The organism is Streptomyces sp. NPDC050610 (assembly GCF_040654875.1).
Lineage (GTDB): Bacteria > Actinomycetota > Actinomycetes > Streptomycetales > Streptomycetaceae > Streptomyces.
In genome coordinates, this window is record NZ_JBFAIV010000022.1 from 1 (window position 1) to 111602 (window position 111602).

The window sequence follows — 111602 nt, forward strand, 5'->3', positions numbered from 1 at the left end:
CTGCTGAACCCAAGAAACTCCGCTACCGGCTCCTGCACGTCGCCGCCCGGATCACCCGGGGCAGCCGCCGCCTCCGCCTTCGGATATCGGCGACCCGGCCCTGGCGACATGAGCTCACGGCCACATTCCACCGCCTGGCCGCACTGCCCCGCCCCGCCAGCTGACACGCCGCCCCCGCCCACCTCGACTCAAGGACCTTGGAAAACCCGACCCCGCGTTGGGCCCTCACCACGTCCACCGGCCGACGCGCCCTCAAACAACCCCGCTCAACCGCCCAACAGCCCCAACTGAAACGCCGAGGCTAGGCACTGGAAAAATGAAGGCGCTGGCAGTCATCGATGCGATATTCGCGATGGTCACCGAACCTGGTCTAGGTCTCCACTGCCAGTTGCCAGAGCCTGCGTCATATTCCTGATCGAATAAGCGAGCGGTGCCGCCTGAAAGACGCCCGCCGCTCAGGCCGCCGCCCGGCCCAGGCTGTCGGCCAGGCCGTCGGCCAGCTGGGCACAGGCTTCCCGGCGCCGCTCCTCCTGGGCCCCCGCGTCACGCTGGCCCTCGGCGCAGTCGCCGTCGGCGAGGGCCAGGATGTAGGCGCGTACGTACGCGAAGGGGTAGGTCTCGGCGTAGGCCCGCGCGTCCGCCGTCGCGTACGCGGCAGCGGCGGCCCGCGCGTTCGCGAGGGCGTTGGCGGCGGCGTAGGAGCGGGCGTTGGCGCCGGCGCTGAGCTTCCCGTAGCTGTCGGCGAACTCGGCGGCCTTCTGCTCGCCGTAGTCGTTCGCCATCGCGTAGGCGTGGGCGTCGGCGGAAGCGGTGGCGAACGCCTCGTCGTAGGCGTAGGCGTGCTGGTACACCTCCGCCAGCGCCGCGCCGAGCGCCGCCTCCCACGCCTCGGCCCCGACCCGCTCCCCCGCCAGTGCCCGTACGTGCAGCGCCCGTACCGCTTCCTGGGCGCCGGCGTCGTCGCCGCGCCGCGCGGCGGTCTCCGCCAGCAGCGGCGCGACGGTGCTCGCGTGCCAGTCGTGGACCACGGCGAAGGGCACGGGCCCGTCGAGGCGCGCGAGTTCGCCGTGGACGCGCCGGGCCCACTTCGCGGCCGTGGCGGCGTCCTGGCCGTCGTAGAGCGCGCCGATGACCTGCGCGGACCAGGGCGCCGGAGCGCCGTCGTGCGAGCCGGCGGCGTGGCCTTCCTCAAGCCGGGCGAGGAACTGGTCGAACGTCTCGGGTGCGGCCGGGGGAAGAGTCATCCGTCTCTCCTGTGTGGGCTGTCGCGGCCGCTGGTGCACGGGCCTCCGCCAGGGATCATCACCGTAACCCGGCGATCTCCCGCGCGGAATGCCCGATGCCGCCGCAGGGCCAATGCCGGACCGAGGCCGGACCGAGCCGGTCCGCCATCGGCCCACCGCCGGACCGGTGCCTGTCCCTCAGCCGCCGCCCTCGCCGAGCCCGGCGACGGCGGCCAGCAGCCGGTCGACGTCCGAGCGGTCGTTGTAGTGCACGAGCCCCGCCCGGACCGCGCCGCCGCTCTCCCGCAGGCCGAGCGCACCGGTCAGCTCCCAGGCGTAGTTGTGCCCGTGCCATACGTTCACGCCCTGGCCCGCGAGGTGTTCGGCGACCTCGCGCGGGGTGCGGTCGGCCACCCGGAAGTAGGCGGTCGCGGTGCGGCGGGCGGGCTTGCCGTACAGGGTGACGTACGGCAGCTCTTCGAGGCCGTGCAGGAGCCGGGCGAAGAGTTCGCGCTCGTAGGTCTCCACCGCTGCCATCGAGGCCAGCAGCCGCCGGCGGCGGGAGAGCGCCGGGTCGGGCGCGGCGAGCGCGGCCAGGTGGTCCACCGCCGCCGTGATCCCGGCGAGGTCCGCGTAGGGCGGGGTGCCCGTCTCGAACCGGTCCGGCACGTCGTCGGGCGCGGGCAGCAGCTTGTCCGGCCGCAGGGTGTCCAGCAGTTCGGGCGCGGCGACGAGGGCGCCGATGTGCGGCCCCGACCATTTGTAGGCGCTGGTGATGTAGAAGTCGGCGCCGATCTCGCGTATGTCCGTCGGGCCGTGCGGGGTCGCGTGGACGCCGTCGACGAACGTCAGCGCCCCGGCCGCGTGCGCCTTGGCGGTGATCGCGGCGACATCGGGCCGGGTGCCGAGGAGGTTGCTCGCGGCGGTGACGGCGACCAGCCGGGTGCGCTCGTCGAGGAGCGTGTCGTACTGGCCGACGGGCAACTCGCCGGTGGCGGGGTCGGCTTCGGCCCACCGGACCTCCGCCCCGGCGCGGGCGGCGGCCTGTACCCACGGCCGGACGTTGGCGTCGTGGTCGAGGCGGGAGAGCACGATCCGGTCGCCGGGCCGCCAGGTTTCGGCCAGGGCCTGCGCGAAGCGGTAGACGAGCGTCGTGGCGTTCGGCCCGAGCACCACCCCGCCGGGCTCGCCGCCCACGAGGTCGGCCACCGCGCTCCGGGCCTCGGCGACGATCGCCTCGGAGCGGTGGCTGGCGGGGAACGGCCCGCCCGCGTTGCCGATCCCGTTCCGGTAGGCGGCGGCGATGGCGTCGGTCACGGCCGTCGGCACCTGGGTGCCGGCGGCGCCGTCGAGGTAGGCGTATCCGTCGCGCAGGGCGGGATACATGGCACGGATGGCTGCGGCGTCATAACCCATGGGCTCAGCCTGGCCCTTCCCCGGGCGCCCTGGGAAGGGTGATCACGGCCGTCACGGATCACGGCCGTCACGGATCACGGCTGTCCGTGGACGTCTGAGCAGCGCAGGGAGGGCCGAGGGCCGTGATGAAGGAACGCTGAGACCGGACCGGACCGTACGGCCTGTCTCCGTACGGTCCGGCGGTGGTGCGAGGCTCTGCCGGTGCTGAGCCGATCGCCGCTGCGCGATCGCACGCACCAAGCACAGCGCGCCGTTCCCTCCAGGGATGCGCCACCGGCCGTCAGGCCGCCGCGTGCGCCCCGATCTCGCCGGCCGCAAGCCGCCCCGCGTCGCGGTGAATGGGCGTCCCCGCACCCGTCAGCGGGCGGCCCGTACCTCCCTCCCGGGCCGCGACGATCTCGGCGGCGATGGACAGGGCGGTCTCCTCGGGCGTACGCGCGCCGAGGTCGAGGCCGATCGGCGAGCGGAGCCGGGCCAGTTCGGCCTCGGTGACGCCGACCTCGCGGAGCCTGCGGTTGCGGTCCTCATGGGTGCGGCGCGAGCCCATCGCGCCGACGAAGGCGACCGGCAGCCGCAGGGCCGCCTCCAGCAACGGCACGTCGAACTTGGCGTCGTGGGTCAGTACGCACAGGACCGTGCGGCTGTCGGTCGCGGTGCGCTGGAGGTAGCGGTGCGGCCACTCGACCACGATGTCGTCGGCTTCGGGGAAGCGGACGCGAGTGGCGAAGACCGGCCGGGCGTCGCACACGGTCACGTGGTAGCCGAGGAATTTGCCCGTACGCACGAGGGCCGACGCGAAGTCCACCGCGCCGAAGACGATCATCCGGGGCGGCGGCACGCTCGACTCGACGAGCAGGGTCAGGTCCGGCTCGCAGTGCCGGCCGGCCGCCGAGACGTCGACGGTGCCGGTGCGGCCCGCGGCCAGCAGGGCGCGGGCCTCCGCCGCCGCGGTACGGGCCAGCTCCGACGATCCGCCGAGCCCGCCCCCGTACGTGCCCTGCTCGCCCCCGTACGCACCATGCTCGTCCCCGTACGTGCCGCGCCCGCCCTCGTACACGTCGAGCCCGCCCTCGTACGTGCCGTCGGGGTGAACGAGCAGGGCGCCGCCGAGCGGCCCGGCAGGGCTCCGGGCCACGCGGACGAGGGCCGCCGTCCCGCCGCGCGCGGCGGCGGCCAGCGCCGCCGCGAACACCTCGCGGCGGGGCGTCCGCGCGGCCACCGGCGTGACGAGGACCTCGATGACCCCGCCGCAGGTCAGGCCGACCGCGAAGGCGTCCTCGGCGCTGTAGCCGAACCGTTCCAGGACCGGTTCGCCGTCCTGGAGGGCCTGTACGCACAGTTCGTACACCGCGCCTTCCACGCAGCCGCCGGAGACCGAGCCGATGACCACGCCGTCACCGTCCACGGCGAGGGCGGCTCCGGGCGACCGGGGCGCGCTGCCCTCGACGGAGACCACGGTGGCGACGGCGAAGTCGCGGCCCTCCTCCACCCATCGGTTCAGGTCGTCGGCGATGTCCAGCATGTCGGTCTCCTCTCTGTACGCGGGGCGGCCGGCGACGGCCGCCCCGCCCCCCCCCGTGCCGCTCGGGGCTCAGGGCTCAGGCGGCCCCGCCGCCCGCGGACGTGCTCGCCGCGCCCGCGAGCAGGACGCGGTCGGGCCGGATCGGCAGGGCGCGGTGGCGCACGCCGGTGGCGTGCCAGACCGCGTTGGCGACGGCCGCCGCGACCCCCACGATGCCGATCTCTCCGATCCCCTTGATCCCGACGGGGTCGTCCGGGTCCGGGTCGTCGATCCAGTCCGCCTCGACGTGCGGGATGTCGGCGTTCGCGGCGAAGTGGTAGCCCGCGAGGTCGGCGCCGACGACGCCGCCCGACGCCCGGTCCCTGACCGCTTCCTCGTGCAGCGCCATGGACAGCCCCCAGATCATGCCGCCGACGAACTGGCCGCGCGCGGTCAGCGGGTTGATGATCCGGCCCGCGGCGAAGATCCCGAGCATGCGCCGGACCCGCACCTCGCCCGTGGCGACGTCCACGGCGACCTCCGCGAACTGCGCTCCGAAGGAGTGCCGTTCCTTGGCCGCCAGCGCGGCGATCGCCTCGGCGGTGTTGGACCGCGCGGTGATCCCCTCCGGGGGGATGGCGCCGCCCAGGGCGAGTTGCTCCCGCAGGTCGCGCGCCGCCTGTGTGATGGCCCAGGACCAGGAGCGGGTGCCCATCGAGCCGCCGGCGATCATCGCCGGCCCGAAGTCGCTGTCCCCGATCTTCATCCGGATGCGTTCCGGTGCGACCTCCAGCGCCTCCGCGGCGATCAGGGTGAGCGCGGTCCGGGCCCCGGTGCCGATGTCCGCGGCGGTGATCCGCACGGTGAAGGCGCCGTCCGCCTCCGCCGTCACGGCGGCCGTGGACGGGGCGGCTCCGACGAAGAACGAGGCCGCCGCGGTGCCGGTGCCGAGCAGCCAGCGTCCGTCGCGACGCAGGCCGGGGCGCGGGTCCCGGTCCGCCCAGCCGAACCTGCGGGCGCCTTCCCGGAAGCACTCGGGCAGCCGGCGGGTGGCGAAGGGCAGCCCGGAGACGGGCCCCGCGGCCGGTTCGTTGCGCACCCGCAGGTCGATCGGGTCGACGCCGCACTTCTCGGCGAGTTCGTCGAAGGCGGACTCCAGCGCGAAGGAGCCCGGCGCCTCGCCCGGCGCGCGCATCCAGCTCGGCGTGGGCACGTCGAGCCGTACGAGGCGGTGTGCGGTGCGGTGCGCCTCGGCGTCGTACATCACGCGTGACACATCGGCGCTGCGCTCGACGAACTCGCGGAACTGCGAGGTGACGGAGAACGCCTGGTGGTCGAGGGCGAGCAGCCGGCCGTCCGCGTCGGCGCCGAGTCGCACGCGCTGCTCGGTCGGGCTGCGGTAGCCGACGAGTGAGAACATCTGACGGCGGGTCAGTACGACGCGGACCGGGCGGTGCAGCATGGTCGCCGCCATCGCGGCGACCACCTGGTGCGGGCGGACCGCCTTGGATCCGAAGCCGCCGCCGACGTGTTCGGACCGTACCCGCACCGACTCCGCGTCCAGGGAGAACAGGTTCGCGAGCTCCTGCGCCACCAAGGCGCTGCCCTGGTTGGAGTCGACGACTTCGAGCCGGCCGCTGTCCCAGCGCGCCGTCGCCGCGTGCGGCTCCATCGGGTTGTGGTGCTCCTCGGGCGTGGTGTACCGCTCGTCCACCACGGCCGCGGACGCGCCCAGTTGAGCCGCGAAGTCCCCTTTCTCCGTGTCCGACTGCGAACCCTGGGAGGCCTCCGGCGCGTACAGGCCGGGGTGCTCCGCCGAGAAGGCGACGTCGTGCGGCTCCTCCTCGTACCGGACGGTCAGCGCCTCGGCGGCCTCCCGCGCCTGCTCGGACGTCTCGGCGACGACGAGCGCCACCGGCCAGCCGAGGTGCGGCACCCGGTCGTGCTGGAAGACCTGGAGGATCGGGTCGGGCGGCCCCAGGGCCGTCATGTACTCCGATTCGACGCGAGGGGCGTTGCCGTGGTGCAGCACGGCGAGGACGCCGGGCATCGCGAGCACGGGCTCGGTCTCCACGGCGCTGACGCGACCGCGGGCGACGGTGGACAGCACCAGCCAGCCGTGGGCGAGTTCGGCGAACGGGATCTCCCCGGCGTAGCGGGCCGCTCCGGTGACCTTCTCCCGGCCCTCCAGTCGGGTGTGCGCGGTGCCGACGGCGCCGGTGACCGCCGCGGTTCCGGTCGTCACCGTCATCGGGCGGCCTCCTGGGTGAGTTCGGTCAGTGCGGCGACGACGAGGTTGCGCATCAGCGTCACCTTGTATCCGTTGTGGGGCAGCGGCTCGGCCGCGGCCAGTTCGGCGTCCGCCGCGGCGGCGAACGCGTCGGCGGTGGCCGGTCCCCCGGTCAGCGCCTGTTCGGCCGTACGGGCGCGCCACGGGCGGGACGCGACCGCCCCGAAGGCGAGGCGCACTTCGCGTACGGTGCCCTCCTCGACGTCGAGGGCGGCGGCGATCGAGCCGATGGCGAAGGCGTACGACGCGCGCTCGCGCACCTTGCGGTAGCGGGAGACGGCGGCGACGGGGGCCGGCGGCAGGGTGATGCCGGTGATCAGCGCGCCGGACGGGAGCGCGGTCTCCAGGTGCGGGGTGTCCCCCACGGGCAGGTAGAACTCCGAGAGCGGCAACTCCCCCGGCCCGTCCGCCGTTTCGTAGGTGACGGTGGCGTCGAAGGCGGCGAGCGCCACCCCCATGTCCGAGGGGTGCGTGGCCACGCAGTGCGCGGAGGCCCCGATGATGGCGTGGTTGTGGTGCTCGCCCTCGATGGCGGGGCAGCCGCTGCCGGGGGCGCGTTTGTTGCACGGCTGGGTCGTGTCGGCGAAGTAGGCGCAGCGGGTGCGCTGGAGCAGATTCCCGCCGACCGTCGCCATGTTGCGCAGCTGGCCCGAGGCGCCCGCGAGGACGGCCTGCGCCAGCGCGGGGTACTTGCGCCGCACTTCGGGGTCGGCGGCCAGTTCGCTGTTGGTGACGGTCGCGCCGATGCGCAGCCCGCCGTCCGGCGTGGACTCGATGCGGCCGAGGGGGAGTTCGCGCACGTCGATGAGGCGTGCGGGCCGCTCCACGCCGGTCTTCATCAGGTCGACGAGGTTGGTGCCGCCGCCGAGGAAGCGCGCCTCGGGGTCCTCGCCCCGCAGTGCGACCGCACCGGAGACGTCGAACACTCGCTGGTAGCCGAATTCCCTCATGCCGCCGCCTCCGCGTCCGCCGTGGTCTGCGCGTCCGCCGTGGTCTGCGCGTCGCCCGCGGCTATTCCGGCCGCCCGGGCGACCGCCTGCACGATCGACACGTACGCGCCGCAGCGGCACAGGTTGCCGCTCATCCGCTCGCTGATCTCGTCGGGGGTGAGCTGTGGCGGCCCCGCCTCGGGCCGCACGTCGTCGGTGACCGCGCTCGGCCAGCCCGCGGCGTGCTCCTCGATCACCCCGAGGGCGGAACAGATCTGTCCGGGCGTGCAGTAGCCGCACTGGTAGCCGTCGAGGTCGAGGAACGCCTGCTGCACCGGGTGCAGCGTTTCGCCGTCCGCGACGCCCTCGATGGTGGTGACCTCGCGCCCTTCGGCGGCGACCGCGAGCTGGAGGCAGGACACGGCCCGGCGCCCGTCGATCAGCACCGTGCAGGCGCCGCACTGGCCTTGGTCGCAGCCCTTCTTCGTGCCGGTCAGATCGAGGCGCTCGCGCAGCGCGTCGAGCAGGGTGGTGCGGTGGTCGACGGGCAGGCTGTGCTTCTCGCCGTTGATGTTCAAAGTGATGGCACTGGACGTCGGTAGGGCCATGATCAGCCTTCTTTCGCGTATGTGGTACGCGGCGGGGTGTCGGGGCGCGGCCCCTGGCCCCGGCGTGGTCGTGCGGGCAGCCGAGCGGTCCCGGTCGCCCCGGCACGAGCGCCCGGTCGGGGGCTCCTCCGGAACGGCGGATGGGAAGACGGTGGCGCTGTACGCAGCGGCGCCGCCTCGGCCACCTGCGACGCAGCCGGTGGCGGTACGACCGGTCACGATCGCCACCGGCCGGGTATGCCGCTAAGGTGGACCTAAGTGGACACTTGTCCGTTGGTACTCAACCTAACGGACAGTTGTCCGCTTAACAAGGCCGTTCCGGCCGGGATTCGGAAAGCCGTGATTCCGGTCGCGGTCCGGTCGCGGTCCGGCCGCGGTTCCGGAAGACCGTGATCGCGGAGAGCCGTGATCACGGGAAGCCGTGATCACGGGGGTTCCTGATCACTGGGATTCCTGATCACGAAAAGGCCGTGACCGCGGACGACCGCAGGACCGGCACGGCGTTCGGCTGGGAAGCCACGGCTCCGGAAAGCCGGGAAGGAGGACGAGTGCAGGAGAAGAGAGACGCCCCGCTGCGCTCGGACGCGCAGCAGAATCGCGAGCGCATCCTGACGGTGGCGCTGGACGAGCTGACACGGTGCGGCGACGTACCGCTGAGCGCGATCGCGAAGAAGGCGTGCGTCGGGCAGGGCACGTTCTACCGCAATTTCCCCAACCGCGAGTCCCTCGTGCTGGAGGTCTACCAGTACGGGGTCCGGCAGGTCTCCGACCGCGCCTCGCACCTGCTGGCGGCCCACTCCCCCGACCGCGCGCTGCGCGCGTGGATGACCGAGCTCGCCCAGTACGCCATGGTCAAGGCCGGTCTGGCCGACGCGCTGCGCAAGGCCACCAGCTCGCGCGGCACCCTGGCCGGGCTGGGCCACGGCCCGCTGTCCTCGGCCGTCACGCTCCTGCTGCGGGCGAACGACGAGGCGGGCACCATCCGTCCAGGGGTCACCCCCGACGACTTCATGCTCGCCATCGCCGGCCTCTGGCAGATCGATCCGCACGGGGACTGGCAGACGCGCTCGGCCCGGCTGCTGGACCTGGTCATGGACGGGCTGCGGGCCGGGGCTCCCCGGGCGGCACAAGACAAGGCACAAGACAAGGCGCAGGACGAGGCGCGGGTCGAAGTGAAGGACAAGGCGTGAGCCGGAGGGCGCGGCCGTAGAAACTACGAGCGCCATAGAAACTACGAGCCGCCGTAGGAACTACGAGCGCCGTAGGCGCTACGACCCGCCGTAGGGGCTACGAGCGCCGACGGGGCTTGCCGCCCTTGCTCCCCTGACCGCCCTTGCCGGGCTTGCCGCCCCTGCCGCTCCCCGGCTTACCGGCCCTGCCCGCCTTGCCGGCAGCGGGCTTGCCGCCCGCTGGCTTGCGGCGCGCGCCATCGCCTTCGGGACGCTTGGCCTTCTTCGGCTGCCGGTCAGCGGCCGGAGCCCGGCCGCGCGTGCTGTTGACGGTCCGGCCGCGAACGATCCCGATGAAGTCCTCCACCAGGTCCGTGGTCTTCTCCTGCGGCCACGACAGCGCGACCCGCGACTCCGGGGCGTCCGAGAGCGTCCGGTAGGTCAGGTCCTTGCGGTGGTACAGGCGGGCGAGCGACTGCGGAACAATCAGCAGCCCCACGCCAGCCGCCACCAGCTCGACGGCGTCGGCCGTCGTGGCGGGGCGGTCCTTGGCGGGCAGCCCCGGCGGCCGCTCCCAGCCGAGGGTGTCGTCGAGAGGGTGCAGCACGATCTCGTCGGCCAGTTCCTCGGCGGACACCTCGTCGACCGCCGCGACCACGTGGTCCTTCGGGACCACGACCACCGTCGTCTCGGCGTAGAGGGGGATCGCGCTGAGGTCCGCGCCGTCGACCGGCAGCCGTACGAAACCCGCGTCCGCGCCGCCGTCCCGCAGCACCCCGCACGCCTCGGCCGCGGACACCTGGACCAGGGTCAGCGGAACGTCCGGCAGCCGCTCGTGCCAGATCCGCACCCACTTGGTGGGCGTCACCCCCGGTACGTACGCAAGCTGGAAGGAAGGAGGTGTCTGGGAGCCGGTCACCGGGTCAGGCTACCGGCTCCTGGTCGGCGGTAGCGCACACGATCGATACCCTTGACACCATGACGTCGCACCAGACCACCCAGACCATGAAGCCCGCGACCGCGGCGAAGAAACTGGGTGTGCACCTTGAGGCCACCCCCGCCGAGTTCCAGGAGGGTGTCGTCTCGCGCACCGAGCTGAACGCCCTCCAGGCCGACCCGCCCCAGTGGCTGCTGGATCTGCGGCGCGACGGCCCGCACCCCCGTCCCGTGGTCGCGGCGAAGCTGGGCGTCTCCATCTCGGGTCTCGCCCGCGGCGGGGTCACGGAGGCGCTCACCACGGAGCAGATCGACGCGCTGAAGCAGGAGCTCCCCGAGTGGCTCCAGCACGAGCGCGCCACCCAGGCCGAGGTCCGCAAGGAGAACGTGCGCATCAAGGCCAAGCGGGCGGAGCGCGAGGAACAGCAGAGCTGACCCCGGCCCTCCCGGCCGTACGTTGATACGGCCATCCGCACCACCCGCACGCCCGGCCACCGGCCGGGCGTGTTCACGTGCGGGCGGCGTACCCGGCGGCGTCAGGCGGCGTGTACGGCGAGGAAGGGCGCGAGCGCCGCGTTGACCTGCTCCGGGTGGGTCAGCGGCGGGGTGTGCGCGGCGCCGGGGACGACCACGAGGGGGTCGGCGGCGCCGGGGAGCGCCGCGTGCAGGGCACGGCCCCCGCCCGGGGCGACGAGGTCTTCGTACGGTTCCGGGCCGCGGTGGAACGCGACTTCGCCCACTGCCACCAGGTCGTCCGGTACGCCCGCGCCCTCGACTACACGCCGCGCACGCTGTCCCGCGCGACCCGGGCCGCGGCCGGGGTCGGGGCCAAGGAGTTCGTCGACCGCCGCGTCGTCCTGGAGGCCAAGCGGCTACTGGCCCACGCGGACCTGCCCGCGGCATCGGTCGCGCGCCGCCTGGGCTTCGAGGACGCCGCCGACTTCGCCAAGTTCTTCCAGCGCTACGCCGGCGTCCCGCCGGGCGCGTTCCGCGCGTCGACGGCGTCGCCCGCCGCCGTCCCGCGATCCGGCGCGGTCGGGGCGGTCAGCCCAGGAAGCTGAGGCGCACCTGGCGCCGCGGATTGTCGACGTTGGTGTCGACGAGGCAGATGGACTGCCAGGTGCCGAGGGCCGGCCTGCCCGCGAGGACCGGGAGGGTCGCGTGGGGCGCGACCAGGGCGGGGAGCACGTGGTCGCGGCCGTGGCCCGGAGTGCCGTGGCGGTGGCGCCAGCGGTCGTCGGCGGGCAGCAGGTCGCGCAGGGCCGCGATGAGGTCTTCGTCGCTGCCCGCGCCGGTTTCGAGGATCGCGACGCCGGCCGTCGCGTGCGGGACGAAGATGTTGAGGAGGCCGTCGCGGTCGGGGGCCGTTTCGCGGAGGAACGCCTCGCAGTCGCCGGTCAGGTCGTACACCGCCTGTGTGGAGCCGGTGGTGATGTCCAGGATGCTGGTCCGGAAAGCTTCTGCCATGGGCCCATCCTCACGCATGCGCCCGCTCCCGCGCATGCGCCGGTACCCGGGCGGGTCACCGGTGCCACGGGACGGCCGCACGCCCGGTACTCGCGCGCGTACCCCGGCCCCGTACGTACGCCCGCACCCGCACGCCTCCCCGTCCCCGCCCGCGTACGTACGCCCGTACTCGCACACATCCCCGGTCCCGCCCCGTACGCCCGCACCCGCCGCTTTCCCGGCCCCGCCCGCGTACGCCCGCACCAGCCGCCGTCCCCGTACGTACGCCCGTAAGACCGCCGCAACAAAGGTCCGCCTGGTGAGACGGTCATTGCCCCGGCGGCTCGGGGATCGCTACGTTCACGGCATGTCTACGTCAGCCCGGCTCATCACGCGCGGTCACATCGACCTGCTGCGGGTGGCCTCTGCCGCGTGTCGCCGCGGCCGCTGACCTTTCTTCCGCGCGTCTCCCCCTCTGCCTTACGTACTCCCCTTCGCGTCTCGCGCGCCGCCGTGCTCGGCCCCGGGCAGGCCGCTGACGCGTACCCCGCCGCTGCCCCGGAGCCCTGATGAGCGTCAGTCATGCCCCGCCGGACATCTCGCCGCCCCTCGAACGCATCGTTCCCCTCGGTTCGCGCCGCTCGCGGATGCCGCGCTGGCTGCGGCGCGCCTGGGGCCCCGTACTGCTGCTCCTGGCGTGGCAGGTGTCCAGTTCCACCGGGTTGCTGCGGCCGGACGCGCTCGGGTCGCCGGGGGCGATGGCCGCGACCGCCCGGGACATGCTCGCCGACGGGACGCTGCCGTCGGCGATGCTGGTCTCGGTGCAGCGCGTCGCCGTGGGGCTGCTGCTCGGCGTGGCGGCCGGGACCGGGCTGGCGCTCGTATCCGGGCTGTCGCGGCTCGGCGAGGACCTGCTGGACGCGACCGTGCAGATGCTGCGGAGCATTCCGTGGGTCGGGGCGATCCCGCTGTTCATCATCTGGCTGGGCATCGGCGAGGCGCCGAAGGTCGCGCTGATCGCGCTCGGCGTCGCACCTCTATCTCAACGTCTATGCGGGGATTCGCGGGGTCGATCCGCAACTCATTGAGGCAGGCGGCTCGTTGGGACTCGGCCGGTGGGGGCTGATCCGCCATGTCGTGCTGCCGGGCGCGCTGCCGGGGGCCATGACCGGGCTGCGCTACGCGCTCGCCACCGCCTGGCTGGCGCTGGTCTTCGGCGAGCAGATCAACGCCGACGACGGCATCGGCTTCCTGATGAACCAGGCGCGGGAGTTCCTGCGCACCGACGTGATCGTGGTGTGCCTGGTGGTCTACGCCGTTCTCGGCCTCGTCGCCGATGTCGTCGTCCGTTTCCTCGAAAGGCTGCTGCTGCAATGGCGACCGACCTTCACCGGCCAGTGAGCCCCGACACGGACGGCGGCTCCGCGAACGGCCGTTCCGCGGGCGGCCCCGCGGCCGTCCGGGCCTCGGGGCTGACCAGATCCTTTGGCGGCCGTTCCGTCATCGACCGGCTTGAACTGACCGTCGAGGAGGGCGAGTTCGTGGCGCTCCTCGGCCGCAGCGGCTGCGGCAAGTCGACGCTGCTGCGGGTACTGGCCGGGTTGGACCGGGAGATCGAGGGCGAGGTGCTCGTACCGCGCCGCAGGGCCGTCGCCTTCCAGGCGCCCCGGCTGATGCCGTGGAAACGAGTGTGGCGCAATGTGCTGCTGGGGCTGCCCGGTCGGCCCGACCGCGAACGGGCCGAGCAGGCGTTGACCGAGGTCGGCCTCGGCCATCGGGCCGACGCCTGGCCCGCGACGCTGTCCGGCGGCGAGGCGCAGCGCGCCTCTCTCGCCAGAGCCCTGGTACGGGAGCCCGATCTGCTGCTCCTCGACGAGCCGTTCGGCGCGCTGGACGCGCTGACGCGCATCACCGCGCAGCGGCTGGTGGCGGAGTTGTGGCAGCGGCGCGGCTGCGCGGTGCTGCTGGTCACACACGATGTCGAGGAGGCGCTGCTGCTCGCCGACCGGGTGCTGGTGATGGACCGGGGCGTGATCGCGTACGAGCGGAGGGTGGGGCTGGAGCGGCCGCGCGACGTGGCCGGCCCGGCCTTCGCCGCCCTGCGCGCCGAGCTCCTCGGGCGGCTCGGCGTGGAAGAGACCGGATCCGGAGAGGGTGCCGGCGACACGCCCGACAGGCCGGCGGGCCCGTCCGGCAAGAGCGCCCTCGACACGCCCGTAACCGCTGACGGCTCGCGGCCCGCGCCCGTATCCGCATGAGCCGCGAGTGCGGCACCGGACGCGTACGACACACCGACGATCGGATCTGTGACATGAGACGGCCCCTCCGCCGCTCCTCTCTCCCCCTCCTCCTGCTGCCGTTCCTGGCGCTCGCCCTGACCGCCTGCGGCGGATCCTCCGCCGCCGACGCGGGCGGCCGCAGCGACGGGCGGGGGCCGGTGACGCTGAACGTCGGCGACCAGAAAGGCGGTTCGGAGGCCGTGCTGCGGGCCGCCGGGGAGCTGAAGGGCCTTACGTACAAGATCAAGTGGTCGACGTTCACCTCCGGGCCGCCGCTGCTGGAGTCGGTCAACGCCGGGGCGGTGGACGTCGGCGGGGTCGGCAACACGCCGCCCGTCTTCGCCGCCGCCGCACGGTCGAAGGTCAAGGTCGTGGCGGCCACGCACGGATCGGCGGCGGCCGAGGCGATCCTGGTCCGCGAGGACTCGCCGCTGAAACGGACCGCGGACCTCCGGGACCGGTCCGTCGCGGTGGCGCAGGGCAGTTCCGCGCACTACCAGCTCGTGGCCTCGCTGGTGAAGGCCAGGCTGTCGCCGAAGGACGTACGGCTGAGCCTGCTCCAGCCGGCCGACGCGCTGGCCGCGTTCAGCCGCGGCAAGGTGGACGCCTGGGCGGTCTGGGACCCGTACACCTCGCAGGCGCTGCGCAACGCCGGCGCCCGCACGCTCACGACCGGGCAGGGCGTGGTCAACGGCCTCAGCTTCCAGGTCGCCGCGCCGGCCGCGCTCACGGACCGGAAGAAGTCCGCGGCGCTCAAGGACTACGTCGAGCGGCTGCGCCGGGCGCAGGACTGGGTGTACGAGCACCCCGAGGACTGGGCCAAGGTGTGGGCGAAGGACACCGGGCTCCCCTACGACGTGGCGCTGGACGCCGTGCGGCGCAGCGCGGGCACCCGGGTGCCGGTGGCCGTGGACGACGCGGCCGTCGCCGCCGAACAGAAGATCGTCGACACCTTCGCGCGGCTCGGGCTCATCCCCCGCGCGTACCGCTTCGCGGACTTCGTGGACCGCCGGTTCAACGGTTCCCTGCCGCCGTCCACCACCGCGCCGCGCACCTACGGAGAGGCTTCCTGATGTCCGTACATCTGCACTGGTTCCTGCCGACGGGCGGCGACGGCCGTACCCTCGTGGACCGCCACGCCTATACGGACGGCGGCATCAAGCGCTCGCGCATCACCCCGGTGAGCGGGGTACGGGCGCCCGACATCGAGTATCTGGCGCAGATCGCCAAGGCGGCCGAGCAGCTCGGCTTCGAGGCGGTGCTGACGCCGACGGGCACCTGGTGCGAGGACGCGTGGCTGACGACGGTGGCGCTCTCGCAGCACACGGAGCGACTGAAGTTCCTGGTGGCCTTCCGGCCAGGGGTGATCTCCCCGGTACTGGCCGCGCAGATGGCCGCCACCTATCAGCGCATCACGCGCGGCAGGCTGCTGCTCAACGTGGTGACGGGCGGCGACTCGACCGAGCAGCGACGCTTCGGCGACCACCTGGACCACGACCGGCGCTACGCGCGGACCGCCGAGTTCCTGGAGGTCGTGCGCGGGGTGTGGGGCGGTACGCCCTTCGACTTCGACGGCGAGCACTTCCAGGTCAGCGGAGGTCTCACGGCGCTGCCCCCCGATCCGCTGCCGGAGATCTTCTTCGGCGGCTCCTCGGCCGCGGCGGGCCCGGTCGCGGCCCGGCACGTCGACGTCTATCTGACCTGGGGCGAGCCGCCGGAGCAGGTGAAGCGCAAGATCGACTGGATCAGCGAGCTCGCGGCGCGCGAGGGGCGCACGGTCCGCTTCGGCATCCGGCTGCACGTCATCTCGCGGGACTCCTCCCGCGAGGCGTGGGCGACGGCGGACCGGCTGCTGGACGACCTGGACGCGGAGACGGTGCGCGCCGCGCAACAGGCCCTGGGCAAGAGCGAGTCGGTGGGCCAGCAGCGGATGCTGGCCCTGCACGGCGGCGAGCGCGACAAGCTGCAGATCTCGCCGAACCTGTGGGCCGGCGTCGGCCTGGTACGCGGCGGCGCGGGCACAGCCCTGGTCGGCGCCCACGCCGAGGTCGCGGACCGCATCGAGGAGTACCACGCGCTGGGGATCGACCACTTCGTGCTCTCGGGATATCCGCACCTCGAAGAGGCGTACTGGTTCGGCGAGGGCGTCACTCCGGAGCTCGCGTCCCGCGGCCTGCTGCCACGGCTCCCGGCATCGCCGCTCGCCGGCGTCCCCGCGGCCAATGGCCGTCCGGCCTCGGCGCCCGGGGGTGCGCCGCTGCTGCTCGCGGGCGGGCGGTAGAGCACTGCGGGTCCCCGTCCGTGCGCCACGGGGGCAGCGGCACGGGCGGGGCCTTTTCAATGGCTCACGGGGTCACTTGCCCCCGGCGCCCCCGCTCGGCTGCGGCTCGCGGGGAGCCTCCGGGGGCATCGATCCGCCGTCGTGCTTCCCGCCGTCCTGTGCGACAGCCCCCAGTTCCTGGGGATGCCGGAAGGGCACGCCGCGCCACCCTTCCGCGTCGGGCACGCGGGTCTCGTACGTCTCGACGGCCACACCGCTCATGTACCAACCTCCTCTTCTCATAGGAGGCCACGCCGCCGTACGGTCGACGGCATGGCCCGTACCGGGTCACCCGCTCCGGCGTCCGACCTGTCCAGGGATCCACGCCGGAACGGGCGCCGCTCCCGCCCCGCCGGCCCGGTAATCGTCAACCGGGCCGTCGGGACGGAGTCTTGGGTCAGGCGCGGAACACGGCCTCCGGGGAAACCAGGCGCTCCACGCCCCCGCGCTCCGGCGCGACGAACGCCGTCGGCCGCTTCCGCCGCTTGTTCGGCGGGTCTGCCGGGTCCTCGTAGTCGGGCAGCAAGTCCCGCAGGACGAACACGCACCCCGCCTCGTCGGCCACGCGGTGACCGACGTCCGCATGGGTGACCATCAGTGGCCCTCGGGATGCCGCGCGATCCGAACGTTGCAGTCCGTCACAGTCGTCATATCGCCACCCGCCCGCGCCCAGTCCCGCACCTTCGCGAGTTCCGCGCACCCCTTGCAGTCGGGCACCGGAGTCGGCTCCAACACGCCGGTGCGGTCCGGGAGATCAATCGGCGGTGTGCTGTATCTCGTCGGTTCGGTCATTGCCCGACTCCTTCGCGTTGTCCGGATGGCGACCACGCTAGGGAGCACGGCAAGCCGCCACCTACCGAGTTCTATGGAGTTCCATGCGCTTCACTCCAACGCGTCAATCGCGGCGGTGATACGGGCCCGAGCTCCGGCCCCGTAGACGGCGAGTTTGGAGAACTCCCCGAACGCCTTGAGGTAGTCCCGCACTTCTGTCGGCGCGGCCACGTTCACCTGTGCCGTCAGCAGCTCGACTTGGACTTGCTCCTCGTCGTAGACGCTGAACGTCTCGGTCATCCACATGCGCCGGTCGGCGGTGAACGGAATCACGCCGAGCGAGACGGACGGGAGTGCCATGACCGCCAGCAGGTAGCCCAGTTGGCCCGCCATGGCCTCGGCGTCGCCGACGCGGTGCCGCAGAACGCCTTCCTCGACCAGCAGCGCGAAGCGGTGGTTTCCCTCACGGATCACGTGCGAGCGCTCGATACGGGCTCTCACCGCGTCCGAGACGTCGTCGTGCGTCCCCCGGAAGTGAGCGATGGACGACAGCAGCGCATGGGCGTACGCGTCCGTCTGGAGCAGCCCCGGCACGACGTTGGAGCAGTACACGCGGAACACCCGCGTTCGCTCGAACAACGGCACGTACGACTCTTGCAGACGGCGCATCCCCGTCCGCTGCAACCGCCTCCACTCGACGTACGCGTTCTCAGCGGTCCGGGTAGCGGCGATCAGGTCGGCGGCTTGGTCCTCCGCGCCACAGGCCCAGCACCACGCGTGCACGTCGGCGTCGGACGGCGGGGTGACGGCGTTCTCAAGGCGCGACACCTTCGAGGGGTACCAACCCGTCCTGCCGGCGATCACCCTGGCGCTGAGGCCCGCGTCCCGACGCATCTCCCGCAGCCTGGCGGCGACCGCCTTGCGGGCGTCCTGAACACTGGAGGAAGGGGACGCGGGCATCAGCTGATCGGGACCTCAGATCTTGTACTGGTCGTGGGGCGTGGCCCGTTCCCACACCGCCTCGAACGCGGCCGCGCACAACTTCGCCACGCCGGGCTCGTCGGTGACGTCGTCACCCAAGTACTCGCCCTCCCCAGAGAAGTAGCCGAACCTCACCATCCGGTCGTCGAACAGCCAGAAGTCATTTCCCGGCAGCCCGATATCCGACGCGTTCCGGCGCGGCAGCCAGCGGATCCGCTCACCCGCCGCGACGTTGGTGAACGTGCCGTCATACAGGTACCGGGTGTACTCGCTCACCGGCTCCGACACGATCCTGGCCCGCCGGATGACAACGCCCCGCGCTACGGTCTCGGCCACCAGGTCGAGCCACGGGCGCCACCACGACGCACGGTCGTCGGGGTCCGGTCGGTGCCCCGCCTTGCATGCGGCGACGCGCGGTGCTTCGTCCGTAGTAGTCCCGCATCTCAAGGTGAACCGCCGACCGCCGGCAGCCCGCCAGCGACTCACTGGACGGCGGCGCGCTCTGCCACACAACAGGCCTCCCGAATCGCAGCCACCATCCGAAGGGGCAGCCGGACCACGTCTTCACTGTCAGGGATCGGGCCGGTCTCCAAGCACTTCGCCAGCGTCCCGGCCTCGGCCTTCCATCCCTGCACCACAACTTCCTACTTCCCCTCGTCCACCCACACCGTGAGGCAGTTCGCCCTATCGGTCTTCCGGTCCTTGGCGACGAACAGTAGGGCCATACCTGCCTCCGATGCCTACTCGCTTCCACAAGGTTCTACGAGGCTTGCCCAGTGAGACGCGGCACGTCAAGCGCATGGCACATGCCTGACAGACGGCTCGGAGAGGGACCGCGACCGGCGAACCGGAAATCGTCAACCGGACCGGCGGGGCGGAGTCTTGGGCCCTACAGAGGACGCGGCCTCTGGTCCGGTAGATCAATCGGCGGTGTGCTGAATCTCGTCGGTTCGGTCATTGCCCGACTCCTTCGCGTTGTCCGGATGGCGACCACGCCAGGAACGGCGGAGCCTCGGCTCACAGCGGATTGCGGGCGATTGCACATGGACTACACGAGAGAGTCACGCGCCTTGACCAGTAGCGCTCGGGCCCTGTCGCCGTAGACGGCCATTTCGGCCAGCGTGGCGAACGTGTCGGCGTACACCTTCACCTCGCTGGGCTGCGTCAGCGTCAGGTAGCCGGACGCCAATTCGACGTTGACTTGCGCGTTGTCATAGACCCAGAAGTTCTCGACCGGTAGTTGGCACCGTTGTTGGGCCACCGGGACGATGCCGAGGCTGACGTTCGGCAGTCCGCTCACGGTGAGCAGGTGCTCCAGTTGTTCTTCTTGCGCCTCCCCGGTACTGAGCGTGTTCCGGAGAACGGGCTCTTCGATCAAGAACGCGAACAGCCGTTGGCCTTCGTAAAGCACCCGCTGGCGCTCCATGCGCGCGGCCACGGCGTCGGCTACATCGTCGAGCGGCACCCGTTGCCGCTGAATGGTCCGCAGCACGTCCTCGGTGTACCGGTAGGTCTGGAGGAGGCCGGGAAGAGCCCAGGAGCTGTACGCACGGAACCGGCGCGTGCGCTGGTACAGCGGTAGACGCTCGTCCTGGGATCGCCGCAGCCCGGCACGCTCAAGCCGCTGCCACGTCAGCCACATGCCCTCGACATCCCGCAGTGCGGCGACCAGGTCGCCCGCCTGGTCCTCGGCGTCGCACACCCGGCACCACGCCCGGATGTCGCCCTCGCTGGGCCGCGACTTCCCCGTAGAGATCCGGGAGACCTTGGACGGGTGCCAGCCGCACCGGGCGGCGAGATCCTTGCCTTCGAGTCCGGCGTCCTTGGCCAACTCGCGCAGGCGGCCGGCAAGGGCCTGCCGGGCTTTCTGAACACTGGACGACGCTGCTTGGGACATGGCTCGCTAAACCACCCTGTACTCCCCGTGAGGCATGGCCCGCTCCCACACCAGCTCGAAGGCGGACTCGACCAGCCGAAGGACCTCCGGTTCCGTGCGCCACTCTCGGTCGACGACATCCCCGACTCCGGAGAAGTACGTGAACAACACGGCCTCGCTGTCGAACATCCACAGGTCGGTACCGGGGAGCGGGATGTCAGCGGCCTTCCGACGGGACAGCCAGCGGACCGATTCACCGGCCACCACGTTGGGGAACGTCACGTCGTACTCATACCGGATGTAGTCCGTCACCGGTTCCGAGACGACCCTCGCCCGCCGCATGGCAACTCCGCGCGCCGTCGTCTCCGTCACCACGTCCAGGAACGGCCGCCACCACGTGGAACGGTCAGCGGCAGGGTCCAGCCGTTTCCCTTGCTGCCAAGCGACGAACTCGGGGTCGTCGGGCTGATAGGAGTCGCGCAGTTCCAGATGCACAGCGGAATGGCGGGCCTGCGCCAGCCCGTCGAGTACGGCGTTCACCATGGCCCTGCCCACCCTCGCCGGACAGCAGGTACTGCCTGCATGACCTTGGGCATCCGAACGATCACCTCGTGACGGGATACTTCCCTACCGCGCCCGGGGATCGAGGCGCCCTCCTGGGGCGCCTTCACCTCTTCCTCGGTCGCCTTGTAGGACTGAATCAGCAGGTCTCCGCTGTCCTCGTCCATCCACACAGTGGGCGAGTCGTCCTTGCCGGTGTCCGGGACGATCCCAAGGAATCGCAGCTTCATGTCTGGCCCCCACCGCCGAATCCGCTTGCACTCGATTGCTCGACTTTCACGCGACCCGCCATCCCCGTCAAGCGGCCGCGACATGCGCAAACAAGTTCGACGGCCGAGCCGAGGCCGGGATCGGCGATCCGGGAAGAGATCCCCCGCCCCCACCGTTAGTAGAACCATGAACAACTTCGGGGCGCGCGAAGTCGACGTCGTCGTGATCGGCGCCGGGCAGGCCGGCCTGTCCAGCGCCTACCACCTGCGACGGGCCGGCTACCAGCCCGGCCACGGCTTCGTCGTGCTGGACCACGCGCCGCGCCCCGGCGGCGCCTGGCAGTTCCGTTGGCCCTCGCTCACGTACGGCAAGGTGCACGGCATGCACGCGCTGCCCGGCATGGAGCTGACCGGGGCCGATGGCGCACGGCCGTCGTCCGAGGTGATCGGCGAGTACTTCGCGGCCTACGAGCGCACCTTCGACCTGCGCGTTCGCCGGCCGGTGGACGTCGCGGAGGTGCGTGAGGGCGAGGGCGGGCGGCTGCTCGTACGGGCGTCCGACGGCGACTGGTCGACGCGGGCGCTGATCAACGCGACCGGCACCTGGGACCGGCCCTTCTGGCCGCGCTACCCCGGGCAGGAGACGTTCCGGGGCCGTCAGCTGCACACCGCGAACTATCCGGGGCCGCGGGAGTTCGCAGGTCAGCGGGTGCTCGTCGTGGGCGGGGGCGCGTCCGGGACGCAGCATCTGATGGAGATCGCGGAGGTGGCGGCCAGTACGACGTGGGTGACCCGGCGGCCGCCCGTCTTCCGCGAGGGGCCGTTCGACGAGCGGGCCGGCCGGGAGGCGGTGGCGCTGGTCGAGGAGCGCGTACGGCTGGGGCTGCCGCCTCGGAGCGTCGTCTCGGTGACCGGTCTGCCCGTGACCGACGCGGTGCGGCGGGCCCGGGAACAGGGCGTACTGGACCGGCTGCCGATGTTCGACCGCGTCACGCCGACCGGGGTGGCCTGGGACGACGGCGCGCGAGGGCGAGCGCCCCGGACCGTGGACGTCGACGTCATCCTCTGGGCCACCGGGTTCCGGCCCGCCATCGACCACCTCGCCCCCCTCAAGCTGCGCGAGAGCGGCGGCGGGATCAGGGTCGAGGGGACCCGTGCGGTGCGCGACGCGCGCGTACACCTGGTGGGGTACGGTCCGTCGGCGAGCACGATCGGAGCGAACCGCGCGGGCCGAATGGCGGTACGCGACATTCGCGAACTGCTCGCGCGCGAGCCGGCGGCGGCCGCGGCGCCGGTGGCGTGAGCCACTGGTCAGGCGGCCCGGCGGGCGGCCGGACCAGCGGGAAACCTACGGCCAGGCGGACGGCTCAGCCGTCCCGGAACTGACGGCCCGACAGGTCCCGGGGATATGAGCAAGGCGTGACAGACATCGGATGAATCCTTCACAGCCATAGGCCCCTGGGGCAGTATGGCCGCAGTCCCGAAGGAGGTTCCGTGCGCGTCGCGCTCTTTGTCACCTGCGTCAACGACACTCTCTATCCGCACACCGGGCAGGCCGTCGTCACCCTGCTGGAGCGGCTCGGCGTCGAGGTGGACTTCCCGTCGGCGCAGACGTGCTGCGGGCAGCCCCAGTTCAACACGGGGTACCGGCACGAGACCGAGCCGCTGGTGCGCCGCTACGCCGCGGCCTTCCGGGAGTACGACTACGTGGTCACGCCGTCCGGTTCGTGTGCGGCGATGGTCCGCGACAACTACCCGCGGATCGGCGCGAAGGCGTCCGCCGAGGGGCGGGGCGAGGAGCTGACCGAGGCCGCGGCCAGCGCGGTGCCGAAGACGTACGAGTTGACGGAGTTCCTCGTCGACGTGCTGGGCGTGACGGACGTCGGCGCGTACTACCCGCACACCGTCACCTACCACCCCACCTGCCACGGGCTGCGGATGCTCGGCCTCGGCGACCGGCCGCGGCGGCTGCTGGAGCACGTCAAGGGCATCGAACTGCGCGAACTGGCCGGCGCGGACGAGTGCTGCGGCTTCGGCGGCACCTTCGCCGTCAAGAACGCCGCCGTCTCGGCGGCGATGGGAGCGGACAAGGCGCGCGCCATCGTGGACACCGGGGCCGAGACCATCTGCACCGTCGACAACTCCTGCCTCATGCACATCGGCGGCACCCTGGCCCGGCAGGGCGCGGCGGCCCGGCCCGTGCACATCGCGGAGATCCTGGCCGCCACGGAGGGCGCTCCGCCGCCCGCCGCGAAGGCCGCCGCCGAGGGGAGCCCGCTGTGACCCGTACGTACCTCGGCATGCCGGGCAGCCACCCCGCCGCCTCCCGCGCGCCGTTCCCCGAGGCCGCGGCGGCCTCCACCCAGGACGCCCAGCTCCGCGGCAACCTCCGGCACGCCACCCACACGATCCGCGCCAAGCGCGCCAAGGCCGTGGCGGAGCTGGACGACTGGGCCGCGCTGCGCGCCGCCGGTGCCGCCGTCAAGGACCGGACGCTCCGTCACCTCGACCACTACCTGGAGCAGTTGGAGGAGGCCGTCACCCGCGCCGGGGGCACCGTGCACTGGGCGGCGGACGCGGACGAGGCGAACCGCGTCGTCACCCGGCTCGTCCAGGAGACCGGCGAGCGCGAGGTCGTCAAGGTCAAGTCGATGGCGACGCAGGAGATCGGGCTCAACGAGGCGCTGGCGAAGGCCGGGATCAGCGCGTACGAGACCGACCTCGCGGAGCTGATCGTGCAGCTCGGCGACGATCTGCCCTCGCACATCCTGGTACCGGCGATCCACCGCAACCGCGGCGAGATCCGCGACATCTTCCGCGAGAAGATGGCCGCTTGGGGCCGCCCCGCGCCGGACGCGCTCACCGACGAGCCGCGCGAACTGGCGGAGGCGGCGCGGCTGCATCTGCGCGAGAAGTTCCTGAACGCCAAGGTGGGGATCTCGGGCGCGAACTTCATGGTGGCCGACTCGGGCACCCTGGTCGTCGTCGAGTCCGAGGGCAACGGGCGGATGTGCCTGACGCTCCCCGAGACGCTCATCTCGGTGGTCGGCATCGAGAAGATCGTGCCGACGTGGCAGGACCTGGAGATCTTCCTCCAACTGCTGCCCCGCTCCTCGACGGCCGAGCGGATGAACCCCTACACCTCCACCTGGACCGGCACCGCCGACGGCGACGGCCCGCGGACCTTCCACCTGGTGCTGCTCGACAACGGCCGCACCGACACGCTCGCCGACCAGGTCGGCCGGCAGGCGCTGCGCTGCATCCGCTGCTCGGCCTGTCTCAATGTGTGCCCGGTCTACGAACGGGCGGGCGGCCATGCGTACGGGTCGGCCTACCCGGGTCCGATCGGCGCGATCCTCACCCCGCAGCTGCGCGGCGTCAGCGGCTCCCTGGAGGCGTCGCTGCCGTACGCGTCCTCGCTGTGCGGCGCGTGCTACGAGGTGTGCCCGGTCGCCATCGACATCCCGGAGGTGCTGGTCCATCTGCGGGAGCGGGTCGTCGAGGGCGGCGAGGTGACGCTGCGCGGCTCGAAGGCGGTGATCAAGCCCGCGAAGGGGCACGCCGCCGAGCGGGCGGCGATGCGGGCCGCCCGCTGGGCGCTCGACCATCCGGGCGCGCTCCGCCGCGGCCAGCGGCTCGCCGCCCGTACCCGCCGGCTGCACCCCAAGCGGCTGCCCGGCCCCGGCCGCGCCTGGTCGGAGACGCGCGAGCTGCCCGAGGTGCCGGCGGAGTCGTTCCGGGACTGGTGGGCCCGTACACGCGGCGAGAAGGGCACGAAGTGAACAGCAGAGAGAGGGTGCTGGGGCGGGTGCGGCGCGCGCTGGCGGATGTGCCGCGGCACGAGCGGCCGCAGGACCATCCGGTGGCACGCGACTATCTGCGGACGCACGGCGACCGGACGCACGCCGAGCGGGTCGATCTGCTCGCCGAGAACCTGGCCGACTACCGAGCCGCCGTGCACCGCTGCGCGTCCGCCGAACTGCCCGCGCTGATCGCCCGCCTGCTGGGCGAGCACGGTTCGCGCAGCGTGGTCGTGCCGGCCGGGCTGCCGCCGGAGTGGCTCGCGGAGGCGGACGTCGAGCGGCTGCCCGACGCCGCCGGGGACACGGCGCGCGGCCTGGACGCCGTGGACAGCGTCGTCACCGGGTGCGCGGTCGCCATCGCCGAGACCGGCACGGTCGTCCTCGACGCCGGGCCGGACCAGGGGCGCCGCCGCATCACGCTCGTACCCGACCACCACATCTGCGTGGTACGGGCGCGGGAGCACGTCGTCGACTCGGTGGTGCAGGGGCTGGAACGGCTGGCCCCGGCGCACCCGCTGACCTGGATCTCGGGGCCGTCGGCGACGAGCGACATCGAGCTGGACCGGGTGGAGGGCGTGCACGGCCCGCGCACCCTCGAAGTGATCATCGTGGAGGACGAGGCGGAGGCGTGAGGGACGGGCGGCCCTGATCCGCTGGATCTCCCCGCGCTCCCGGATCTCCCGACTCTCCCAGATCTGCCAGTGATCGGTGGCCGGTGGTCCGTGTGCTGATCCGCAGGGACGCCGAGACCGTACGGACGCAGGCCGCCCGCGCGCGCCACCCCGCTCTGGGCAGGGCTCAGCCGGCGACAGCCGACTCGATCGCCGCGCACCGTGCGATCAGGTACTCGTCCGCTCCCGGCGCGGCGGTCACCTGGAGGCCGAGCGGCAGTCCGTCGGCGGCGCGGTCGGCGGGCACGGTGAGGGCGGGCGCGCCGGCGTAGCTCCAGGGCAGGTTCATGATCGAGCTACCGGTGGTGGCGATGCCGCGCGGCGCGGGCCCCGGCGCGGCGGGCATGATCCACAGATCTGCGCCCGCCTCGTCCATCGTGTGCGGCAGACGGGCGCGGAACTCGTCCCGGTGCCGCAGCGCGCCCTCGTAGTCCGCCCGCGCGACGCCGTGCCCCTGCCGGATCGCGGCCGCCGTCTCCTCGCGGTAGTACCGCTCATAGCGCGGGAACCAGTCGGCGTGGACGCGGGCGACCTCGTAGCGGTTGACGAGGAACTGCTGCCGGACGATCTCCTCGTAATCCGCCATGAACGGAACCCGGCGGACCGGGAAACCGGCGTCGGCCAGCCGCTCGACCTGCCGTTCGAAGGCGGCCAGCGCCTCGTCGTCGGCACGCCGGAGATAGGGGCCGTCGGGGACGCCGAGGACCGGCGGCCGGTCGTACGCTGCCGCGTCCCGCCAGCCGTCGCAGAGCACGGCGGCGGCGCGCGCCGCGCCCGCGACGTCGGGCGCGAAGACGCCGACCGTATCCAGGGTGGGCGCGTTGTCGATGACGCCGGCGACGGGTATGCGGCCGTGAGTGGGCTTGTAGCCGACCACGCCGCAGAACGCCGCCGGGCGGATCACGGAGCCGACCGTCTGGGTGCCGATCGCCAGCTCCACCATGCCCGCCGCGACGGCGGCGGCCGAGCCGCTGCTCGAACCGCCGGGCGAGTGCTCCAGGTTGTGCGGGTTGCGGGTGGGCCCCGGCGCGAGGACGGCGAATTCCGCCGTCACCGTCTTCCCGGCCACCAGCGCGCCCGCTGCCCGCAGCCGGTCGACCACCACGGCCTGAGGGCCCGTCAGCGCCTCGGCGGGCACCTCCGATCCGGCGCGCGTGGGCAGGCCGTCGACGCGGATGATGTCCTTCACGCCGACCGCGATGCCGTACAGCGGCGGCTCGGCGGAGCTCCCGGAGTGGCGCGCGGCCGTCTCGGCGGCCTCGGCGCGCAGCCGTTCGCGGCGGTCGGGTTCGGCGACGAAGGCCCGTACGTCCATGTCCAGCCGATCGATCCGGTCGCATAGCCGGTCTGTGTCCAGCGTCGGATTTCTCATGCTCACCGAGGTTACGGGGGTGTGCGGGGGTGCAGACAGGGGGTCCGGGCGGTGGCAGGATGCGGCACAGCTCACTGATCATGTGCAACTTCTCGCCGATCCACGCATGGAGGCGTCGTGTTCACCCGCTCAGCGCTGTCCGCCCTCGCCGCCACCACCGCCGCCCTCGCCCTGCTGGTCGGCTGTACGAGCACCAAGGTCTCCGGATCGGACGGCTCGGAGCTGAGCCTGGTCGAGAAGGGGAAGCTGAAGACCTGCACCCATCTGCCCTACGAACCGTTCCAGGTCCGCAAGCACAACAAGATCGTGGGCTTCGATGTGGATCTGGTGGATCTGGTCGCGGAGGATCTCAAGGTGAAGCAGGAGATCGTGGACGCGCCCTTCGAGGGCATTCAGACCGGCGAAGACCTCAATACCCGGAAGTGCGATATCGCCGCGGCCGGGATGACCATCACGCCGGTGCGCGAGAAGAACCTGGACTTCTCGGACAGCTATTTCGAGGCGACTCAGGCCCTGCTCGCCAAGAAGGGCGCGCCGTATCGGAGTCTCGCCGATCTCAAGGGGAAACGGCTGGGCGTCCAGCAGGGCACCACGGGCGAGGTCTACGGAAGGAAGCACGCCCCAGGGGCCACCAAGGTTCAGTTCGAGGATCTGGCCCTGCTGCTCACGAATCTGAAGACCGGGCAGCTCGACGCGGTGGTCCACGACAACGGCGTTCTCCTGGACTACGCGAAGAAGAATCCGGAGCTTGCGGTGGCGGCCGAATTCCGTACGGGCGAGCAGTACGGCTTCGGTGTGCAGACCGGCAACGACGCGCTGCGCGAGGAGGTCAACAAGGTGCTCAAGAAGGCCAAGGCGGACGGTCGCTACGACCGTATCTACCGCAAATGGTTCTCCACCGCTCCCAAGAAGTGAGGAGACCGCCTCACATGGCCATGTCCCGCCGACAGCGGTCCCGGGCGATACGCGCCGTCCAGTACGCCGTGCTCGCCGCCGTCCTGCTCACGCTGGTGTTCGCCGCCGACTGGGGCGAGATCCGGCGGGCCTTCTTCGACGCCGAGGTCGCGAAGGCCCAATTCCCCGACATCATCACCACCGCACTGGTCAACACCGTCATCTACACCCTTCTCGGGTTCGGCTTCGGACTGCTCCTCGGGCTGCTGCTGGCGCTCATGCGGCTCTCGGAAGTGCCGCCCTACCGCTGGCTGGCCGTCGCCTATATCGAGTTCTTCCGCGGCGTACCCACGCTGCTGGTCTTCATCGCCCTGGGGTTCGGCGTTCCACTCGCCTTCCAGGTGGCCATCAATCAGTACGCGACGGTGATGCTGGCTCTCGGCCTGGTCGGCGCGGCCTACATGGCGGAGACGATACGGGCGGGCATCCAGGCGGTCCCCAAGGGGCAGACCGAGGCGGCGCGTTCGCTGGGCATGTCGCAGAGCCGGGCCATGGTGTCGATCGTGATTCCGCAGGCGTTCCGGATCGTGCTGCCGCCGCTGACCAATGAATTGATCCTGCTGACGAAGGATTCCTCACTGGTGTATTTGCTGGGCCTCTCGCTCGACCAGTACGAGCTGTCCAAGTTCGGCCGGGACGCCCTCAATCAGAACCGCAGCCTCACCCCGATCCTGATCGCGGGGCTGTGCTATCTGGTCATCACGCTGCCGCTCGGCCATCTGGTGCGGCGGCTTGAGGCCCGTACGGCGAGGGCGAGGTGAGCGGCATGGAGAGCGACGTGGAGAGCGGGGCGACAGGTGGCGCGGCGAGCGGTTCGGCGGGCGGCGTGGAGAGCGGCGCGGCGGGCACGGCCATCGAGGTCCGGGGGTTGCGCAAGTCCTTCGGCGAGCTGGAGGTGCTGCGCGGCATCGACTTCCGGGTGGCGCGCGGCGAGGTGGTGTGCGTGATCGGACCGTCCGGGTCGGGCAAGTCGACGCTGCTGCGGTGCGTGAACCTGCTGGAGGAGCCGACGTCCGGGTCGGTGACGGTGGCCGGCGTCGAGATCACCGATCCGGAGGTGGACATCGACCAGGTGCGGCGGCGGATCGGCATGGTCTTCCAGTCGTTCAACCTCTTCCCGCACCTGTCGGCCCTGGGGAACCTCACCATCGCCCAGCGGCGGGTGTTGCACCGGGGCAAGGCTGAGGCCGTGCGGGTGGCGAGGGAGCGGTTGGAACGGGTGGGGCTCACGGACAAGGAGTCCGCCTACCCGGCGCAGCTCTCCGGCGGCCAGCAGCAACGGGTCGCCATCGCACGGGCGCTGGCCATGGACCCCGAGCTGATGCTGTTCGACGAGCCGACGTCGGCGCTCGACCCGGAACTGGTGGGCGAGGTGCTCGCGGTGATGCGCTCACTCGCCGACGAGGGCATGACGATGCTCGTCGTCACGCACGAGATGAGCTTCGCGCGGGAGGTCGCGGACCGGGTGGTGTTCATGGACGGCGGAGTGATCGTCGAAGAGGGCACGCCGGAGCAGGTCGTGGGCGCGCCCCGGCACGCCCGTACGCGGTCCTTCCTCGCGCGCGTACTCGACCCGGCGGCCACGAAACTCGATCCGGGGACCGTCGAGCCCCCCTCAGAGACCGCCGGACACGACGAACACACGAACAAGGGACCGGACGTTCGCTAGAACGCGTGATCGTTCCGGGAGAGATTGCGAAATCACCCTGCGACGCATGATGCTTACGGTGCGCAAGCGACGGGCTGCAGACCGTCATCGCGCATCCGGCTCAAGTCCCCATGACGAGCCGGATGTTGGTCCCACATTTGCACCAAGGAGAAGGCACCACCATGAACATCATCACCAACCTGCTCGCCGGCATCGTCCACTTCGTGGGTTGGCTCGTCTGACGGACGCTCTCCCCCCCATGCGGCGCCGCATCTCCCCGTCCCAGGGAGGTGCGGCGCCGCCGCGTCGTGCCGTGCTGCGCCGTGCTATGTGCACGGCACGCATAGCCGACCCGCTCGCTCAGCATGCCGGCCTGCTCGCTCAGCCCGCTCAGCCCGCTCTGGAGGAACGCGGCATCGACGCGGCCGTACGCGACTTCGTCGACCGCGGCGCCCTCGGTCGCTTCGGGGGCTCCGGGGGCTCCGACCCACGACTCGGCCCGTCCGTTCAGCGCTCCATCGGCCGCTTCGCGGTCTCCGGCAGGACGCAGTACACGCAGGCCGAGATCAGGCAGAGCCCGGCCACGTACCAGGGGAAGCCCCCGGCGTGGCCGGCCTGTTTGAACCAGGTGCCGACGTACGGGGCGGTGCCGCCGAAGAGCGCCACGGTCAGCGAGTACGGAAACCCGATGCCTGCGGCCCGTACGCGCGCGGGGAAGACCTCCGCGTTCACGGCGGCTGCCACCGAGGTGTAGCCGGTGAGCAGGACCATGCCCGCGCACTGGACCAGCAGCAACGAGAGGAACGCGTCGGTGACCGCGTGCAGCAGCGGCACGGCGAGGACGGCGAACCCCACCGCGAAGGTGATCAGCAACGGCTTGCGGCCGATGCGGTCCGAGAGCATCCCGCCCAGCGGCTGGAGCAGCGCGAAGAAGGCGAGCGAGATGGTGCCCACGAGCAGCGCGTCGCCCTTGTCGAAACCCGCGTTGACCTGGGCGTAGGTGGGCAGGTAGGTGGTCCAGGTGTAGTAGGCGATGGTGCCGCCCGCGGTGATGCCGCAGATCAGCAGCGACTCGCGGGGGTGGCTGCGCAGCGCCTCGAAGAGCGCGGGGCGGGCGGCGGCCCGCTGCTCCGCGCTGCGCGTCTCGTGCGCGCCCTGGCGGACCCAGAAGCCCACGAGGCTGATGAGCGCGCCGAACAGGAACGGCACGCGCCAGCCCCAGTCGCCCATCTGCCCGTCGGTGAGCAGATGGGTGAGCAGCGCGGCGACGCCCGAGGCGATGAGCTGGCCGATGGTGGTGGACACGTACTGGAAGCTGGAGAACAGGCCGCGTCGGCCCGGGCCCGCCGACTCGACGAGGAAGGTGGTGGACGCGGCGAATTCGCCGCCCACCGAGAGCCCTTGGACGAGCCGCGCGATGACGAGGACGACCGGGGCGAGGACGCCGACGGCGGCGTAGGTGGGGGTGAGTGCGACGAGGAGGCTGCCGCCGCCCATGAGCAGGATGGTGACGGTGAGCGCGGTACGGCGGCCGTGGCGGTCGGCGACGGCCCCCATGAGCAGGCCGCCCACGGGGCGCATGAAGAAGCCGACGGCGAAGACGGCGAAGGTGGAGAGCAGCGGGACGAGGGAGTTTCCGGAGCCCTTGGGGAAGATCTGGTCGGCGAAGAAGACGGCGAGGAACGAGTACGCGTACCAGTCGTACCATTCGGCGGCGTTGCCGACGGAGGCCGCCGCCAGCTGGCGGAACGCGGATACGGGGCGCGCGCCGGAGGGCTTGCCGCGCCCGGCCGCTATGTGATCGGTACTCGTCATGATCCGCTACTCCCCCGGCACGGCCGCCCGCTAACGCCGACGCGCGGCCGGGATCGCGGGCCTGCCGAGCCCGCGCCACGCTCACACCCCACGAAGGTCCGGCCACAGGGCCGAACCGCGAGGCCGTAGCGCGGGGCCGGACGCAACCGGGAGGCCGGGCCATATCGTGCTCAGGCCGTACCGCGCTCAGGCGGTGCCCAGCGGCGGTCCGGGCCGTGGGCGGTCAGGCCGCGGGGGCGAGTTGCGTGTCGCGCCGCACCAGGGCCGCGTACCGGCCGTCCATCGCGAGCAGCTCGTCGTGGGTGCCGCGCTCCACGATGTGGCCGCCGTCGAGCACGACGATCTGGTCGGCGTCGCGGATCGTGGAGAGCCGGTGCGCGATGGTGATGGTCGTACGCCCGGCGGAGAGCGCGTCCATCGCCTCCTGGACCGCAAACTCGGTACGGGTGTCCAGCGCGCTGGTGGCCTCGTCGAGGATGAGCACGGGCGGGTCGCGCAGAATGGTCCGGGCTATGGCCAGGCGCTGCTTCTCGCCGCCGGAGAAGCGGTATCCGCGCTCGCCGACGAGAGTGTCGTAGCCGTCGGGCAGTGAGGCGATGTGGTCGTGGATCTGCGCGGCCTTCGCGGCGGCGGCGATCTCGTCGTCGGTGGCATCGGGCTTGGCGAACCGCAGGTTGTCGGCGACGGAGGCGTGGAAGAGGTAGGTCTCCTGCGAGACCACGCCCACCGCTCGGGCCAGCGTGTCGAAGTCGAGATCGCGGACGTCGACCCCGTCGATCAGCACGCGACCGCCCGTGACGTCGTAGAGCCGGGGCACGAGGTAGCTCAGGGTGCTCTTGCCGGAGCCGGTGGGGCCGACGACGGCCAGGCTGCCGCCCGCCGGAACGCTCACATCGATCCCGCTGAGCGTGAGGGCCCTGCCCGCGTTGTCGGCGACGTCAGCGTCAGCGGCGTCCGGGTTCCCCGGCTCTCGCGACTCGCCCGCGTCCTGCGCGTCGTACGAGAAGGACACCTTCTCGAAGCGGACGTCCCCGCGGACGGTCGGGAGATGGACGGGCTCCGCGGGCTCGTCGATGTCCACCGGCAGGTCGAGGTACTCGAAGATGCGGTGGAAGAGCGCGAGGGAGGTCTGCATCTGGACACCGGTGGTGAGCAGGCTGACCGTGGGCCGGAGCAGGCCCTGCTGGAGCGAGACGAAGGCGACCAGGGTGCCGATGGAGACGGCCGGGCCGCCGAGCTGGAGCGTCATTCCCGCGGCCCAGTAGATGAGGGCGGGCATGGCGGCCATGACGATGCCAATGGTGGACATCCGCCACCGGCCGGCCATGTTGGAGCGCACTTCGAGGTCGACGAGGCGCTCGGACTCCGCGGCGAAACCCTTGGTGAGGGAGTCGGCGCGGCCCATGGTGCGGCCCAGCAGGATGCCGCTCACCGAGAGGGACTCGGTGACCATCGCGGACATGGCGGCCATCTGCTTCTGCCGCTGCGAGGTGATCTTCTTGCGCTCGCGGCCGACTCTGCGGCTGATCCAGACGAACAGCGGCAGCAGGAGCAGCGAGACGACGGTGAGCCGCCAGTCCAGGGCGAGCATGGCCACCACGGTGGCGACGACGCTGGTCAGGTTGGAGACCAGCGAGGTGGCGGTGGAGGTCACGGTGGCCTGCATGCCGCCGATGTCATTGGCGATCCGGGACTGGACCTCGCCGGTGCGGGTGCGGGTGAAGAACGCCAGCGGCATGCGCTGGAGCTGGGCATAGACGGCGGTGCGCAGGTCGTGCATGACGCGCTGGCCGACGGTGGTGGAGATGAGGGTCTGCAGGACGCCGAAGATGCTGTTGACGACGGCGGCGGCGATCATGCCCAGCGCGAGCAGGCTGAGCAGGCCCGTACGGCCGTGCGGCAGGGCGACGTCCAGCACCTCGCGGAGCAGGAACGGCGAGGCGACCGAGACCAGCGAGGAGGCGGCGACCAGCAGCCCGACGATGGCGAGGCGGCCGCGGTAGGGGCGGAAGAGCCGGAGGATGCGCCGCAGCTGCGCGGGCTGTTCCGGGTCTGCGGGCGGGGGCGTCCATTCGATGTCGTCGCGGGGCATGGGCTCCTTCACAGGGATGCGGGTTCATGAGGGTGGTGCGGTGACGAAGTTTCGGCGAGCATAGCTCATTGTTACCTATACTCACAATGCATTGAGTCCTGTATCCTGCGATCATGACGGCCCCCGATCCGACCGGCCACCTCGCCGAACAGCTGCTGCGCCTCAACCGCAGACTCCACCGCGCACAGCGCCGCCTCCTCGAACCGGTGGGCATCACCCCCGCACAGTCCCGGCTGCTGCGCACCGTCGCCCATTTCGGCGAGGAACCACCGCGGATGGCCGACCTCGCCGAGCGGCTGGAGGTCGTGCCGCGCGCGGTGACCACCCTGGTCGACGCACTGGAGACGGCCGGGGCGGTGCGCCGGGTGCCGGACCCCGCCAATCGCCGCGTCATCCGGATCGAGCTCACGGACCGCGGCCGCTCGACGCTCCGCGCGCTGCGCGACGCGCGCCGCACGGCCGCGGAGGACATCCTGGCCCCATTGGACGACGACCAGCGCGAGGTGCTGGGCGAGCTGCTGGCCCAGCTGATGGCCGGGCCGAACGGCCACCACTGCTGACCCCGTCCCGCAACCGCACCGCAGCCGTACCGCGACCACTCCACGGCCGCGCCCCGAGGCCGTATACCGGGAGAACACCCCGGCATCGGGGCCGGCACCCCGGCGCGGCACCATGAATCAGTACCGCATTCCGAGACCCTGAGCCTGAAACCTGACATTTCGACACCGCGCACGAAGCTCGCGTTCAGCCATCGACGCCGAGACGCACCACTTGGAGAGCACCATGCCGCTTCTGGAGCCCGACCCCGACGCACTCCGGCCGACCACGACGCGGGCCCCCTCCCCCGACCGCGTCGCGAGCGACCGCTCCCAGGGCACGCCGCAGCCGCTGCGCGGTGATCTGGAGGCGCTGCTCGGCCCGGAGAAGGTGCTGTGGAAGGTCTCCGACCTGGTGCGCTACGCCTCGGACGCGAGCCCGTACCGCTTCACGCCGCAGGTCGTCGTGGTCGCCGAGGATGTGGACGACATCTCCGCCGTCTTCTCCTACGCCCACGGCAAGGGCCGCCAGGTGGTCTTCCGGGCCGCGGGCACCTCGCTCAACGGACAGGCGCAGGGCGAGGACATCCTCGTCGACGTCCGCCGGCACTGGGCGGGCGTCGAGGTCCTGGGCGACGGCGCGCAGGCCCGTATCCAGCCCGGCACCACCGTGGTACGGGCCAACGTCGCCCTAGCGCGGCACGATCGGGTGCTGGGCCCGGACCCGGCCAGCTCCATCGCCTGCACCGTGGGCGGCGTCGTCGCGAACAACGCCTCCGGAATGACGGCGGGCACCACCCGCAATTCGTACCGCACGGTCCGCTCCCTGACGCTCGTGCTGCCGTCCGGGACCATCGTGGACACCGGCGATCCGCAGGCCGACGCGGACCTGGCGCACGCCGAGCCGGAGCTGTGCGAGGGGCTGCTGGCCCTCAAGGCGGAGATCGAGGCGGACGGCGCGCTGACGACCCGGATCCGCGCGAAGTACGAGATCAAGAACACCAACGGCTACCGCCTGGACGCCTTCCTGGACGGTTCGACGCCCGTGGAGATCCTGCGCGGGCTGATGGTCGGCTCCGAGGGCACGCTCGGCTTCATCTCGGAGGTCGTCTTCGACGCCCTGCCGCTGCACCGCCTCACCTCCACCGCCCTGCTCTTCTTCCCCACCCTCCAGGCGGCAGCGGCGGCCGTACCGCTGTTCAACGAGGCAGGCGCGCTCGCCGTGGAGTTGATGGACGGCAACACCCTGCGCGCCTCCGTCAGCGTCGCGGGCGTACCGGCCGACTGGGCGGAGCTGCCGAAGGAGACGGCGGCCCTGCTGGTCGAGTTCCGCGCTCCCGACGAGGCGGCCCTCACGGAGTACGAGCGGGTCGCGAACGAGGCGATCGGCGGCCTCGAACTCACCGCGCCCGTCGCCTCGGTGACCAACGCCTTCACCCGCGACCCCGGCACCATCGGCGGCTACTGGAAGGCCCGCAAGGCGTTCGTCACCGCGGTGGGAGGCTCCCGCCCGTCCGGCACGACCCTGATCACCGAGGACTTCGCGGTGCCGCCCTCGCGGCTCGCCGAAGCGTGCGAGGCGCTCCTGGAGCTCCAGGAGCGGCATGGCTTCGACGCCGCCGTGGCCGGCCACGCCGCCCACGGCAACCTGCACTTCCTGCTCGCCTTCGACGCGGCGGAGCCCTCCGACGTCGACCGCTACGCCGCCTTCATGGACGACTTCTGCACGCTCACCGTGGAGCGCTTCGACGGTTCCCTGAAGGCCGAGCACGCCACGGGCCGCAACATCGCCCCGTTCCTGGAGCTGGAGTGGGGGCCGCGGGCGACCGGGCTGATGTGGCGGATCAAGGAGCTCGTCGACCCGCACACCATCCTCGCCCCGCGCGTCCTGCTCGACCGCGACCCGAAGGCCCACCTCCGCGGCCTCAAGACGATTCCGCGGGTCGAGCAGGTCGCCGACCCGTGCATCGAGTGCGGGTTCTGCGAACCGACCTGCCCCAGTGGCGACTTGACGACCACGCCGCGCCAGCGGATCGTGCTGCGCCGGGAGATGATGCGCCAGGCCCCGGGTTCGCCGGTCACGGACAGCCTGCTGGACAGCTACGGCTACGACGCCGTGGACACCTGCGCCGGCGACTCGACCTGCAAGCTCGCCTGCCCCGTCGGCATCGACACCGGCGCGATGATGAAGGATTTCCGGCATCAGCGGCACTCGCCGCGCGAGGAGCGCACGGCCGCGCTCGTCGCCAAGCGCTTCAAGGTGGTGGAGAAGTCCGCGCGGCTCGCGGTGGGTGCGGCGCAGCAGATCAGCGACCGGCTGCTGGAGTCGGTGACCGGCGCCGCGCGCAAGGCCGTACGGCCCGATCTGGTGCCCGAGTGGCTGCCGGAGATCCCGGGGGCGGCGGCCCGCAAGCTGCCCGCCACGCGCCGCGTCGGCGCGGTCGCCGTCTACTACCCGGCCTGCGTCAACCGGATCTTCGGGGAGCCCGAGGGATATGCGGGGCCCTCGCTGCCGGAGGCCGTGGTCGCGGTCTCGGCGCGCGCCGGGAAGCCGGTGTGGATTCCGGGGGACGTGGCGGGCACGTGCTGCGCGACGATCTGGCACTCCAAGGGGTACGACGACGGCAACGCGGTCATGGCCAACCGCATCGTCGAGGCCGCGTGGGGCTGGACGGCGGGCGGCCGGCTGCCGCTGGTCGTCGACGCCACGTCGTGCACGCTGGGCATCGCCCATGAGGTGGTGCCGTATCTGACCGAGGACAACCGGAAGCTGCACGCGGAGCTGAATGTCGTCGACTCGGTCGTCTGGGCGGCCGAGGAGCTGCTGCCCGAGCTGACCGTGCTGCGGACCATCGATTCGGCCGTCCTGCACCCCACCTGCTCCATGCGGCACTTGGGGGACGAGGCGCAGTTGGTGACGGTCGCCGAGGCGTGCGCGCGGGAGGTGGTGGTGCCGGACGACGCGGGGTGCTGCGCCTTCGCCGGCGACCGCGGCATGCTGCACAAGGAGTTGACGCGGTCGGCGACGGAGCGGGAGGCGGCGGAGGTGACGTCGCGCCCGTTCGACGCCCATCTGTCGGCGAACCGGATGTGCGAGATCGGCATGGACCACGCCACCGGCCGCAGGTACCACTCAGTGCTGCTGGAGTTGGAGCGGGCGACGCGGCCCTCCGCCGTCTGACGCCGCCCGGGGCGGCCGGTGGGCGCCCCATAGCCGCTACGTCCTGGCGCCGATGTGCAGGGCGAGCGCGCTCTTCGCGCCCACCGTCACGGTCGCCTTGCCGTCGTCCCCGACGGTGACCGTGCCGCCCGCGCAGTCGCCCGGCCGCGCCGCGACGACATCGCGGTACGTGCCGGCGGGCAGGCCGGTGGCGAAGGTCCTGCTGAGGGCGGTGTCGCCGTCGTTGATGGCGATGAAGCCCTTGTCGCCGCGGCTGAAGGCGATGGCGCCGCGGCCGTCGTCCCACCAGTCGGTGAGCTCGGCGCCGGCTGTGGCGTTGCGGAAGCCGACCATCCCGGTGATGTCCCGCCGGGCGTGCGTGCAGGTCCAGGCGCCGTTGTCGCAGCGCGCCGCGCCGCCGTCGGGCGGGCCCGCATCCCTGTCGGTCCAGGCGTATCCGGAGTAGACGTTGGGCGAGCCGTAGGGCGAGGCAAGCATGAAGATGTTGGCGAGGGTGTAGGCGGCGGAGTCCTTGTAGCTGAGGGTGGAGCCGTTGCGCTCGGTGTCCCAGTTGTCGACGAATGTACGGGCGCTGCCGCTGCTCAACTTGGCGTCGCCGATGTGCCGGAGGCTCGTCAGGTCTCCGCTGCGGAAAGCGGACTTGAGGTGCGTGCCGTAGCGGAATTCGTCGACGTCGCCGATGCCGGTGTACTCGTCGGGCTGTACGGCCTCGCCCGCGCCGTAGATGGCCTCGGACACCCAGAAGCCGGGGTCGGCCATCTTGCCCCTGATGGCGGCGAGGTCGGCTGCGGCGATGTGTTTGGCGGCGTCGACGCGGAAGCCGTCCACACCGAGTGAGCGCAGGTCGTCGAGGTAGCGGGCGATGGTGGTGCGTACGTACTCGTTGCCGGTGTCGAGGTCGGCGAGGCCGACGAGCTGGCAGTTCTGTACGTCTCCGCGGTCGCGGTAGTCGTCGATGTCCTTGCGGCAGCCGTGGAAGTCCTGCACCTGGTAGTAGCCGGGGTAGTCGTACTTGGTGTATTCCGTGCCGCCGGTGCCGGTGCCCGATCCGGCCGACATGTGGTTGACGACGGCGTCGGCGATCACTTCGACGCCCGCCGCGTGGCAGGTTTCGACCATGTTCCCGAAGGCGTCCCGGTCGCCGAGCCGTCCCGCGACGCGGTAGCCGACGGGCTGGTAGGAGGTCCACCACTGGTCGCCCCGGATGTGCTCGGAGGCGGGCGACACCTCGACGTAGCCGTAGCCCGCGGGGCCGAGCGATTCGGTGCAGGCGCGGGCCACCGCGTCGTACTTCCACTCGAAGAGGGTGGCGGTGACGGTCTTCCCGCCCGGCGGCGTGGCCCGCGAGGAGTCCGGGGCGATGACGGCGAGGCAGGCGGCGGCGGTCAGCCCGGCCACGGCGCCGCGGAGGGCGCGGGTGCGCAGGTACACGTGCTGCTCCTTCGGTGTGCGGGCACGGCGGGTGCCCTCGAAGACAGCCACGCGCCAGGCCACCGTGGGGTTCTGGGACGGAGACTGCCGTCCGGCGGTGAACACGTCAAGGTGTACCGCCGAGGATACGACGGGGGCCGCCGATCGCCGCCGCCCGCCCGACGGAACCGCCTCGTCCGCCCTCCGTAATCGCCTGGGCCTCTTGCGCACCGGACGCCCCAACCGCCATGGTCCTGACCGAAGTTCCTGCGAAAGCCGCGCACCGTCAACTCCCTGGAGGGTCGATGAACGAGGCAGCACCGCAGAACCACCGGAAAGACCCAGGCCCCAGCCGTCGCTCCCTGCTCTGGACAGCGGGCGCCGCCGGCGCCGGTCTGGGGCTCGGCGGGTTCAGCGCCCAGAACGCCGCCGCCGACAGCAGATCCGCGGCACGGGGCGCTCCCGCCGCCGAGAGCCTCTCCGCCGAGCCGAAGCGGCGGGGCCCCACCATGATCGGAGTGCCCTTCGAGCGCCGCTCCACGGTCCGGGTCGGGATCATCGGTCTCGGCAACCGCGGCGGCAGCATGATCGACCTGTTCCTCGCGGTGCCGGGGGTACGGGTCGTCGCCCTCTGCGACATGGTCAAGGAGAAGGCCGCGCGGGCCGCGACGAAGGTGACCGCCGCGGGCCAGCCCGCACCGGCCGTCTACACCAACGGCGAGGACGACTTCGAGAATCTCTGCGACCGCGGAGACGTGGACTTCGTCTACGTCGCCACCCCCTGGGACTGGCACTTCGAGATGTGCCGCACGGCGATGCTCAGCGGCAAGCACGTCGGCGTGGAGTGCCCCCTGGCGATGGAACTCCACCAGCTCTGGGAGCTCGTGCACGTCTCCGAGAGCGCCCGGCGGCACTGTATGCAGTTGGAGAACTGCTGCTACGGCAGGAACGAGATGCGGGTGCTGCGCATGGCGCACGCGGGTCTCTTCGGGGATCTGCTGCACGCCGCGGGCGCGTACAACCACGATCTGCGCTCTCTGCTGTTCGATCCCGTCTACTACAAGGACGGGTGGCGGCGGAAGTGGCACACCCGGCTCCGCGGCGACATCTACTCCACCCACGGCCTCGGCCCGGTCGCCAACTACCTGGATGTCAACCGGGGCGACCGCGCGGTGCGGATCACCAGCGTCGGCTCCCCCTCCCTGGGGCTCGCCGCCTACCGCAAGGAGCATGTGCCGCCGGGCGACCCCAGTTGGAAGGAGTCGTACATCGAGGCGGACCGGACCATCAGCCTCATCCAGACCGCCAAGGGCCGGGTGATCCGGCTGGAGCACGACGTCTCGACGCCGCACCCCTACAGCCGGGTCAACAGCCTCGGCGGCACGAAGGGCCTCTTCGAGGACTACCCGGAGCGGATCTACATCGAGCCGGACCACACCGACGACCAGTGGGGCGACTTCGGGAAGTACGCCCAGTGGGACCACTGGCTGTGGAAGGAGCACGCCGATCCGCCCGGCGGGCACGGCGGCATGGACTACATCCTCATCTTCCGGCTGATGCAGTCCCTGCGGCTGGGCCTGGTCCCGGACTTCGACGTGTACGACGCGGCGACCTGGACCGCGCCCGTTCCGCTGAGCAACGCCTCCATCAAGGCGAAGGGCGCACCACAGGAGTTCCCCGACTTCACCCGCGGCCTGTGGCGGCACAAGCGGCCGGGGATGGACTCGCAGAAGCCCGCGGAGTGAGGGCGCGGGGTCCGGCCGGTCCACGTGACGCTGTTGGTTTTGCCAACACCGTCGGTCCACGCGGCCGGGCCCCGTTCCGTCTCACCGGCGGCGCTGCCGGCCCTCGGCCGGTCCCTCCGCGCGGCGGTGTGCACGCGGTCGTCGTGGCCGCCGGTCCCGCACAGCCGGGTGCGGGTCCGGTGGCCCGTTGTCTCGCTCACCCCGGATAACCAGTTGAATTCGGACGGCGAATACGGCGAACCTTTCACGGCCACCCGCCAGCGCACCGCTACCCGTGAGATGCCATGCAGATCAAAGACCTTCCGTATACCGATCCCGGCCGACCGGACGTCCGCTCCGGTCCGCGTTTCCTGCTGTGGCTGGGCAGCAACCAACTGGGCGGCCAGATCAAGGCCGCGCTCTGGGGAACGCTGCACATGGTCGCCGTAGCCCTCTTCCCCACCGCCGTGGGCGTCGCCGTGCAGGCGGTGTCCGATCGCTCCGGCGCCCGACTGGCGCTCGCGGGCGGCCTGATGGCGCTGATCGGCGTCCTCACCACACTGGGCGACACGATGCTACACAGAGTAGCCGTAAGTAATTGGATTCTGGCGTCGTCACGGGTGCAGCAACTGCTCGCCCGCAAGGCGGCCCAGTTGGGCTCCGCGCTGACCCGGCAGGTCGCGGCGGGCGAGGTGGTGGCCGTCTCCACGGGCGACGTGGAGAAGATCGGCTGGTTCGTCGAGGCGTTCTCCCGCTTCACCGCGGCCCTGGTCACCACCGTCGCCGTCTGCGTGGCGCTGATCATCTACGAGCCCGAGATCGGCTGGCTGCTGGCGGTCGGGGTGCCCGTACTGACGCTGGCCGTACTGCCGTTGCTGCCGCGCGCGACGCGGCGGGCCGACGAACAGCGCGAGAAGGCGGGGCGGGCCACCGAACTCGCCACGGACACCGTCGCCGGGCTCCGCGTGCTGCGCGGCATCGGCGGCGAGGAACTGTTCCTGACCCGCTACCGCCGCGCTTCCCAGGAGGTGCGGCGGGCCGCGGTGCGCAGCGCCCGCATGTGGGCGCTGATCGCCGCGGTGCAGGTCGCGCTGCCCGGCCTGCTGCTGATCGGCGTGGTCTGGTACGGCGTCGGGCTCGCCCAGGACGGGCGCATCAGCGTCGGCGAACTCGTCACGGTCTACGGCACGGTCACCTTCCTGCTGTTCCCTTTGCGGCAGTTCGAAGAGATCGCGATGGCCTACTCCTTCTCCCGGCCGTCCGCCCAGCGCGCGGCCCGGGTACTGGCGCTGGAGCGCGTCACCGACCCGGGTGGGCGGGGACAGGAAACGGGCGGCCCCGACCCGGACGGCGAGCGGCTCACCGGTGATCTGTACGACCCGTCGAGCGGTCTGCGGGCCCCGGCCGGGCAGTTGACCGCGGTGGTCTGCGGCGACCCGGACGCCGCCGGACGGCTCGCGGAACGGCTCGGCGGGCACAGCGCGCAGGACGGCGAGCCAGGTGGCTCCGCGCTGCTCGGCGGCGTGGCCCTGGACGAGGTGCCGCTGGACGCGGCCCGCGCCGCCGTGCTCGTACAGGACAAGGACCCGGTGCTGCTGTCGGGGACTCTCGCCGAACTCCTCGACGTGCCCGCGTCGGGGGCCGTCCCCGCCGAGGCCGCGCTGGCCGCGGCCCAGTGCGGTGACGTGCTGGCGGCGCTCGCCCAGGCCTCGGCGGACGACTCCGGCGACCCGATGCGGACCCGTATCACCGAGCGCGGCCGCTCGCTCTCCGGCGGCCAGCGCCAGCGGCTGGCGCTGGCCCGGTCGCTGGTGACCGACCCGGAGGTGCTGGTGCTGGACGAGCCGACCTCGGCGGTCGACTCGCACACCGAGGCGCGGATCGCGGAGGGGCTGCGCTCGCTGCGAGAGGGCCGCACCACGGTGGTGTTCTCCTCCAGCCCGCTCCTCCTCGACCGGGCCGACCGGGTGGTGTTCGTGCACGACGGCGACGCGGCGGCGGTGGGCACCCACCGGGAACTGCTGCGCACCGACCCCGCGTACCGCGCGGTCGTCACCCGCGAGACCGACGACGAGCAGTCCGCCGCGGGACTGGAAGACGAGCTCACGCGGCTCAACGAGAACGAGCAGATCGAGGAGTCCGCATGATCGGCGTCGCGCCGCCGGCGCACGACCCCGCCGCACCGGAGTCGGCGACGACCCTGCCGGTCGGCAAGCCCAGTACCGTGCGGGCGTACATCGGCGAGCTGCTGCGCAGGCACCAGACGGCCTTCGTGGTGCTGGTGGCGGTGAACGCCGTCGCCGTGCTCGCCTCCATGGTCGGCCCGTATCTGCTGGGCGGACTCGTGGAGAACCTGTCCGACGGAGCGAGCGAGCTCCATCTGGGGCGCACGGTCTCGCTGTTCGCCGTGGCGCTGGCCGTGCAGACCGTGTTCACGCACATGGTGCGGCTGCGCGGCTCGGTGCTCGGCGAGGAGATGCTGGCGGACCTGCGCGAGGACTTCCTCGTACGGTCCGTGGCCCTGCCGCCGGGCGTGCTGGAGCGCGCCGGAACGGGCGATCTGCTGTCCCGGATCACCACGGACATCGACCGGCTGGCGGAGGCGATGCGCGAGGCCGTGCCGCAGCTCGCCATCGGCGTGGTGTGGGTGGCGCTGCTGCTCGGCGCGCTGGGCCTGACCGCGCCGCCTCTCGCGCTGTGCGCGCTGGTCGCCCTGCCGCTGCTGCTCGTCGGCGGGCGCTGGTACTTCCGCCGGGCCCCGCGCGGCTACCGCTCGGAGGCCGCCGGTTACGCGGCGGTCGCCGCGGCGCTGACCGAGACGGTGGACGCGGGCCGGACCGTGGAGGCGCACCGGCTGGGCGAGCGCCGGGTGGCCCTCTCCGACCAACGCGTCGCGCAGTGGACCCAATGGGAGCGCTACACGATGTGGCTGCGCACCGTGCTCTTCCCGGTCATCAACCTGTCGCACGCGCTGCTCTTCGGCACCGTGCTGATCGGCGGCGGCGTCTTCGTGCTGTGGGGCTGGATCTCGGTGGGGCAGCTGACCACGGGGGCTCTCCTCGCACAGATGCTGATCGACCCCATCGGGCTCATCCTCCGCTGGTACGACGAGCTCCAGGTCGCTCAGGTGTCGCTGGCCCGGCTGGTCGGTGTCCGGGAGATCGAGCCGGAGGACGCGGACGGCCGGGTCGCTCCGGACGGCAGACACGTCCGCGCCGACGCGGTCCACTTCGGCTACCGGTCCGGCCACGACGTACTGCACGATGTCTCGCTCGATGTACGGCCGGGCACCCGGCTCGCGCTGGTCGGGCCGTCCGGGGCGGGCAAGTCCACGCTCGGCCGGCTGATCGCGGGGATCTACGCGCCGCGGACGGGCGAGGTGACGCTGGGCGGGGCGGAGCTGGCGCGGATGCCGGCTGAGCGGGTGCGTGAGCATGTCGCGCTGGTCAACCAGGAGCACCATGTCTTCGTCGGCTCGCTCCGCGACAATCTGCTGCTGGCCCGGACGGGCGCGAGCGACGCGGAGCTGTGGGCGGCCCTCGGCGCGGTCGACGCCGACGGCTGGGTGCGCGCCCTCGGCGAGGAGCTGGACACCGAGGTGGGCTCGGGCGGCACCGCGCTCACCCCGGCGCAGGCCCAGCAGGTGGCCCTGGCGCGGCTGGTCCTCGCCGACCCGCACACGCTCGTCCTCGACGAGGCGACCTCGCTCCTCGACCCCCGAGCGGCCCGGCACCTGGAGCGGTCGCTGGCCCGTGTACTGGAGGGCCGCACGGTCGTGGCGATCGCCCACCGCCTGCACACCGCGCACGACGCGGACATCATCGCGGTCGTGGCGGACGGCCGCATCAGCGAACTGGGCAGCCATGACGATCTGGTCGCCGCCGACGGGGCGTACGCGGCCCTGTGGCGCTCCTGGCACCAGTAGCCGCCGGACGGCCTCAAGGAGAGGGGCCGGCGGGAGGGGGCTGGGCGCGGTCAGATGTAGTCGAGCGCGCCCAGCCCGCCGAGACCGCCGAGGAACATGAAGACCGGCGTCAGGACCTTCAGCTCCACCCAGCTGCCGGCCCGGAAGCGCATGCCCTTCGGGGGCCCTACCGGGTGCCAGCGCTTGCGGCCGATGGGGACGGGCCACAGGATCGGGCAGCCGGAGACGGTCAGGGCGTCCCCGATGTCGTGGACCAGCGCTCCGAGGATGATCGGCAGGCCCAGCCACAGGTACTCCTGGCCGGGGCCGGTGAACAGCCAGTCCGAGCCGTTGCCCGGTTTGTTCAGGATGTCGGCGAGCATCCAGGCGCTGGTCGCGCCGAGCAGCCAGACCAGGACGTCGCTGGAGGTCCGGGCCATCCGCCACAGCAGTCCCTCGACGGCCAGCACCAGGTGGACGAAGAGGATGCCGAGCACCGCCCAGCGGCCCCCGGTCATCGCCAGCGCCGAGGCCCCGGCGCCTATGAGGACCGCCCACAGCCAGGTGTGGGTCAGCGTGCGGTGGCCGCCGGAGCGCCGGGCGTCCCCCCGCATCCGGGTGGCCTTGTAGACGGCGTGCGAGAGTTTGTCGACGATCTCGCACAGGGTGCGTGAGATCGGGCCGAAGGCCCGCGATATCGTCGCCGCCTTGTGGTCGAGGTCGGGTGCGAGCGCCGCCCCGGCGCTGATGAGCGCGCCGACGACGAGCACCGGCCAGGGCATCGCGTGACCCGCGCCCGCCATGGCCGCGCCCACCCCCAGCCACGCCGCCGCCCCGGACAGCGAGTGCGCCGGTCCCATCATGCTCGTTCCCACCCCTTTGGTCGCCGGCGCCTCGGATTGGTGACACCCGGCCGGCGACACAGCGTAGCGTCAGATGATCACCGTAGAACCAGCCGGTTCCCGCGCACGGCCCCAAGGCAGGCAGTATGGGGACGTGACCCTTATCGATCAGATGCCGAGCACCGCCGACCCCGATGCCCTCTTCGAAGCTTTCTCCGGCTGGGCCGAGGAGCGGGGCATCACGCTGTACCCCGCTCAGGAGGAGGCGCTGATCGAGGTGGTCTCCGGAGCCAACGTCATCTTGTCGACGCCGACCGGCTCCGGTAAGAGCCTGGTCGCGGCCGGCGCGCACTTCGCCGCGCTCGCCAACGACCAGGTGACCTTCTACACCGCTCCGATCAAGGCGCTGGTCTCGGAGAAGTTCTTCGACCTGTGCAAGCTCTTCGGCACCGAGAACGTCGGCATGCTCACCGGCGACGCCTCCGTCAACGCCGACGCCCCCGTCATCTGCTGCACGGCCGAGGTGCTCGCCTCGATCGCGCTGCGGGACGGCAAGGACGCCGACATCGGCCAGGTCGTGATGGACGAGTTCCACTTCTACGCGGAGCCCGACCGGGGCTGGGCCTGGCAGATTCCGCTGCTGGAACTCCCGCATGCGCAGTTCGTGCTCATGTCGGCGACGCTCGGCGACATGAAGCGGTTCGAGGAGGACCTGACCCGCCGCACCGGCCGCCCCACCGCGGTCGTGCGGTCGGCGACCCGTCCGGTGCCGCTCAGCTACGAATACCGCACGACGCCGTTGACGGAGACGCTCACCGAGCTGCTGGAGACCCACCAGGCGCCCGTCTACATCGTGCACTTCACCCAGGCCGCGGCCGTGGAGCGGGCGCAGGCGCTGATGAGCATCAACATGTGCACGCGCGCGGAGAAGGACGAGATCGCCAAGCTGATCGGCAATTTCCGGTTCACCACCAAGTTCGGCCGGAACCTCTCCCGCTACGTCCGGCACGGCATCGGCGTGCACCACGCGGGGATGCTGCCCAAGTACCGGCGGCTGGTCGAGCGGCTGGCGCAGGCCGGGCTGCTGAAGGTCATCTGCGGTACGGACACGCTCGGCGTCGGCGTCAACGTGCCGATCCGCACGGTGCTGTTCACGGCGCTGACCAAATACGACGGCCAGCGCGTACGGACGCTGCGGGCGCGGGAGTTCCACCAGATCGCCGGGCGGGCCGGGCGGGCGGGCTTCGACACGGCGGGGTTCGTCGTGGCGCAGGCGCCCGAGCATGTCGTGGAGAACGAGAAGGCGCTCGCCAAGGCGGGCGACGACCCGAAGAAGCGCCGCAAGGTGGTCCGCAAGAAGGCCCCCGAGGGCTTCGTCAACTGGGGCGAGAACACCTTCGAGAAGCTCATCGCCTCCGAGCCCGAGCCGCTGACCTCCCGTTTCCGTGTCACGCACGCGATGCTCCTGTCGGTCATCGCCCGGCCCGGCAACGCCTTCGAGGCCATGCGCCACCTGCTGGAGGACAACCACGAACCGCGCAAGAACCAGCTGCGGGACATCCGGCGGGCCATCGCCATCTACCGCTCGCTGCTCGACGGCGGGGTCGTCGAGCAGCTCGACGAGCCCGACGCGGAGGGCCGGATCGTCCGGCTGACGGTCGACCTCCAGCAGAACTTCGCGCTCAACCAGCCGCTGTCCACCTTCGCGCTCGCGGCCTTCGAGCTCCTGGACCCCGAGTCCCCCTCGTACGCCCTGGACATGGTCTCCGTCGTCGAGTCCACCCTCGACGACCCGCGGCAGATCCTCGCGGCGCAGCAGAACAAGGCCCGTGGCGAGGCGATCGCGCTGATGAAGGCGGACGGCGTCGAGTACGAGGACCGCATGGAGCGGCTCCAGGACGTGACGTACCCCAAGCCGCTGGAGGAGCTGCTCTTCCACGCCTACGGGGTCTACCGCAAGAGCCACCCGTGGGTCGGCGACCACCCGCTGTCGCCGAAGTCCGTCATCCGCGACATGTACGAGCGGGCCATGACGTTCACGGAGTTCACCGCCCACTACGATCTCGCGCGCACCGAGGGCATCGTGCTGCGCTACCTCGCCAGTTCGTACAAGGCGTTGGACCACACCGTCCCGGACGACCTGAAGTCCGACGACTTCCAGGACCTCATCGCCTGGCTCGGCGAGATGGTGCGGCAGGTCGACTCCAGCCTCCTCGACGAGTGGGAACAGCTCGCCAACCCGGAGGACGAGACGGCCGAGGAGGCCCAGGCTCGCGCCGACCAGGTCAAGCCGGTCACGGCGAACGGCCGCGCCTTCCGGGTGCTGGTGCGCAACGCCATGTTCCGCCGTGTCGAGCTCGCCGCGCTCGACAAGGTGGAGGAGCTCGGCGAGATGGACGCCGACGCCGGATGGGACGCGGACCGGTGGGGCGAGGCGATGGACGCCTACTGGGACGAGTACGAGGATCTGGGCACCGGCCCGGACGCGCGCGGTCCGAAGCTGCTGCAGATCGAGGAGCGGCCCGAGGACCGGCTGTGGCGGGTGCGGCAGACCTTCGCCGACCCGAACGGCGACCACGACTGGGGCATCTCGGCCGAGGTGGATCTCGCCGCCTCCGACGAGGAGGGGCGTGCGGTGGTGCGGGTCATGGACGTCGGCCAGCTGTAGTCTCCCAGTCGCCGCCCACCAGGCGTGCCCGACCAGCAGAGGAGCACCACCGATGACCACGCCCGCCGACCGGCTCGTCGGCCTGCTCGACCTGGAACGCATCGAGCAGGACATCTTCCGCGGCCGCAGCCCCGACGAGTCGCTGCAGCGGGTCTTCGGCGGGCAGGTGGCCGGGCAGGCGCTGGTGGCGGCCGGCCGCACCACCGACGGGCTGCGCCCGGTGCACTCTCTGCACGCGTACTTTCTGCGCCCCGGCCGTCCGGGGGTGCCGATCGTGTACCAGGTGGAGCGGGTCAGGGACGGGCGGTCCTTCACCACCCGCCGGGTGGTGGCGGTCCAGCAGGGTCGGACGATCTTCAACTTGACTGCCTCCTTCCATCGGCCCGAACCGGGCTTCGAACATCAGGCGCCGATGCCGGAGGTGCCCGGCCCGGAGGATCTGCCGACGCTCACCGCGGAGATCCGCTCTCACCTCGGCGAACTGCCCAACACCTTGCAGCGCATGGAGCGCCGCCAGGCCTTCGACATCCGGTACGTGGACCGGCTGCGCTGGACGCCCCAGGAGCTTCAGGGCGCCGAGCCGCGCAGCGCGGTGTGGATGCGCGCGGTGGGGCCGCTCGGCGACGACCCCCTGGTTCACACCTGCGCTCTGACCTATGCCAGCGATATGACGCTCCTCGACGCGGTGCGCATCCCGATCGAGCCGCTGTGGGGCCCGCGCGGCTTCGATATGGCCAGCCTCGACCACGCCATGTGGTTCCATCACCCCTTCCGGGCCGATGAGTGGTTCCTCTACCAGCAGGAGTCGCCCATCGCGACGGGCGGCCGAGGGCTGGCCCGCGGCCAGATCTTCGACCGCGAGGGCAGGCTCCTCGTGTCGGTGATGCAGGAAGGGCTCTTCCGCGCGGTGGCACCAGCGCCGGACGGCACGACGGATGCCGACGCGAAGACCGGCAGCGCGGGGGCCGACATCGCGGGCCGCTCCTAGGGACGGTCCGCCCGGTCTACCGTGCCTAGGAGGTATGCGTCGTACGGGCCGGCTTGCCCTGGCCTACCCGTGCGCCGCGTCCGCCGCCGCCCCGATCGCTCCGGCCGGGACCACGGTGTTTGCGTCCGCGCAGCCGCGCCCACAGTCCGTGCCGAGCCGTCGGCGCGGGTTCCCTCCGGACCGCGGTTTCGTGCCGCTGAGCCCGGCACCTGGGTTCGAGCCGACGCTCCGGGTCAGGTTGCTCCCCTGGATCGGAGCAACGCCCCTGCTGAGGCGACCGGGCCTGAAGCTCCGGTTCCGGATCTGGCCGCGGCCCCGGCACCCGTTCCATCCGAGGCCACCGCTCCGGCTCCCGCGGCGGATCCGGCTCCGGTTCCGGCCTCGCCTCCGACCGCTCCTCCGGACGCGGCGCAGGCCGTGCGTCCCTCGCCTCCTCCAGTTGGACAGTGAGCCGGAAGCGGAGCCAGGCGATCTCGTCCGGGTCGTCGGCGACGGTCAGTTTCTCGATCACGTCTCGGGCCGCTGCCGCGTCCGTGCGCACCGGCGAGAGGGCGGGGCGCAGCGTGCGCAGATGGGAGTGCTCGTACGGGTCGGGTACGGCCTCGGAGAGCTGGTCGGAGTCGAGCAGCGCTGCCGTGGCCGCCGCCCGCGCCCAGGGGTCCTCGGTCTGTTCGGTCAGTTCTTCGCGCCGTCGATGGCGCCACCCGCGCGCTCGCCGGTCCGCTCCGCCGTCGAGCTCCTCCCGCATGGCGAGCGGGACACGGCCGGTCAGCAGGTCCGGCTCACGGTCGGCGAACTCGGCGAGTTCCGCCGCGAGATAGAGCCAGACCACGGCGCGGTAGCGGTTCACGTAGAAGCTCACCGGGTCGAAACGGCCGGCACGCGCGAGGCGGCCGAAGCGAGAGGCGCTGATGCCCATCAGCGCCGCCCCCTCCGTGGTGCCGAGCGTCCATACCCGGGCGCGCAGCACCTCCGGGAACCCGGCCTCCGCCGTGTGCCGCTCGATCTCCTCGCGCGCCACCCGCCACTTGCCCTGCGGGGCCGCCGGAGCCGCCGGAGCCGCCGGGAGGGTCCGTACCGCTCCCAGCCGCACCGCCAGCTCGAACTCCCTCGGTTTGAGCCGCAATTCCCTCGCCGCCGCGCCGAGCGGCACACTCTGCTTCTCGCCCTGTACGGCCTCGCGTTCCCGCACTGCCATGACGCCCTCCCCCGCACGCTTCGATCACTGACAGTGACGAATGTACCGCGAGCGCCGACAGTCCGTCTCTCCCTGTGGATAACCTCGTAAATGCCTGGTCAGAAGCGTCAAGTCAACTCACGGTCCCCCGGGCCCAAGGGCCAGGCGCTGGGCCGGGCTACGAACCAGCAGCCCCGCCCTGCTTGCGCGCCTCCACGCTCAAGTGCTCCCCGACCCGGTTCACGAGCAGCGTCATCTCGTACGCGACCTGCCCGACGTCCGCCTCCGCGCCGCTGAACACGCACAGGCAGCTCCCGTCCCCCGCCGCCGTGACGAACAGCATCCCGTCGTCGAATTCGACCATCGTCTGTCGCACCCGGCCCGCCTGGAAGTGGTTGCCGGAGCCTTTCGCAAGACTGTGCAGTCCGGCGGAGACGGCCGCCAAGTGCTCGGCGTCCTCCCTCGCCAGGTCCGAACTCGCCCCCGTCACCAGCCCGTCGTTGGACAGGACCAGCGCGTGCCGTATCTCCTCTATCCGACTGGTCAGGTCGTCCAGCAACCAGTCGAGTCCCTTGCGCAGTGCCATACCCGCCTCCCCGTGCGAATGTTCCCCGTTGTCCCCGATATCCCCGTCGCCCCCGTTATTCCAGTCGCCCCGGATATCTCCGTGGTTCCCATGGATCCCGTGGCTCCCCGAGGCTCCCCGTTGTTCCCCCGTAACTGCCGTGCCAGCCTTGCTCACCTACGCCGTCCGGGCAACCCGCCAGGCCCGCCTGCGCGCCTCTGTACAGGGGCTGTCACAGGATGGGTACATGGCAGCGAAAATGAGCAAGGATCAATGGCAGGCGTTCCTCTCGGAATCGACCCGCACCGCGAAGGTATCGACCGTACGGGCCGACGGCAGTCCGCACATCGCCCCGGTCTGGTTTCTGCTGGACGGTGACGATCTGGTCTTCAACACCGGCGCGGACACGGTCAAGGGCCGCAATCTGGCACGCGACAGCCGGATCTCGGTCTGCGTGGACGACGACCGGCCGCCGTTCTCCTTCGTCACGCTCCAGGGCCGCGCGGAGCTGATCGACGATCTCGCGGAGGTACGGGCCTGGGCGACGCGCATCGGGGCCCGTTACATGGGCGAGGAGCGGGGGGAGGAGTTCGGCGCGCGCAACGGCGTCCCCGGCGAATTGCTGGTCCGCGTCCGTATCGACAAGGTCGTGGCGCTGGCGGACCTCGCCGACTGACCCAGCCGTACCCGGGCCGCAGCCGGCCGTCCGACAGAACCACCGGTCAAGGCTCCTCGACCCGCAGCCCGTGCGCCTCCCGCCGCAAGTGCTCCAGCAGCGCACGGGCCGCCGGTGAGCAGGGCCGGTCGGCCGGTCGCAGCACGCCCACGCTGCGGCGGATGGACTTCAGCGGCGTCTCGATGAAGGCCAGTTTGTCGTCGTGCTCGGCGATCAGCATGGGCAGGGCCGCGATGACATCGGTGGACACGAGCAGTTGCCGCAGGGTGAGGATGGACGTGCACTCGATGCGGTTGTCGGGGATCGGCACGCCCTGGTAGAGGAAGGACTCTTCCAGTTCGGCCCGTAGCGCGGTCTGCTCGACGGGGAAGACCCAGGGGTAGCCGAGGAGTTGTTCCAGCGAGGTTTCGGCCCGTTCGTGCACCGGGTGTCCGACGCGCGCGACGAGCTGGATCGGTTCGAGGTAGAGCTGTTCCTGCGTCAGCCGCGGCGGCGGGGTGGCGGAGGTCAGCCGGCCCACCGTCAGGTCGACTTCCCCGGCGAGCAGGGCGGTGTGCAGCACGTCGGGGGTCGCTTCCCGTACGACGACCGTCAGGCGCGGGTGTTCGGCCTTGAGGGCCGCGATGGCGCGGGGCAGCAGCAGGTTCGAGCCCGCCAGGTGGGTGCCGACGGTCACCGAGCCGATCTCGCCCTGGGCGAGCAGCTCGATCTGGCGGCCGGCCTGGCGCAGCTGGGCCAGCATGGCGTAGGCGTGCTCGATGAAGGACTCGCCGTAGATCGTCGGGGTCACGCCGCGCGGGCCGCGGTCGAAGAGCGGTACGCCGAGGATCGCCTCCAGCTCGTGCAGTCCCCGGGTGACGACGGGCTGGGTGATGTGCAGCGTCTCGGCGGCCCGCATGATGCTGCCCTGGTCGGCGATGGCCGCCACCAAGGTCAGATGGCGCAGCTTGAGCCGCCCGTCCAGGAGTCGGTCGACCGTCATGACCTGATGGTATGCCCGTATGGGCATGGGTGAAGACCCAAAGAGCATTAGTGGAGCATGGGGGCTCGTTTCTAGGCTCGGGGCATGTCGAGCTCAGCAGCGAATGCCCCAGCGAGGACCCCGTCCGCCCCGTCCGTACACAACTTCATCAATGGCTCGTACGTGTCCGGCGTGCGCACCTTCGACAAGGTGAGCCCGGTCGACGGCTCCCTGGTCTCCCAGGTGCACGAGGCGGGCCGGGAGACCGTCGACGAGGCCGTCAAGGCGGCCCGTCGCGCCCTTGACGGCGGCTGGGGCCGGATGTCCGTGGCGGACCGGGCACGGCTGCTGCGCCGGGTGGCGGACCGGATCGAGGCCCGGTTCGACGACTTCGTCGCGGCCGAGGTCGCCGACACGGGCAAGCCGGAGGCGATGGCCCGCACGCTCGACGTGGCCCGCGCGCACGCCAATTTCCGGTCCTTCGCGGACACCGTCTCGGCGACCGGACTCGACTCGTTCCTCACCGAGACGGCCGACGGAGGGCGGGCCCTGAACTACGCCGTGCGCGGGCCGCTCGGCGTGGTCGCCGTCATCGTCCCCTGGAACCTGCCGCTGCTGCTGCTCACCTGGAAGGTGGCCCCGGCGCTGGCCTGCGGCAACGCCGTGGTCGTCAAGCCGTCGGAGGAGACCCCGGCGACGGCGACGCTGCTGGGCGAGGTGATGGCCGAGGCGGGCGTGCCCGACGGGGTCTACAACGTGGTGCACGGCTTCGGGCCGGATTCGGCGGGCGAGTTCCTCACCACCCACCCGGGCATCGACGGCGTCACCTTCACCGGGGAGTCCAAGACGGGATCGGCGATCATGCGCGCCGTGGCCCCGCTGGTGCGGCCGGTCTCCTTCGAGCTGGGCGGCAAGAACGCGGCCGTGGTCTTCGCCGACGCCGACCTGGAGCGCACGGTCGACGGACTGGCCCGTTCGGTGTTCACCAACACCGGCCAGGTCTGCCTGTGCACGGAGCGGGTGTACATCCAGCGGGAGGTCTTCGACGACGTGGCCGCGGGGCTGACGGAGCGCGCCAAGGCGCTCAGGCTCGGCCGCCCCGGGGACCCCGCGACGACCACGGGTCCGCTGATCTCCCAGGCGCACCGCGAGAAGGTGCTCTCCTATGCCGCGCTCGCGCGGGAGGAGGGCGCCACGGAGCTGACCGGCGGCGGGATTCCGGCCATGGGCGGTGAGCTGGACGCGGGCGCCTGGATCGAGCCGACCCTGTGGACCGGGCTCGACAACTCGGCGCGGACCCTGCGGGAGGAGGTCTTCGGCCCCGTCGCCGCCCTCGTCCCCTTCGACACCGAGGAGGAGGCCGTGGCACTCGCCAACGACACGGACTACGGCCTCGCCTCGTGCGTGTGGACCTCGAACCTGGAGCGCGGCCACCGCGTCGCCCAGCGGATGCGGGTCGGCATGTCCTGGGTGAACACGTGGTATCTGCGCGATCTGCGCTCCCCGTTCGGCGGCTCGGGCCTGTCCGGGGTCGGCCGCGAGGGCGGCACGCACTCGCTGCACTTCTACACCCAGCCCACCAACGTCTGCGTGCAGCTGTGAGCGCCGCCGACACCGCCCGCGCCGTGGAGCGGCTGCGCGCCGCCCAGGCCTCCGGACGGCCGTGTACGCCCGTACGGGATCTGCTCGGCGATACGGACCAGGACGCCGCGTACGCCGTACAGGCCGCCGGCATCGAGGCGCGGGTCGCCGCCGGGGCCCGCCGGGTCGGCCGCAAGATCGGGCTGACCTCGAAGGCCGTGCAGTCCCAGTTCGGGGTCTTCTCCCCCGACTTCGGGGTGCTGCTGGACGACATGGTCTACGCGGACCGCGAGCCGATCCCGCTGGACCGCTTCCTGCAGCCGCGCGTCGAGGCCGAGGTGGCGTTCGTGCTCGGCGCCGATCTCGACTCGCCGACGGCGCACGTGGCAGACGTGCTGCGCGCGACGGAGTTCGTGCTCCCCGCGCTGGAGATCGTCGATTCGCGGATCGCGCGCTGGGACATCAAGATCACCGACACCATCGCCGACAACGCCTCCAGCGGCGCCCTCGTGCTGGGCTCGACGCCGCGCCGGGTGGACGCGGTCGATCTGCCGGCCACCGGCATGGTGCTCGAACACCGCGGCGACGTCGTCTCGGTCGGCTCCGGGGCGGCCTGCCTGGGATCGCCCGCCGCGGCCGTCGCCTGGCTCGCCCGCGCCGTCGCCCGGCACGGCCACCCGCTGCGCGCCGGCGAGGTGATCCTCTCCGGTGCGCTCGGCCCGATGGTCCCCGTGCGCGGCCCCGGCAGCTACCGTGCCCGGCTGGACGGCCTGGGCGCGGTGCACGCCGTCTTCTCCGTACCCGCCCGATCCGCGGCCGGTACGGGCTCCTCCGAGGAAGGAACACGCCCATGACGGTCCCCGTCGCGATCATCGGTTCGGGCAATATCGGCACCGACCTGATGTTCAAGATCAAGCGGCTGTCGTCACAGCTGCACCTCGCTGTCATGGTCGGCATCGACCCGGACTCCGACGGCCTGGCGCGCGCCCGCCGGATGGGCGTCGCGACGACGCACGAGGGCGTGGACGGGCTGCTGAAGATGGCCGAGTTCGAGGACGTCGAGGTGGTCTTCGACGCGACCTCGGCCGGCGCCCACGCCCGTAACGACGCCCTGGTGCGCGAGCACGGCAAGCTGATGGTCGACATGACGCCCGCGGCCATCGGCCCGTACGTCGTGCCGCCCGTCAACCTCGACGCCAACCCGGACGCGACCAACGTCAACATGGTCACCTGCGGCGGCCAGGCCACCGTGCCGATCGTCGCGGCGGTCTCGCGGGTCGCGCCGGTGGCGTACGCGGAGATCGTGGCGTCGATCGCCTCGAAGTCCGCGGGGCCCGGCACCCGGGCCAACATCGACGAGTTCACCGAGACCACGGCGGCCGCGATCGAGCGGGTCGGCGGGGCCGAGCGGGGCAAGGCGATCATCGTGATGAACCCGGCCGAGCCGCCGCGGGTCATGCGGGACACCGTCTTCTGCCTGATCGAGGACGCCGACCCCGACGAGGCGGCGATCAGCGCCTCGGTGGCCGCGATGGCGGCCCAGGTGAACGAGTACGTACCGGGCTACCGGCTCAAGCAGGACGTCCAGTTCGACCCGGTCGACGAGGCGCACCTGCCGGTGCTCGGCCGGGCGTTCCGCGGCACCAAGGTGTCGGTCTTCCTGGAGGTGACCGGGGCCGGGCACTACCTGCCGGACTACGCCGGGAACCTCGACATCATGACGTCGGCCGCACTGCGCACCGCGGAACGACTGGTCGAACTGCGCCGAGGAGCGATCACCGTATGACGACCCCCGCCCCCCACGAGGTGTACGTGCAGGACGTCACCCTGCGCGACGGCATGCACGCCGTGGGCCACCGCTACACCACCGACCAGGTCACTGCCATCGCCGGGGCGCTCGACGCCGCGGGCGTCGACGCGATCGAGGTCTCGCACGGCGACGGGCTCTCCGGCCACAGCGTCACCTACGGGCACGGCTCCCACACCGACGACGAGTGGATCTCCGCGGCCGCCTCGGTCGTCAAGAACGCCAGGCTCACCACGCTCCTGATCCCCGGCATCGGGACCGTGGACGACCTCAAGCGCGCCCACTCCCTCGGCGTCACCAGCGTCCGGGTGGCCACTCACTGCACCGAGGCCGACGTCGCCGCGCAGCACATCGGCTGGGCGCGCGAGAACGGCATGGACGTCGCGGGCTTCCTGATGATGAGCCACCTCAGCCCGCCGTCCGCGCTCGCCGCCCAGGCGAAGCTGATGGAGTCCTACGGGGCGCACTGCGTCTACGTCACCGACTCCGGCGGCCGGCTGACGATGACGGACACGGCCGAGCGGGTACGGGCGTACCGCGAGGTGCTCGACGACGCCACGCAGATCGGCATCCACGCCCACGAGAACCTCTCGCTCAGCGTCGCCAACAGCGTCGTGGCCGTCGAGAACGGCGTCTCCCGGGTGGACGCCTCGCTCGCCGGGCAGGGCGCGGGCGCCGGCAACTGCCCCATAGAGGCGTTCGTCGCCGTCGCCAACCTCATGGGCTGGAAGCACGGCTGCGATGTGTTCGCCCTCCAGGACGCGGCCGACGACCTCATCCGTCCGCTCCAGAAGCGGCCGGTGCGCGTCGACCGGGAGACCCTGACGCTCGGTTACGCGGGGGTCTACTCCAGCTTCCTGCTGCACGCCGAGCGCGCCGCCGAGCGGTACGGGCTCGACACGCGGGAGATCCTGCTCGAACTCGGCCGGCGCCACATGGTCGGCGGGCAGGAAGACATGATCATCGACGTCGCGCTCGACCTGGCCCGCGCCAAGTCCGCGACCGTCCCGGCGGGAGACCCCTCATGACCAGCGCCACCGACATCGCCGAGCTCGCCATGCTCCTGGACGCCGCCGCCGAGGCCGCGGTCCCGATCGCGCAACTCACCTCCGAGCACAAGTTCTCGCTGGAGGACGCGTACGAGGTCCAGCGCGAGCTGGTCGCCCTGCGGTGCGCCCGCGGCGACTCCCTCTCCGGCGTCAAGCTGGGGTTCACCAGCCGCGCCAAGGCGCAGCAGATGGGCGTGGACGACGTCATCGCCGGCCGGATCACGCACGGGATGCGGATCACGGACGGCGGCGAGCTGGACTTCTCCCGCTACTGCCACCCCCGTATCGAGCCCGAGGTCGCCTTCCGGCTCGGCGTCGAGGTGGACCCCCAGGACGAGACGCTCGACGCGGAGACCGTCGTCGAGGCGGTCGCGCCCGCGCTGGAGGTCATCGACTCCCGGTACCGCGACTTCCGCTTCACCCTGGAGGACGTGGTGGCGGACAACACCTCCGCGGCCGCGTACGTCGTCGGCCCCTGGACCGCGTACGGGCAGGCGGGCGACCTCGCCAACCGGGGCGTGACTCTCGACGTGGACGGCGAGGTCGCCGAGACCGGCTCCACCGCGGCGATCCTGGGGCACCCGCTGCGCGCCGTGCACGCCGCGCAGCGCATGGCGCGTACGTATGGGCTGACCATGCCCGCGGGCACGGTGATCCTGGCCGGTGCGGCGACGGCGGCGGTGCCGCTGAAGCCCGGCCGGTTCGTGGAGGCCACCGTGACGGGTCTGGGCAGCGTCGGCCTTCGGGTGAGCGGTGACGCGGATGTCTGAGTCGCTGGTGGTGGCCGGCAAGGCCACGCCGCGGGGGAAGTTCCCGCACGTCAAGGTCGTCGGCGACCTGGTCTTCGTGTCCGGTACGAGCAGCCGGCTGCCCGACAACTCGATCGTGGGCGCCGAGGCCGACGAGATGGGCGCGACGCGGCTCGACATCAAGCAGCAGACGCGCGCGGTGATCGAGAACATCCGCGATGTGCTGGCCGCGGTCGGCGCGGACCTCTCCGACCTCGCCCAGGTGACCTGTTATCTGGTCAACATGAACGACTTCGCGGGCTACAACGAGGTCTACGCGGAGTACTTCGACGAGCACGGCCCGACCCGGACGACCGTCGCCGTGCACCAACTGCCCCATCCGCACCTGCTGATCGAGATCCAGGCGATCGCGCACCTCAGCCGCGGCCGCCGCCCCGAGGAGGGACGATGAGCTCCATTCCGCCCGTCATCAATTTCCCGCGCTGGATCGAGGAGCACGAGCACCTGCTCAAGCCCCCGGTCAACAACCGGCAGGTGTGGGAGCCCATGGGCGACTTCATCGTGCAGGTCGTCGGCGGGCCGAACGAGCGCACCGACTTCCATGTAGACCCCTACGAAGAGTGGTTCTACCAGGTCAAGGGCGATATCCACGTCAACCTGCGTACCGATGCGGGGATCGAGCGCGTCGACATCCGCGAGGGCGAGATGTGGATGCTGCCGCGCGAGATCCCGCACTCGCCGCAGCGCCCCGAGCCGGGCTCGATCGGCATCGTCATGGAGCGCATCCGCGAGGAGGGCGTGCTGGAGAAGTTCCAGTGGTACTGCCCGAACTGCCTGGAGCTGGTGCACGAGGTGGAGTTGCAGGTCCGGGACATCGTCAAGGACCTGCCGCCGGTCTTCACCCGGTTCTACGAGAGCCAGGACAAGCGCACCTGCCGCGCATGCGGGACGTACCACCCGGGCAGGGGCTGACCCGATGAGCGTCATCGACATCCACACCCACTACGTGCCGCGCGGCTGGCCCGATCTCGGGGCCGAAGCGGGCGGCACGGACTGGCCCTCGCTGCGGATCGAGAGCGAGCGGGACGCCATGATCATGGTGGGCTCGAAGGAGTTCCGCCGGATCGGCTCCGACTGCTGGGACGCCGAGGTGCGGCTGGCGGACATGGCCGCCGACGGGATCGACCTCCAAGTGGTCTCCCCCACCCCGGTCTTCTTCTCCTACGGCCGCCCCGGCCCCGAGGCGCTGAAGGTCTCCCGCATCTTCAACGACCTGGCCCTGGACATCTGCTCCCCGGCGCCCGACCGGCTGCTGCCGTTCGCCCAGGTGCCGCTCCAGGACCCGGAGGCGGCCTGCCGCGAACTCGACCGGTGCCTGGCGGCCGGCCATGTGGGCGTCGAGATCGGCAACCACGTCGGCGACCAGGATCTGGACTCCGCGGGTGTGGTGATGTTCCTCCAGCACTGCGCGGAGGTCGGCGCCCCGGTCTTCATCCACCCCTGGGACATGGCGAACTCGCCGCGCCTGGACCGCTGGATGGCGCAGTGGCTGACCGGGATGCCCGCCGAGACCCATCTGTCGATCCTCGCGATGATCCTCGGCGGCGTCTTCGACAAGGTCCCGGACACGCTCCGGGTGTGCTTCGCGCACGGCGGCGGGTCGTTCGCGTTCTGGCTGGGCCGGATGGAGAACGCCTGGCACGGGCGGAGCGACGTCATCGCCACCTCGCAGTTCCCCCCGTCGCACTACCTCGACCGGTTCAGCGTGGACTCGGTGGTGTTCGCGCCGGAGCCGCTGCGGCTGCTGGTGGACACGCTGGGCAGCGGTCAGGTGATGGTGGGCAGCGACTATCCGTACCCGCTGGGCGAGCGTCCGGCCGGGTCGGTGGTCCAGCGCGCCGAGTTCCTCGACGCCGACGCGAAGGCCGCCATCCTCGGCGGCAACGCACGGCGGTTCCTGAACCTCGGGGCGGCGCGGTGAGACAGGCCGGGGCTGGGGTGATCCCCGGCCCCGGCCGACAGCCGAGGCTCAATGGTCTTCGAACAGGGCGAGGAAGTCGCTCCGTTCGAAGACCTTCGCCGCTTCGACGGCCGAAGGCGATCCGGCCGACGGGTCCGCGCCGCCCTCGACGAGCAGCCGGACGACTTCGGCCTCGCCCTTGAAGACGGCCCCGGCCAGGGGGGTCTGGCCGCGGTCGTTGGGCCTGTCGGGGTCGGCGGAGCGGTGCAGGAGGGCCGCCACGGTCCCGGGGTGACCGTGGTAGGCCGCGAGCATGATGAGGGAGTCACCTGAGTCGTTGGTGAGGTTCACCGGGACCCCGGCGTCCACGTAGGCCGCGAGCGTGTCGGTGTCGCCGTGCCGGGCCAGGTCGAAGACCTTCGCCGCGAGTTGGAGCACCTCGGGGTCGTGGGCGGGCTCGGTTGCTGGGGGCTGTTCGCTCATCTCTGGTCATCCTCCGGCTGCTGCGCCTTGGCATGGGCTCCGTCCCACCCTACGGCCGGGGGCCCGGCGGGAGTCCGGTTCCACGGGTGCGGCTCTCCGGCCCGCCGTCCTTCGCCGTGTGCGGGAGCGCCGGGCCGCGCCCGTACGGGTGATTCATGAGCGTTCCGGGCCGCCGCCGCATGGGAGACGGCGGGCTCGGCAAGGATCGCCGCGGCGCGCGGGCGCGGGCCGCCTTTCGGTGCCCCTGGCGCCCTGACCGACGCTCCACAGCAGCCATTGGGATGACTTTGATGATGAATCACCCATTCGCCCCTTTTGCCACATAGGAACCTTCTGTGAGGCTGGAGGAACTCATGGTGACCGTCCCCCACCACCCAGGAGAAACCCCATGATCCTGACCATCTCGGGCGTTGTGCTGCTCGGTGTCATCGTGTTCCTCTTCTTCCGCAAGGATGGCCTCAAGGCGTCCCACGCCCTCGTCTGCGCGCTCTTCGGCTTCTACCTCGCGGGCACCGCGATCGCTCCCAGCATCAAGGCCGGCGGCGCCAGCCTCGCCAGCCTGCTGGGCGGGCTCAAGTTCTAGCGCCCCTCCCCGCGGACCGCGGCCGAAGCCTCCGGGGGCCCGCGCCGAGCCGCCCGTAACCGCATCACGACCAACTGGAGACCGACGTGGGCCGGCGACCGCTCCCCCGCATCCTGACCGCCAGCGCTCCGATCGTCCGCGGCCGCGAGTACGCGCGCACGGCCGCCGACAGCGCGACCGACGTGCTGTACCCGCTGATCGTCATCGTGCGGGGCCTGCGCGGCCTGGCCGCCGCCGGGCGGCGCAGATGGGCGGCGACCCCCAAGGAACGGCGCGGCCCCGCGCTGTTCGGACTGGCCGGCTGCGTATTCGCGCTCGCGCTGATGCCGTACGGGCCGCTGCTCGCCCTGGTCGTGCTGATGGCGGCCGCGGCGTGGACCGGGCGCGACCGCACCCCCGCGGACACCGGGCCGGGCGAGGCCGAGGCAGAGCGGCTGCAAGCGCTGTACGACGCCCTCGTGCCGTACTTCTCGGCGGCGGAGGACCCCAACCCGCTCTACACCCACGGCGGTGACTGGGAGGAGGCGTTCGGCGAGTACGAATTCGACGACGACGGGCGGCTGGTAGGCCTCCAGCTGCGCTATCCGGCCTACTTCCTCGACGGCGAGGCCGAATCCCGCGCCAGGATCGAGCAGTTGCTGCACGCCAAGTCCGGCCGGGGCCGGGAGTACCTCTTCGACTGGGACGAGGAGGGCAACAGGCTGCGGCTCAGCGTCCTTCCGGCGCTGCCCACCGGCATCCGCGCCCAGCGGTTCGTGACCGCGCCGGGTGAGACCGTGCTCGGTTTCACCGACCCCTCCGGCGTGCCGCGGACCCTGCCGGTCGCCGACGGCGAGGAGACGCGCGACGCGCCCCCGGTCGTGTGGCGCACCGGGGCGCGCTCCACGGAGCCGCATCTGCTGGCGCTGGGCCAGCCCGGCAGCGGCACGACGACGCTGCTGCGCTCCCTCGTGCTCCAGGCCCTGCCCCACGGCGACGCGTTGGTGATCGACGGCAGCGGCGCGGGCGAGTACGCGTGCCTGTCCGGCCGGGAAGGCGTACTGGCCGTCGAGTCCGGCCTGGCGGGCGCCCTCGCCACGCTGGAGTGGGCCGCGCACGAGACGGAGCGGCGGCTGATCGCCGCCAACCGGGCCCGCCAGTTGGGCAGGCCGGTGCCGCAGGACGCGCGCCGACCGCTGTGGATCATCGTGGACCGGCCGAGCGTACTGAGCCACCTCGCGGCGGCCGACGGCCGGAGCGAGCCGCAGAACCTGCTGCACGTACCGCTGCGGCACGGGCGCACGGCCAACGTCACGGTCGCGGTGGCCGAGCAGTTCGACGCGGTGGACACGCTCTGCGCCCCGGTCCGCGCCCACACCCGCGCCCGGGTCGTACTCGGCCGGGTCACGGTGGACCAGGTGCGGACGGCGCTCGGCGTGCCGCCGCACACGACGCCCGCCCGCGAGGTGCCGCCCGGCCGCGGTTACGCCCGGCTCGGCGCCGGTCCTGTCCACCGGCTCCAGGTGCCGGCCACGCCCGACCCGTACGACGAGGAGGAGGGCGAGGCGCAGCGTGCGGCCGTACTGGAGCTGCTGCCCCGGCGCACGGCGGGGGCAGACGCGGCGCCCGCCGTCGAGGCGTGCCCGGACGGCGACGGGCCGCTGCCCGTTCAGGCGACGTAGCTACCCGTTCAAGCGACGTAGCGGCGCGCGTTCAGGCGACGTAGCTGCACGGGGCCTCGGCCGTCGCCCCGGTCGCCACGAGGCGGGCCGCGGCGGCGAGCCGGACCGCGGCCTCCTCGGCGACCGGCCCCGCGACGGTGAACGGCAGCCGTACGAACCCCTCGAAGGCGCCGTCGACGCCGAAGCGGGGCCCGGAGGGCACGCGCACGCCGAGCCGCTCCCCCGCCTCGGCGATGCGCGAGCCGGACAGGCCGCCGGTGCGGGTCCACAGGGTGAGGCCGCCGTGCGGGACGGTGAACTCCCAGTCGGGCAGGTGGCGGCGGACCGCGGCGACGAGCGAGTCGCGGTTCTCGCGCGCCTGCGCCCGGCGCAGTTCGGCGGACTCGTCCCAGCCGTCGGTGGTGAGCAGCCAGGTGACCGCGAGCTGTTCGAGTACGGGCGTGCCGAGGTCGGCGTAGGCGCGGGCGGCCACGAGGCTGCGGACGACGTCGGGGGCGGCCCGGACCCAGCCGATGCGCAGCCCGGCCCAGAACGACTTGCTGACGGAGCCGACGGTGATGACGGCGCTGCCCGCCGGGTCGAAGGCGCAGACGGGGCGGGGCCGTTCGATGCCGGGGTCCAGACACAGTTCCGACATGGTCTCGTCGGCCACCAGGACCGTGCCGGCGGACCGGGCGGCCTCGACGAGCCGGCGGCGCTGGTCTTCGGGGGCGAGCGCCCCGGTGGGGTTGTGGAAGTCGGCGACGACGTAGGCCATCCGGGGCGCGGCGTCGCGCAGGACCTGGCGCCAGGCGGGGATGTCCCAGCCCGCGAGGGAGTCGGCCATCGCGACGGGCACGAGGCGGGCGCCGGTCTCGCGCATCAGCTGGAGGACGTTGGCGTACGAGGGCGACTCGACGGCGACGCGCTCGCCATGGCCCGCGATGAGCCGGCAGATGGCGGCGACGGCGCCCATGGCGCCGGTGGTGACCATGATCTGCTCGGGCATGGTCGGTATGCCGCGGGCGGTGTAGCGGTCGGCGATGGCCTCGCGCAGCACGGGGAGGCCGGCCGGGAAGTCGCCGTGGGTGTGGGCGTAGGGCGGCAGTTCTTCGAGGGCGCCCTGGAAGGCCCGGGTGAGCCAGGGTTCGGGGGCGGGCAGGGCCGCGCAGCCGAGGTCGATGACGGAGGCGGCGGTCTCCGGGGGCAGCGGGTCGAGGCCGCGGGTGGGCAGCGGCTTCCCGGCGGGCACGGAGGTCCAGCTCCCCGCGCCGCGGCGGGATTCGAGGAACCCCTCGCCGCGCAGGGCCTCGTAGGCGGCGGCGACGGTGGTGCGGCTGACGGCGAGGGCGGCGGCCAGTTCGCGCTCGGCGGGGAGCCGGGCGGCGACGGGGACGCGCCCTTCGAGGATGAGCAGCCGGACGCCGTCGGCGAGCGAGCGGTAGGCGGGTACGCGCCGACCGCCTGGTGTCCCGGCGGCGCGGGCATGCTGCGATCCGAGGAGGCGCGCGAGCTGCGGGGAGCCCACCGCCGAGGTCCACTGACTCATCAGTTGCAGTCCACCTTCCGGAGATTGGCCATGGATCATGAGGTGCCCCAGGCCACAGGGTGTCACGAAGCAGGCCACTTCCACCACAGACCAGCACTCGCCACCACCCGAGGAGCCTCCGTTGTCCGCAGCGCCCGCAGCGTCCACACCGTCCGCGGCGACCGGAGGAAGGACGCCGGTCTGGCGGCGGCTCGTGCGGCTGTACGCCGGGCTGGCGCTGTACGGAGCGAGCTCGGGGCTGCAGCTGCGCGCCGGGCTGGGGCTCGCGCCGTGGGACGTTCTCAACCAGGGCGTCGCGCGGCACACGGGCATCTCCATCGGCACCGCCTCGATCGCCATCGGCGCGCTGGTGCTGCTCGCGTGGGTGCCGCTGCGGCAGCGCCCCGGCCTCGGAACGGTCTCGAACGTCCTGCTGGTCGGCCTGTCGATGGACGCGACCCTGAGCCTGGTGCCGCAGCCGCACTCCCTGTGGCTGCGGATTCCGCTGCTGGCGTTCGCCATCGCGCTGAGCGGGGCGGCCACCGGGCTCTACATCTCGGCGCGGTTCGGCACCGGTCCGCGCGACGGACTGATGACCGGGCTGCACCAGCGCACCGGCCGCTCCATCCGCCTGGTGCGGACCGCCATCGAGGTGGCCGTGCTGGTGACGGGGTTCGCGCTGGGCGGCTCCGCCGGGGCGGGCACGGTGCTGTACGCGCTGGGGATCGGCCCGCTGGCGCAGTTCTTCCTGCGCCGCTTCGGGGGCGCGGCGGCAGTCGGGCCGTCCGCCGTGGTCGCGCGCGGCGAGGGCGCCCGGCGCGCGATACTGCCGCGGTGATGCCCGTACACCATGCCTTCCTCGACCATCCGACGCCGCTCGCCTTCGCCCACCGGGGCGGCGCGGCGGACGGCCTGGAGAACACCGCGGCCGCCTTCCGGCGCGCGGTGGACGCCGGGTACCGCTATCTGGAGACCGATGTGCACGCCACGTCGGACGGGGCGCTCGTCGCCTTTCACGACCGGATGCTGGACCGGGTCACCGACGCGCGCGGCGCGATCGGCGCGCTGCCCTGGCGGGCGGTGCGGCGGGCGCGGGTGGGCGGCGTGGAGCCGCTGCCGCTCTTCGAGGAGCTGCTGGAGGAGTTCCCCGGGGCGCGGTGGAACGTCGACGTGAAGGCGGAGGCGGCGCTGGAGCCGCTGCTGGACCTGGTGCGCAGGGCGGACGCCTGGGACCGGGTGTGCGTCGGCTCGTTCTCGCAGGCGCGGATCGTGCGGGCGCGGCGGCTGGCCGGGGCGCGGCTGGCCCATTCGCTGGGCACGCTCGGCGTGGTGGGGATGCGGCTGCGGTCGTACGGGCCGGGTCGGGCCCCGGGCCGCCCGGCGGGGGCGGCGTGCGTGCAGGTGCCGGAGCACCGGTCGGGGGTGCGGGTGGTGGACCGGCCTTTCGTCCGGCACGCGCACGCGCGCGGGCTCCAGGTCCATGTGTGGACGGTGAACGAGGCGGAGCGGATGCGGGCGCTGCTCGATCTCGGGGTGGACGGCATCATGACCGACCGCCTCGCCACGCTGCGGGACGTGCTGATCGAGCGCGGCGTGTGGACTTGATCAAGCCTCATCCGGGCAGAAGATGAGCTTCCTGTTCCGGCCCTGATTTACAGCTGGGGCGGCAGGGCCGGTAGTGTACGCCTTTGGCCCACCGGGCGGACCGTTACTGCGCGCTGAAACGGTGCAAACACAGGGTGACATCTGCTGTCAGATGTGACAAACCGGGCGTGGGTGGGTACAACAAGGGGCGACACGACGGGCGACGCATGTCCCGAAACGGGAATCTTCACCGCCGACCGGACGTTGACCGGATGACGACGACAGCGACACCTGTCCTGTGGGCGACAAGCCCGGGAGGCACGATTCATGAGTGAGCGAGCTCTCCGCGGTACGCGACTCGTGGTTACCAGCTACGAGACCGACCGCGGCATCGATCTGGCCCCGCGCCAGGCGGTGGAGTACGCATGCCAGAACGGACATCGATTTGAGATGCCGTTCTCGGTAGAGGCGGAAATTCCGCCGGAGTGGGAGTGCAAGGCGTGCGGCGCCATGGCACTCCTGGTTGACGGCGATGGGCCGGAAGAAAAGAAGGGCAAGCCCGCGCGTACGCACTGGGACATGCTCATGGAGCGGCGCACCCGCGAGGAGTTGGAGGAGGTGCTGGCCGAGAGGCTGGCCGTGCTCCGCTCCGGTGCCATGAACATTGCCGTGCATCCGCGCGACAACCGAAAGTCCGCCTGAGGGCGGCATACCGATAGATCACGAGGGCCGGGCCCACCGCTGAGCGGTGGGCCCGGCCCTCGTGTGCGTACGGGCCGGCCTGTGACGGTCCTCAGTGCGGGAGCTGCGGCCCGTCGTGGCGCGGCGTGGGCGGCTCGTCGTCCCGGATCACCTCTCCGGGGACGACCTTGCCGTCCGGGCGGTGCATACGGGCCTGCTGGAAGGCGTCCCCCAGGGTGCCCGGTGCGGGGCTGCCGACTCGGCGCGACAGCCGGCGCTCGAAGGCCTTGCGCAGCAGCGACCGCGTCGGCGGGAAGAGGCACAGCAGCCCAGCGGCGTCGGAGACCAGCCCGGGGATCATGATCAGCAGACCGCCGAGCATCATCAGCCCGTTGCCGGAGCTCTCCCGCTGCTCGGCGGGGGCCGCCGCGGGGTTCTCGGCCGCCTGGACCGTACGGGCCAGCCGCTCCCACGCGCGCCGCCCCGCCCGCTTGATCACCACGGACCCCAGCACCACGCCCGCCGCCAGCAGCGCCAGCACGGTGAGCCCGCCCGCGGCCTCGCCCACCAGGATCAGCAGCCAGATCTCCAGCACCGCCCAGGCGGCGATGGCCAGCGGGATGAACTTGCGGGCCCGCGAACGCTGGGGCGGGCGGGCGGCTGTCGGCTGAGGCGATCCGAAGGTCATGCCTCAAGTGTGCCTGCACCCGCGCGCCGCCGCGTCGCCGGTGGCGCGCCGCCCACACGCGGTACGCGCGAAAGCGGCCGGAGCCGTCATCGACGCGTACGAGTCCGGCTCACAGCGTGCGCAGCGCGGGCAGCAGGGACCGCTCGGCCCAGTCCAGGAAACCGGGCTGGGTGTCCCCGCCGATCTGGACCAGGGCGATCTCGGTGAAGCCCGCGTCCGCGTACGGGCGGACGGCCTCGACGAAGTCGTCGAGGCGGTCGCCGCACGGGATCGTCTCGGCGACGTCCTCGGGCCGTACGTACTGGGTGGCCCCGGCGAACGCCTCGGGGCCCGGCAGCTCCGAGTTGACCTTCCAGCCGCCGCCGAACCAGCGGAACTGGTCGTGGGCGCGCCGGACGGCGGCGTCCCGGTCGGGGTCGTAGCAGATGGGCAGCTGCCCGACCCGGGGCTTGCCCGCTCCCCCGTGGCGGTCGAAGGCGGCCAGCAGCTCGGCCTTGGGCTCGGTGCCGATCACGACGTCCGCGAGGCGTCCGGCGAGCGCGCAGGAGTCCTCTCCGGAGACGGCGACGCCGATCGGCGGGGCCTGTTCGGGGAGGTCCCAGAGCTTGGCGGACTCGACGTCGAAGTGCGCGCCGCGGTGGTTGAGGGTCCGGCCCTCGAACAGGGCGCGGATGATCCCGATCGCCTCGGCGAGCTTCTCGTGGCGCTCGCCGGCGCCGGGCCAGCCGCCGCCGACGACGTGCTCGTTGAGGTTCTCGCCGGAGCCGAGGCCGAGCCGGAAGCGCCCTTCGGAGAGCAGCTGCACGGTGGCGGCCTTCTGGGCGACGATCGCGGGGTGGTAGCGGGTGGTGGGGCAGGTGACGTACGACATCAGCGGGATGCGGGTGGTGGCCTGGGCGGCGGCGCCCAGGACCGACCAGGCGTACGAGGAGTGCCCTTGGGAGGCGAGCCACGGGGAGTAGTGGTCGGAGGTGACGGAGAAGTCGAACCCGGCCTGCTCGGCCCGGACCACATGGTTCACGAGGTCCCTGGGACCCGCCTGTTCGGTCATCATCGTGTAGCCGATTTGCACCATAATGTGCGGATTCCCGACGCGGGTCGCACAAAACATCACGCGCCGCCGAACCGGTTACCCGGCGCGGCGGCGCGTAAGAGTGCTGAGCGTGCGGAGCCCGTGTCAGCCGCCCTTGCGGCCGAGCACTTTGCTGACCCGCGAGCCGACGCCCCAGGTCGTGACCCGCCACAGGGCCTCGGCCAGGATGTCCTTGGACATCTTGCTGTCGCCCAGCTCGCGCTCGACGAAGGTGATGGGGACCTCCACGACGTGGAATCCGGCCTTCACCGCGCGCCAGGCCAGGTCGACCTGGAAGCAGTAGCCCTGCGAGGCCACCTGGTCCATGCCCAGCCCTTCCAAGGTCTCCCTGCGGAAGGCCCGGTAGCCGCCCGTGACGTCCCGCATGGGGACGTCGAGCAGCAGACGGGAGTAGGTGGAGCCGCCGCGGGAGAGGTACTCGCGGTGCTTGGGCCAGTTCACGACGCGCCCGCCGGGCACCCAGCGCGAGCCCAGGACGAGGTCGGCGCTCTTGAGCGCGGTCAGCAGCCGCGGCAGCTCCTCGGGCTGGTGGGACCCGTCGGCGTCCATCTCCACGAGGACGCCGTAACCGTTGTCGAGGCCCCAGCGGAAGCCGGCGAGGTAGGCCGCGCCGAGCCCTTCCTTGCCCTTGCGGTGCATGACCTTGACGTGGTCGTCCTCGGCGGCGAGCTCGTCGGCGAGCTTCCCGGTGCCGTCGGGGCTGTTGTCGTCGGCGACGAGAACGTGCGCCTCGGGAACGGCGGACCGTACCCGGGCGACGATCGGCTTGATGTTCTCCGCCTCGTTGAAGGTCGGGATGATCACCAAAGTCGTGCCGAGCGGACCGTACTTCCGCTGAGCGCCGTCGTTCACTGCTGTCCCTTCTTGTCCGGACGTCCCCAGCGGCCGAGCATGATCGCGACCGCGCAGGACAGGAGGCCCACCATAGCGATCACCCACTCGGGCGCCGCACCGACGCGGTCGGCGACGGTGATCCCGTCACGCAATGGGATGCGGGCGTTCAGGACCTCTCGGGTGAATTCCTTGCTGCGCTGCTCCACCGTGCCGTCGGGCGCGACGACCGCGCTGATGCCGCTGGTGGCCGCGGTGACCACGGCGCGGCCGTGCTCCACGGCGCGCAGCTTGGACATCGCGAGCTGCTGCTCGGGCTGTCCGGTACGGCCGTAGGTGGCGTTGTTGGTCTGTACGACCAGGGCCCGCGCCCCCGCCTTCACGGTGTCGTGGACGATCTCGTCATAGGCGACCTCGAAGCAGATGACGTCGCCGAGGCGGGCCGGGCCGACCCGCAGGACGCCGCTGTGGTCGCCGGGGTAGAAGTCGCGGGGCACCCGCTGGAGCCGGGTGATCAGCTTGCTCAGTTCGGCGCGGAAGGGCACGTACTCGCCGAACGGCACGGGGTGCTGCTTCGTATAGGAGGCGCCGGGACCGGTCTTCGGGTCCCAGACGATGCCCTCGTTGTAGACGTACCCCTTCTTGGAGGGGTGGTCGACGAGGGCGCCGACGAGGATCGGCACGCCGACGGCCCGCACCGCCTCCTGGATGCGGTCGTACGCCTCCGGGAACTTGAACGGGTCGAGGTCGGAGGAGTTCTCCGGCCAGATCACCAGGTCCGGCTTCTTGACCCGGCCCGCCTTCACGTCCTTCGCCAGCTTGAGGGTGGCGTCCACGTGGTTGTTGAGGATCATCATCGGGCGGCCGAGGAAGTCCATGCCCGCCTGCTGGACGTTGCCCTGGACGATGGCGATGTCCGCCGTGTCGTCGGCCTTCGTGGGCACGGGCACGGCGTACGCGCCGACGGTGATCGCGGCGGCGAGGGCGAGGGCCTCGACGGCGGGCAGCGCGGCCCGTACGGTCCGGGGCGCGGTGGCGCGCAGCCGCCACGCGGTGGCGGCGGCGTACGCCAGCAGCGCGCCGACGAGGGCGACCGCGAAGGTCACCAAGGGGGCGCCGCCGAGGGCCGCGAAGGGGGTGAAGGACGAGCCGGTGTTGGCGAAGGCGAGCCGCCCCCAGGGGAAGCCGCCGAACGGGAGGCGGTCGCGCGCCCACTCCTGGGCGACCCACAGGCAGGCGGTCCACAGCGGCCAGCCGCGCAGCCGGGAGGTGCGGGCGAGGCCCGCGCCGAGCAGGCAGACGAAGAGCGCCTCGGCGACGGAGAGTCCGAAGACGGCGTCGTAGCCGACCACGCGCAGCCAGCGCAGCAGGAGGAAGAAGAACGGCAGGCCGAAGGCGAAGCCGGTCCACGCGCCCTGCCGGGCGGTGCGGCCCCGGGTGAGCAGGCTGAGGGCGGCGACGGCGACGATCGACAGCGGCCACACGTCGTACGGCGGGAAGGCCGCGGTCAGGGCGAGACCGCTGAGCACGGCGAGGCCGGTGCGCGGCGCCTCGCGGCGGAGGAGCAGCGCGAAGCGCTTGGCGAGGCCGGGGCGGGCGGGGTCGTCGGGCACCGTTTCCTCCCCGGCGTCGTCCGGCGCCGGGTCGTCCGCCCGTCGCGTGGCTGCCGGACCGCCGGGGGCGGATTCGGCGGTGGTGTCGGAACCCGAGGGCACGTGACGGCCTTCCTTGCAGGTCGTGCGGTGGTGAGCAGACGGTATACCGACGAGATTGCGGCGTGGCCCCAGGGTGCGTAAAGAAGGGTGCGCGAAGAACGGCGGGCCGCGGCCCGTACGGGCACGGAGGCGGGTCCGGCGCGTGGGCGGGGAGGTCCTCAGGCGGCCTCGCGGGCCGGGGCGCGGCAGCGCGCCGCCGCGGGCGGGCGACTGCGGATGGGGGCCCAGAGTCCTTCGGGCCGACCTGGGGCCCGCTGGCTGCGGGTCGACCGAAAGCCGTTGTCTACTGAACGCCCGGGCCCCACCCGGGTCACACCTGCCGGCCTGGAGAAACCTTCCCTCGCCCCCGTGCGCTGGACCTGGCTCCCAGTGGCGGTGCGCCTTCGCGGCTCACCGCCCCCTGGCCCAGCGGCGTTCGATGACTAGGCGGAGGTTTCCCGACCGTGCGTCCTGTGGTGGACTCCGCCGAACCTACCCGCCGTCGCCCGCACCCTGTCAACACTCACATGACCTGCGTCGTTGTCTCAAATCAGCAGGTCAGTACAGCGAGCGCGGGCAGGGGGCGACAGGCCGACGGCACGTCGTTCGGCGGTACGGGGCGACCGTACATCACTCGTTCGGCCGCTCGTGGACCGTCCGTCCGCCGACCACCGTGCGGACGCAGACCGGAAGTTGGCGGCCGGGGGTGAGGTCGGGCAGGCCCGGAGTGCCGGAGCGGGGGTCGGTGGACCAGTCGGCGACCCGGCTGTCCGGCACCTGCACGACGAGGTCGCCGGTCTCCCAGATCGCGTAGTCCGCCGGAGCGCCGGGGACGAGCACCCCGGCGTCGTCGCGGCCCACCGCGCGCCAGCCGCCGCGCGTGTGGGCGGTGAAGGCGGCGCGTACGGAGACGCGGTGCTCCGGGGTGCGGTGGAAGGCGGCGGCCCTTACCGTGCCCCACGGGTCCAGGGGCGTGACCGGGCTGTCGGAGCCGAGCGCGAGCGGCACGCCGGCGCGCAGCAGGGCGGCGTACGGATTGAGCGTGCGGGCCCGCTCCCGGCCCAGCCGCTGCACGTACATACCGTCCTCGCCGCCCCACGCGGCGTCGAAGGCGGGCTGTACGGAGGCGGTGAGGCCCAGTTCGGCGAAGGCCGCGATGGTCTCGGGGGTGAGCATCTCGGCGTGCTCGACGCGGTGCCGGGCGGCGCGGATACGGGCCAGGCCGACGCGGTCGGCCGCGGCGCGCACCCCTTCGACCACGGCGGTGACGGCGGCGTCGCCGATGGCGTGGAAGCCGGCCTGGAGGCCCGCCTCGGTGCAGGCGGCGACGTGGGCGGCGATGGCCGCCGCGTCGTGGTGGGCGACGCCGGTGTGCGGCGCGTCGGCGTAGGGCTCGTGCAGGCAGGCGGTGTGCGAGCCGAGGGAGCCGTCGACGAAGAGGTCGCCCGCCGCGCCGATGGCGCCGAGGTCGCGGATACGGTCGGCTTCCTTTGCTTCTGTGATGGCCTCGGCCCAGTAGCCGAAGACGCGGGGGCCCGGTTCCTCGGCGGCGAGCCGCAGCAGGCCGGTCAGGTCCTCGGGGCTGGAGATGTCGGGCCCGGCGCACTCGTGGAGCGAGCCGATGCCGCGGGACGCGGCGTGGGCGCGGGCGGCGCGCTGCGCGGCCGTGCGCTGGGCCGCGGTGACGCTCTCGTGCGCGGCGGCCCGCACGGCGTGGTGCGCGGCTCCGGTGAGCGGCCCGTCGGGGGCGTGCCCGGCGAGCCCGGCGACGCCGGGGACCAGGTCGAGGAGGGCGCTGGTGACGACGGCGGAGTGGACGTCGACGCGGGTGAGGTAGAGCGGCCGGCCGGCCGTCGCCGCGTCGAGTTCGGCACGGGACGGCGGACGGGCCTCGGGCCAGCGGGTGGCATCCCAGCCGTGGCCGAGCAGGACGCGGTCCGCGCCGCGGGCGCTCGCGTGGGCCCGTACCCGGTCGAGCGCGTCGGCGAGCGTACGGGCGTCGGAGAGGTCGAGGCCGGTGAGCGTGAGGCCGGTGGCGGTCGTGTGCACATGTGCGTCCGTGAACGCAGCGGTGACGAGCGCGCCGCCGAGGTCGACGGTCTCGTCCACGCCGTCGGCGAAGGAGTCCGCCGCGCCTTCGGAGCCGACCCAGGCGACGCTGCCGCGCTCGACGACCATGGCGGTCGCGAAGGGGTCGGCGGGGCTGTGGACGGTGCCGCCGCGCAGCAGGACGGTGCGGGCCGGGGCCTCGGCGGGGGTGGGTTCGCTCACTGGTCTCTTCGCCTCGTGGTGTCGTTCGGGCCGGGCCGGTTGGCCTGCCGCGCCTCACGCGAGCGGCCACGCGCGGGCGCGCGCGTCGCGCGGAGCGGCGTACGGACCCGACCAGTCTCGTCCCAGGGGGCGGCCGCCCTCCACACCGGGTCGCGTCGGACGCGTCAGATGCGGGGCGGCCTGGCCTCGTACGGGGTCGACAGGACGACGGTGGTGCGGGTGGAGGTCCCGGCGAGGGAGCGGATGCGGGTGAGGAGGTGTTCGAGTTCGAGGGGGGTGGCGACGCGCACCTTGAGGATGTAGTTCTCGTCGCCCGCGACGCTGTGGCACGCCTCGATCTCGGGGATGTCGGCGAGCCGGTCGGCGATGTCGTCGGGCGCGCTGGGGTCGAAGGGTTTCACCGAGATGAACGCGGTGAGGGGCAGCCCCACGGCCTCGGGGTCGACGACGGCCGCGTAGCCGCGGATGACGCCGCGCTGTTCGAGGCGGCGCACGCGCTGGTGCACCGCCGAGGTGGACAGGCCGGTGGCCTTGCCCAGGTCGGTGTAGCTCATCCGCCCGTCCTTGACGAGCAGCTCCACGATTTGTCTGTCCAGCTCCTCCACAGCGGATCACCTTATGGGGTCGGAGGCCGTCGGGCACAGTCGGCGGGCGTGCAACTGCTCGTGTCATGTGACGAACACCACATACGTTCACCCGTGTCCGTCGGCGCGCTGCGATTATCCGCGTGGTCCCCAGGGAAATCCTTGCTGTGGTCGAGGCCGCGGCGCCTGACCGGCCCATCTGAGGGGGAGATCCCACTATGCCCAGCCCTGAACGCCTCGATGAGGGCGATACCGCGAACAGCGCCGACAGCGCTTACGAGACCTACGAGATGTTCCGGGTCGTCTGCCCGGACTGCGCGGCGCCAATCGCGCTGCTGGCGGACGAGGACGTGCTGCCCGAGCACGCGCTCTGCCCGTCCCCGTGGAATCCGTTCGGGCTCACCGTCTGCCCGGGCGCGGGGCGCGGCGTCGCGGACGCCTCCCCGGCCGACGAGCGCCCCGGCACCCAAGAGCGGGACGCCACGCTGCTGTTGACCCTCCCGGAGAGCCTGGACTGGCGGCGTCAGCCGTTCTCGCACATCGGCGGCCCCGCCTCCCGCCCGTTCCAGGTGCCCCGGATGCGGCGCCGAATCTGAGCGGCCCCCGGGATTCCGGAATCCCCGCTTCCCTCCGGCAGTCGGTCCTGCCCTGACCGTTCTTCGATCCGTCGCCTCGCAGCCGTACGATTCTTCTTACGACGCACGAGGCATACGAGCCGCATGAGGCGTCCTGTCCCTTCCCCGCACGCACCCGGGAGCCTCCTGTGACGTCACCACCCCTGCACTGCCTGCGCTGCGGCGTTCTCGTAACGGGCTTCACCGGTTGTCCCGTGTGCGCCGCCGAGGGACTCGGGGTCAACGCGGCCCCGCCCCTCGCCGATCTGTCCGGGCTGTCGCTGAAGGAGTATCCGGGCGGGCCGTGGGGCTGGCCCGGCGCGCTGCCCGTCTCGGCCGGCCCGGTGACGCTCGGCGAGGGCGGCACGCCCAACGTCCGCGTCCCGCTGGCGGATTCGGGCGCCGGCGAGCTGTGGGTGAAGACCGAGGGCGCCAACCCCACCGGGTCGCACAAGGACCGCGCGATGAGCGTCGGGGTGGCCGCCGCGCTGGACGCCGGGGCGGACACGGTGGTGGCCGCCTCGTCCGGCAACGCGGGCACGGCGGCGGCCGCGTACGCCGCGCGGGCCGGGCTGCGGTGCGTGGTCCTCACCACCCACGAGGTGCCCGAGCCGCTGCGCGCGCAGATCGACGTGCTGGGCGCGGCGCGGGTCGAGCGGGACGACCATGTGGCGCGCAACGCCGCCATGCGCGACGGCGTCGAGCGGCTCGGCTGGTATCCGCTGACGACGTTCGCCCAGCCGCCGGCCGGCGGCAACGCCTATGCCAATGAGGGCTACAAGAGCGTCGCGTACGAGATCGCGCGGGACTTCGGCGAGCGGATCGGCGCGGTCGTGGTGCCCACCTGCCGCGCGGACCTGCTCGCGGGCATCGGCCGGGGCTTCCGCGAACTGCGGGCGGCCGGCCTGGTGTCGCGTACGCCGCGGCTGGTCGCCGCCGAACCGGCCGCGGCGGCGCCCTTCGCCGCGGCCCTGGCCCGTACGGACCGGGCCGCGCAGGAGCACACGACGGTGGAGCGGGGCCTCTCCCCCGCCTTCTCGCTCGGCGAGTCGCGGCCCGTGTGGCAGGGGCTGGACGCGCTGTGGTGGTCGGCGGGCCGGGCGGTCGCCGTCCCCACGGACGAGTTCATGGCGGAGCACCGGGCACTGGGCGCGCAGGGCCTGTTCGTCGAGCCGTCCTCGGCGGTGGGGGTCGCGGCCGGGAGGCGCTGGGCGTACGAGCACGGGGAGCCGGTGGTGGTGATCGGCACGGCCACGGGTCTGAAGGACATCGCGAGCGTGCCCGCGGGCAAGGCCGAGGAGCGGGTGCCGGAGGTGGCCCGGCTGACCAGCTGACCGGACCGGCCGGCCGCCTGCCCCAGATCAGCCGCCCGTCTCGGATCAACCGCCCGTGTCAGGCGGTCTGTCGGCCGATCTCCTCCGTCACGAACCGCACGCGCTCCTCGACGCTCGCGCGCGGCAGCGGCACCAGTTCGTAGCCGTACGCGGTGTAGGCCGCCGCCATCGCCTCGTGCGTCCGGCGCGCGGTCTCGAAGGACTGCTTGCGCTCGTCGTCCTGTACGTAGATCTCGGGCCAGGGCGGGGCGATGAACACCCGCCGGTGGTACCGGAACCGCTGGGCGGCGGCGTGCACATGGGGCGGCACGGGCAGCCCTTCGAGCCGCAGGTAGCCCACGAGGTCGGGGATGCCCCGGTCGAAGAAGACGTGCGCCCGCTCCCCGGCGGCCCGGCGGTGGCTGCTCAGGTCCCGGGCGAGCATCAGCTCGGCGAAGAGCTCGCGGTCGTGCCAGGGCAGCGCCCTGCCGCCGATGGCCACTTGGTCCTGGATGACGGCGCGGCCGGCCTCGTGCGTGCGCGCGTGACCGGCGTGCTCCAGGCGGTCGATCAGGGTGCTCTTGCCGGCGCCGGGGCCTCCGGTGACGACGGTGAACCGGTCCGTGACCGGTTCGGGCGCTGTTGCGGTTGACGGCATACGGGGCTGCTTTCCGCCCCGTCGCCGGGGCTGTTCAGCGTGATTCGGGGCCCGCGAGATGGCGGGCGACGACCATGCGCTGGATCTGGTTGGTGCCTTCGACGATCTGCAGGACCTTGGCCTCGCGCATATAGCGCTCCGTGGGGAAGTCGACGGTGTAGCCGTAGCCCCCGAGCAGTTGGACGGCGTCGGTGGTCACGCGCATCGCGGCGTCGGTGCAGAAGAGCTTCGCCATGGCGGCTTGCTTGGAGAAGGCCAGTCCGGCGTCGCGGAGCCGGGCGGCGGTGAGGTACAGGGCTCGACCGGCCTCGATCTGGGTGGCCATGTCGGCGAGCATGAAGCGCAGGCCCTGGAAGTCGGCGATGGGACGTCCGAACTGCCGACGCCCGCCAGTGTACGCGAGGGCCTCGTCGAGGGCCGCCTGGGCGACTCCGATGGCGCAGGCGGCGATGCCGAGGCGGCCGGAGTCGAGCGCGGAGAGGGCGATCGCGAAGCCCTGCCCCTCCTCCCCGATCCGGCGGTCGTCGCCGACCCGCACGCCGTCGAAGTTGACGCCGGCGGTGGGCGATCCCTTCATGCCCATCTTGCGCTCGGGCCGCGCGGCGGTGAGGCCGTCCGCGTCGCCGGGCACGAGGAAGGCGGAGATGCCGCGCGGGCCCTCGCCGCCGGTGCGGGCCAGGACCGTGTAGAAGTCGGCGACTCCGCCGTGGGTGATCCACGCCTTGCTGCCGTCGATGGTCCAGGTGTCGCCGCTGCGGGTGGCGCGGGTGCGCAGGGAGGCCGCGTCGGAGCCGGCCGCGGGCTCGGAGAGGCAGTACGCGCCGAGCAGTCCGCCGCCGAGCATGGCGGGCAGGTACTTGGCCTGCTGCTCCTTGGTGCCGAAGCCGGCCAGCGCGTGGCAGGAGAGGGTGTGCACGCTGACGCCGAGGCCCACGGTGAGCCGGGCCGCGGCGAGTTCTTCGAGGACCTGGAGGTAGACCTCGTACGGCTGGTCGCCGCCGCCGAACTCCTCGGCGTATGGCAGCGCGAGCAGCCCGGACCGGGAGAGCAGGGCGAACGCGTCGCGCGGGAAGCGCCCGTCGTCCTCCTCCTCGGCGGCCTTGGGCTCGATCTCCCGCTGGGCCATCTCGCGTGCGAGCGCGAGCAGGTCGCGGGCCTCCTCGGTGGGCAGCTGACGCTCCACCGGCTGCGGGCCGTGGTGGGACATGGCGGTGCTCTCCTCCCTGTCGGGCGCTACGGCAGCGGGCGCGCGGGGTGTGGCGGCGCTGTCGTGTGGTGCTGCCTCGCCGATGGTCTCGCTCCGGGTCTCGGAGGGGGGTGACCTGCGGCTGCGGCGGGTTGGAGTATGCCCGATCGGAGGCCCCGCGTCACGGGTCGGCGGCCATGGCCTGCGGGTGAACGGAATTGGTCCGAACCATTGACCGTACTGGTCTAGTCCATCTACGGTTCCCAGGCAACGTCGTTCGCGTTCATGTCAAGTTGAGCAGCAGTACCCCCCATCTCCCCTTCCCACCGAGGAGAACCATGCTCAGACACGGAAACCACCCCCGCGCCCTGTTCGCGGCCACCGCCGCCGGCGCGGCGCTGCTCGCCACCACGCTCTTCGCCGGCACCGCCGCGGCGGGCACGGTCCCCACGGCCGTCGCCGCCAAGGCCAAGCCGGCCGCCGCCGCGCAGACCGAGGCGAGCACCTCGCGGAGCACCCCGGTGAGCGCCCTCAAGCAGGAGGCCGACGCCGGCGGCAAGGTGGTCGGATACTTCACCAACTGGGGCGTCTACCAGCGCAATTACCATGTGAAGAACATCGAGACGTCTGGTTCCGCCGCCAAGCTCACCCATATCAACTACGCCTTCGGCAACGTCACCGGCGGCAAGTGCGCCATCGGCGACTCCTACGCCGACTACGACCGCGCGTACGACGCCTCCACCAGCGTCGACGGCAAGGCCGACACCTGGGACGACGGCGCGCTGCGCGGCAACTTCAACCAGCTGCGCAAGCTCAAGAAGCTGCACCCGAACCTGAAGGTGCTCTGGTCGTTCGGCGGCTGGACCTGGTCCGGCGGGTTCGGCGAGGCGGCCAAGAACCCCGCGGCGTTCGCCGACTCCTGCTACAGCCTGGTCAAGGACAAGCGCTGGGCCGATGTCTTCGACGGCATCGACATCGACTGGGAGTACCCGAACGACTGCGGTCTGACCTGTGACACCAGCGGCAAGGACGCCCTCAAGAAGGTGCTGTCCGCGCTGCGTTCGAAGTTCGGCCAGAGCAACCAAATCACCGCCGCGATCAGCGCCGACGCCTCCAGCGGCGGCAAGCTGGACAAGGCCGACTACAAGGGCGCCGCGCAGTACGTCGACTGGTACAACCCCATGACGTACGACTACTTCGGCGCGTGGGACGCGAAGGGCCCGACGGCCCCGCACTCCCCGCTCACGGCGTACAAGGGCATCCCGAAGGACGGCTTCAACTCGGACGCCACCATCACCAAGCTGAAGAAGATGGGCATCCCGTCCTCGAAGCTGCTGCTGGGCATCGGCTTCTACGGGCGCGGCTGGACCGGCGTCACGCAGACCGAGCCGGGCGGCACCGCCACCGGGCCCGCGGGCGGCACGTACGAGCAGGGCATCGAGGACTACAAGATCCTCAAGTCCAAGTGCCCGGCGAACGGCACGGTGGCCGGCACCGCCTACGCCAAGTGCGGCAGCGACTGGTGGAGCTATGACACCCCGGCCACGATCGGCGGGAAGATGAAGTACAAGCAGCAGCAGGGCCTCGGCGGCACGTTCTTCTGGGAGCTCAGCGGCGACACGTCGAACGGCGAGCTGATCAAGGCGATCAGCTAGGGCTCCCGGTTCGGCGGAAGTTCCGGGGCGGGCGGCCGTTGGACGGCCGCCCGCCCCGCGCCGTTCAGCGCAGGGGCGGCGGCGCCGGGAAGGCCGGCTCGTAGTCCTCGATCGTACGGAGCGTGTCGCCGAGGCCCCGGACGAGCAGCGAGCGCACCATGTCGCGCTCCAGCCCCTGGTGTCCCAGCCAGTCGAGGGTGACGCCCTCCACCGACGACAGCCAGCCGATCAGCGCGGTACGGGCGATGAGCGGGATGTCCGCGCGCCCCCACGCGCCCTGGGCGATCGCCAGCAGCAGCTGCTCGCGCACCTCGGCCCGGATCGCGAGCACCTCGGCGTCGAAGCCGACGCCGCCGGTCACGATGGCGCGGTAGGCGGCCTGGTGATGCTGGGCGTAGCGGAGATAGCCGTCGACGGTGTGGTGGACGCGCTCGGCGGGCGGCAGGTCGTGGGTGGAGGCGGCCCGTACGACGAGTTCGGCGACGGAGTCCTGGACGATCGCCAGGTAGTAGCCGCGCTTGTTCTTGAAGTAGTAGTAGATGAGCCCCTTGGCGACGCCCGCGTGCCGGGCTATGTCGTCCATGGACAGCGCGTCGTACGACGTGTCCGCGAACAGCCTCCTTCCGATCGTGATGAGTTCGGCGCGGCGCGCCTGGGAGCGCTCGGTGCCGCGCACGGCTGGGGCAGCGCGCGTACCGCGCTGTTGACTATTATTCAATTTCGGCCCTAGTCTCCAACTGCCACCGGATTTCCGCAGTATGGCAGAGCGATGCCGCGCGGACTCGTCCCGGCGGCGGAGCCACCCCGCACTTCCCTGCGCATCTGCACGTGTTCGCGGCTGCGCCGCAGCCGTCCGATGATCGCTGCCCCGGGGAGGAACCAGTGAGCGGATCCAACCGGCGTCTGCCGGAGGGCAGAACGGCCTGGAAGAAGACAGCGGTCCTCGCCATCCCCGCGGTGCTCGCGGTCGGCGCGATGGCCGCGGTGATGGCCGAGGGGGCGCTGGCCGCGTCCTTCGCCGTCTCCGGCACCAGCTTCCAGGTCTCGTCCGGCAAGCTGACGAGCAAGGGCCTCTCGTCATATGTGCAGACCGACCGGTCCGTGGACGGCAAGGGCCATCCGGTCGCCCTGCTCGGCATCGGCGACGCCACCCTGACCGACATCTGCCAGTCCGCCTCGGTCTCCACCCCGCTGGGGACCGTCACCTTCAAGCTCACGGCGGGCGGCGACGCGGGCAATGTGACCGCCAGCAGCCTCATCATCGACGGCGAGGACCTGGTCGGCGACGCCCGGTTCGGCACCGCCGAGATCGGCCGCGACGCCTCCACCCTGGACCGAGTGCCGGGCGTCCACGGAGAGAAGGGCAAGTTCGGCCTCCAGGCCGGGGACGTCACCGTGGCCGGGGTCCGCTCGCACGCCTGGTCCGCGACCGGCGGCAACTTCCGGCTCCGGGGCCTCAAGCTCAATGTGAGCCTGGACGGCAAGAAGTGCTTCTGAGAGCGCGGCTCTCCCGGCGGCTGGACGAGCGGCTGCCGCTCCCGGACGCACGGCGGGCCTTCCGCGGCTGGCGGCGGACCCGGCCCTTCTGGGCCGGGCTGCTGCTGATCCTCGGCGGGACCGAACTGCTGCTCGTACCACTGTCGCCGGTCACGGTCCTGGTCAGCCTGGGCCTCGGCGGGCTGGCGGCGATCGGCATCGGGCTGGCGCTGGTCGTCGCCGGGCTGTTCCTGTGGTGCGCGCCCGGCGCGCGGCACTATGTGAGCCTCAACGCGCTGATCCTGTCGGTGCTCTCCTTCGCCGCGACGAACCTGGGCGGGTTCCTCATCGGGATGGCGCTGGGCATCGCGGGCAGCGCGATGGGGTTCGGCTGGACGCCCGTAACGCCCCCGGACGATGACGATGACGACAACGGCGGGAACGGCAGGAACGGCGAGAACGGCGAGGAGCCGACCGAGCGGCTGCCGTCGGTCCGGGACGATCCGGGGACCAGGAAGCTGGCGGCCGTGCTGCCCGTGGTGCTGCTGGCCGCGGTCGCCTCGCCGCCGGACCGCGGCGCCGAGGCGGCGGACGGCGTCCCGGCCGCGGCGCGCGCGCCGACCGTCACCACCTCGCTGTTCGCGCCCAACGGCTTCCTCCTCGCCGGGGTCGTCCACGTGCCCACCGCCGACGGCCCGGTGAAGGCCATGGTGCTCAAAATGCGGGCCGCCTCCCTCACCGACTACCGGCTCACCACCCGCGACGGCGGGCCCGAACTGGCCCTCGGCGCACGGAAACTGGACCTCAGCGGGGACGTCACCCTCTACCTCACCAAGTTCAGCGGGTGCCTGGAGGGCCTCATCTGCCTCACCTTCACCCCCGACCAACTACCGGTGCCACCCGTCGTGCCGCCCTTCGTCTTCATGACGAACGTGGACGCCGAGCAGGCGCTGGTCACCTCCGACCTCATCGTCGCCGACGGACTGACGCTGCGCACGCCCGCCGGCCGGGACCGCGACGAGCCGTGATCAGCCATGATCCAGATCCAGGCCGGCGCCGGCCGGCTCGTCGAGGGCAGGCCGGCTCGTCGAGGGGCGGCGGCCGCCGATCCGTGAGTGCCGCGGGCGGTGGCGGTGGGGATCGCGGCTGCGGGGGTGTACGGGCTGCCGTTCCCCGGCACGGTGCTCGGCTCGGTCCACGTACGGCTGCTCGGTCAGCTCGGCGTGCCCGCTGTACGGGCCCACCGGCTGCCGGACGGGCTCCGGCGCGCGGTCGCGGAGCCCCTCCGATCGGTGACAGCGCTACGCTGAGCAGGGCAAAGGCCCGTACGGCCGTACGGGACGCACCCCGCGAAGAGGAGCCGCCGCCCATGTCCGTCACCCTTGATACGGCCTTCTTCCGCCGCTTCCTCGCCCGCGCCACGCAGGTGTTCGTGGCCGAGGCCGCGCACCTGACCGATCTCGACGCCGCCATCGGCGACGCCGACCACGGCGCCAACCTCAAGCGCGGCTTCACATCGTCCGCACGTGTCATCGCCGATGAGGCGCCCGCCACACCGGGGGCGCTACTGACCGCCGTCGGCATGCACCTGACCAATACGGTCGGCGGCGCGTCCGGGCCGCTGTACGGGACGGTGCTGCGCCGCATGGGCAAGGTGCTCGGCGAGGACGCGGTGGTCGAGCCCCCGGCGCTGGGCAAGGCGCTGACCGCGGCGGTCGCCAGCGTGCGGCGGCTGGGCGACTCCGCGCCCGGCGACGCCACGATGGTCGACGCGCTGGCTCCGGCGGCAGAGGCGTACACAGCCGCCCTGGAGGGCGGCGGCGACACCGCGGCCGCGCTGGACGCCGCGGCGCGGGCCGCGCGCGAGGGCGCCGAGGCCACGGTGCCGCTCCAGGCGCGGCGCGGCCGGGCCAGCTACCTCGGCGAACGCAGCATCGGGCACCAGGACCCCGGGGCCGCGTCGTCGGCGATGCTGATCACCGCGCTGTCCGAGGCCGCGGACACCGGGCTGCCGGAGGCGTTCGAGGGCGCGGAGGCCGAGGAGGCCGCGGCCACGCCCGTGGCGGAGAGCGCCCGGCCGGAGCAGACGGAGAAGCAGGAAGAGAAGAAGGAGAAGGAGAACGGCCGTGTCGGCGTCGTGCTCGTCTCGCACAGCCGCGATGTCGCCGCCTCGACGGCCGAACTCGCGAAGGCCCTCGTGGGCACCGGCGACCCGGCTCCGGTGGCCGCGGCGGGCGGCCTGCCCGACGGCTCCATTGGCACCAGCGCGGAGCTGATCCGGCAGGCGCTGCGGGACGTGGACGAGGGCAAGGGCGTGGTGGTGCTCTGCGACATGGGCAGCGCCGTCCTGACGGTCAAGGAGATCCTGGACGCCCCGGCCGGGGACGGCGTCCCCGAGGATCTGCGCATCGCGGACGCGCCGTTCGTGGAGGGCGCGGTGGCGGCCCTGGTGACGGCCTCGGTCGGGGGTGACGCGGACATGGTCATCGCGGCCACGGACGACGCCAGGGGCTACCGCAAGATCTGAGCGGCCGAACGGGGCGGGGGCCCGGCCCCCGCCCGTACAGCCTCCTCCTCAGCTCTTCGGGCCGCTTCAGCGGCTGAAGAGTTCGAATGTGACGGCGGGACGGCCGCCGAAGCGGGGCGCCGCGGCCGCCATGTTCCCCTCCAGGAAAGTGCGGCAGTAGCGCTCCGGTTCCTCGTCGGTGAGGGCCTCGATGTACGTGCGGTGGGCCAGCAGCGACGCGACGGCCCGGTCGACGCCCGCGCTCGCGTCCACCGCGTGGGTGGGCCGGGGCGAGCCCGCGACGGCGACGTAGCGCACGCCGTTCCACGGCGCGAGGCCGTCCGCGACGAGTTCCGGGAAGATCCAGCGGTTCCCGGCGTCGGCGACGGCGTCGAGGACGGCCCGGCCGACGGCCCGGTGGTCGGGAGTGTTCCAGGCGACGCCGCCCCAGGTGTCGTGGTGGTTGAGGGTCAGTACGAGCTCCGGGCGGTGTGCGCGGATGGCGGCGGCGAAGTCGCGGCGCAGCGCGGTGCCGTACTCGACGACGCCGTCGCGGTGGCCGAGGAACTCCACGTTCCGCACCCCCACCGCGGCGGCGCTCGCGTGCTGTTCCCGCTCGCGCAGCGGGCCGGCCTCGGCCGGCTCCAGGCTGTCGATGCCCGCCTCGCCGACGGTGGCCAGCAGGTAGGAGAACTCGCGGCCGCCGTCGATCCACGTGGCGATGGCGGCGGACGCGCCGTATTCGAGGTCGTCGGGGTGGGCGACGATCGCCAGGGCGCGCTGCCAGTCGGTGGGCATGTCGGCGAGCGGTCCGTCGTCGCGGTCCGGGTCCGTAGCGGCCATCTCCGCTTCTCCTTCGCTTCCTGGGGTTCCCGCGCTTCCTTCTTTTCGTGTGGGTTGCAGGCTATGTCCGGTCGCGTGGGTCGCAGGCCATGTCCGGCTTCTTCACGACGCGCTTCTTCACGACGCACTTCATCGCGACGCACGGGAACCGGCGGGCCCGGCCGGCCGACTACCTGGTCCGGGCCCGCAGCGGCGGGCCCGCGCGTATGCCGAGTTCCTGGAGTGTTTGTGATGCGCCCTCGTGTGTGGTGCGGTGTGCTGGGCCTGCTGGCCCTGTCGGCGACGGCCTGCGGAGGCGGTGGGGCCACGAAGGCGGACGGCGCCGAGGCCTCCGGATCCGCCGCCGGATTCCCCGTGAGCGTCGCCGACTGCGAGGGGGCGAAGACCACGTTCGACTCCGCCCCGCGGCGGATCGTGACGAGCAACGCGTCGGCCCTGGAGACGCTGCTGTGGCTCGGCGCCGGCGACCGGGTCGCCGGTACGGGCTTCCCGCCCGGCAAGGGCTCGATGCCCGCCGAACTGGCGGAGCGGGCGGCGAAGGTGCCGGTGCTGGGGAAGACGGTGATCCCCAAGGAGAAGCTGCTCGGCTCCGGCGCGGATCTCTATATCGACTCGTTCTCGTCGATGAGGAATATGGGCGGCGCGGGTGACGCCCCGACGCCGCGGGAGTTCGCGGCGGCAGGCATCAAGCACGTCTTTCTGCGCTCGTCGGCGTGTGGCGCCGCGCAGAAGGGGCCGCGCACGGACCTGTCGGGGGTGATGGCGGACATCGAGGAGCTGGGGAAGCTCACCGGAACGTCGCAGCGCGCCGGTGAGCTCGTGGCCGGGATGCGGAAGAAGACGGACGCGGTGCGCGACGCGCTGAAGGGCGTGCCGCGGGACAAGCGGCCCTCGTACTTCTTCTTCGACTTCGACGCCGGCACCAAGCAGCCGCTGGCCGTGTGCGACAAGCAGGTGGCCAACGCCGTGATCACGCAGGCCGGGGCGCGCAACGTCTTCGCCGGCTGCGACGGGGACTTCAAGCCGGTCGGCTGGGAGGACGTGGTCGCGAAGAACCCGGACTGGATCCAGCTCGGCGTGCGCAACCGGGGCGGCGAGGCCGCGAACGCCAAGGCGTTCGACGAGGCCGCGGAGTTCCTGCGCACCTTCCCGGCGACGAAGGGGCTGACGGCCGTCAAGGAGAACCGCTTCCTGCGGATCGGCTCGGAGCGCACCACGATCGGCGGGGTGCGCAGCGCGGACACGGTGCGGGAGATCGCCCACACGATCCACCCGGACCGGGTGAAGTAGGTGGCGGCGACCGCCCTGCCCGCCGAGGAGCGGGAGAGCGGCGTACGGACCGTACGGGCCGGCTGGGTCGGCGCGGCGCTGGGCGCGGCGCTGCTCGTCGCGCTCGTCGCGTCGGTGTCCCTGGGGTCGACCCAGGTGCCGCTGGGCGAGGTCTGGGCGGCGGTGGCGCGCGGGGTGACCGGGCGCGACCCGGCGCCCGGCACCCAGGACCTGATCGTGTGGCAGCTGCGGCTGCCGCGGGCGCTGCTGGCAGGGCTGGTGGGGGCGGGGCTGGGCCTGGTGGGCACGGCCGTGCAGGCGCTCGTGCGCAATCCGCTGGCCGACCCGTATCTGCTGGGCATCTCCAGCGGCGCGTCGCTGGGCGCGGTGGCGGCGATCGTCCTCGGGGCGGGCGCGGGCGGCGCGCTCGGGCTCGGGCTGTCCTCGGCGGCGTTCGCCGGGGCCCTCGCCGCGTTCGCGCTGGTGTGGGCGATGGCGCGGCGCGGGGGCGGGTTCTCGCCGCTGCGGCTGGTGCTGGCGGGGGTGGGCATCGGGCAGTTCCTGTCGGGGTTCACCAGCTATCTGGTACTCCAGGCCGGGGACGAGCAGCAGACGCGCGGGGTCCTGTTCTGGCTGATGGGCTCGCTCGGCGGCGCTCAGTGGGCCACTCTCGTGCTGCCCGCGGCGGCCGTGCCGCTCGGGCTCGCGGCGCTGCTGGGGCGGGCCCGCGCGCTCAACGCCCTGCTGATGGGCGACGAGACGGCGGCCGGCCTCGGCGTGGACGTGACGCGGCTGCGGCGCGAGCTGTTCGTGGTGACGAGCGTGCTGACCGGGGTGCTGGTGTCGGTGTCCGGGGCGATCGGCTTCGTGGGGCTGATGGTGCCGCATGCCTGCCGGATGGTGGTGGGCGGCGACCACCGGCGGCTGCTGCCCGTCTCCGCGCTGTTCGGCGCGGTGCTGCTGGTGGTGGTCGACCTGGTGGCCCGTACCGCCCTGTCCGACCAGGAGCTGCCGGTGGGCGTGGTCACCGCGATGATCGGCGCGCCCACGCTGCTGTATCTGCTGGACCGGCGACTGGAGCGGACGTGAGCGGGGAGCGGCCATGAGAGGAGAGCGGACATGAGGCGGGAGCAGTCGTGAGATGGCAGCGGACATGAGGCGGGAGCGGTCATGAGGCGGGAACGGTCATGAGGATCGCGGTCGAGGACCTGGACGTGTCGCTGTCCGGGCGCAAGGTGGTCTCCGGCGTCAGCCTGCTCGCCGCCGAGGGGGAGATCGCGGGGCTGGTGGGGCCCAACGGGAGCGGCAAGTCGACCGTGCTGCGCACCGTGTACCGGCACCTCGCGCCGCAGGCCGGGCGCGTGCTGCTGGGCGACACGGACCTGCGGTCGCTGTCGGCGGTGGAGTCGGCCCGGCGGATCGCCGCGCTCCCCCAGGAGCGCGGCGGCGACTTCGAGCTGACGGTCCGCGAAGTGGTCGCGATGGGCCGTACGCCCTACAAGCGCGCCTTCGCGGCGGAGGACCGCGCCGACGCGGACGCCGTGGCCGGCGCGCTCGAACGGGTGGGGATGGCCGGGGCCGCGCGGCGGCGGTTCTCCGCGCTGTCGGGCGGCGAGCGGCAGCGGGTGCTGCTGGCGCGCGCCCTCGCCCAGGACCCCCGGGTGCTGGTGCTGGACGAGCCGACCAACCACCTCGACGTACGGCACCAGGTGGAGCTGCTCACGCTGCTGCGCGACCAGCGCCGTACGACGCTGATCGCGCTGCACGACCTCAACGCGGCGGCATCCGTGTGCGACCGGCTGCACGTGCTGCACGGCGGTACGGTGCTGGCCTCCGGCCCACCGCGCGACGTCCTCACGCCGCCGCTGCTGGCCGAGGTGTTCGGCGTGCGGGCGGCGGTGGTGGACCATCCGCTGACCGGGGACCCGCTGATCGCCTTCGACCACCGGGCGGTGGCGGGGGCTTGAGGGGCGGGCCTCCCGGCCTCGGAGCCGCGGGGGCTACCGCTCCGCGTAGTGGCTGGGCCGCCCGTCCCGCAGGACGAGGCGGCCCAGCCGCGCCGCGTCGGCGCGACGCATCAACTGGGCGCGTCCGTCCCGCCGCCGCAGGACGGTGGAGTGCCAGGGCGTGGCCCAGGCGTCGGCGGACTCCAGGAGGCGGATGCCGAACTTGGCCGCGCCCGGCCGCTGCGGATGGATCGACAGCCGTACGGACCGGGGGTGGCGAGCGGCGACGAGGTCGCCCCAGGCTCGGCTGCGGGCGATGACGCCGTACGCGCGGGCGCGGCAGTCGCGTTGGAGCGCGGACCGGCTGCCGGTGTGGCCGACCGAGTCCTCGACGAGGAAGCGGGTGATGCCCCGGTAGAGGCGGGTCGTCTCCTCATCGGTACGGGTCAGGGTCCGCAGGGCGGCGAGCCCCGGCGCGTACGCCTCGGCCGCGCGCGCCCGCTTCTCGTCGTACGGCAGGTCGCCGTAGACTTGGCGCAGGTCGAAGGTGTCGAGGTGGCGCAGGCCCGCGCGGCGGATCATGGTGCGCAGGGCGTCCCCGTACGCGTCGATATGCGCGTCGGGCACATTGATGAGGTCGCCGAAGATGTGGCCGTCGGAGCAGATGAGCATCCGCGCGCCGGGCCCGTAGATCTCGCCGACGCGGGAGCAGAGCCGGTCGAGGAAGGCCAGGGAGAGCCGTTCGCCCTCGTCGGGGAGGTGGCCGAGGACCTTGGCCGGATTGGGCGACTTGCAGGGGAAGCCGGGGAGGGTGAAGAGGACCGGCTCGCCGGCCGACGTGAACCGCCTTATGCGGGCGAGCTGTTCGGGGTACTCCCCCGGCTCGCCGAGCAGGGCAGGGGCCGTGGCCGTGGTGCGGTGGTACGGGAGGAGGAGGTCGAGTATGCGGGCTTCCGGGGAGCCGGCCGCCGTGCCGGGGACGCGTTCGTCGTGCATCAGCCGGTCACCCACGAGGGCATACGGGGCGGTCGAAGGCGACGGGCAGTCGGTCCGTCCCGCGTCCCAGCACTGCCGGTATCCATTCGACCTCCTCGTCGGGGACGGCCGGCCGCAGGCCCGGCAGCCGGTCGAGCAACGTTCTGAGGGCTATCTGGAGTTCGACGCGCGCCAGGGCGGCCGCAGGGCAGAAGTGTATGCCGTGGCCGAAGGCCAAGTGGGGGCCCTGCGCCCGGTCGAAGTCCAGGGTGTCGGGGTCGGGGAAGCGCGCGGGGTCGCGGTTGGCGGCGCAGAGGGAGACGATCACGGAGTCGCCGGCCGGGACGCGCGTGCCGTGCAGATCGGCGTCCTCGGCCAGGAAGCGCCAGGTGGTGAGCTCGAAGGCGCCGTCGTAGCGCAGCAGTTCCTCGACGGCGCGGGCCAGCAGCTCCGTGTCCTCGCGCGCGGCGCGCAGCCGGTCGAGGGCCTGGGGGTGGCGGAGGAGGGCCATGACGGCGGTGGTGATCTGGTTGGTGACGGGCTCCTGGCCCGCGACGAGGAGCTGGAAGATCATCGAGTCCAGCTCCTCCCTTGTCAGCCCGCCTTCCCCATGGGCGGCCACGAGGCGGCTGAGCAGGTCGTCCTGCGGGAGCTCCCGCTTGTACGCGACGATCTCGGCGATATACGCCTGGAGCCCGCGCAGCAGTTCCTCGTACGCGCCCCGGCCCGGGTCCTCCGGCCCCACGGGCTGTACGGCCTTGCCCCATTCGCGGCGGAAGCGGGCCGCGAGGGCCGGCGGCAGGCCGATGACCTCGGCGAGCACCTGGAAGGGGAAGCGGGCGGCGAAGCACGCCACGAGGTCCGCGCCGTTCGCGTCGGCGGGCAGTTCGTCCAGGAGCGCGTCCGCGAGTTCCTGGAAGCGGGGGTGCAGTTCCTCCGCACGGCGGGCCGCGAACGCGTCGAGGATCAGCCGTCTCATCCGGGTGTGCGCGGGCGGGTCCTGGTGCAGGAGGTGGACTTGGAGCTGCGAATGCTGGGGCTCGGGCATGATCGAGGCACGGGCGCGCCAGCGGTCGTTGCCCAGGTCGTGGTTCTTGCCGAGGCGGCTGTCGGACAGGGTCTGCTGGGCCGCGCTGTGGCCGGTGACGAGCCAGGCGGTGACACCGCTGGGGAAGCGCACCCGGTGCACGGGGCCGGCGGCGCGCAGCTTCTCGTAGAGCGGGTAGGGGTCGCGCTTGTAGGCGCGGCCGTAGAGGGGGAAGGGGTCCGGCAGGGGCACGGGGGCTCTCTTCGCTGGGGTGGGGCCGCTGAATCGCAGGCCCCTGAGAAGTCGTACGGCGGTCGGCGCGAGTTCCCGGGCGGTTCGCGCGCAAGTTCCCAGGCGGTTCGGGAGGGGCACTCGTACGGGCTTCCGGCGCGCGCCGTCGATCTCCAGGTAGTCGGCTGCGGGAGGCCGCTGGTTCCCGGGCGCGAAAGGGACAATCCTCACGCTCCGAGGAGGCCGTTCGGCGGCTTGGGCGGCCCTCGTGCCGTGCCACGATGCGGCGATGACAGCACGTCAAAACAGTCCGTACGCGCTCCTCGCCGGCTTCGCCCTGCTGCTCGCCGCGATGTTCGGCGTCGCCTACGCGGTGGGGTCGGCCGTCGGCCCCGTGGCCCCCGGCATGCACGGCAGCGGCGGCCCAGGTTCTGGTTCTGGTTCTGGTTCCGGTTCTGGTTCCGGCGGTTCTTCGGGCGGCGGCATGGGCGGCATGAACATGGGCGCGCCCGCGCCGGAGGCCGGCCGATGAGCACGGAGACCACGGAGACCACGGAGACCACGACGGAACTGGCGGTCGGCGGCATGACGTGCGCCGCCTGCGTGGGCCGGGTGGAGAAGAAGCTCGGGCGGGTGGAGGGGGTCAGCGCGACCGTCAACCTCGCGACGGGCCGGGCCCGGGTGAGCCACCCGGCCACGGTGAGCGCGGCCGAACTCGTCGCCGTCGTGGAGGCGGCGGGGTTCACCGCCCGCCGCCTGGAGGCGGAGCGGCGGCGGGGCGCGGAGGACCGCCCGGACTCCGCTGCCGCGCCCGGCGCCGCCGAACGGACCCGGCTGCTGGTCACGGCCGTGCTGGCCGTGCCGGTCCTGGTGCTGTCCATGGTCCCGTCCTGTCAGTTCGACAACTGGCAGTGGCTCTGCTTCGTGCTGGCCGCGCCGGTCGCGGCCTGGGGTGCCTGGCCCTTCCACGCCAAGGCGCTGCGCGGCCTGCGGCACGGCGGCGCGACCATGGACACGCTGGTGTCGCTGGGCGTGCTGGCGTCGTTCCTGTGGTCGGCGTACGCGCTGTTCCTCGGCGGCGCCGGGCAGCCGGGGATGCGGATGCCGTTCACGCTCGTACCGTCGGCGACGGGCGGCGTGGCCGACGTGTATCTGGAAGCCGTCGTCGGCGTCCCGCTGTTCGTGCTGACCGGCCGGCTGCTGGAGGCGCGCGCCCGGCGGGCCACCGGTTCCGCGCTGCGGGCGCTCGCCTCGCTCACCGTCAAGGAGGTCGTCGTACGGGCCGACGGCGCCGAACGCAGCGTTCCCATCGAGGAGTTGCGGGTCGGCGACCGCTTCGTCGTACGGCCCGGCGAACGGGTCGCGACCGACGGCGTGATCACCGAGGGCGGCTCTGCCCTGGACCTGGCCCTGGTCACGGGCGAGAGCGCGCCGGTGGAGGTCGGTCCCGGCTCGGTGGTCGTCGGCGGGGCTGTCAACTCCGGCGGACTGCTGGAGGTGCGCGCCGAGGCGGTCGGCGCGGACACCCGCCTCGCGCGCATCGCCCGACTGGTGGAGGACGCGCAGACCGGCAAGGCGCGCGTACAGCGGCTCGCCGACGCCGTCGCGGGCGTCTTCGTCCCCGCGGTACTCGCCGTCGCCGTCACCGTGCTGGGCTTCTGGCTGGGCGCGGGCGCCGACCCGCAGGCCGCCGTCACGGCGGCCGTGGCCGTACTCGTCGTCGCCTGCCCCTGCGCCCTCGGCCTGGCCACCCCCACCGCCCTGCTCGCGGCCACCGGCCGGGGCGCGGGGCTGGGCATCCTCGTCAGCGGACCGCAGGCCCTGGAAGGGCTGCGGCGGGTGGACACAGTCGTACTGGACAAGACCGGCACGCTCACGGTCGGCGCCATGTCCGTCGCGGCGGTCACCGCGCGCGCCGACGGCCTCGGCGAGGCGGCGGCGCTGCGTCTCGCGGGCGCGGCCGAGGAGGGTTCGGAGCACCCGGTGGGCCGCGCCATCGCGTCCCACGCCCGCCGCACCCTGCCCGAACCGCCCCCGCGCGTCGAGCGTTTCACCGCCACGGCGGGCCTCGGGGTCACGGGCCTGGTGGACGGGCGGACGGTCGAGGTACTGCGCCCGGACGCCGGGACGGCGACGGCGTTCCGGCCGTCGGGCGAGGGGCCGGCGTGTCGGCCATCGGATGAGGAGGCGGTGCGTCGGCCAACGGGCGAAGGCACGGCCGACTCGCCGTCGCGCGGGGCCGGTTCCGAGACTGCGGCCGGTCCGGAGGACGGGCGGGACGTGGAGGCCGGCCGGGGCACGGAGAACAGCCGAGGTCCGAAGAACGGGCAGAGCGCGGAGAACAGCCAGGGCACGGAGTCCCGGACCGCGTCGACGAACGTGCCGCTCCACGACCCGGCGGCTCCGACTCAGCCCCTCACTCTCCCCGCCGAACTGGCCGAGGCCGTGCGGGACGCGGAGGCCGCCGGGCGTACGGCCGTACTCGTGCGGGTGGACGGGCGGCCCGAGGCCGTCATCGCGCTCGGGGACCAGTTGCGCCCCGGCAGTTACCGGGCCGTGGACCATCTCAAGCGGCTCGGGCTGCGGCCGGTGCTCGCCACCGGCGACAGCGATGCCACCGCGCACGCCGTCGCCGCAGAGCTGGGGATCGCCGAGGTCCACCCGCGTTCCACGCCCGAGAGCAAGGCCGAGCTCGTACGGACGCTGCGCGCGAGCGGGCGGCGCGTCGCCGTGGTCGGCGACGGGGTCAATGACGCGGCGGCGCTGGCCGGGGCTGATCTCGGGATCGCGATGGGCGGCGGTACGGACGCCGCCATCGGGGCGGCCGATGTGACGCTGGTGCGCGAGGACATGCGGGCCCTCGCCGACGCGGTGCGGCTGGCGCGCCGCACGCTGGGGACCGTACGGGCCAATCTGGCCTGGGCGTTCGGCTACAACCTCGTCACCGTGCCGCTGGCCGCGGTCGGCCTGCTGAACCCGATGGTCGCGGCGGCCGCGATGTCCGTCAGCTCGCTGCTCGTCGTCGGCAACAGCCTCCGGCTGCGCGGCTGGCAGCCGACGGCGTCGCGCGGCACGGCGGGAGGCGGCTCCGCAAGCGGCGGCGCCGCGGCAGGACGCGCCGCCGGGCGGGCCCGGCCGTACGGTACGGGCCCGGGCCGCGCCGATACGCCCCGTACGAGCACCCGAGGAGGCTCCTGGTGAGCACGGACATGAGCGACGGAGCGGTGCCCGCCCCCACTCCCCTGTGGCGGGCCCTCGCGCCGGCCGTCCGCGCCGCGCTGGTCCCCGTCGCGGCCTTCGCCGTCGCGCTGGGCGGGCTCGGGGTGTGGGCCGCGTCCGGGGCGGCCGGCAGCCCGGCCGAACTGGAGGTGACCGGGGGTCGGATGCTCGTGCCGTTCGGCGGCGGCGAGACGGCCGCGTTCTTCCGGGTGCGCAACACCGGCGGCGCGGACGACGAACTGCTGCGGGTGGAAGTCCCCTCCGCCCGGAAGGCGATGTTCAGCCGGAACGTCGAGCGGAAGGGCGCCGGCACCATGGAGATGCTCGGCTCGATGCCCGTACCCGGGGGCGGCGAGCTGGCGATGTCGCACAGCGGCGTGGACATCATGGTGCAGGGCCCGCCGAAGGTCAGCGTCGGCGACCGGGTGCCGTTCGTGCTGCACTTCCGCGAGAGCGGCACGGTTCGGGTCGACGCCGAGGTCGTACGGGCCGGGAGCTGAGGAACACGTCGGGTCGGGGGGCGCGGGCGGGCCCGCGCCCCCCGACCGTCGGTTTCTAAGCCGGCGCCGGGACTCGCGCCGCCGCCCGTTCGGCGGTGGCCAGCTGGCCGATGAGGGCCTCGCGGGCCCGCGCCACGCGCGAGCGCACGGTGCCGATGGGGCAGCCCGCCACGGCGGCCGCCTCGGCGTACGGCAGACCCAGCAGCTGGGTCAGTACGAACGCCTCGCGCCGTTCGTACGGCAGCCGGTCCAGCAGTTGTGAGAGCGCCACCCCTTCGTCGAAGCCGGGAAGCTCCGGGGACTGGGTGCGTTCGGCCGCCGCCTGCCAGTCGTCGGTGTCGGAGAGCCGGGGCCGGGCCGCGTTGAACCGGAACCGGTCGATGACCGTACGGCGGGCGATGGCCAGCAGCCAGGTGCGCGCGGACGAGCGGCCCTCGAAGTGCGGCAGGCTGCGCAGCGCGCGCAGATACGTCTCCTGGACCAGGTCGTCGGCGCCCTGCGGGTCGCCGCTGAGCCGCGCCACGAACCGCCGGACGTCGCCCTGGGTGGCGCGGATGAAGCGGTCCACGGCCTCCGCGTCGCCGCCGCGCGCCGCGAGCGCCCAGGCGGTCACGGCCTCGTCGTCACGCACGGCCGCCTCCCCCAGTGGGCGCGGGCCGCCCGGTACCGGCGACGATGAGGGGGTGGACTGCTGTGATGCCCGTACCGCCATATCCGCCCGTGCCGACGGCGAGGCGCTGCCTCCGGGCGTGCCGGAGGGCGCGCTCGACGCGCATGTACGGGGCTGTGAGCCGTGCCGCCGCTTCGGCGAGGGGGTGCGGCGGCTCAAAGAACTGGCCGCGGGGCTCGACGGGGCGTGGGGCGTGGGGTGAGCCGGGCCGTCGAACGGCCCGTGTCAGGGCAGGGGTCATCGCCCTGGGTCCTTCCTGGAATCCGGGCGCCCGGCCGTGGGGGGGGCGGGGCGCGCCGGTGATGTGGTGATCCGGTCGCGTGGTACGTGCCGTCAGCCGACGGCGGCGCGGGCCGGTGGACCACGGGTGGCCAGGACATGGGCGTAGAGCAGTTGCCGCAGCCGCTGCGCCGCGCGTGCGCGTTCGCCGTCGGCGCGGCGTACGCGGGGCGCGGAGCGGGTCGGCGGGGCGTCGTGAAAGAGGACGAGGAGCGGTGCGAACAGCCGCGCCGTGAGGGCGCGGCCGAGCCGGAAGGCCCCCTGTTCGCCGCCGCACAGCCACATGGCGGAGACGAGGGCGACCAGGACGTGCGCGGACCACATCCCGAGCGCGCCGTGCCCCATGTGGTGCATCGTGGCGTGCGCCGCTATCGAGGCGGGCGCGTCCGGTGAGTTCATCGCCGCCATGGCTCCGTCGCCGGCGGGTATACCGGCGGGTATGGAGTGCCCGGCGCCTGTGGCGTGCTGAAGGCCGGCGGCCGCGCTCGTACGGGCCACGTTCTGGGCGATCGCGAAGAAGGAGTGCAGGCCGGACTGCGCGCCCACGGTGGCGAGCGTGACCAGCAGCGGGCCGCGCTCGCGGCCGGCCATGAACCAGGCCGCGCCGCCGGTGCCGCTCAGCGCGCCGCCGATCGCCCACCACGGGACGGCCGTACCGGACATGACCGCGTGGCCCAGGGCCGCGAGCAGCACGCAGACCGCCGCGAACACGGTGGCCCGCAGCGCCCGAAGTCCGTGCCCCGCTTCCATGGGCTCATCGTTGCACCCGGGTCCGACAGCGCGACGCCGGGGGCGTGCGGGGGCCCGTAGCGGTCGTCGGCTGAAGAAACCCACACGGGTGACGCAGGGGGTGGAGCAACGGGTGGGACAAGGCGCGCGGCTCCGCCTCGCACCGTCCGCCCGGCGGTGCGAGGCGGTGGACCGACGGCTCGGGGGAAGTGACCGGCGGCCCGGGTCCCGTCGCGCCTGGTGGGACTCGCCTCAGAGAGTGAACCGCTGCCCGCCGCCGGGCGGGAGCGTGTGCGTCGATTGCCCGTGGGTGCGGCGCGCACACCCCGTGTGAATCGGTCAGGCCCGAGTGCGGCGGTCCGGCAGCCAGGCGGCGCTGCTCTTGTCGCCGACCCGGGTGCCGATGGTTCCTTTGAGCACGGAGAGGGCCGCGGGGAGCGCCGCGACGGCGGCGGCTTTGAGCGCGGAGACGCTGGTGAGGTCGAACCCGTCGGCCATCAGCAGGCCGAGGAAGGTGGTCACGTACGCGGTGACAGTGCGTTCGGCGATGTCGGCGAGCGTCTTCGCGGTGGCCGCCGGGGTTTTCGGCATGGTCTCTTCCCTTCACGGACGGAAGGAGGCGGGGAACGGCCGGGAGAGGCAGCGGAGAGGGCGGGTGGGGAGAACCGGCCGAACGTGCGTACTCGCAGGGTGGAGGCGTGGGTACGGAGCCGCAAGTGCCGTGGTGCGGGGGCTTGTTATTCCACTTGCGGGGCAGTCGCCCGGCAGGGAATGTGGGCGGCAAGGAGGGATCATGACCGCGACCGCGTACGTCCCGCACGGCCTTGGCACGAGCGCGCCGGCCCGTCGGCTGCGGCCTCGTGCGGAACAGTGCCCGAACTGCGGAGGGCAGCTCGCCGTGAACCAGGACGGCTGGAAGATCTGCCACGGCTGCGGATACGCCTCACCACCCGGTTACGCGCCCCCTCCGCGCGGCGTCACCGGCGGTATCGTCGAAACCGCCGCTGCCGAACGTTCCGGAGGGTCCACGTGGTCAACCCATGGCTCGCGCTGGCGGCGGACGCCGACCCCGCCGAAAGCCGCCGTGCGGTCCGCTGCGCGCACGAGGAGTTCCTGGCCCGGGGCGCGGTCGGCCCGCAGGTACGGCAGGTGGTCGCCGACTCCTGGCGGCGCTGCGCCCGTTCACGATCGGCGACAGAGGCCGTCGCACCCATCGACCTGAGCGACGACGAGTTGGCCGAGTACCGCCGGGCGCATCCGCTGGCGGGCGCGATGCCGCTGGTCAGGGAGTTGCTGGGGTCCGTGGCCGACGAGGGCGCGTATCTGCTGGCGGTGTGCGACGAGCACGGGCGCATGCTGTGGGTGGAGGGGCACGCCGGGGCGCGGGGCCGGGCCGAGACGATGAACCTGGTCGCGGGCGGCCGCTGGGACGAACGGCACGCGGGCACCAACGGCCCGGGCACGGCGCTCGCCACCGACCACGCGGTGCAGATCTTCACCACCGAGCACTACAACCGCGTGGTACAGCCGTGGACCTGCGCCGCCGCCCCCGTCCACGACCCGCGCAGCGGACGGCTGCTGGGCGCGGTGGACATCTCCGGCGGCGACCACCTGGCGGGGCCGTACAGCCTGGCGCTGGTCCAGGCGACGGCCCGCGCGGCAGAGGCACAGCTGTCGGCCGCGCCCTGCGCGGAGCGCGACTTCCTGACCGCGCTGGGCCGCGACGAGGCGCTGCTGTCGATCGGCGGCCGACGGCTGCGGCTGGGCCGCCGGCACAGCGAGATCATGGTGCTGCTGGCCTGCCACCCCGAGGGCCTGACGGGCGACCGGCTGGCCCTGGAACTGTACGGCGAACGCCCCGTCGACCCGGTGACGCTGCGCGCCGAACTCTCCCGGCTGCGCCGCCTGGTGGGCCCGCTGCTGGTCTCACGCCCGTACCGGCTCTGCGCGCCCCTGCGCACCGACGCGGCGACGGCGGCCGACGAGCTCGCGGCCGGGGCGCTGCACGCCGTGTCGCGTACGTACCGGGGTCCGCTGCTGCCGTCGTCGGAGGCGCCGGGCGTGCGCCGGGCGCGGTACGTGCTGGAGGACGGGGTCCGCCGGGCGCTGCTGGCGGCGCGCGATCCGTATCTGCTGCGGTGGTGGGTCCAGTCGCCGTGGGGCGAGGACGACCTTGAGGTGAGCGAGGCGCTGCTGGGGGTGCTGGCGGAGCGGGCGCCGGGGCGGGAGGCGGTGGCGGCGCGGACGGGGAGACTGCGGGCGGCGTACGGGGTGGGGGTGGGCGGCCCGACGGGCGTCGACGGACCGGACCGGTGAATGAGAACGGGCGGACGGGGACCGGTGGGCGAGGACCGGTGAAAGACACCCGATGAACGACTCCCGGCGGACGACAACCGGTGAACAACGCCCGGCGGACAATGCCCGGCGGACAATGCCCGGTGAACAACGACTGGCGGACGACGACTGGCGGACGACGACTGGCGAATGCTGGACGCAACGTCCGTGCAACGTCCCGCCCCCTAGCCTCCTCGCACACCGCCGTTCGCGAGGGAGCGGGCGGCAGACCGACAGGAGGCCGCCCTAGATGACTCGTTACGCCAGCCCTGGTTCCGCAGACGCGATCGTCTCGTACAGCTCGCGGTACGACCACTGGATCGGCGGCGAGTACGTGCCGCCCAAGCAGGGCCGGTACTTCGAGAACCCGACGCCGATCAACGGACAACCGTTCACCGAGATCGCGCGGGGCACCGCCGAGGATGTCGAGCACGCCCTGGACGCGGCTCATGCGGCGGCCCCGGCCTGGGGCCGTACCGCGCCGGCCGAACGGGCGACGGTGCTGAACCGGATCGCGGACCGGATGGAAGCCAACCTCGAAGCGCTCGCGGTCGCGGAGAGCTGGGAGAACGGCAAGCCCGTACGGGAGACGCTGGCCGCGGACATCCCGCTGGCGATCGACCACTTCCGGTACTTCGCCGGGGCGATCCGGGCCCAGGAGGGCAGCCTCTCGGAGCTCGACGAGGACACGGTCGCATACCACTTCCACGAGCCGCTGGGGGTCGTCGCACAGATCATCCCGTGGAACTTCCCGATCCTGATGGCCGCGTGGAAACTCGCACCGGCCCTGGCCGCGGGCAACGCCGTGGTCCTCAAGCCCGCCGAGCAGACGCCCGCCTCGCTCCACTACTGGATGAGCCTGGTGGCGGACCTGCTGCCGCCGGGCGTGGTCAACATCGTGAACGGCTTCGGCGTCGAGGCCGGCAAGCCGCTCGCCTCCAGCCCGAGGATCGCGAAGGTCGCCTTCACCGGGGAGACCACGACGGGCCGCCTGATCATGCAGTACGCGTCGGAGAACCTGAAGCCCGTCACGCTGGAACTCGGCGGCAAGAGCCCCAACATCTTCTTCGACGACGTGTCGTCGGCCGACGACGACTTCCTGGACAAGGCGCTCGAAGGCTTCACGATGTTCGCCCTGAACCAGGGCGAGGTCTGTACGTGCCCCTCCCGCGCGCTGATCCAGCAGGGCCACTACCGCACCTTCATGGACGCGGCGGTAGCCCGCACCGAGGCGATCGTGCCGGGCCACCCGCTGGACACGGACACGATGATCGGCGCCCAGGCCTCCAACGACCAGCTGGAGAAGATCCTCTCCTACCTCGACATCGGAAAGCAGGAAGGCGCCCGCATCCTCACCGGCGGCGCCCGCGCCGACCTCGGCGGCGATCTGGCGGGCGGCTACTACGTCCAGCCCACTATCTTCGAAGGCGACAACCGCATGCGCGTCTTCCAGGAGGAGATCTTCGGCCCGGTGGTAGCCGTCGCCCCCTTCGCCGACTTCGACGACGCCGTCAAAACCGCCAACGACACCCTCTACGGCCTCGGCGCCGGCGTCTGGACCCGCAACGGCACCCTCGCCTACCGCGCGGGCCGCGCCATCCAGGCCGGCCGCGTCTGGACCAACTGCTACCACGCCTACCCGGCCCACGCCGCCTTCGGCGGCTACAAGCAGTCGGGCATCGGCCGCGAGAACCACAAGATGATGCTGGACCACTATCAGCAGACGAAAAACCTCCTCGTCTCCTACTCCCCGAAGAAGCTGGGCTTCTTCTAGAAGCCGGAAAAAGGGCCCCTGACCTGGCTTTTCGCCGGTCGCGGGCCCTTCACTCGCTCGGTTCCATGCAAGAGTCAGTATGCGGCTTACCTCCCACTTTCTCCCCCTGCTGCACCCGTTCTGACCAGTGCTTCCGGTCTATTTCCGGTCCAGGACCAGGCTCACCCCGCAGGCGTGGAGCCCTGGCTGAGGCGGTCCCACTCCTGCATGGACTGCTCGATGAGGCGGTTGGCCTGCTCCCGGACGCCGTCCAGGAATTTGGCGTAGTGACGGAAAAGGACCTCGATGCTCTGACCGGCGCGGCAAGCGCATTCGGCCGGGTCCACGCCGGAGTGCAGCCAGAAGGAGATCCCGGCGTGCCGAAGGTCGTAGGGCCGCTTGGCCAGGCCGGAGGTGAGTTCCGTACGGGTCAGAACGCACTTTGAGGTTTCCCCAGGATGCGGAGGGTGGTGACGTCGGGTCAGGTGGGACTCATGAGAGGAAGTCCGACCATGGCTGCGCCGAGAAAATACCCGCTGGAGTTGCGTGAGCGTGCGGTACGGATGTATCGCACCGCCGACCCGAAGCCGCAGATCAAGAGGCTGGGCGCCGATCTCGGGGTGCATCCCGAGGCCCTGCGTACCTGGATTCGGCAGGCCGAGGCGGACGCGGGCGAGCGTGACGACCGGTCCACCACCGCCGAGCGTGAGGAGCTCGTGGCCCTGCGCAAGGAGAACGCCCAGCTCAAGCGGGCGAACGAGGTCCTGCGGACGGCCTCGGCTTTTTTCGCCGCGCAGCTCGACCCGACCCGGCCCAGGTGACGGCGCTCTTCACCGAGCACCCGCACCTGGAGGTCGAGCCCACTCTCCGGGAACTGCACATCGCCTCCTCCACCTACTACCGCTGGCGCCGCGCCGGGACCGAGCCCTGTGAACGGATCCGCCGGGACGTCGAGCTGACCGGGCAGATCACACGTATCCACACCGACTCCGGCGGGATCTACGGCTCCCCACGTGTCCACGCGGTCCTCAGGCGTGAGGGCGTCCACGTCGGGCGCAAGCGGGTCGAGCGGCTGATGCGCGAGGCCGATCTCGCGGGCGTCAGCCCGCGCCGGAAGGGTTTCACGCGCCGGGACCCCAGCGCCGCCCTGGCCCCGGACCTGGTCGAGCGGGACTTCACCGCCCCCGCGCCGAACAGGTTGTGGGTCACCGACCTGACGATGATTCCGACCGGCGAGGGGCCGCTGTGGCTCTCGGCGATCCGGGATGCGTTCTCCCGCCGGGTGGTGGCCTGGGAGACCTCCGGCCGTGCGGACGCCGACCTGGTCCTGACCTCGCTGGAGTACGCGCTGGCCAGCCGGGAGGTCGAGCCCGGCACGCTGATTCATCACGCCGGCCACGGCTGCCAGTACACGTCTGTGAAGCTCACAACACGCCTGGTCAGAGCGGGGATCGAGGCGTCCATGGGCTCGGTCGGCGACTCGTACGACAACGCTCTCGCAGAGAATCTCTGGATGATCATCAAGACGGAATGCACCCGCGGTCGCGTCTTCGCCACCCGGGCCGAGGCCAACCTCGCGCTCTTCGAGTACATCGACGGCTTCTATAACGGCCGGCGCATCCAGAAACGGCTCGGCTTCCTCAGCCCCATCGAGTTCGAGGAGCAGCACTACACCAACCGAGCGACGGCCGAACAAGCGAACCTGAATACCCGTCACCCCGCGCTGACCAGCTGATCAGCACCTCCCGCACACCGGGGAACCTCAGAGGGAGCGTGGACGCGGTCGCTGCGACTGCCCACCGCCGCTCCAGCCGAGCAGGTCCGCCGCACGCTCGCGGTCCTGGCGACCACCTGGCCGATGGCAGCCTTCCTGCCGGGCGAGGCCGACGACGACCCGGTGGACGAGGTGGTCCTGTACCGGGACCCGAGCCGCACGCACGGCACTCCGGACACGTCGGCGTGCGACGCCGCCGTACGTCAGCTGGTCACGGCGACCGGATGGACCCCGGCAGCCGGGCAAGCCAACGGCGGTGTGCTCGTCGGCCCCGGTCTGCGGGAGGGGGACGCCGTTGGTGCACCGGAGCACTCGCCTCTGGAAGTCATCGGCCGTCTTCGCACCGGCAGCGCCACGGGATGGTGTTGCCGTACATCCCGACTCGTGTCCGCCCGGCTCGTCGACGGCGCTGTCCGCTGGTACGCGGAGGTCAGTGCGGTCGTGCACGCGGAGGTCCGGCTGCTGCCCGCCGTCGAGACCGCCGCTCTCAGCTGCGCCCAGCACCGCTACGTCGTAACCCACCTGACCCACCAGCCAACATATGTATTCCAGCAATGCGTCAGCGGAGGCTTGCCGTATTGAGCCTCCGCCAACTTGAAATCACAGGTCAAAGGGCTGGCGTGACCGGCTCTCGGGGTGCTCGCGCTGGTCCTGGGTGACTGCCTGCGCAGTAGGCCATCTGTCAGCGATTGGCTTGGAGGTCTGCCAGGAAGAGCAGGGCCTCTCGGAGGGAGTCGACGGGCGCCACAGTGCCCGAGGCGCCGACAGCCGAGCGGCATGGATCAGCCCAGCGACGCAGTTGCCGCACGCAGGTCTTCCAGGGCTGCCAGTGCATGTGGCGCGAGCCCTTCTGTGTCATCACGATCGCTTTCGGACCACCGGGCGTATCCCCGCTTGAACGCGAGGACTCCCAGCTCGCCCGCGAGGTGCGCGGTCGGGTCGGGGACGCCACGGGCGGTGAGCGCGGCTGTCATGGCGGCCGCGAGACCGACGCTCTTGAGGGCGTCGCGCTCCTGTAGTTCGGTGCTGGCTGCCACGGCTGCTTCGAGGCGGGGGCCGAGTTCGCGGTTCGTCGGTCCCATGGCGCTCGATGCGCGCTCGAGACCAGCTGCCACCGCCTGGAGCGGGCTAGCACTTGCAGGAGCCTCGGTAATGCCGTCGGCGAGCAGCCTGCTGAGCGTCTCCTGGCCGGCGACCAGCAGCTCGCGCTTGTCGGAGAAGTGCCGGAAGAAGGTGCTTTTGGTGACGCCGGCGCGCTCGGCTATCTGCGTCACCGTGGTGGCGTCGTAGCCCTGCTCGGTGAACAGGTCGACAGCCGCGACGACGAGTCGCTGGGTCGCCCCCGGTTGCCATCTAGCCATGAGACCAGGATAGGCGATGGGACACCTGTCCCGTCACCCGGTGTATGGTCAGTGATGGGATAACAGTCCCATCACTTTCAGGGAGAGCTCATGCATGTCTTCGTCACCGGCGGTACTGGCACCATCGGCTCCGCCGTCGTCGCTGAACTGCTCGGCAACGGCCACGCCGTTCTCGCGCTGGCGCGCTCGGACGGCTCCGCGCAGGCCCTTGAGCGCGCTGGTGCCAAGGTGCTGCGGGGAGACCTGGCGGACCTCGACGTCCTGCGGTCCGGCGCAGGGCAGTGCGACGGCGTGATCAGCCTGGCGTTCGGACGCGACTACAGCAGTCCGGACGCGCTCGCGCAGGCCATAGCCGAGGAGAGCGCGGCTCTCACCGTGCTGGGGCAGGAACTCGTCGGCAGCGACCGCCCGATCGTCACGGTCTCCGGGACGCCCTGGGTGCCGGGACGCGCCTCCACCGAGGCCGATCCGCTGCCGACCGACGGACCGGTGGGCGGTCGGGGCCGTTCGGTCAACGCACTGCTGGACCTCGCCTCGCGCGGTGTGCGCAGCACGGCTGTCCGCATGCCGCGCACGGTCCACAACGAAGGCCAGGGCGGATTCGCCGGCCTGTTGACCGATCAAGCGCGCCGCACCGGGGTGGCCGGCTACCCGGGCGACGGCGCCCAGCGCTGGCCGGCCGTGCACGCACTCGACGCAGCCGTCCTGTTCCGTCTGGCCCTTGAGTCCGCACCGGCCGGGACGGCCTGGCACGCCGTCGCCGACGAGGGCGACGCGGTGCGGGACATCGCCACAGTCATCGGCCGGCGACTGGGCCTGCCGGTCGAGGAGGTTGCGCAGGAGAACTTCGGCCCGTTCGGCCCGATCTTCGCCATGGACCAGCCGGCGTCCAGCACCCACACCCGCGATGCCCTCGGGTGGCAGCCGACCCACTCCAGCCTCCTCGCAGACCTGGAAACCATTCAGCCCTGATGCAACCGGTTCCAGGGGGGCCGTCCGGGGTCGGCCCAATGGGGCACTGGCCAAGGGCCGGTACGCCCGGTACCGGGACACGTCAATTCGTCGTGGGCGGCATCCTGCTGAGTGGATCCCTCAGCGGTTGACTTCGAGGTTCGTCAGGACGAGCAGGGCGCGCAGGACGCAGGTGGCGCGGGCCGGGTCGGTGCGGAGTTTGGTGAGGATCCGCCAGTTCTTGAGGGGGGCGAAGCCGTACTCGACCGGTGCGCGTCCGTTGGCGAGGACGCGGTTGGCGGTCTTCTGGCCGGGGGTGAGCTTGTGGGCGCGGGTGGCGTGGAAGCCGGTGACGATCACGGGGTCGAGTACGTCGTTGTCCAGACCGCGAAAGCCCAGATCCGCCAGGGCCCCGAGGCCGGCGGCACGCAGGTGGGCCAGGAGGTGGTCGTGGCGGGTGGCGGTGTCGTCGTGGGTGCGGCCGGGCCGGGCGGCGGATATCCAGATCAAGCGGCCTCGCTCGTCGGTCAGGATGAGGAAGTGCAGGCCGTGCCGGTGGTGTTTGCCGGAGTAGTTGCGCCGGTCGGCCTTCCCGGTGCGGCGCTGGGTGGCGATGAGGGTGCCGTCGGTCAGGACCACCTCCCCGCCCTGCCGGGCGACCTTCTTCAGGGCGCGGTCCAGACGCGGCGCCTGCGCGGCGAGCAGGGCGATCAGCTCGTCGCGCCAGCGGCGGACGGTCGACTCGGACACGTTGTTGCCGTCGGCCATGTCGGCCAGGCGCTGGCCGTGGCCCAGCACAGCCAGGACGATCACCGCGATCTTCCCGGGCGGCAGGATCCGCCACCTGGACCGGATTACTTTCAGGTGACGCCGCAGCAGATCGGCGAGGTGGTTGACCGTCCGCGTGGACAGCGGCAGACGGCACTGGTAGACAAACGAGCAGGTGTCCTCGGCGTGCTTTTTGGTTTTCGTCACACAATTCCAACGGCCGCCGGAGGAAACATGGTTACGCCCGCGCCGCCGTCGAGACCGCCGCTCTCAGCTGCGCCCAGCACCGCTATGCCGTGACCCATCTGGCCGAGCAGCGGACATACGTGCTCCAGCAGCGCGTCCCCGAGGGTTTGCCGGGCCGAGCGGGCCGTTGATCAGGCCGCGGTCGCTGCGGTGGCGGCGGCCAGTTCGCGTACCCCTGGTACGCGGGGGTGCCGGGAGCACAGGTCGGTGACGATGTTTCGGATCGACGGGCGGTCGCGGACCTCTCCCGGTGACACGCGCAGGGCCAGCAGCAGCTCGGTGGCGGTCTGCTCGGCCTTGCCCCACTGCCACCAGGCGCGCGCGAGGTCGGTGTGCATGCGTCCCTTGCGTTCGTGGGTGGCGAACTGGTCCTCGTGCAGGGTGCGGCCGGCGTTCAGGGCGGCTCCGACGTCGCCGAGGGCCCAGCGGACGCTGACCTGGTAGAGCGTGGCCTGTGCCGGGGTGAACGGGAGGAGGCGGCCCGCGGGGGACTGGTCGGGGAGGCGGTGTGCGGCTCGGGCGCCCGGCGCCTGAACCCCGGCGGCGTCTTCGCCTTCTCCCAGGCCGAGCCGATCCAGGGGCACTACGGGCCCGAGCCGATGTACGGCAACGGCCTGACCGGCCGCAAACTCGTCGTCGTGCGCTGGGCCTACTCGCCCGAATGGTGGGCCGACCTCCTCAAGCGCCACGGCCTCACCGACACCGACGCCCAGATCCTCCCCGCACCCGACCCGCAGGACGTCGGCACACTCTTGGTACGCGCCCGGGTCCCCGAATAGTGGGCGACGGGCCGCGGGCGCGCGTGGGAGTTCAGCGGCCAGGCCAAGGGAATGCCTGTTCCTGGACCGTCTATGACAGGTCGGAGGGGGTGACGCATTGGCGAACGGCTCGCTGGAGGTGTGCAGTCGGCTCGATCACCCGATACCTCTCACCCGACTGTGATGAGCCGGCACGTCGCAGTCGGGCTGAACTGTCCGTGAATGCACCGGAGGGCGTGGGAGAGTTGGATACGGCCCTGGTTTCAGGGGCGCCGGGTGGAGGTGGTGACCACCACTCCAGAATGATCAGTCCCGGTGGTCAGCAGGGTCCCTTCCCACGCGTGCTGGCGAGGGGCCTCATGGGGGGGCCTCGGGGACCCCGGCCGTGGTGGCGGGGGTACTCGCTTCCGTCAACATGCGCCGGAGCGCAGCGGCACGGACAGCCGCCTGGGAGGGTCTTGCACCCCGCCAATCGTTGCGGGCCGACACGGTGCAGGTGGTGCTGCAGCAAGGGGCCTGCTGCAGCACCACCGCTACTGGCCCCGTCGTACGCGGTCGTCAAGGCCCAGGTCTGGGCCGGTATCGATGCCTGCAAGGGCCATCATTGGCCTGTGGTCGAAGAAGATCGACAACGATGAGACGGCGATCCTGACCGCGCTCGGAGAGATCTGCGACCTTGCGGACAAGGTCCACTGGGCGGTGGACATCTCCGGCATGTTCTCGCGCGTCCCCGTGTTCGCTTCCGCGTTCACGTTCGTGTTCGTGTTCGTGTTCGTGATGCTGCCTTCTCCCCGCTTCGCTGATTTCGTGTAGCTGGCCCCGTGTTCGTCCGCTGTCGCCGGTGCCGTGGTGCCCGGGCTACTCGGGCTACTCGGGCTACTCGGGCTGGGCCAGGAAGCCGGTTTCCCGGAAGCGCCGCAGGTAGAGGTCGAGCATGTCGGCATCCACCGGCGGGCAGTCGATGCCGCTGCCCTGCAAGGCGGCCTCGGTGTTGGCGCGGCCCAGGTCGGGGAAGGTGCCGGCGAAGTAGAGCTGTTTGACGGTGTGGTCGGAGCCGTGGGCCAGGCCGGTGAACATCGGCATGTAGGGGGCCATGGGATGGTCCGGGTGACGGGACGTCAGCTCTACGAGCCGGGACACCCAGGCGTCGTACGTGAGGTCGGTAAGGGGATAGCCCATGGCCCGCAGGCGGTCGGACAGCAGCGGCAGTCGGGCCGGTTGCGGGTTGGTGAGGTGGTATGTACGTCCGTCGGGCCGCTCGTGGGTCAGGATGCGGACGACGGCCTCGGCGGTGTAGTCGACCGGGACGAAGTCCAGCGGCAGCGGGATGCCCGGGGCGAGGCCGGTCTCGGCGATGGTGCGGAACAGGGCGCACATCATGGTGTCGGTGTTCCACACGCCCCGTTCCCGGGTGCCGGTGATCTCGTACGGGCGGTGGACAGCGGTCGGCAGGCCGCGTTCGGCTGCCTGGGCGATGAGGCGTTCGGCGACCCATTTGGTCTCCGGGTACCCCAGGGAGATCAGGTCGGGGTGGCCGGGCGGCGTGCCCTCGTCGACCCGGCGGACGCCCGCGGCGCCATCGCCCGCCACGACCGCGACGGTGGAGATGTAGTGGACGGGCTTGAGGCGGTGGGCGCCCGCCAGGTCGAGTACGGTGCGGGTGCCGCCCACATTGGCCGGCGCCAACGCCTCATACGGGTAGGCGAAGTTGACGTGTGAGCCCGCGTGCAGGATGAGGTCGGTCGTACGGGCCAACTGCTCCCAGTCGGCGTCGGACAGCCCGAAGCGGGGCGCTTCCAGAGTGCCGGGAACGGGCACGACCAGGTCCTCGCAGCAGGAAGGGTCGAGCCCGTAGTGGCGCGTGCGCGCGGCGATCCGCGCGTGCGCCGCGTCGGCGTCGTCGGCCCGTGTCAGGCAGCGGATCTCCCGCACCCCGGCGTCGGCCAGCCGGTCGATCAGGTGGACGCCGAGGAACCCGGTCGCGCCGGTCAGCAGCACGGTTTCGGGCGCGGTGGGTTCGGCGGGCGGCGGTGCGCCGAAGCTCAGCCGGTCGTCCAGCCGGGTCTCGGCGGCGAAGTCCACCCGCCGGCCCTCGCCGTCACCGACGCCGTCGGCGTGCAGCTCATCGGCCCGGGCCGCGAAGTCCGCCAGTGCGGGACCGTCGAGCAGGTCCCGCAGCAGCGCCCGGTCCGCGCCCAGGGAGAGGCCGAGCCGGTCCCGTACGTGAGATACGGCCTGCGTGGCGTACAGCGAGGTACCGCCCAGCGTGAAGAAGTCGTCGTCGCGGCCGACGCTCCCCAGGCCGAGCAGTTCGGCCCATACGGCGGCGACGGCTTCTTCGGCCGGGCCGCGTGGCGGGTCGCCGCCCTCGGCGCCGCCGTCCTGCCGTGTGACCAGTTCCATGAACCGGTCGCGGTCGATCTTCCCGCTGGTCTTGAGCGGGATCTCCTCGACGGCGGCGAGCTGCGTGGGGACCATGTACCGCGGCAGCCGGTCCCGTACGTGCGCGGTCAGCCGCGCGGGCAGCCCCTCGGCGCGGCCGCCGGGGGCGGGTACGGCCGCGGCGGCGAGGCGCTGTCCGGCCCCCTCGCCCACCACGTCCACCGCCGCCTCGCGGACCTCGGGGTGTCCGGCCAGGGCGAGTTCGATCTCGTCCAGTTCCACCCGGTAGCCGCGGATCTTGACTTGACGGTCGCGGCGCCCCCGGTACTCCAGTACGCCGTCGCGCCGCCAACGGGCCACGTCGCCGGTCCGGTAGAGCCGCCCGTGCGGGTCGGTCCCGAACCGGTCGGGTACGAAGACCTCGGCGGTCCGTTCGGGGTCGCCCAGGTAGCCGCAGGCGACGCCGTCGCCGCCGACCCACAGCTCGCCGTCCTCGCCCGGCGCGGCCAGCCGGCCGTCCTCGCGGACCACGTAGGCGGTGGAGTTCGCGATCGGGCGGCCGATCGGCACGGTCTCGGCGTGCGCGGCGAGGTCCTCGACGTGGTGGGCCGTGGCGAGCGACGACGCCTCGGTCGGCCCGTACCCGTTGATCAGCATGTCCGGGCGGCCGTGCCGGAGCACGGCGCGCACCGCGGACGGGCTGAGCGCGTCGCCCCCGGCGATCAGCGCCCGCAGCGTGCCGAACATGCGCGGGTTGTCCTCGGCGTGCTGGTGGAACAGCCCGGCGCTGAGCCACATCACCCCGATCCGGTGCCGGCGCATCGTCTCCTCCAGCGCGTCCGCGGACAGCGGCGCCTGGGGGTCCGGCAGCACCAGACAGCCGCCGTTCAGCAGCGGAGCGAAGAGTTCCAGGCAGGAGACGTCGAAGGTCAGCGCAGTGGTCGCGAGCAGCCGGTCGTCCGGCCCCAGTTGCAGATAGTCGGTGTTCTTCACCAGCCGGACCGGGCCGCGGTGCGGACAGACGACCCCCTTCGGGTCCCCCGTGGAGCCGGAGGTGTAGATCACGTACGCCGGGTCGGTGGCCCGCCGGCCCTCGCCCCACCGCTCGTCATCGGCCGGCGGGCGCTGCCCGGCCAGGTCTTCCGTGGTCACCCGCGTGCAGTGACGGTTCACGGGAGACGGCGGCGAGTCCGATGACTCCGACGGATCGCTCACGCTCGGCGCCGTGATCGCGTGCCGGACTCCGGCACCGGTCAGCACCGTCTCCAGCCGGTCGTCGGGGTCCTCCGGATCCAGCGGCAGATAGGCGGCGCCCGCCTCCAGCACGCCCAGTACGGCCACCACGGCCTCCGGCGAGCGCCGCAGCAGGACGGCGACGGTGTCCCCGTCCGCCACGCCGCGCGCCCGTAGGTGCGCGGCGGCCCGGCGGACGCGGTCGTAGAGCTCCCGGTACGTGAGGCGGCCCTCGTCCCATTCAAGGGCCGGGTGGTCGGGGTGCGCGCGGACCTGCTCGGCGAACAGGGCGGGGACGGTGGCGTGCCGGGGGTAGTCGGTGGCGGTGTCGTTCCAGGCTCGGACGGTGTCGGGAATGGGGTGCTCGTGACGGTGGTCGTCGCGCATAACGTGTCCAGACGAGAGTCGCGGGGAGGAAGGGGACGTACGGGGCGGGGTGGTGGCGTCAGCTGGTCAGCACGGCCTTGGACGTACGCCCCGGGCACGGCACATGCCGAACGGCCTGGGCGACATCGGCGAGGTCGAAGCGTTCGGCCTCCGGAAGGGCGAGTCGTACCTCGTCCGGCCGCCCGTCAGCGAGCCGATCGGCGATACGCCGCACCAGCCGCCCCGCTTCATCGCCGGGCAGCCGGCCAAGACGTGCGGGCAGCCAGAACCCGGTCACGGCGATACCGCGGAAGACCAGTTCATCGGGGTCGACGGAGAGAGGGCGGCCGGAGAGCATGCCGTAGCTGACGAACCGCCCCTGGTCGCGCAGCGCACGCAGGGCGAGTGTTCCGGCGGCCCCGCCCACCGCGTCGAGAGCGGCGGCGATGCCGCAGCCCTCGGCGAGGGCCGCCAATTGCCGTTCCGTGGCCGCGTCGTCCTGGCCGAGTACGGCTTCGGCGCCGGCCTCCATCAGCGCGGGACGGTGCCGCTTGTCCCGTACCAGACACAGGCAGCGCAGCCCGCGCCCGTACGCGAGCCGGACCAGCATCCGGCCGACGGCCGAAGCGGCCGCGGTGAACAGGACGAGATCGCCCGGCCGCAGGGAGGACAGGTCGTCGAGGAGGAGGTGGGCGGTGACCGGGTTGATCGTGAGCTGGCAGGCCACGTCGTCGGGGAGGCCGTCCGGTACGGGAATGACGTCGGCCGCGTCCGTGACGAGCTGTTCGGCCCAAGTGCCCAGGGCGGAGACCGCCACCCGCGTCCCGATGCCGAGGGCCGCCCCGGGTCCGACGGTCTCGATCACGCCCGCGCCCTCGAAGCCGACGGGCGAGTCGGCGGCGCTCCGGTCCGGACGCGGGCCGGGCCGGAAGGCGGCGGACCGTCCGTAACGCCCTCGGATCAGCAGCAGGTCGGCGGGGTTGACGGGACTGGCGCGCATCCGGACCCGCACCTGGCCGGCGCCGGGCTCCGGTACGGGGCGGTGGCGCAGCCGCAGTACGTCGGAGGGCTCGCCGTAGTGGGGGAAGACGACCTGTCGCACAGCGGCCGCCTCACTTCGCCGCGGAGCCGGAGCCGGTTCCGGAGTCGGAATCCGGGGAGGTGGGCGAGAAGGAGGAGTGCGACAGCAGGTGGTCGCGGATCTCCTCGATCCCGTACCGCCCTTTGTGCAGCATGTTGTTGACCAGTACGTACGTCACGTCACCTGCGCCCAGCGCCTCCGTGAGGTGGTCGAGGCCGCCGCATCCGCCCGAGGCGATGACCGGCAGCCCCGAGGCGGTGGCGATCGCGTGAAACAGCTCCAGGTCGAAGCCGTCGCCGGTGCCTTCCCGGTCGATGCTGTTGGCCAGGACGGCGCCGACCTGGAGTTCCGCCAGTTGCCGGGCCACGTCGACGGCGCTGACTCCGGCGTCCTTCTCGCCGTCGTGCGTGAAGGCGCCCCATTGACCGGGCCCGGTGCGGCGGCAGTTGATGACGCCCATCAGCCGGCCGGCGCCGAACTCTCGTACCGCGACCGTCTCCGGCTTCTCGATCAGGCCGGTGCTGACGGACAACGCGTCCGCCCCGGCCTCCAGAAGGCCGCCGGCGTGCACTACGGACGGCAGGTCGCCGTGTGCCACGGAAACCAGGGGGCGTACGCCCAGCGCCTTGATGTCGCGCAGCAGGGGCGGGAGGTAGTCGACGGCGTCCCAGGGGTCGTAGACGTCGAGGAAGATCTTGTGGGCGTTGCCGGCGGCGTAGGCCGCGACGATGGCCGTGACGTCGCTGGGGTCTTCGAGACCGGTGATGCGGCTGGGCTCGGTGGCGCGTCCCTTCGCCACGTCGACGCAGGGGATCACCAGGTCGCCTACGTGGTCGCGTTGGCTGTGGAATACGGGCTGGGTCATGGTGCCGCTCCTCTCCGATGGCTGTGGTCCTGTGACTGTCGAGTCGCTGACCCGCTCCTGCCCCGGGGCTATCCGTCGGCGCCCGTGAAAGTGGCCAGGCGCGGGCTGCCGGGGGCCAGGCGGCGGGCGACGGCGACCGCGGAGCTCAGGACGCTGTCGAGGTCGTCGAGTGGTGTGGTGATGTGCCCGGCGAAGTACAGGCCGCCCTCGCCCTGCAGGCGCAGGAGTTCGGCCTGGGCGGTGAGCATGGCCGGGGTGGGCAGCAGCAGGCGGAACGCCGTCGAGGTCAGGGACGCGCGGGGCATCGTCTCGCGGTGGGTGAGCAGGCTGACGAACACGTCGCCGTCGGGCAGTTCGTGCCACGACGTGGTCTCCGCCCACGCGCCGTGCAGCGAGATGGTCATCGGCGCCCACTCGCCGCGCTCGGCGGGCAGGTAGCACGGGTCGCTGTGTACGCCGTAGACCAAGTCGTTGTAGTCGTACGCGCCAAGGATCCGGCGCAGCGGACCGGTGCCTCCGAGCTCCCCCACGATGCAGCGGGCGGACTCGGCGGTCAGCGCCAGGACCACGGCGTCCACCAGGTGGCGCGCGCCGTGTGAGTCGACCAGTTCGAACTGGCTGTTGGAACGGCGCACTCGGCGCACGGCGGCTCCGTGCACGATCTGGGCGCTCGGGCACTGCCTGGCCAACTGCCAGGCCAGCGACTGCATTCCGCCGCGCAGCCGGTACGTACGGGCGTCCGCCTCCGGGCCGGGGTCGGCGTACAAGGGCCCCACGGCGCGTGCCGACAGGTTGCGGGCGTCGACCGGGGCGCAGCCGAACACCGAGGCCGGGAGGGCGTACAGCGCCTGGTCCTTGACGTGGCGGGGCAGGTCCCAGAGCTCGACCGACTCCGCCAGCGTGGCGGTCCACGGGATCTCCTGCCGCTCCCAGTCCGCGGCGTGCGAGGCGAGCAGTTCCTCCGCCGCGCGCGCCTCGTCGGCGGTGACGCGAGGAGCGGCGTTGACGCCCCGGCCGGCGGAGCGCGGTGAGGGACCGTCGTCGTGGACGAGGGCGCACCCTGTGGGCAGTTCATCCCACCGATCTTCCAGTCCGACGGATTTCGTGAACTCTCCGGCCACGGTGGAGAGGTGCAGGGGGATTCCCTGCACTCCGAGTTCGAGTGCGGTGGGAGTTCCTTTGCCGCCGGGTACGTATGCCGAGCGGAGATTTCCGCCGACGCTTTCGCGCGCTTCGAGTACGAGCGTGTCGTGCACACCTTCCAGCAACCAGGCGGTGGCCAGCCCGGCGGCTCCGGCGCCGATGATGCCGATCCTCATGTGTTCACCTCCGATTGATCCGGGACGTCATACATCCGACCCTTCAGGGGTTCCGGCGGCCGCGCGCCAGAAATGCCCGATGGATTCCTCCATCAGCCGCGCGCAGAAGACCGCGTCCTCGGGGTCGTCGCCCCGGTCCAGGCCGTCCTGCACGACGTCGAGAGCGAGCCGCGTCAGCGCGTCGGGCGCCTCGTCGTCGTAGTAGTCGAGCAATTCCCGCGGCACGTCCAGCGGCGATTCCCGTACGCGCCTCATCGCTTCGACGCAGCCGGAGAAATACACCTGCATGTCGGTGTAGGAGGCGAGGGCGAACGCGGCCTGGGCGCCCTGGGAAGCCAGCCAGCTGATGGTGCCGTTGAACGCGTAGGCGGCGTGCTCGGTCGGCCACCGGTCGGCGAGCACGTCACCCTCCATCCCGAGAGCCCGCGCGCATGCCTGCAACTTGGGCTGGGCGTCGTACACGAGCCGGGCCAGCTGGATGAACAGATCCGCCGCCGGACGGTGCGGGAACCGGGCGAGCGCCGTTCCGTACGCGACGAGTTCGGCCGTGTGGCAATGAGCCTCGGTCCCGATCAAGCGCCGCAACGACTCCTCGGTCACCCGCCCCTTCGCTGCGGCCTCCAGCAGCACATTGCCCACCGGCTCCTTCTCGCGCCGCTCCCTGAGCCGCTCGGCCAGATCGACGGCGGTGACGGACGGACTGGACGAATTGACCATGACCTGTTCCTCTCCTCGTTTTACACGGGAAGCCAGGTGTCGACGCCCATGGGTCTGCCTCTCCGGGCAGCCGTTTCGAAGGCTCGTCGCGAAATTCACCTGGCAAATGCCTGAAGGGGTTTCCTCGCTCGCGATTTTTCGCCAGAAGCTAGGTCTCGGCTAGCCCCTGTGCACTGTTCCAAACGGCTTCTGCGGAAATTATCCATAAGAGCGCGCAACAAGTGACGCACGGGAAGCTGCCATGGTTCTGCGCCTCAAAGGGCAACAGAATCACTGCGCTGACAGGAATT

Annotated in this window: 102 protein-coding genes and 6 pseudogenes; 59 read left to right on the forward strand and 49 right to left on the reverse strand. The window is 72.3% G+C overall.

Annotated features, from left to right (window positions below; translation table 11 throughout):
- Positions 1–164 (forward strand): transposase (locus AB0I22_RS25120; RefSeq protein WP_363133274.1); only part of this gene is annotated, 164 nt, incomplete at its 5' end.
- Between the two features lie 291 nt (positions 165–455).
- Here AB0I22_RS25120 and AB0I22_RS25125 read toward each other — a convergent pair.
- The 6 genes from AB0I22_RS25125 to AB0I22_RS25150 all read right to left on the reverse strand — a co-directional run bounded on the left by AB0I22_RS25125 (position 456) and on the right by AB0I22_RS25150 (position 7967).
- Complete coding sequence (locus AB0I22_RS25125; protein ID WP_363133150.1) at positions 456–1244, reverse strand: SpcZ; 789 nt, start codon at positions 1242–1244, stop codon at positions 456–458.
- 177 nt (positions 1245–1421) lie between these two features.
- On the reverse strand, positions 1422–2639 hold the full coding sequence (locus AB0I22_RS25130; RefSeq protein WP_363133151.1) for a cysteine desulfurase-like protein: 1218 nt from the start codon (positions 2637–2639) through the stop codon (positions 1422–1424).
- A 280-nt stretch (positions 2640–2919) separates the two neighbouring features.
- The gene (locus AB0I22_RS25135) at positions 2920–4161 is read right to left on the reverse strand and encodes an XdhC/CoxI family protein (protein WP_363133152.1); all 1242 of its coding nucleotides are present in this window, start codon (positions 4159–4161) and stop codon (positions 2920–2922) included.
- Positions 4162–4237: 76 nt separating this feature from the next.
- Positions 4238–6391: a xanthine dehydrogenase family protein molybdopterin-binding subunit gene (locus AB0I22_RS25140; RefSeq protein WP_363133153.1), complete on the reverse strand. Its 2154-nt coding sequence runs from the start codon at positions 6389–6391 to the stop codon at positions 4238–4240.
- A complete protein-coding gene (locus AB0I22_RS25145; protein ID WP_363133154.1) occupies positions 6388–7380 on the reverse strand; it encodes a xanthine dehydrogenase family protein subunit M in 993 nt (330 codons plus the stop codon). The genes AB0I22_RS25140 and AB0I22_RS25145 overlap by 4 nt, the downstream gene beginning before the upstream one ends.
- Positions 7377–7967: a 2Fe-2S iron-sulfur cluster-binding protein gene (locus AB0I22_RS25150; protein ID WP_363133155.1), complete on the reverse strand. Its 591-nt coding sequence runs from the start codon at positions 7965–7967 to the stop codon at positions 7377–7379. Before AB0I22_RS25150 ends, AB0I22_RS25145 begins: the two co-directional genes overlap by 4 nt.
- 548 nt (positions 7968–8515) lie before the next feature.
- Here AB0I22_RS25150 and AB0I22_RS25155 point away from each other — a divergent pair.
- Complete coding sequence (locus tag AB0I22_RS25155; RefSeq protein ID WP_363133156.1) at positions 8516–9157, forward strand: TetR/AcrR family transcriptional regulator; 642 nt, start codon at positions 8516–8518, stop codon at positions 9155–9157.
- 97 nt (positions 9158–9254) lie between these two features.
- Here AB0I22_RS25155 and AB0I22_RS25160 read toward each other — a convergent pair whose 3' ends face one another.
- A complete protein-coding gene (locus AB0I22_RS25160) occupies positions 9255–10055 on the reverse strand; it encodes a LysR substrate-binding domain-containing protein (protein WP_363133157.1) in 801 nt (266 codons plus the stop codon).
- A gap of 59 nt (positions 10056–10114) precedes the next feature.
- On the opposite strand from AB0I22_RS25160, the gene AB0I22_RS25165 reads away from it, so the two are divergent.
- On the forward strand, positions 10115–10507 hold the full coding sequence (locus AB0I22_RS25165) for a DUF5997 family protein (protein WP_363133158.1): 393 nt from the start codon (positions 10115–10117) through the stop codon (positions 10505–10507).
- 257 nt (positions 10508–10764) lie between these two features.
- A pseudogene (locus AB0I22_RS25170) lies at positions 10765–11133 on the forward strand (helix-turn-helix domain-containing protein); the annotation flags it as partial.
- Here AB0I22_RS25170 and AB0I22_RS25175 read toward each other — a convergent pair.
- A complete protein-coding gene (locus AB0I22_RS25175) occupies positions 11117–11539 on the reverse strand; it encodes a YjbQ family protein (protein WP_363133159.1) in 423 nt (140 codons plus the stop codon). The pseudogene AB0I22_RS25170 and the gene AB0I22_RS25175 sit on opposite strands and share 17 nt — an antisense overlap.
- A 548-nt stretch (positions 11540–12087) precedes the next feature.
- Between AB0I22_RS25175 and AB0I22_RS25180 the strand changes: the two are divergent.
- The 4 genes and pseudogenes from AB0I22_RS25180 to AB0I22_RS25195 all read left to right on the forward strand — a co-directional run bounded on the left by AB0I22_RS25180 (position 12088) and on the right by AB0I22_RS25195 (position 16078).
- Positions 12088–12919, forward strand: a pseudogene (locus tag AB0I22_RS25180) (ABC transporter permease).
- Positions 12892–13776 carry an ABC transporter ATP-binding protein gene (locus tag AB0I22_RS25185; RefSeq protein WP_363133160.1) on the forward strand — a complete coding sequence of 295 codons (885 nt, stop codon included), beginning with the start codon at positions 12892–12894 and terminating at the stop codon, positions 13774–13776. The pseudogene AB0I22_RS25180 and the gene AB0I22_RS25185 overlap by 28 nt, the downstream one beginning before the upstream one ends.
- Before the next feature lie 53 nt (positions 13777–13829).
- Positions 13830–14870: an ABC transporter substrate-binding protein gene (locus AB0I22_RS25190; RefSeq protein ID WP_363133161.1), complete on the forward strand. Its 1041-nt coding sequence runs from the start codon at positions 13830–13832 to the stop codon at positions 14868–14870.
- The gene (locus AB0I22_RS25195) at positions 14870–16078 is read left to right on the forward strand and encodes an LLM class flavin-dependent oxidoreductase (RefSeq protein WP_363133162.1); all 1209 of its coding nucleotides are present in this window, start codon (positions 14870–14872) and stop codon (positions 16076–16078) included. Before AB0I22_RS25190 ends, AB0I22_RS25195 begins: the two co-directional genes overlap by 1 nt.
- A gap of 72 nt (positions 16079–16150) precedes the next feature.
- On the opposite strand, the gene AB0I22_RS25200 is transcribed toward AB0I22_RS25195, so the two are convergent.
- The 8 genes and pseudogenes from AB0I22_RS25200 to AB0I22_RS25235 form a co-directional block, all read right to left on the reverse strand.
- The gene (locus AB0I22_RS25200; protein ID WP_363133163.1) at positions 16151–16339 is read right to left on the reverse strand and encodes a hypothetical protein; all 189 of its coding nucleotides are present in this window, start codon (positions 16337–16339) and stop codon (positions 16151–16153) included.
- A 175-nt stretch (positions 16340–16514) separates the two neighbouring features.
- The gene (locus AB0I22_RS25205) at positions 16515–16712 is read right to left on the reverse strand and encodes a hypothetical protein (RefSeq protein ID WP_363133164.1); all 198 of its coding nucleotides are present in this window, start codon (positions 16710–16712) and stop codon (positions 16515–16517) included.
- Complete coding sequence (locus AB0I22_RS25210; protein WP_363133165.1) at positions 16712–16909, reverse strand: hypothetical protein; 198 nt, start codon at positions 16907–16909, stop codon at positions 16712–16714. The genes AB0I22_RS25205 and AB0I22_RS25210 overlap by 1 nt, the downstream gene beginning before the upstream one ends.
- 90 nt (positions 16910–16999) lie before the next feature.
- Positions 17000–17848: a helix-turn-helix transcriptional regulator gene (locus AB0I22_RS25215; protein ID WP_363133166.1), complete on the reverse strand. Its 849-nt coding sequence runs from the start codon at positions 17846–17848 to the stop codon at positions 17000–17002.
- A gap of 15 nt (positions 17849–17863) precedes the next feature.
- Positions 17864–18380, reverse strand: a pseudogene (locus AB0I22_RS25220) (DUF6879 family protein).
- Between the two features lie 537 nt (positions 18381–18917).
- On the reverse strand, positions 18918–19766 hold the full coding sequence (locus AB0I22_RS25225; RefSeq protein ID WP_363133167.1) for a helix-turn-helix transcriptional regulator: 849 nt from the start codon (positions 19764–19766) through the stop codon (positions 18918–18920).
- 6 nt (positions 19767–19772) lie between these two features.
- Positions 19773–20288, reverse strand: a complete 516-nt coding sequence (locus AB0I22_RS25230) for a DUF6879 family protein (RefSeq protein WP_363133168.1) — start codon at positions 20286–20288, stop codon at positions 19773–19775.
- Positions 20282–20536, reverse strand: coding sequence for a hypothetical protein (locus tag AB0I22_RS25235; RefSeq protein WP_363133169.1), 255 nt, complete (start codon positions 20534–20536; stop codon positions 20282–20284). Before AB0I22_RS25235 ends, AB0I22_RS25230 begins: the two co-directional genes overlap by 7 nt.
- A 166-nt stretch (positions 20537–20702) precedes the next feature.
- Here AB0I22_RS25235 and AB0I22_RS25240 point away from each other — a divergent pair, with 166 nt between their 5' ends.
- From AB0I22_RS25240 to AB0I22_RS25255, 4 genes are all read left to right on the forward strand, one after another.
- Positions 20703–21818: an NAD(P)-binding domain-containing protein gene (locus AB0I22_RS25240; RefSeq protein WP_363133170.1), complete on the forward strand. Its 1116-nt coding sequence runs from the start codon at positions 20703–20705 to the stop codon at positions 21816–21818.
- A 191-nt stretch (positions 21819–22009) separates the two neighbouring features.
- Entirely contained in the window at positions 22010–22798 is a 789-nt protein-coding gene (locus AB0I22_RS25245) for a (Fe-S)-binding protein (RefSeq protein WP_363133171.1), read from the forward strand.
- Between the two features lie 17 nt (positions 22799–22815).
- Positions 22816–24297, forward strand: coding sequence for a LutB/LldF family L-lactate oxidation iron-sulfur protein (locus AB0I22_RS25250; RefSeq protein ID WP_363133275.1), 1482 nt, complete (start codon positions 22816–22818; stop codon positions 24295–24297).
- Positions 24294–24950 (forward strand): lactate utilization protein C, encoded by a 657-nt coding sequence (locus AB0I22_RS25255; protein WP_363133172.1) that lies wholly within the window; start codon positions 24294–24296, stop codon positions 24948–24950. The genes AB0I22_RS25250 and AB0I22_RS25255 overlap by 4 nt, the downstream gene beginning before the upstream one ends.
- 166 nt (positions 24951–25116) lie before the next feature.
- On the opposite strand, the gene AB0I22_RS25260 is transcribed toward AB0I22_RS25255, so the two are convergent.
- Positions 25117–26361: an amidase gene (locus AB0I22_RS25260; RefSeq protein ID WP_363133173.1), complete on the reverse strand. Its 1245-nt coding sequence runs from the start codon at positions 26359–26361 to the stop codon at positions 25117–25119.
- Between the two features lie 117 nt (positions 26362–26478).
- Here AB0I22_RS25260 and AB0I22_RS25265 point away from each other — a divergent pair, with 117 nt between their 5' ends.
- From AB0I22_RS25265 to AB0I22_RS25275, 3 genes are read left to right on the forward strand one after another with little or no spacing between them, the layout of a single operon-like run.
- On the forward strand, positions 26479–27276 hold the full coding sequence (locus tag AB0I22_RS25265) for an ABC transporter substrate-binding protein (protein WP_363133174.1): 798 nt from the start codon (positions 26479–26481) through the stop codon (positions 27274–27276).
- 14 nt (positions 27277–27290) lie between these two features.
- On the forward strand, positions 27291–28076 hold the full coding sequence (locus AB0I22_RS25270; protein WP_363133175.1) for an amino acid ABC transporter permease: 786 nt from the start codon (positions 27291–27293) through the stop codon (positions 28074–28076).
- A 5-nt stretch (positions 28077–28081) separates the two neighbouring features.
- Complete coding sequence (locus tag AB0I22_RS25275; protein ID WP_363133176.1) at positions 28082–28984, forward strand: amino acid ABC transporter ATP-binding protein; 903 nt, start codon at positions 28082–28084, stop codon at positions 28982–28984.
- 486 nt (positions 28985–29470) lie between these two features.
- Here AB0I22_RS25275 and AB0I22_RS25280 read toward each other — a convergent pair whose 3' ends face one another.
- Positions 29471–30778, reverse strand: a complete 1308-nt coding sequence (locus AB0I22_RS25280; protein WP_363133177.1) for an MFS transporter — start codon at positions 30776–30778, stop codon at positions 29471–29473.
- A 223-nt stretch (positions 30779–31001) separates the two neighbouring features.
- On the reverse strand, positions 31002–32870 hold the full coding sequence (locus tag AB0I22_RS25285; RefSeq protein ID WP_363133178.1) for an ABC transporter ATP-binding protein: 1869 nt from the start codon (positions 32868–32870) through the stop codon (positions 31002–31004).
- A gap of 113 nt (positions 32871–32983) precedes the next feature.
- Between AB0I22_RS25285 and AB0I22_RS25290 the strand changes: the two genes are divergently transcribed.
- Together AB0I22_RS25290 and AB0I22_RS25295 are read left to right on the forward strand one after the other, a co-directional pair.
- Complete coding sequence (locus AB0I22_RS25290) at positions 32984–33430, forward strand: MarR family transcriptional regulator (RefSeq protein WP_363133179.1); 447 nt, start codon at positions 32984–32986, stop codon at positions 33428–33430.
- Positions 33431–33653: 223 nt separating this feature from the next.
- Complete coding sequence (locus AB0I22_RS25295) at positions 33654–36587, forward strand: FAD-binding and (Fe-S)-binding domain-containing protein (protein ID WP_363133180.1); 2934 nt, start codon at positions 33654–33656, stop codon at positions 36585–36587.
- A gap of 36 nt (positions 36588–36623) precedes the next feature.
- Here AB0I22_RS25295 and AB0I22_RS25300 read toward each other — a convergent pair whose 3' ends face one another.
- Positions 36624–38018 (reverse strand): alpha-amylase family protein, encoded by a 1395-nt coding sequence (locus AB0I22_RS25300; RefSeq protein WP_363133181.1) that lies wholly within the window; start codon positions 38016–38018, stop codon positions 36624–36626.
- Between the two features lie 284 nt (positions 38019–38302).
- Here AB0I22_RS25300 and AB0I22_RS25305 point away from each other — a divergent pair, with 284 nt between their 5' ends.
- The 3 genes from AB0I22_RS25305 (at position 38303) to AB0I22_RS25315 (ending at position 43646) form a co-directional block, all read left to right on the forward strand.
- The gene (locus AB0I22_RS25305; protein ID WP_363133182.1) at positions 38303–39742 is read left to right on the forward strand and encodes a Gfo/Idh/MocA family oxidoreductase; all 1440 of its coding nucleotides are present in this window, start codon (positions 38303–38305) and stop codon (positions 39740–39742) included.
- A gap of 284 nt (positions 39743–40026) precedes the next feature.
- A complete protein-coding gene (locus AB0I22_RS25310) occupies positions 40027–41868 on the forward strand; it encodes an ABC transporter ATP-binding protein (RefSeq protein WP_363133183.1) in 1842 nt (613 codons plus the stop codon).
- Positions 41865–43646, forward strand: a complete 1782-nt coding sequence (locus AB0I22_RS25315; protein WP_363133184.1) for an ABC transporter ATP-binding protein — start codon at positions 41865–41867, stop codon at positions 43644–43646. The genes AB0I22_RS25310 and AB0I22_RS25315 overlap by 4 nt, the downstream gene beginning before the upstream one ends.
- Before the next feature lie 50 nt (positions 43647–43696).
- Here the strand turns inward: AB0I22_RS25315 and AB0I22_RS25320 are convergent, their stop codons facing one another.
- Positions 43697–44488, reverse strand: a complete 792-nt coding sequence (locus tag AB0I22_RS25320; RefSeq protein ID WP_363133185.1) for a metal-dependent hydrolase — start codon at positions 44486–44488, stop codon at positions 43697–43699.
- 133 nt (positions 44489–44621) lie between these two features.
- Here AB0I22_RS25320 and AB0I22_RS25325 point away from each other — a divergent pair, with 133 nt between their 5' ends.
- Together AB0I22_RS25325 and AB0I22_RS25330 are read left to right on the forward strand one after the other, a co-directional pair.
- Entirely contained in the window at positions 44622–47135 is a 2514-nt protein-coding gene (locus AB0I22_RS25325) for a DUF3516 domain-containing protein (protein WP_363133186.1), read from the forward strand.
- 52 nt (positions 47136–47187) lie between these two features.
- Positions 47188–48123 (forward strand): acyl-CoA thioesterase II, encoded by a 936-nt coding sequence (locus AB0I22_RS25330; protein WP_363133187.1) that lies wholly within the window; start codon positions 47188–47190, stop codon positions 48121–48123.
- A 25-nt stretch (positions 48124–48148) separates the two neighbouring features.
- Here AB0I22_RS25330 and AB0I22_RS25335 read toward each other — a convergent pair whose 3' ends face one another.
- Together AB0I22_RS25335 and AB0I22_RS25340 are read right to left on the reverse strand one after the other, a co-directional pair.
- Positions 48149–49321 (reverse strand): DUF6397 family protein, encoded by a 1173-nt coding sequence (locus tag AB0I22_RS25335; protein ID WP_363133188.1) that lies wholly within the window; start codon positions 49319–49321, stop codon positions 48149–48151.
- Positions 49322–49478: 157 nt separating this feature from the next.
- Positions 49479–49886 carry a roadblock/LC7 domain-containing protein gene (locus AB0I22_RS25340; protein WP_363133189.1) on the reverse strand — a complete coding sequence of 136 codons (408 nt, stop codon included), beginning with the start codon at positions 49884–49886 and terminating at the stop codon, positions 49479–49481.
- Between the two features lie 226 nt (positions 49887–50112).
- Here AB0I22_RS25340 and AB0I22_RS25345 point away from each other — a divergent pair, with 226 nt between their 5' ends.
- Positions 50113–50541 carry a PPOX class F420-dependent oxidoreductase gene (locus AB0I22_RS25345; protein ID WP_363133190.1) on the forward strand — a complete coding sequence of 143 codons (429 nt, stop codon included), beginning with the start codon at positions 50113–50115 and terminating at the stop codon, positions 50539–50541.
- Between the two features lie 46 nt (positions 50542–50587).
- Here the strand turns inward: AB0I22_RS25345 and AB0I22_RS25350 are convergent, their stop codons facing one another.
- Positions 50588–51523 carry a LysR substrate-binding domain-containing protein gene (locus tag AB0I22_RS25350; protein ID WP_363133191.1) on the reverse strand — a complete coding sequence of 312 codons (936 nt, stop codon included), beginning with the start codon at positions 51521–51523 and terminating at the stop codon, positions 50588–50590.
- A gap of 84 nt (positions 51524–51607) precedes the next feature.
- Between AB0I22_RS25350 and AB0I22_RS25355 the strand changes: the two genes are divergently transcribed.
- From AB0I22_RS25355 to AB0I22_RS25390, 8 genes are read left to right on the forward strand one after another with little or no spacing between them, the layout of a single operon-like run.
- Positions 51608–53104, forward strand: coding sequence for a 2-hydroxymuconic semialdehyde dehydrogenase (locus AB0I22_RS25355; RefSeq protein ID WP_363133192.1), 1497 nt, complete (start codon positions 51608–51610; stop codon positions 53102–53104).
- Positions 53101–53937 carry a fumarylacetoacetate hydrolase family protein gene (locus AB0I22_RS25360; protein ID WP_363133193.1) on the forward strand — a complete coding sequence of 279 codons (837 nt, stop codon included), beginning with the start codon at positions 53101–53103 and terminating at the stop codon, positions 53935–53937. The genes AB0I22_RS25355 and AB0I22_RS25360 overlap by 4 nt, the downstream gene beginning before the upstream one ends.
- Positions 53934–54869, forward strand: a complete 936-nt coding sequence (locus tag AB0I22_RS25365; protein WP_363133194.1) for an acetaldehyde dehydrogenase (acetylating) — start codon at positions 53934–53936, stop codon at positions 54867–54869. Before AB0I22_RS25360 ends, AB0I22_RS25365 begins: the two co-directional genes overlap by 4 nt.
- A complete protein-coding gene (gene dmpG / locus AB0I22_RS25370) occupies positions 54866–55918 on the forward strand; it encodes a 4-hydroxy-2-oxovalerate aldolase (protein WP_363133195.1) in 1053 nt (350 codons plus the stop codon). The genes AB0I22_RS25365 and dmpG overlap by 4 nt, the downstream gene beginning before the upstream one ends.
- Positions 55915–56709 (forward strand): fumarylacetoacetate hydrolase family protein, encoded by a 795-nt coding sequence (locus tag AB0I22_RS25375; protein ID WP_363133196.1) that lies wholly within the window; start codon positions 55915–55917, stop codon positions 56707–56709. Before dmpG ends, AB0I22_RS25375 begins: the two co-directional genes overlap by 4 nt.
- The gene (locus AB0I22_RS25380; RefSeq protein ID WP_363133197.1) at positions 56702–57139 is read left to right on the forward strand and encodes a RidA family protein; all 438 of its coding nucleotides are present in this window, start codon (positions 56702–56704) and stop codon (positions 57137–57139) included. Before AB0I22_RS25375 ends, AB0I22_RS25380 begins: the two co-directional genes overlap by 8 nt.
- On the forward strand, positions 57136–57660 hold the full coding sequence (locus tag AB0I22_RS25385; protein ID WP_363133198.1) for a 3-hydroxyanthranilate 3,4-dioxygenase: 525 nt from the start codon (positions 57136–57138) through the stop codon (positions 57658–57660). The genes AB0I22_RS25380 and AB0I22_RS25385 overlap by 4 nt, the downstream gene beginning before the upstream one ends.
- A gap of 4 nt (positions 57661–57664) precedes the next feature.
- On the forward strand, positions 57665–58669 hold the full coding sequence (locus AB0I22_RS25390; RefSeq protein ID WP_363133199.1) for an amidohydrolase family protein: 1005 nt from the start codon (positions 57665–57667) through the stop codon (positions 58667–58669).
- Between the two features lie 48 nt (positions 58670–58717).
- On the opposite strand, the gene AB0I22_RS25395 is transcribed toward AB0I22_RS25390, so the two are convergent.
- The gene (locus tag AB0I22_RS25395; protein ID WP_363133200.1) at positions 58718–59131 is read right to left on the reverse strand and encodes an ankyrin repeat domain-containing protein; all 414 of its coding nucleotides are present in this window, start codon (positions 59129–59131) and stop codon (positions 58718–58720) included.
- A 388-nt stretch (positions 59132–59519) separates the two neighbouring features.
- Here AB0I22_RS25395 and AB0I22_RS25400 point away from each other — a divergent pair, with 388 nt between their 5' ends.
- Positions 59520–59714, forward strand: coding sequence for a hypothetical protein (locus tag AB0I22_RS25400; RefSeq protein ID WP_030882634.1), 195 nt, complete (start codon positions 59520–59522; stop codon positions 59712–59714).
- A gap of 86 nt (positions 59715–59800) precedes the next feature.
- A complete protein-coding gene (locus tag AB0I22_RS25405; RefSeq protein ID WP_363133201.1) occupies positions 59801–61375 on the forward strand; it encodes a hypothetical protein in 1575 nt (524 codons plus the stop codon).
- 31 nt (positions 61376–61406) lie between these two features.
- On the opposite strand, the gene AB0I22_RS25410 is transcribed toward AB0I22_RS25405, so the two are convergent.
- Positions 61407–62903: a PLP-dependent aminotransferase family protein gene (locus AB0I22_RS25410; protein WP_363133202.1), complete on the reverse strand. Its 1497-nt coding sequence runs from the start codon at positions 62901–62903 to the stop codon at positions 61407–61409.
- A gap of 121 nt (positions 62904–63024) precedes the next feature.
- Here AB0I22_RS25410 and AB0I22_RS25415 point away from each other — a divergent pair, with 121 nt between their 5' ends.
- From AB0I22_RS25415 to AB0I22_RS25425, 3 genes are all read left to right on the forward strand, one after another.
- Positions 63025–63720 (forward strand): hypothetical protein, encoded by a 696-nt coding sequence (locus AB0I22_RS25415; protein WP_363133203.1) that lies wholly within the window; start codon positions 63025–63027, stop codon positions 63718–63720.
- Complete coding sequence (locus tag AB0I22_RS25420; RefSeq protein ID WP_363133204.1) at positions 63720–64487, forward strand: glycerophosphodiester phosphodiesterase family protein; 768 nt, start codon at positions 63720–63722, stop codon at positions 64485–64487. Before AB0I22_RS25415 ends, AB0I22_RS25420 begins: the two co-directional genes overlap by 1 nt.
- 306 nt (positions 64488–64793) lie before the next feature.
- Entirely contained in the window at positions 64794–65168 is a 375-nt protein-coding gene (locus AB0I22_RS25425) for an RNA polymerase-binding protein RbpA (protein WP_254741893.1), read from the forward strand.
- A gap of 91 nt (positions 65169–65259) precedes the next feature.
- On the opposite strand, the gene fxsA is transcribed toward AB0I22_RS25425, so the two are convergent.
- From fxsA to AB0I22_RS25455, 6 genes are all read right to left on the reverse strand, one after another.
- Positions 65260–65835 carry an FxsA family membrane protein gene (gene fxsA, locus AB0I22_RS25430; protein WP_363133205.1) on the reverse strand — a complete coding sequence of 192 codons (576 nt, stop codon included), beginning with the start codon at positions 65833–65835 and terminating at the stop codon, positions 65260–65262.
- 109 nt (positions 65836–65944) lie between these two features.
- Positions 65945–66910 (reverse strand): LLM class F420-dependent oxidoreductase, encoded by a 966-nt coding sequence (locus tag AB0I22_RS25435; RefSeq protein ID WP_363133206.1) that lies wholly within the window; start codon positions 66908–66910, stop codon positions 65945–65947.
- A gap of 102 nt (positions 66911–67012) precedes the next feature.
- Entirely contained in the window at positions 67013–67780 is a 768-nt protein-coding gene (locus AB0I22_RS25440) for a polyprenol monophosphomannose synthase (RefSeq protein ID WP_363133207.1), read from the reverse strand.
- Positions 67777–69474, reverse strand: coding sequence for an apolipoprotein N-acyltransferase (lnt, locus tag AB0I22_RS25445; protein ID WP_363133208.1), 1698 nt, complete (start codon positions 69472–69474; stop codon positions 67777–67779). The genes AB0I22_RS25440 and lnt overlap by 4 nt, the downstream gene beginning before the upstream one ends.
- Before the next feature lie 609 nt (positions 69475–70083).
- On the reverse strand, positions 70084–71724 hold the full coding sequence (locus AB0I22_RS25450) for an amidohydrolase family protein (RefSeq protein ID WP_363133209.1): 1641 nt from the start codon (positions 71722–71724) through the stop codon (positions 70084–70086).
- 164 nt (positions 71725–71888) lie between these two features.
- Positions 71889–72329 carry an Lrp/AsnC family transcriptional regulator gene (locus tag AB0I22_RS25455; RefSeq protein ID WP_030882603.1) on the reverse strand — a complete coding sequence of 147 codons (441 nt, stop codon included), beginning with the start codon at positions 72327–72329 and terminating at the stop codon, positions 71889–71891.
- A gap of 197 nt (positions 72330–72526) precedes the next feature.
- On the opposite strand from AB0I22_RS25455, the gene AB0I22_RS25460 reads away from it, so the two are divergent.
- Together AB0I22_RS25460 and AB0I22_RS25465 are read left to right on the forward strand one after the other, a co-directional pair.
- Positions 72527–72904 (forward strand): hypothetical protein, encoded by a 378-nt coding sequence (locus AB0I22_RS25460; protein WP_363133210.1) that lies wholly within the window; start codon positions 72527–72529, stop codon positions 72902–72904.
- A 167-nt stretch (positions 72905–73071) separates the two neighbouring features.
- Positions 73072–74256 (forward strand): pyridoxal-phosphate dependent enzyme, encoded by a 1185-nt coding sequence (locus AB0I22_RS25465; RefSeq protein ID WP_363133211.1) that lies wholly within the window; start codon positions 73072–73074, stop codon positions 74254–74256.
- A gap of 58 nt (positions 74257–74314) precedes the next feature.
- Here the strand turns inward: AB0I22_RS25465 and AB0I22_RS25470 are convergent, their stop codons facing one another.
- Positions 74315–74893: an AAA family ATPase gene (locus AB0I22_RS25470; protein WP_363133212.1), complete on the reverse strand. Its 579-nt coding sequence runs from the start codon at positions 74891–74893 to the stop codon at positions 74315–74317.
- A 34-nt stretch (positions 74894–74927) separates the two neighbouring features.
- A complete protein-coding gene (locus AB0I22_RS25475; protein WP_363133213.1) occupies positions 74928–76100 on the reverse strand; it encodes an acyl-CoA dehydrogenase family protein in 1173 nt (390 codons plus the stop codon).
- A gap of 317 nt (positions 76101–76417) precedes the next feature.
- Between AB0I22_RS25475 and AB0I22_RS25480 the strand changes: the two genes are divergently transcribed.
- Positions 76418–77734 carry a glycoside hydrolase family 18 protein gene (locus AB0I22_RS25480; protein WP_363133214.1) on the forward strand — a complete coding sequence of 439 codons (1317 nt, stop codon included), beginning with the start codon at positions 76418–76420 and terminating at the stop codon, positions 77732–77734.
- Between the two features lie 64 nt (positions 77735–77798).
- On the opposite strand, the gene AB0I22_RS25485 is transcribed toward AB0I22_RS25480, so the two are convergent.
- Positions 77799–78410, reverse strand: a complete 612-nt coding sequence (locus tag AB0I22_RS25485) for a TetR/AcrR family transcriptional regulator (RefSeq protein WP_363133215.1) — start codon at positions 78408–78410, stop codon at positions 77799–77801.
- 206 nt (positions 78411–78616) lie between these two features.
- Here AB0I22_RS25485 and AB0I22_RS25490 point away from each other — a divergent pair, with 206 nt between their 5' ends.
- From AB0I22_RS25490 to dhaM, 5 genes and pseudogenes are all read left to right on the forward strand, one after another.
- Positions 78617–79231, forward strand: a complete 615-nt coding sequence (locus tag AB0I22_RS25490; protein WP_363133216.1) for a DUF6230 family protein — start codon at positions 78617–78619, stop codon at positions 79229–79231.
- Complete coding sequence (locus AB0I22_RS25495) at positions 79222–80238, forward strand: DUF6114 domain-containing protein (RefSeq protein ID WP_363133217.1); 1017 nt, start codon at positions 79222–79224, stop codon at positions 80236–80238. The genes AB0I22_RS25490 and AB0I22_RS25495 overlap by 10 nt, the downstream gene beginning before the upstream one ends.
- 87 nt (positions 80239–80325) lie before the next feature.
- Complete coding sequence (locus AB0I22_RS25500) at positions 80326–80520, forward strand: hypothetical protein (protein WP_363133218.1); 195 nt, start codon at positions 80326–80328, stop codon at positions 80518–80520.
- 59 nt (positions 80521–80579) lie between these two features.
- Positions 80580–81203, forward strand: a pseudogene (dhaL, locus tag AB0I22_RS25505) (dihydroxyacetone kinase subunit DhaL); the annotation flags it as partial.
- A complete protein-coding gene (dhaM, locus tag AB0I22_RS25510; protein WP_363133276.1) occupies positions 81180–81737 on the forward strand; it encodes a dihydroxyacetone kinase phosphoryl donor subunit DhaM in 558 nt (185 codons plus the stop codon). The pseudogene dhaL and the gene dhaM, both read left to right, overlap by 24 nt.
- Before the next feature lie 66 nt (positions 81738–81803).
- Here the strand turns inward: dhaM and AB0I22_RS25515 are convergent, their stop codons facing one another.
- Entirely contained in the window at positions 81804–82559 is a 756-nt protein-coding gene (locus AB0I22_RS25515) for a PIG-L deacetylase family protein (protein WP_363133219.1), read from the reverse strand.
- A 231-nt stretch (positions 82560–82790) separates the two neighbouring features.
- On the opposite strand from AB0I22_RS25515, the gene AB0I22_RS25520 reads away from it, so the two are divergent.
- The 3 genes from AB0I22_RS25520 to AB0I22_RS25530 all read left to right on the forward strand — a co-directional run bounded on the left by AB0I22_RS25520 (position 82791) and on the right by AB0I22_RS25530 (position 85795).
- Positions 82791–83849 carry an ABC transporter substrate-binding protein gene (locus AB0I22_RS25520; RefSeq protein ID WP_363133220.1) on the forward strand — a complete coding sequence of 353 codons (1059 nt, stop codon included), beginning with the start codon at positions 82791–82793 and terminating at the stop codon, positions 83847–83849.
- Positions 83850–84917: an iron ABC transporter permease gene (locus AB0I22_RS25525; RefSeq protein WP_363133221.1), complete on the forward strand. Its 1068-nt coding sequence runs from the start codon at positions 83850–83852 to the stop codon at positions 84915–84917.
- 98 nt (positions 84918–85015) lie between these two features.
- Positions 85016–85795 carry an ABC transporter ATP-binding protein gene (locus AB0I22_RS25530; protein ID WP_363133222.1) on the forward strand — a complete coding sequence of 260 codons (780 nt, stop codon included), beginning with the start codon at positions 85016–85018 and terminating at the stop codon, positions 85793–85795.
- A gap of 33 nt (positions 85796–85828) precedes the next feature.
- Here AB0I22_RS25530 and AB0I22_RS25535 read toward each other — a convergent pair whose 3' ends face one another.
- Together AB0I22_RS25535 and AB0I22_RS25540 are read right to left on the reverse strand one after the other, a co-directional pair.
- The gene (locus AB0I22_RS25535; RefSeq protein ID WP_363133223.1) at positions 85829–86770 is read right to left on the reverse strand and encodes an isocyanide synthase family protein; all 942 of its coding nucleotides are present in this window, start codon (positions 86768–86770) and stop codon (positions 85829–85831) included.
- A gap of 7 nt (positions 86771–86777) precedes the next feature.
- Positions 86778–88028, reverse strand: a complete 1251-nt coding sequence (locus AB0I22_RS25540; protein WP_363133224.1) for a cytochrome P450 — start codon at positions 88026–88028, stop codon at positions 86778–86780.
- 268 nt (positions 88029–88296) lie between these two features.
- Between AB0I22_RS25540 and AB0I22_RS25545 the strand changes: the two genes are divergently transcribed.
- Genes AB0I22_RS25545 through AB0I22_RS25555 form a run of 3 tightly spaced genes read left to right on the forward strand, consistent with a single transcriptional unit; the run spans position 88297 to position 91726 of the window.
- Positions 88297–88539 (forward strand): hypothetical protein, encoded by a 243-nt coding sequence (locus tag AB0I22_RS25545; RefSeq protein ID WP_363133225.1) that lies wholly within the window; start codon positions 88297–88299, stop codon positions 88537–88539.
- Complete coding sequence (locus tag AB0I22_RS25550) at positions 88536–91208, forward strand: heavy metal translocating P-type ATPase (protein WP_363133226.1); 2673 nt, start codon at positions 88536–88538, stop codon at positions 91206–91208. Before AB0I22_RS25545 ends, AB0I22_RS25550 begins: the two co-directional genes overlap by 4 nt.
- Positions 91205–91726, forward strand: a complete 522-nt coding sequence (locus AB0I22_RS25555; protein WP_363133227.1) for a copper chaperone PCu(A)C — start codon at positions 91205–91207, stop codon at positions 91724–91726. Before AB0I22_RS25550 ends, AB0I22_RS25555 begins: the two co-directional genes overlap by 4 nt.
- Positions 91727–91781: 55 nt before the next feature.
- Here the strand turns inward: AB0I22_RS25555 and AB0I22_RS25560 are convergent, their stop codons facing one another.
- Positions 91782–92357 (reverse strand): sigma-70 family RNA polymerase sigma factor, encoded by a 576-nt coding sequence (locus AB0I22_RS25560; protein WP_363133228.1) that lies wholly within the window; start codon positions 92355–92357, stop codon positions 91782–91784.
- 52 nt (positions 92358–92409) lie between these two features.
- On the opposite strand from AB0I22_RS25560, the gene AB0I22_RS25565 reads away from it, so the two are divergent.
- Positions 92410–92598, forward strand: coding sequence for a zf-HC2 domain-containing protein (locus AB0I22_RS25565; RefSeq protein WP_363133229.1), 189 nt, complete (start codon positions 92410–92412; stop codon positions 92596–92598).
- A 131-nt stretch (positions 92599–92729) separates the two neighbouring features.
- On the opposite strand, the gene AB0I22_RS25570 is transcribed toward AB0I22_RS25565, so the two are convergent.
- Both AB0I22_RS25570 and AB0I22_RS25575 read right to left on the reverse strand, forming a co-directional pair.
- Positions 92730–93425 (reverse strand): hypothetical protein, encoded by a 696-nt coding sequence (locus AB0I22_RS25570; RefSeq protein WP_363133230.1) that lies wholly within the window; start codon positions 93423–93425, stop codon positions 92730–92732.
- 318 nt (positions 93426–93743) lie between these two features.
- Positions 93744–93995: a holin gene (locus AB0I22_RS25575; RefSeq protein ID WP_363133231.1), complete on the reverse strand. Its 252-nt coding sequence runs from the start codon at positions 93993–93995 to the stop codon at positions 93744–93746.
- Positions 93996–94433: 438 nt separating this feature from the next.
- Between AB0I22_RS25575 and AB0I22_RS25580 the strand changes: the two genes are divergently transcribed.
- The 5 genes from AB0I22_RS25580 (at position 94434) to AB0I22_RS25600 (ending at position 99847) form a co-directional block, all read left to right on the forward strand.
- Entirely contained in the window at positions 94434–95720 is a 1287-nt protein-coding gene (locus tag AB0I22_RS25580) for a GAF domain-containing protein (RefSeq protein WP_363133232.1), read from the forward strand.
- 268 nt (positions 95721–95988) lie between these two features.
- Complete coding sequence (adh, locus tag AB0I22_RS25585; protein WP_363133233.1) at positions 95989–97512, forward strand: aldehyde dehydrogenase; 1524 nt, start codon at positions 95989–95991, stop codon at positions 97510–97512.
- A gap of 491 nt (positions 97513–98003) precedes the next feature.
- The gene (locus tag AB0I22_RS25590) at positions 98004–98312 is read left to right on the forward strand and encodes a transposase (RefSeq protein WP_363133234.1); all 309 of its coding nucleotides are present in this window, start codon (positions 98004–98006) and stop codon (positions 98310–98312) included.
- Positions 98309–99226 (forward strand): IS3 family transposase, encoded by a 918-nt coding sequence (locus AB0I22_RS25595; protein ID WP_363133235.1) that lies wholly within the window; start codon positions 98309–98311, stop codon positions 99224–99226. The genes AB0I22_RS25590 and AB0I22_RS25595 overlap by 4 nt, the downstream gene beginning before the upstream one ends.
- A 123-nt stretch (positions 99227–99349) precedes the next feature.
- Positions 99350–99847, forward strand: coding sequence for a hypothetical protein (locus AB0I22_RS25600; protein ID WP_363133236.1), 498 nt, complete (start codon positions 99350–99352; stop codon positions 99845–99847).
- A 200-nt stretch (positions 99848–100047) separates the two neighbouring features.
- Here AB0I22_RS25600 and AB0I22_RS25605 read toward each other — a convergent pair whose 3' ends face one another.
- Positions 100048–100626: a helix-turn-helix domain-containing protein gene (locus AB0I22_RS25605; protein WP_363133237.1), complete on the reverse strand. Its 579-nt coding sequence runs from the start codon at positions 100624–100626 to the stop codon at positions 100048–100050.
- Between the two features lie 90 nt (positions 100627–100716).
- On the opposite strand from AB0I22_RS25605, the gene AB0I22_RS25610 reads away from it, so the two are divergent.
- Positions 100717–101598: an SDR family oxidoreductase gene (locus tag AB0I22_RS25610; RefSeq protein ID WP_363133238.1), complete on the forward strand. Its 882-nt coding sequence runs from the start codon at positions 100717–100719 to the stop codon at positions 101596–101598.
- 120 nt (positions 101599–101718) lie between these two features.
- Here the strand turns inward: AB0I22_RS25610 and AB0I22_RS25615 are convergent, their stop codons facing one another.
- Positions 101719–102552, reverse strand: coding sequence for a transposase family protein (locus tag AB0I22_RS25615; protein ID WP_363133239.1), 834 nt, complete (start codon positions 102550–102552; stop codon positions 101719–101721).
- Positions 102553–102722: 170 nt separating this feature from the next.
- Positions 102723–103109 (reverse strand): annotated as a pseudogene (locus AB0I22_RS25620) (transcriptional regulator); the annotation flags it as partial.
- A gap of 81 nt (positions 103110–103190) precedes the next feature.
- Between AB0I22_RS25620 and AB0I22_RS25625 the strand changes: the two are divergent.
- Complete coding sequence (locus AB0I22_RS25625) at positions 103191–103370, forward strand: hypothetical protein (protein WP_363133240.1); 180 nt, start codon at positions 103191–103193, stop codon at positions 103368–103370.
- A 560-nt stretch (positions 103371–103930) separates the two neighbouring features.
- Positions 103931–104063: pseudogene (locus AB0I22_RS25630) on the forward strand (IS110 family transposase); the annotation flags it as partial.
- Positions 104064–104225: 162 nt separating this feature from the next.
- Here the strand turns inward: AB0I22_RS25630 and AB0I22_RS25635 are convergent.
- The 5 genes from AB0I22_RS25635 to AB0I22_RS25655 all read right to left on the reverse strand — a co-directional run bounded on the left by AB0I22_RS25635 (position 104226) and on the right by AB0I22_RS25655 (position 111312).
- Positions 104226–107351: an amino acid adenylation domain-containing protein gene (locus tag AB0I22_RS25635; RefSeq protein WP_363133241.1), complete on the reverse strand. Its 3126-nt coding sequence runs from the start codon at positions 107349–107351 to the stop codon at positions 104226–104228.
- 58 nt (positions 107352–107409) lie between these two features.
- A complete protein-coding gene (locus AB0I22_RS25640) occupies positions 107410–108432 on the reverse strand; it encodes a zinc-dependent alcohol dehydrogenase family protein (RefSeq protein ID WP_363133242.1) in 1023 nt (340 codons plus the stop codon).
- A 10-nt stretch (positions 108433–108442) separates the two neighbouring features.
- Complete coding sequence (locus AB0I22_RS25645; RefSeq protein ID WP_363133243.1) at positions 108443–109276, reverse strand: HisA/HisF-related TIM barrel protein; 834 nt, start codon at positions 109274–109276, stop codon at positions 108443–108445.
- A gap of 68 nt (positions 109277–109344) precedes the next feature.
- The gene (locus AB0I22_RS25650) at positions 109345–110595 is read right to left on the reverse strand and encodes an FAD-dependent oxidoreductase (RefSeq protein WP_363133244.1); all 1251 of its coding nucleotides are present in this window, start codon (positions 110593–110595) and stop codon (positions 109345–109347) included.
- 27 nt (positions 110596–110622) lie between these two features.
- Complete coding sequence (locus tag AB0I22_RS25655) at positions 110623–111312, reverse strand: hypothetical protein (RefSeq protein ID WP_363133245.1); 690 nt, start codon at positions 111310–111312, stop codon at positions 110623–110625.
- Between the last annotated feature and the right edge of the window lie 290 nt (positions 111313–111602).

Excerpts from the sequence above, each read along its gene's own strand:
- AB0I22_RS25125 (WP_363133150.1), bottom strand. The coding sequence starts at position 1,244 with ATGACTCTTCCCCCGGCCGCACCCGAGACGTTCGACCAGTTCCTCGCC.
- AB0I22_RS25130 (WP_363133151.1), bottom strand. The coding sequence starts at position 2,639 with ATGGGTTATGACGCCGCAGCCATCCGTGCCATGTATCCCGCCCTGCGC.
- AB0I22_RS25135 (WP_363133152.1), bottom strand. The coding sequence starts at position 4,161 with ATGCTGGACATCGCCGACGACCTGAACCGATGGGTGGAGGAGGGCCGC.
- AB0I22_RS25140 (WP_363133153.1), bottom strand. The coding sequence starts at position 6,391 with ATGACGGTGACGACCGGAACCGCGGCGGTCACCGGCGCCGTCGGCACC.
- AB0I22_RS25145 (WP_363133154.1), bottom strand. The coding sequence starts at position 7,380 with ATGAGGGAATTCGGCTACCAGCGAGTGTTCGACGTCTCCGGTGCGGTC.
- AB0I22_RS25150 (WP_363133155.1), bottom strand. The coding sequence starts at position 7,967 with ATGGCCCTACCGACGTCCAGTGCCATCACTTTGAACATCAACGGCGAG.
- AB0I22_RS25165 (WP_363133158.1), top strand. The coding sequence starts at position 10,115 with ATGACGTCGCACCAGACCACCCAGACCATGAAGCCCGCGACCGCGGCG.
- AB0I22_RS25175 (WP_363133159.1), bottom strand. The coding sequence starts at position 11,539 with ATGGCAGAAGCTTTCCGGACCAGCATCCTGGACATCACCACCGGCTCC.
- AB0I22_RS25185 (WP_363133160.1), top strand. The coding sequence starts at position 12,892 with ATGGCGACCGACCTTCACCGGCCAGTGAGCCCCGACACGGACGGCGGC.
- AB0I22_RS25190 (WP_363133161.1), top strand. The coding sequence starts at position 13,830 with ATGAGACGGCCCCTCCGCCGCTCCTCTCTCCCCCTCCTCCTGCTGCCG.
- AB0I22_RS25195 (WP_363133162.1), top strand. The coding sequence starts at position 14,870 with ATGTCCGTACATCTGCACTGGTTCCTGCCGACGGGCGGCGACGGCCGT.
- AB0I22_RS25200 (WP_363133163.1), bottom strand. The coding sequence starts at position 16,339 with ATGAGCGGTGTGGCCGTCGAGACGTACGAGACCCGCGTGCCCGACGCG.
- AB0I22_RS25205 (WP_363133164.1), bottom strand. The coding sequence starts at position 16,712 with ATGGTCACCCATGCGGACGTCGGTCACCGCGTGGCCGACGAGGCGGGG.
- AB0I22_RS25210 (WP_363133165.1), bottom strand. The coding sequence starts at position 16,909 with ATGACCGAACCGACGAGATACAGCACACCGCCGATTGATCTCCCGGAC.
- AB0I22_RS25215 (WP_363133166.1), bottom strand. The coding sequence starts at position 17,848 with ATGCCCGCGTCCCCTTCCTCCAGTGTTCAGGACGCCCGCAAGGCGGTC.
- AB0I22_RS25225 (WP_363133167.1), bottom strand. The coding sequence starts at position 19,766 with ATGTCCCAAGCAGCGTCGTCCAGTGTTCAGAAAGCCCGGCAGGCCCTT.
- AB0I22_RS25230 (WP_363133168.1), bottom strand. The coding sequence starts at position 20,288 with ATGGTGAACGCCGTACTCGACGGGCTGGCGCAGGCCCGCCATTCCGCT.
- AB0I22_RS25235 (WP_363133169.1), bottom strand. The coding sequence starts at position 20,536 with ATGAAGCTGCGATTCCTTGGGATCGTCCCGGACACCGGCAAGGACGAC.
- AB0I22_RS25240 (WP_363133170.1), top strand. The coding sequence starts at position 20,703 with ATGAACAACTTCGGGGCGCGCGAAGTCGACGTCGTCGTGATCGGCGCC.
- AB0I22_RS25250 (WP_363133275.1), top strand. The coding sequence starts at position 22,816 with ATGCCGGGCAGCCACCCCGCCGCCTCCCGCGCGCCGTTCCCCGAGGCC.
- AB0I22_RS25260 (WP_363133173.1), bottom strand. The coding sequence starts at position 26,361 with ATGAGAAATCCGACGCTGGACACAGACCGGCTATGCGACCGGATCGAT.
- AB0I22_RS25270 (WP_363133175.1), top strand. The coding sequence starts at position 27,291 with ATGGCCATGTCCCGCCGACAGCGGTCCCGGGCGATACGCGCCGTCCAG.
- AB0I22_RS25275 (WP_363133176.1), top strand. The coding sequence starts at position 28,082 with ATGGAGAGCGACGTGGAGAGCGGGGCGACAGGTGGCGCGGCGAGCGGT.
- AB0I22_RS25280 (WP_363133177.1), bottom strand. The coding sequence starts at position 30,778 with ATGACGAGTACCGATCACATAGCGGCCGGGCGCGGCAAGCCCTCCGGC.
- AB0I22_RS25285 (WP_363133178.1), bottom strand. The coding sequence starts at position 32,870 with ATGCCCCGCGACGACATCGAATGGACGCCCCCGCCCGCAGACCCGGAA.
- AB0I22_RS25290 (WP_363133179.1), top strand. The coding sequence starts at position 32,984 with ATGACGGCCCCCGATCCGACCGGCCACCTCGCCGAACAGCTGCTGCGC.
- AB0I22_RS25295 (WP_363133180.1), top strand. The coding sequence starts at position 33,654 with ATGCCGCTTCTGGAGCCCGACCCCGACGCACTCCGGCCGACCACGACG.
- AB0I22_RS25305 (WP_363133182.1), top strand. The coding sequence starts at position 38,303 with ATGAACGAGGCAGCACCGCAGAACCACCGGAAAGACCCAGGCCCCAGC.
- AB0I22_RS25310 (WP_363133183.1), top strand. The coding sequence starts at position 40,027 with ATGCAGATCAAAGACCTTCCGTATACCGATCCCGGCCGACCGGACGTC.
- AB0I22_RS25315 (WP_363133184.1), top strand. The coding sequence starts at position 41,865 with ATGATCGGCGTCGCGCCGCCGGCGCACGACCCCGCCGCACCGGAGTCG.
- AB0I22_RS25320 (WP_363133185.1), bottom strand. The coding sequence starts at position 44,488 with ATGATGGGACCGGCGCACTCGCTGTCCGGGGCGGCGGCGTGGCTGGGG.
- AB0I22_RS25330 (WP_363133187.1), top strand. The coding sequence starts at position 47,188 with ATGACCACGCCCGCCGACCGGCTCGTCGGCCTGCTCGACCTGGAACGC.
- AB0I22_RS25335 (WP_363133188.1), bottom strand. The coding sequence starts at position 49,321 with ATGGCAGTGCGGGAACGCGAGGCCGTACAGGGCGAGAAGCAGAGTGTG.
- AB0I22_RS25340 (WP_363133189.1), bottom strand. The coding sequence starts at position 49,886 with ATGGCACTGCGCAAGGGACTCGACTGGTTGCTGGACGACCTGACCAGT.
- AB0I22_RS25345 (WP_363133190.1), top strand. The coding sequence starts at position 50,113 with ATGGCAGCGAAAATGAGCAAGGATCAATGGCAGGCGTTCCTCTCGGAA.
- AB0I22_RS25350 (WP_363133191.1), bottom strand. The coding sequence starts at position 51,523 with ATGACGGTCGACCGACTCCTGGACGGGCGGCTCAAGCTGCGCCATCTG.
- AB0I22_RS25355 (WP_363133192.1), top strand. The coding sequence starts at position 51,608 with ATGTCGAGCTCAGCAGCGAATGCCCCAGCGAGGACCCCGTCCGCCCCG.
- AB0I22_RS25365 (WP_363133194.1), top strand. The coding sequence starts at position 53,934 with ATGACGGTCCCCGTCGCGATCATCGGTTCGGGCAATATCGGCACCGAC.
- dmpG (WP_363133195.1), top strand. The coding sequence starts at position 54,866 with ATGACGACCCCCGCCCCCCACGAGGTGTACGTGCAGGACGTCACCCTG.
- AB0I22_RS25375 (WP_363133196.1), top strand. The coding sequence starts at position 55,915 with ATGACCAGCGCCACCGACATCGCCGAGCTCGCCATGCTCCTGGACGCC.
- AB0I22_RS25380 (WP_363133197.1), top strand. The coding sequence starts at position 56,702 with ATGTCTGAGTCGCTGGTGGTGGCCGGCAAGGCCACGCCGCGGGGGAAG.
- AB0I22_RS25385 (WP_363133198.1), top strand. The coding sequence starts at position 57,136 with ATGAGCTCCATTCCGCCCGTCATCAATTTCCCGCGCTGGATCGAGGAG.
- AB0I22_RS25390 (WP_363133199.1), top strand. The coding sequence starts at position 57,665 with ATGAGCGTCATCGACATCCACACCCACTACGTGCCGCGCGGCTGGCCC.
- AB0I22_RS25395 (WP_363133200.1), bottom strand. The coding sequence starts at position 59,131 with ATGAGCGAACAGCCCCCAGCAACCGAGCCCGCCCACGACCCCGAGGTG.
- AB0I22_RS25400 (WP_030882634.1), top strand. The coding sequence starts at position 59,520 with ATGATCCTGACCATCTCGGGCGTTGTGCTGCTCGGTGTCATCGTGTTC.
- AB0I22_RS25410 (WP_363133202.1), bottom strand. The coding sequence starts at position 62,903 with ATGAGTCAGTGGACCTCGGCGGTGGGCTCCCCGCAGCTCGCGCGCCTC.
- AB0I22_RS25420 (WP_363133204.1), top strand. The coding sequence starts at position 63,720 with ATGCCCGTACACCATGCCTTCCTCGACCATCCGACGCCGCTCGCCTTC.
- AB0I22_RS25425 (WP_254741893.1), top strand. The coding sequence starts at position 64,794 with ATGAGTGAGCGAGCTCTCCGCGGTACGCGACTCGTGGTTACCAGCTAC.
- fxsA (WP_363133205.1), bottom strand. The coding sequence starts at position 65,835 with ATGACCTTCGGATCGCCTCAGCCGACAGCCGCCCGCCCGCCCCAGCGT.
- AB0I22_RS25435 (WP_363133206.1), bottom strand. The coding sequence starts at position 66,910 with ATGGTGCAAATCGGCTACACGATGATGACCGAACAGGCGGGTCCCAGG.
- AB0I22_RS25460 (WP_363133210.1), top strand. The coding sequence starts at position 72,527 with ATGCCCAGCCCTGAACGCCTCGATGAGGGCGATACCGCGAACAGCGCC.
- AB0I22_RS25470 (WP_363133212.1), bottom strand. The coding sequence starts at position 74,893 with ATGCCGTCAACCGCAACAGCGCCCGAACCGGTCACGGACCGGTTCACC.
- AB0I22_RS25475 (WP_363133213.1), bottom strand. The coding sequence starts at position 76,100 with ATGTCCCACCACGGCCCGCAGCCGGTGGAGCGTCAGCTGCCCACCGAG.
- AB0I22_RS25480 (WP_363133214.1), top strand. The coding sequence starts at position 76,418 with ATGCTCAGACACGGAAACCACCCCCGCGCCCTGTTCGCGGCCACCGCC.
- dhaM (WP_363133276.1), top strand. The coding sequence starts at position 81,180 with ATGCTGATCACCGCGCTGTCCGAGGCCGCGGACACCGGGCTGCCGGAG.
- AB0I22_RS25515 (WP_363133219.1), bottom strand. The coding sequence starts at position 82,559 with ATGGCCGCTACGGACCCGGACCGCGACGACGGACCGCTCGCCGACATG.
- AB0I22_RS25520 (WP_363133220.1), top strand. The coding sequence starts at position 82,791 with ATGCGCCCTCGTGTGTGGTGCGGTGTGCTGGGCCTGCTGGCCCTGTCG.
- AB0I22_RS25530 (WP_363133222.1), top strand. The coding sequence starts at position 85,016 with ATGAGGATCGCGGTCGAGGACCTGGACGTGTCGCTGTCCGGGCGCAAG.
- AB0I22_RS25535 (WP_363133223.1), bottom strand. The coding sequence starts at position 86,770 with ATGCACGACGAACGCGTCCCCGGCACGGCGGCCGGCTCCCCGGAAGCC.
- AB0I22_RS25545 (WP_363133225.1), top strand. The coding sequence starts at position 88,297 with ATGACAGCACGTCAAAACAGTCCGTACGCGCTCCTCGCCGGCTTCGCC.
- AB0I22_RS25550 (WP_363133226.1), top strand. The coding sequence starts at position 88,536 with ATGAGCACGGAGACCACGGAGACCACGGAGACCACGACGGAACTGGCG.
- AB0I22_RS25570 (WP_363133230.1), bottom strand. The coding sequence starts at position 93,425 with ATGGAAGCGGGGCACGGACTTCGGGCGCTGCGGGCCACCGTGTTCGCG.
- AB0I22_RS25575 (WP_363133231.1), bottom strand. The coding sequence starts at position 93,995 with ATGCCGAAAACCCCGGCGGCCACCGCGAAGACGCTCGCCGACATCGCC.
- adh (WP_363133233.1), top strand. The coding sequence starts at position 95,989 with ATGACTCGTTACGCCAGCCCTGGTTCCGCAGACGCGATCGTCTCGTAC.
- AB0I22_RS25590 (WP_363133234.1), top strand. The coding sequence starts at position 98,004 with ATGGCTGCGCCGAGAAAATACCCGCTGGAGTTGCGTGAGCGTGCGGTA.
- AB0I22_RS25600 (WP_363133236.1), top strand. The coding sequence starts at position 99,350 with ATGGCAGCCTTCCTGCCGGGCGAGGCCGACGACGACCCGGTGGACGAG.
- AB0I22_RS25605 (WP_363133237.1), bottom strand. The coding sequence starts at position 100,626 with ATGGCTAGATGGCAACCGGGGGCGACCCAGCGACTCGTCGTCGCGGCT.
- AB0I22_RS25610 (WP_363133238.1), top strand. The coding sequence starts at position 100,717 with ATGCATGTCTTCGTCACCGGCGGTACTGGCACCATCGGCTCCGCCGTC.
- AB0I22_RS25625 (WP_363133240.1), top strand. The coding sequence starts at position 103,191 with ATGTACGGCAACGGCCTGACCGGCCGCAAACTCGTCGTCGTGCGCTGG.
- AB0I22_RS25635 (WP_363133241.1), bottom strand. The coding sequence starts at position 107,351 with ATGCGCGACGACCACCGTCACGAGCACCCCATTCCCGACACCGTCCGA.
- AB0I22_RS25645 (WP_363133243.1), bottom strand. The coding sequence starts at position 109,276 with ATGACCCAGCCCGTATTCCACAGCCAACGCGACCACGTAGGCGACCTG.
- AB0I22_RS25650 (WP_363133244.1), bottom strand. The coding sequence starts at position 110,595 with ATGAGGATCGGCATCATCGGCGCCGGAGCCGCCGGGCTGGCCACCGCC.
- AB0I22_RS25655 (WP_363133245.1), bottom strand. The coding sequence starts at position 111,312 with ATGGTCAATTCGTCCAGTCCGTCCGTCACCGCCGTCGATCTGGCCGAG.